Annotated in this window: 79 protein-coding genes, 2 tRNA genes and 6 pseudogenes (1 of these 87 running past the window's edge); 44 read left to right on the top strand and 43 right to left on the bottom strand. The window is 41.9% G+C overall.

The window, feature by feature from the left end:
* Positions 1–252: 252 nt before the first annotated feature.
* The 6 genes from HMPREF9193_RS07265 to HMPREF9193_RS07235 all read left to right on the top strand — a co-directional run bounded on the left by HMPREF9193_RS07265 (position 253) and on the right by HMPREF9193_RS07235 (position 4,354).
* Positions 253–705, top strand: a complete 453-nt coding sequence (locus tag HMPREF9193_RS07265) for a SpaA isopeptide-forming pilin-related protein (protein WP_021687452.1) — start codon at positions 253–255, stop codon at positions 703–705.
* A gap of 2 nt (positions 706–707) precedes the next feature.
* Positions 708–1,475 (top strand): polymorphic toxin type 44 domain-containing protein, encoded by a 768-nt coding sequence (locus HMPREF9193_RS07260; protein WP_021687451.1) that lies wholly within the window; start codon positions 708–710, stop codon positions 1,473–1,475.
* A gap of 225 nt (positions 1,476–1,700) precedes the next feature.
* Complete coding sequence (locus HMPREF9193_RS11210) at positions 1,701–1,997, top strand: hypothetical protein (RefSeq protein WP_156882480.1); 297 nt, start codon at positions 1,701–1,703, stop codon at positions 1,995–1,997.
* Positions 1,998–2,207: 210 nt separating this feature from the next.
* Positions 2,208–2,831, top strand: a complete 624-nt coding sequence (locus tag HMPREF9193_RS07245; protein WP_156882479.1) for a hypothetical protein — start codon at positions 2,208–2,210, stop codon at positions 2,829–2,831.
* The gene (locus HMPREF9193_RS07240) at positions 2,828–3,946 is read left to right on the top strand and encodes a helix-turn-helix domain-containing protein (protein WP_021687447.1); all 1,119 of its coding nucleotides are present in this window, start codon (positions 2,828–2,830) and stop codon (positions 3,944–3,946) included. Before HMPREF9193_RS07245 ends, HMPREF9193_RS07240 begins: the two co-directional genes overlap by 4 nt.
* Before the next feature lie 325 nt (positions 3,947–4,271).
* A tRNA-Leu gene (locus HMPREF9193_RS07235) sits at positions 4,272–4,354 on the top strand.
* 125 nt (positions 4,355–4,479) lie between these two features.
* Here the strand turns inward: HMPREF9193_RS07235 and HMPREF9193_RS07230 are convergent.
* The 7 genes from HMPREF9193_RS07230 to HMPREF9193_RS07200 form a co-directional block, all read right to left on the bottom strand.
* Positions 4,480–5,679, bottom strand: coding sequence for an ABC transporter permease (locus HMPREF9193_RS07230; protein ID WP_021687446.1), 1,200 nt, complete (start codon positions 5,677–5,679; stop codon positions 4,480–4,482).
* A 21-nt stretch (positions 5,680–5,700) separates the two neighbouring features.
* Complete coding sequence (locus tag HMPREF9193_RS07225; protein WP_021687445.1) at positions 5,701–6,654, bottom strand: efflux RND transporter periplasmic adaptor subunit; 954 nt, start codon at positions 6,652–6,654, stop codon at positions 5,701–5,703.
* A gap of 76 nt (positions 6,655–6,730) precedes the next feature.
* The gene (locus HMPREF9193_RS07220; RefSeq protein ID WP_021687444.1) at positions 6,731–8,014 is read right to left on the bottom strand and encodes a malic enzyme-like NAD(P)-binding protein; all 1,284 of its coding nucleotides are present in this window, start codon (positions 8,012–8,014) and stop codon (positions 6,731–6,733) included.
* Between the two features lie 15 nt (positions 8,015–8,029).
* Positions 8,030–9,157: an Ldh family oxidoreductase gene (locus tag HMPREF9193_RS07215; protein ID WP_021687443.1), complete on the bottom strand. Its 1,128-nt coding sequence runs from the start codon at positions 9,155–9,157 to the stop codon at positions 8,030–8,032.
* Positions 9,158–9,182: 25 nt separating this feature from the next.
* Complete coding sequence (locus tag HMPREF9193_RS07210) at positions 9,183–9,974, bottom strand: DeoR/GlpR family DNA-binding transcription regulator (protein ID WP_021687442.1); 792 nt, start codon at positions 9,972–9,974, stop codon at positions 9,183–9,185.
* Positions 9,975–10,102: 128 nt separating this feature from the next.
* On the bottom strand, positions 10,103–11,317 hold the full coding sequence (locus tag HMPREF9193_RS07205) for an alkaline phosphatase family protein (RefSeq protein WP_021687441.1): 1,215 nt from the start codon (positions 11,315–11,317) through the stop codon (positions 10,103–10,105).
* A gap of 176 nt (positions 11,318–11,493) precedes the next feature.
* Positions 11,494–12,132: an NAD(P)-dependent oxidoreductase gene (locus HMPREF9193_RS07200; RefSeq protein WP_211227775.1), complete on the bottom strand. Its 639-nt coding sequence runs from the start codon at positions 12,130–12,132 to the stop codon at positions 11,494–11,496.
* Positions 12,133–12,281: 149 nt separating this feature from the next.
* Between HMPREF9193_RS07200 and HMPREF9193_RS07195 the strand changes: the two genes are divergently transcribed.
* Entirely contained in the window at positions 12,282–12,611 is a 330-nt protein-coding gene (locus HMPREF9193_RS07195) for a winged helix-turn-helix transcriptional regulator (RefSeq protein WP_021687439.1), read from the top strand.
* 117 nt (positions 12,612–12,728) lie between these two features.
* Here the strand turns inward: HMPREF9193_RS07195 and HMPREF9193_RS07190 are convergent, their stop codons facing one another.
* The 3 genes from HMPREF9193_RS07190 to HMPREF9193_RS07180 all read right to left on the bottom strand — a co-directional run bounded on the left by HMPREF9193_RS07190 (position 12,729) and on the right by HMPREF9193_RS07180 (position 14,581).
* Positions 12,729–13,373 (bottom strand): L-2-amino-thiazoline-4-carboxylic acid hydrolase, encoded by a 645-nt coding sequence (locus HMPREF9193_RS07190; protein ID WP_211227774.1) that lies wholly within the window; start codon positions 13,371–13,373, stop codon positions 12,729–12,731.
* Positions 13,363–14,010 carry a TetR/AcrR family transcriptional regulator gene (locus tag HMPREF9193_RS07185; RefSeq protein ID WP_021687437.1) on the bottom strand — a complete coding sequence of 216 codons (648 nt, stop codon included), beginning with the start codon at positions 14,008–14,010 and terminating at the stop codon, positions 13,363–13,365. The genes HMPREF9193_RS07190 and HMPREF9193_RS07185 overlap by 11 nt, the downstream gene beginning before the upstream one ends.
* A gap of 142 nt (positions 14,011–14,152) precedes the next feature.
* On the bottom strand, positions 14,153–14,581 hold the full coding sequence (locus HMPREF9193_RS07180) for an outer membrane protein assembly factor BamD (protein ID WP_021687436.1): 429 nt from the start codon (positions 14,579–14,581) through the stop codon (positions 14,153–14,155).
* A gap of 158 nt (positions 14,582–14,739) precedes the next feature.
* Between HMPREF9193_RS07180 and HMPREF9193_RS07175 the strand changes: the two genes are divergently transcribed.
* The 8 genes from HMPREF9193_RS07175 to HMPREF9193_RS07140 are packed head-to-tail and all read left to right on the top strand — an operon-like array spanning position 14,740 to position 21,927.
* Positions 14,740–15,408, top strand: a complete 669-nt coding sequence (locus HMPREF9193_RS07175) for a DUF1361 domain-containing protein (RefSeq protein ID WP_021687434.1) — start codon at positions 14,740–14,742, stop codon at positions 15,406–15,408.
* 11 nt (positions 15,409–15,419) lie between these two features.
* Positions 15,420–16,409: an ornithine carbamoyltransferase gene (gene argF / locus HMPREF9193_RS07170; RefSeq protein ID WP_021687433.1), complete on the top strand. Its 990-nt coding sequence runs from the start codon at positions 15,420–15,422 to the stop codon at positions 16,407–16,409.
* The gene (locus HMPREF9193_RS07165) at positions 16,409–17,377 is read left to right on the top strand and encodes a carbamate kinase (protein ID WP_021687432.1); all 969 of its coding nucleotides are present in this window, start codon (positions 16,409–16,411) and stop codon (positions 17,375–17,377) included. Before argF ends, HMPREF9193_RS07165 begins: the two co-directional genes overlap by 1 nt.
* Positions 17,378–17,422: 45 nt before the next feature.
* Positions 17,423–17,734: an Asp-tRNA(Asn)/Glu-tRNA(Gln) amidotransferase subunit GatC gene (gene gatC, locus HMPREF9193_RS07160; RefSeq protein WP_040847857.1), complete on the top strand. Its 312-nt coding sequence runs from the start codon at positions 17,423–17,425 to the stop codon at positions 17,732–17,734.
* Between the two features lies 1 nt (position 17,735).
* Positions 17,736–19,235 carry an Asp-tRNA(Asn)/Glu-tRNA(Gln) amidotransferase subunit GatA gene (gene gatA / locus HMPREF9193_RS07155; RefSeq protein ID WP_021687430.1) on the top strand — a complete coding sequence of 500 codons (1,500 nt, stop codon included), beginning with the start codon at positions 17,736–17,738 and terminating at the stop codon, positions 19,233–19,235.
* Positions 19,232–20,767, top strand: coding sequence for an Asp-tRNA(Asn)/Glu-tRNA(Gln) amidotransferase subunit GatB (gene gatB / locus HMPREF9193_RS07150; RefSeq protein ID WP_021687429.1), 1,536 nt, complete (start codon positions 19,232–19,234; stop codon positions 20,765–20,767). Before gatA ends, gatB begins: the two co-directional genes overlap by 4 nt.
* Positions 20,768–20,774: 7 nt before the next feature.
* Positions 20,775–21,605 carry a hypothetical protein gene (locus HMPREF9193_RS07145; RefSeq protein ID WP_021687428.1) on the top strand — a complete coding sequence of 277 codons (831 nt, stop codon included), beginning with the start codon at positions 20,775–20,777 and terminating at the stop codon, positions 21,603–21,605.
* A gap of 16 nt (positions 21,606–21,621) precedes the next feature.
* On the top strand, positions 21,622–21,927 hold the full coding sequence (locus HMPREF9193_RS07140) for a hypothetical protein (RefSeq protein WP_021687427.1): 306 nt from the start codon (positions 21,622–21,624) through the stop codon (positions 21,925–21,927).
* A 30-nt stretch (positions 21,928–21,957) separates the two neighbouring features.
* On the opposite strand, the gene HMPREF9193_RS07135 is transcribed toward HMPREF9193_RS07140, so the two are convergent.
* From HMPREF9193_RS07135 to HMPREF9193_RS07115, 5 genes are all read right to left on the bottom strand, one after another.
* Positions 21,958–22,956, bottom strand: a complete 999-nt coding sequence (locus HMPREF9193_RS07135; protein ID WP_021687426.1) for an ABC transporter ATP-binding protein — start codon at positions 22,954–22,956, stop codon at positions 21,958–21,960.
* Entirely contained in the window at positions 22,956–23,972 is a 1,017-nt protein-coding gene (locus tag HMPREF9193_RS07130; protein WP_021687425.1) for an ABC transporter ATP-binding protein, read from the bottom strand. The genes HMPREF9193_RS07135 and HMPREF9193_RS07130 overlap by 1 nt, the downstream gene beginning before the upstream one ends.
* A gap of 11 nt (positions 23,973–23,983) precedes the next feature.
* Positions 23,984–25,042: an ABC transporter permease gene (locus HMPREF9193_RS07125; protein WP_021687424.1), complete on the bottom strand. Its 1,059-nt coding sequence runs from the start codon at positions 25,040–25,042 to the stop codon at positions 23,984–23,986.
* A 10-nt stretch (positions 25,043–25,052) separates the two neighbouring features.
* Complete coding sequence (gene oppB, locus HMPREF9193_RS07120) at positions 25,053–25,982, bottom strand: oligopeptide ABC transporter permease OppB (protein WP_021687423.1); 930 nt, start codon at positions 25,980–25,982, stop codon at positions 25,053–25,055.
* A gap of 118 nt (positions 25,983–26,100) precedes the next feature.
* The gene (locus HMPREF9193_RS07115; protein ID WP_021687422.1) at positions 26,101–27,684 is read right to left on the bottom strand and encodes a peptide ABC transporter substrate-binding protein; all 1,584 of its coding nucleotides are present in this window, start codon (positions 27,682–27,684) and stop codon (positions 26,101–26,103) included.
* A 226-nt stretch (positions 27,685–27,910) separates the two neighbouring features.
* Between HMPREF9193_RS07115 and HMPREF9193_RS07110 the strand changes: the two genes are divergently transcribed.
* The 3 genes from HMPREF9193_RS07110 to HMPREF9193_RS11070 all read left to right on the top strand — a co-directional run bounded on the left by HMPREF9193_RS07110 (position 27,911) and on the right by HMPREF9193_RS11070 (position 28,856).
* Entirely contained in the window at positions 27,911–28,366 is a 456-nt protein-coding gene (locus HMPREF9193_RS07110; RefSeq protein WP_040847856.1) for a hypothetical protein, read from the top strand.
* A gap of 61 nt (positions 28,367–28,427) precedes the next feature.
* A tRNA-Arg gene (locus HMPREF9193_RS07105) sits at positions 28,428–28,501 on the top strand.
* 64 nt (positions 28,502–28,565) lie between these two features.
* Positions 28,566–28,856, top strand: a complete 291-nt coding sequence (locus tag HMPREF9193_RS11070) for a hypothetical protein (RefSeq protein WP_156882478.1) — start codon at positions 28,566–28,568, stop codon at positions 28,854–28,856.
* On the opposite strand, the gene HMPREF9193_RS07095 is transcribed toward HMPREF9193_RS11070, so the two are convergent.
* Positions 28,853–29,506 (bottom strand): HAD family hydrolase, encoded by a 654-nt coding sequence (locus tag HMPREF9193_RS07095; RefSeq protein WP_021687420.1) that lies wholly within the window; start codon positions 29,504–29,506, stop codon positions 28,853–28,855. The genes HMPREF9193_RS11070 and HMPREF9193_RS07095 overlap by 4 nt on opposite strands.
* A 4-nt stretch (positions 29,507–29,510) precedes the next feature.
* Positions 29,511–30,749, bottom strand: a complete 1,239-nt coding sequence (gene prs / locus HMPREF9193_RS07090; protein WP_021687419.1) for a ribose-phosphate diphosphokinase — start codon at positions 30,747–30,749, stop codon at positions 29,511–29,513.
* Positions 30,750–30,866: 117 nt separating this feature from the next.
* On the opposite strand from prs, the gene HMPREF9193_RS07085 reads away from it, so the two are divergent.
* On the top strand, positions 30,867–31,616 hold the full coding sequence (locus HMPREF9193_RS07085; protein ID WP_021687418.1) for a TetR/AcrR family transcriptional regulator: 750 nt from the start codon (positions 30,867–30,869) through the stop codon (positions 31,614–31,616).
* A gap of 194 nt (positions 31,617–31,810) precedes the next feature.
* Here the strand turns inward: HMPREF9193_RS07085 and HMPREF9193_RS11520 are convergent.
* Together HMPREF9193_RS11520 and HMPREF9193_RS07075 are read right to left on the bottom strand one after the other, a co-directional pair.
* A pseudogene (locus HMPREF9193_RS11520) lies at positions 31,811–31,987 on the bottom strand (PEP/pyruvate-binding domain-containing protein); the annotation flags it as partial.
* Between the two features lie 64 nt (positions 31,988–32,051).
* Positions 32,052–32,315 (bottom strand): TetR/AcrR family transcriptional regulator, encoded by a 264-nt coding sequence (locus HMPREF9193_RS07075; RefSeq protein ID WP_040847851.1) that lies wholly within the window; start codon positions 32,313–32,315, stop codon positions 32,052–32,054.
* Between the two features lie 147 nt (positions 32,316–32,462).
* Here HMPREF9193_RS07075 and HMPREF9193_RS11550 point away from each other — a divergent pair.
* Positions 32,463–33,773 (top strand): annotated as a pseudogene (locus tag HMPREF9193_RS11550) (restriction endonuclease subunit S); the annotation flags it as partial.
* Here the strand turns inward: HMPREF9193_RS11550 and HMPREF9193_RS07065 are convergent.
* Complete coding sequence (locus HMPREF9193_RS07065) at positions 33,744–34,337, bottom strand: restriction endonuclease subunit S (protein WP_021687414.1); 594 nt, start codon at positions 34,335–34,337, stop codon at positions 33,744–33,746. The pseudogene HMPREF9193_RS11550 and the gene HMPREF9193_RS07065 overlap by 30 nt on opposite strands.
* A 60-nt stretch (positions 34,338–34,397) precedes the next feature.
* Here HMPREF9193_RS07065 and HMPREF9193_RS07060 point away from each other — a divergent pair, with 60 nt between their 5' ends.
* Positions 34,398–35,207, top strand: a complete 810-nt coding sequence (locus HMPREF9193_RS07060; protein ID WP_021687413.1) for a tyrosine-type recombinase/integrase — start codon at positions 34,398–34,400, stop codon at positions 35,205–35,207.
* A 181-nt stretch (positions 35,208–35,388) separates the two neighbouring features.
* On the opposite strand, the gene HMPREF9193_RS07055 is transcribed toward HMPREF9193_RS07060, so the two are convergent.
* The 5 genes from HMPREF9193_RS07055 to HMPREF9193_RS07035 all read right to left on the bottom strand — a co-directional run bounded on the left by HMPREF9193_RS07055 (position 35,389) and on the right by HMPREF9193_RS07035 (position 42,058).
* A complete protein-coding gene (locus HMPREF9193_RS07055; protein WP_021687412.1) occupies positions 35,389–35,796 on the bottom strand; it encodes a type II toxin-antitoxin system VapC family toxin in 408 nt (135 codons plus the stop codon).
* Positions 35,793–36,032, bottom strand: coding sequence for a hypothetical protein (locus HMPREF9193_RS07050; RefSeq protein ID WP_021687411.1), 240 nt, complete (start codon positions 36,030–36,032; stop codon positions 35,793–35,795). Before HMPREF9193_RS07050 ends, HMPREF9193_RS07055 begins: the two co-directional genes overlap by 4 nt.
* A 148-nt stretch (positions 36,033–36,180) precedes the next feature.
* On the bottom strand, positions 36,181–37,767 hold the full coding sequence (locus tag HMPREF9193_RS07045) for a restriction endonuclease subunit S (protein WP_021687410.1): 1,587 nt from the start codon (positions 37,765–37,767) through the stop codon (positions 36,181–36,183).
* A 41-nt stretch (positions 37,768–37,808) separates the two neighbouring features.
* Positions 37,809–39,251, bottom strand: coding sequence for a type I restriction-modification system subunit M (locus HMPREF9193_RS07040; protein WP_021687409.1), 1,443 nt, complete (start codon positions 39,249–39,251; stop codon positions 37,809–37,811).
* A 2-nt stretch (positions 39,252–39,253) separates the two neighbouring features.
* On the bottom strand, positions 39,254–42,058 hold the full coding sequence (locus HMPREF9193_RS07035) for a type I restriction endonuclease subunit R (RefSeq protein WP_021687408.1): 2,805 nt from the start codon (positions 42,056–42,058) through the stop codon (positions 39,254–39,256).
* Between the two features lie 243 nt (positions 42,059–42,301).
* On the opposite strand from HMPREF9193_RS07035, the gene HMPREF9193_RS07030 reads away from it, so the two are divergent.
* Both HMPREF9193_RS07030 and HMPREF9193_RS11340 read left to right on the top strand, forming a co-directional pair.
* Entirely contained in the window at positions 42,302–43,084 is a 783-nt protein-coding gene (locus HMPREF9193_RS07030; RefSeq protein ID WP_021687407.1) for a protein-ADP-ribose hydrolase, read from the top strand.
* Between the two features lie 18 nt (positions 43,085–43,102).
* Positions 43,103–43,372, top strand: coding sequence for a hypothetical protein (locus HMPREF9193_RS11340; RefSeq protein ID WP_021687406.1), 270 nt, complete (start codon positions 43,103–43,105; stop codon positions 43,370–43,372).
* Between the two features lie 323 nt (positions 43,373–43,695).
* Here HMPREF9193_RS11340 and HMPREF9193_RS07015 read toward each other — a convergent pair whose 3' ends face one another.
* From HMPREF9193_RS07015 to HMPREF9193_RS06980, 7 genes are all read right to left on the bottom strand, one after another.
* Positions 43,696–44,061 (bottom strand): TIGR02328 family protein, encoded by a 366-nt coding sequence (locus tag HMPREF9193_RS07015; protein ID WP_021687404.1) that lies wholly within the window; start codon positions 44,059–44,061, stop codon positions 43,696–43,698.
* A 461-nt stretch (positions 44,062–44,522) separates the two neighbouring features.
* On the bottom strand, positions 44,523–44,912 hold the full coding sequence (locus tag HMPREF9193_RS07010) for an ISAs1 family transposase (protein ID WP_021687403.1): 390 nt from the start codon (positions 44,910–44,912) through the stop codon (positions 44,523–44,525).
* Between the two features lie 70 nt (positions 44,913–44,982).
* The gene (locus HMPREF9193_RS07005) at positions 44,983–45,570 is read right to left on the bottom strand and encodes a CDP-alcohol phosphatidyltransferase family protein (protein WP_021687402.1); all 588 of its coding nucleotides are present in this window, start codon (positions 45,568–45,570) and stop codon (positions 44,983–44,985) included.
* Between the two features lie 95 nt (positions 45,571–45,665).
* Positions 45,666–46,241, bottom strand: coding sequence for a TetR/AcrR family transcriptional regulator (locus tag HMPREF9193_RS07000; RefSeq protein WP_021687401.1), 576 nt, complete (start codon positions 46,239–46,241; stop codon positions 45,666–45,668).
* Positions 46,242–46,755: 514 nt separating this feature from the next.
* Entirely contained in the window at positions 46,756–48,495 is a 1,740-nt protein-coding gene (locus tag HMPREF9193_RS06990; protein WP_021687399.1) for an ABC transporter ATP-binding protein, read from the bottom strand.
* Positions 48,488–50,233, bottom strand: a complete 1,746-nt coding sequence (locus HMPREF9193_RS06985; protein ID WP_021687398.1) for an ABC transporter ATP-binding protein — start codon at positions 50,231–50,233, stop codon at positions 48,488–48,490. The genes HMPREF9193_RS06990 and HMPREF9193_RS06985 overlap by 8 nt, the downstream gene beginning before the upstream one ends.
* Positions 50,234–50,362: 129 nt before the next feature.
* Positions 50,363–50,971, bottom strand: a complete 609-nt coding sequence (locus HMPREF9193_RS06980) for a TetR/AcrR family transcriptional regulator (protein ID WP_021687397.1) — start codon at positions 50,969–50,971, stop codon at positions 50,363–50,365.
* Positions 50,972–51,118: 147 nt separating this feature from the next.
* Between HMPREF9193_RS06980 and HMPREF9193_RS11505 the strand changes: the two are divergent.
* Together HMPREF9193_RS11505 and HMPREF9193_RS06970 are read left to right on the top strand one after the other, a co-directional pair.
* Positions 51,119–51,369: pseudogene (locus HMPREF9193_RS11505) on the top strand (GNAT family N-acetyltransferase); the annotation flags it as partial.
* 71 nt (positions 51,370–51,440) lie between these two features.
* A pseudogene (locus tag HMPREF9193_RS06970) lies at positions 51,441–51,638 on the top strand (Sir2 silent information regulator family NAD-dependent deacetylase); the annotation flags it as partial.
* 64 nt (positions 51,639–51,702) lie between these two features.
* Here HMPREF9193_RS06970 and HMPREF9193_RS06965 read toward each other — a convergent pair.
* Positions 51,703–52,266: a YbhB/YbcL family Raf kinase inhibitor-like protein gene (locus tag HMPREF9193_RS06965; RefSeq protein WP_021687395.1), complete on the bottom strand. Its 564-nt coding sequence runs from the start codon at positions 52,264–52,266 to the stop codon at positions 51,703–51,705.
* Between the two features lie 186 nt (positions 52,267–52,452).
* Between HMPREF9193_RS06965 and HMPREF9193_RS06960 the strand changes: the two genes are divergently transcribed.
* The 6 genes from HMPREF9193_RS06960 to HMPREF9193_RS06940 all read left to right on the top strand — a co-directional run bounded on the left by HMPREF9193_RS06960 (position 52,453) and on the right by HMPREF9193_RS06940 (position 56,084).
* Complete coding sequence (locus HMPREF9193_RS06960) at positions 52,453–52,968, top strand: hypothetical protein (protein WP_021687394.1); 516 nt, start codon at positions 52,453–52,455, stop codon at positions 52,966–52,968.
* A gap of 11 nt (positions 52,969–52,979) precedes the next feature.
* Positions 52,980–53,297 (top strand): hypothetical protein, encoded by a 318-nt coding sequence (locus tag HMPREF9193_RS10850; protein WP_156882476.1) that lies wholly within the window; start codon positions 52,980–52,982, stop codon positions 53,295–53,297.
* A gap of 29 nt (positions 53,298–53,326) precedes the next feature.
* Positions 53,327–53,608 (top strand): GNAT family N-acetyltransferase, encoded by a 282-nt coding sequence (locus HMPREF9193_RS10845; RefSeq protein ID WP_021687392.1) that lies wholly within the window; start codon positions 53,327–53,329, stop codon positions 53,606–53,608.
* Between the two features lie 56 nt (positions 53,609–53,664).
* Entirely contained in the window at positions 53,665–54,579 is a 915-nt protein-coding gene (locus tag HMPREF9193_RS06950; RefSeq protein ID WP_021687391.1) for a ketopantoate reductase family protein, read from the top strand.
* A 256-nt stretch (positions 54,580–54,835) separates the two neighbouring features.
* The gene (locus tag HMPREF9193_RS06945; RefSeq protein WP_040847893.1) at positions 54,836–55,459 is read left to right on the top strand and encodes a PadR family transcriptional regulator; all 624 of its coding nucleotides are present in this window, start codon (positions 54,836–54,838) and stop codon (positions 55,457–55,459) included.
* A 16-nt stretch (positions 55,460–55,475) separates the two neighbouring features.
* A complete protein-coding gene (locus tag HMPREF9193_RS06940) occupies positions 55,476–56,084 on the top strand; it encodes a CPBP family glutamic-type intramembrane protease (protein ID WP_245565498.1) in 609 nt (202 codons plus the stop codon).
* A gap of 518 nt (positions 56,085–56,602) precedes the next feature.
* Here HMPREF9193_RS06940 and HMPREF9193_RS11475 read toward each other — a convergent pair.
* Together HMPREF9193_RS11475 and HMPREF9193_RS06935 are read right to left on the bottom strand one after the other, a co-directional pair.
* A pseudogene (locus HMPREF9193_RS11475) lies at positions 56,603–56,791 on the bottom strand (NAD(P)H-dependent oxidoreductase); the annotation flags it as partial.
* A gap of 103 nt (positions 56,792–56,894) precedes the next feature.
* Complete coding sequence (locus tag HMPREF9193_RS06935; protein ID WP_021687386.1) at positions 56,895–57,467, bottom strand: SAP domain-containing protein; 573 nt, start codon at positions 57,465–57,467, stop codon at positions 56,895–56,897.
* A gap of 92 nt (positions 57,468–57,559) precedes the next feature.
* Between HMPREF9193_RS06935 and HMPREF9193_RS11335 the strand changes: the two genes are divergently transcribed.
* From HMPREF9193_RS11335 to HMPREF9193_RS11385, 4 genes and pseudogenes are all read left to right on the top strand, one after another.
* Positions 57,560–59,104 (top strand): RNA-directed DNA polymerase, encoded by a 1,545-nt coding sequence (locus tag HMPREF9193_RS11335; protein ID WP_021687385.1) that lies wholly within the window; start codon positions 57,560–57,562, stop codon positions 59,102–59,104.
* Between the two features lie 137 nt (positions 59,105–59,241).
* Positions 59,242–59,481, top strand: coding sequence for a type II toxin-antitoxin system Phd/YefM family antitoxin (locus HMPREF9193_RS06925; RefSeq protein WP_021687384.1), 240 nt, complete (start codon positions 59,242–59,244; stop codon positions 59,479–59,481).
* Positions 59,478–59,873, top strand: a complete 396-nt coding sequence (locus tag HMPREF9193_RS06920; protein ID WP_021687383.1) for a type II toxin-antitoxin system VapC family toxin — start codon at positions 59,478–59,480, stop codon at positions 59,871–59,873. The genes HMPREF9193_RS06925 and HMPREF9193_RS06920 overlap by 4 nt, the downstream gene beginning before the upstream one ends.
* A gap of 41 nt (positions 59,874–59,914) precedes the next feature.
* Positions 59,915–60,004 (top strand): annotated as a pseudogene (locus tag HMPREF9193_RS11385) (ketopantoate reductase family protein); the annotation flags it as partial.
* Positions 60,005–60,385: 381 nt separating this feature from the next.
* Here HMPREF9193_RS11385 and HMPREF9193_RS06910 read toward each other — a convergent pair.
* From HMPREF9193_RS06910 to HMPREF9193_RS06890, 5 genes are all read right to left on the bottom strand, one after another.
* Positions 60,386–60,673, bottom strand: a complete 288-nt coding sequence (locus tag HMPREF9193_RS06910) for a hypothetical protein (RefSeq protein ID WP_021687381.1) — start codon at positions 60,671–60,673, stop codon at positions 60,386–60,388.
* A 67-nt stretch (positions 60,674–60,740) separates the two neighbouring features.
* Positions 60,741–60,932 carry a hypothetical protein gene (locus HMPREF9193_RS06905; RefSeq protein WP_021687380.1) on the bottom strand — a complete coding sequence of 64 codons (192 nt, stop codon included), beginning with the start codon at positions 60,930–60,932 and terminating at the stop codon, positions 60,741–60,743.
* Positions 60,933–60,972: 40 nt separating this feature from the next.
* Complete coding sequence (locus tag HMPREF9193_RS06900; RefSeq protein ID WP_021687379.1) at positions 60,973–61,443, bottom strand: hypothetical protein; 471 nt, start codon at positions 61,441–61,443, stop codon at positions 60,973–60,975.
* 403 nt (positions 61,444–61,846) lie between these two features.
* On the bottom strand, positions 61,847–63,613 hold the full coding sequence (locus HMPREF9193_RS06895; protein WP_021687378.1) for an ABC transporter ATP-binding protein: 1,767 nt from the start codon (positions 63,611–63,613) through the stop codon (positions 61,847–61,849).
* Positions 63,610–65,388: an ABC transporter ATP-binding protein gene (locus tag HMPREF9193_RS06890; protein WP_021687377.1), complete on the bottom strand. Its 1,779-nt coding sequence runs from the start codon at positions 65,386–65,388 to the stop codon at positions 63,610–63,612. Before HMPREF9193_RS06890 ends, HMPREF9193_RS06895 begins: the two co-directional genes overlap by 4 nt.
* 151 nt (positions 65,389–65,539) lie before the next feature.
* Between HMPREF9193_RS06890 and HMPREF9193_RS06885 the strand changes: the two genes are divergently transcribed.
* The 9 genes from HMPREF9193_RS06885 (at position 65,540) to dnaJ (ending at position 77,225) form a co-directional block, all read left to right on the top strand.
* On the top strand, positions 65,540–66,520 hold the full coding sequence (locus tag HMPREF9193_RS06885) for a 2-dehydropantoate 2-reductase N-terminal domain-containing protein (protein ID WP_084604377.1): 981 nt from the start codon (positions 65,540–65,542) through the stop codon (positions 66,518–66,520).
* Between the two features lie 21 nt (positions 66,521–66,541).
* On the top strand, positions 66,542–66,754 hold the full coding sequence (locus HMPREF9193_RS06880; RefSeq protein WP_021687375.1) for a hypothetical protein: 213 nt from the start codon (positions 66,542–66,544) through the stop codon (positions 66,752–66,754).
* Between the two features lie 792 nt (positions 66,755–67,546).
* Positions 67,547–68,470 carry a formylglycine-generating enzyme family protein gene (locus HMPREF9193_RS06875; RefSeq protein ID WP_021687373.1) on the top strand — a complete coding sequence of 308 codons (924 nt, stop codon included), beginning with the start codon at positions 67,547–67,549 and terminating at the stop codon, positions 68,468–68,470.
* A 270-nt stretch (positions 68,471–68,740) separates the two neighbouring features.
* The gene (locus HMPREF9193_RS06870) at positions 68,741–70,501 is read left to right on the top strand and encodes an aminopeptidase P family protein (protein ID WP_021687372.1); all 1,761 of its coding nucleotides are present in this window, start codon (positions 68,741–68,743) and stop codon (positions 70,499–70,501) included.
* Positions 70,502–70,585: 84 nt separating this feature from the next.
* Positions 70,586–72,289: an FAD-dependent oxidoreductase gene (locus HMPREF9193_RS06865; RefSeq protein WP_021687371.1), complete on the top strand. Its 1,704-nt coding sequence runs from the start codon at positions 70,586–70,588 to the stop codon at positions 72,287–72,289.
* A gap of 19 nt (positions 72,290–72,308) precedes the next feature.
* Positions 72,309–73,346, top strand: a complete 1,038-nt coding sequence (gene asnA / locus HMPREF9193_RS06860) for an aspartate--ammonia ligase (RefSeq protein WP_021687370.1) — start codon at positions 72,309–72,311, stop codon at positions 73,344–73,346.
* A gap of 75 nt (positions 73,347–73,421) precedes the next feature.
* Positions 73,422–74,117 (top strand): nucleotide exchange factor GrpE, encoded by a 696-nt coding sequence (locus HMPREF9193_RS06855; RefSeq protein ID WP_021687369.1) that lies wholly within the window; start codon positions 73,422–73,424, stop codon positions 74,115–74,117.
* A 21-nt stretch (positions 74,118–74,138) separates the two neighbouring features.
* Positions 74,139–76,097: a molecular chaperone DnaK gene (dnaK, locus tag HMPREF9193_RS06850; protein ID WP_021687368.1), complete on the top strand. Its 1,959-nt coding sequence runs from the start codon at positions 74,139–74,141 to the stop codon at positions 76,095–76,097.
* Entirely contained in the window at positions 76,098–77,225 is a 1,128-nt protein-coding gene (dnaJ, locus tag HMPREF9193_RS06845; protein WP_021687367.1) for a molecular chaperone DnaJ, read from the top strand.
* Positions 77,226–77,269: 44 nt separating this feature from the next.
* Here the strand turns inward: dnaJ and HMPREF9193_RS06840 are convergent, their stop codons facing one another.
* The 3 genes from HMPREF9193_RS06840 to HMPREF9193_RS06830 form a co-directional block, all read right to left on the bottom strand.
* Entirely contained in the window at positions 77,270–78,823 is a 1,554-nt protein-coding gene (locus HMPREF9193_RS06840) for a peptide ABC transporter substrate-binding protein (RefSeq protein ID WP_021687366.1), read from the bottom strand.
* On the bottom strand, positions 78,816–80,231 hold the full coding sequence (locus HMPREF9193_RS06835; RefSeq protein ID WP_156882475.1) for a TP0584 family protein: 1,416 nt from the start codon (positions 80,229–80,231) through the stop codon (positions 78,816–78,818). The genes HMPREF9193_RS06840 and HMPREF9193_RS06835 overlap by 8 nt, the downstream gene beginning before the upstream one ends.
* A gap of 103 nt (positions 80,232–80,334) precedes the next feature.
* Positions 80,335–80,743: the 3' portion of a formylglycine-generating enzyme family protein gene (locus HMPREF9193_RS06830; RefSeq protein ID WP_021687364.1), read on the bottom strand. Its footprint extends 725 nt past the window's final position; the window shows 409 of its 1,134 coding nt (coding positions 726–1,134); its start codon lies off the right edge, out of view — the gene reads right to left on this strand; it ends in the stop codon at positions 80,335–80,337.

The raw sequence follows: 80,743 nt of genomic DNA, 5'->3' as shown, positions 1-80,743 counted from the left end.
TTAAAAACTTATCATCTTTTTTCTATTTTGTTTATTCAATGTTTTCTTGTTTATCCAATTATTTTCATTCTGAAAAAAATTTCAATAAAATGTCACAATAAAATTTCTAAAAAAAGAGGTTGTATAAATGAATATTAAGGAGAATAAATTTTATTATGCTTAATGAATACTACATAAAGAAGCCTTTAATCTCTAATTCTCAATGCAGACAGCGATGCTATCACCAAAGCCTTAGTCGGCGATGAAGTAACATTGTGCGCCGATACACACAATATAGCCGACGGTACAAGCGCAACAATAAAGATTGTAGAAAAAGACGATGACGGTAACGACGACGAGGTTGCGACACTTAAAACAACGGTGCAAAACAACAAAATAGAATGCGCGTGGAAGGTAGTCTACACCGCCGACGATGACGATGCGGACAGCGAACAGGAGAAAAAAGAAAAAGGCTATACCCTGCCCGAATATGCATTTACCGTTGAGTGTGACGGAGAAAAGAGTGCGGAAAGCGGGCAGCTGGATGTCAGGGGGTGGATAAAAACAAAGTTTACGGATAAGAGAACGGGAAAACCTCTTGCAAATAAGAAATACACGGTGTACCTGTTAGATGGTTCAACAATAAAAGGCAGTACTGATGAAAACGGCTTCGTTGATTTAAAAGAACTGAAATACGGTGAGTATTTTATTATTTTCAAGGATTAGATATGAGCAATACGGATATAAATACTAAAACTGAACTCGTAAAAGAAAAAACGGGTGTTTGGCATTACTCCTCTATATTGTTAAAGAATGGAGGTATAAAAAATACCGGCAGAAATCAATACATATTAATGCTTTGGTTAAAAGAAAAAAACAAACAGATTATACAAAATGATTATATTATAAAAAATTCGAATATTGAAATTCCTGCTTCAAAGAATGATTTGTTGAAGATTATTTGTGTGCAGCTAAAGATAAATCAAACCGCTACGGAATATTATAATTTAATGGAATGCAGCCATGAAAAAGATGGGGCAATCGAAGTTGCGAAATATATTGTTGATGAAATAAAAACTAATATCAAAAGCAAAGAAGCATCTGAAATCTATGATTATTTAGATTATAAAATCTATATAGAAAAATATTATGACAAAAATAGTTTTGCTCCCCCTCCCGATCCGATTGTAATCAAAGGAATAGGTGTTGCCAAATGGATTGCTATGGTTGATACAGATAAACCTTGGGATCATAAAGAAAAAATAAAAAAACAATTTCACTATTGTGCAGTTAATAGACCATTAAAGTCAGGGACTCCTTCAGAATCCTTTTATCACAAGTATAATTATCATGATTATTATTTAGATGTTTGGTCTAATATTTATTTTGGGTTTGTTGGAAAGTATTGCGGATTTTCCGATTCGTTTTTGTTATTAGGTTCAAACGCACAACAAATGTGTTATCAGCAAAATGTAATAATAAGCAAATGGAAGTAAAACGTATTAAATGTTATGATTATACTATTTGTGAAGAAAATGTAAAATCTATGTATAGAATGCATTTACGGAAGATAGCGTAAGTATGGTAACCTGCGGTGTTTATTTTCTTGTAAATAATCTGGAAGAAGATCTAAAAGCGTTTTATGCCAAATTGCGTAATATTTCTGAAAACTACATAAATCAAAACATGAAAGAAATAAATCATAATTTTATAAAACAAGAATGGGAGGAAATAAATTTATATTATTATCGAGTTTTAAAGGAACTCCCGTGGGAGGGAACATAAAGAGAAATTTTACCATCAAATGTTTTGATTTATCAGCAACTCAAGAGAAGATGATAAAACGGTTTGGCAGTTTTGATTCCGATTCTGAAAGCTACAAACTGCCGGCAATTCTCATAGCCCAATTGGGCAGGAATTTTTCTTCAAGAGGTACAGATTTAATGATTTTTGTGCTTGATAATATCGTATATGCAAAAGACAAAAAGGAACTTATTCAAATATTTCGCTTGATATAGTTTAAGTATGAAGCAGTTCTGAAAAAGAGTTGAAGTAAGAGGGCGAGTATGGATGGTATTTATTATCAGCGATCTACAATGCTTTTCTAAGACATGGCAAAGTTTTAGCTGAAGTGGTGTAGAACAATTGAAGTATTGCTGAAGAGTGTTGACAAAATAAATGAAAAAATGATAATATGTACAGGTAAAATATATATAGGGGGAAGAGATATGAATAGAAAAGAGCGTGTGTTGGAGATAGATGAAGCTGTTTTATCGTTTTTTAAGATGGCGTTATTATCATCATATTCAAAAATAACAAGGTTGTTGCAAGAGCAACGTGAACTTGGATTAAGAAAAAAATCAGAAAATTGGACAATATATTTGTCCAATTATTTAAATGATTTTTATAGTTTTAATACAACTATAAAAAAGACTAAGGCAGGGTATAAATATGTAGAAATGATACTTGATACTAGCACGTCAACAACTATTATTATATGCCATTTACAGTACTTAAAACAAAGAACTCGTTTCCCGCGTCCTGCGCTTTATAGAGATGTGCAGCGGATGAAAAATCCAAGTATTCAACAGGAATTTACACATCCATCATTCTTTAATAAAACCAAGAATGAAATATATTATTTATTTTGTTTTGGTGAGGATGAAAAAGGGATTTTTGGAATATTCAAACAACCTGATGGACAAGCTCCAATTTATTATGCAGAAAGTAAGAACTGTATAGATACTACTATTATACAAGAAAATCATGATGCAATAAATGAAAAACCGGACATATCTGTATACGATATAAAAACAGATATTATCAATAGATTTAACAGAAGTAAGGCATGAAAAAATTTAATCCAGTTAGACTCACACAGGCTAGGCTTTGGAATGATTTTAGTATGGATCATTTAGCTGGTATGGTTGGAGTGACGAAAGCCTCAATAGGTTTGTATGAAAGGGGGGGGAGAAATCCTGATGGAGCAATACAAATAAAACTTGCTAACGCATTGAATTTTCCAATAGATTTTTTTTACACTTCATCTATTGATACTTCAATGAGTCAAATCTCATACAGAAAAAAGGCAAATACATTAAAGCGTGGGAAACAGCGAGCAGATTTGTTAAAACAATTCTCTTTTGAATTTACCCAACTGTTGTCCGACTATGTAACATTTAAAGATAGTTGTATCTTTCCAAAAGATATACCATTTGAGCAACTGTCGACAAATGAAATTGAAAAAATATCACTAGAGGCAAGAAAAGAATTGAATGCAGGAATGGGACCAATACAGAATTTAATGACGTTTCTTGAAAATAGAGGAGCTTTTATTTTTTTGTATGATAATACTATTGCCCCTGTAGATGGCTTTTCTTGTATAGGGGGGGGGCGCCCATACATATATATAAACAAAGATTATTCATGGGATAGGATAAGGTTTACTCTTGCGCATGAATTAGGGCATATCTTTTTACATAGCGGTATTGATGAAAGTGAAAAGAGAAGTGTAGAATTAAACAAACTTATGGAAAAACAAGCTAACTTCTTTGCCGGTGCTTTTCTAATTCCAAAGAAATCATTTATAACTGATTTTATATCACCAACTAAACCTTTTTTGTTTGAAATGAAAAGAAAATGGGGTATGTCAATGGGAGGGGTGGTTATGAGAGCGTATCACTTAGGGCTTATAACGCGGACAAAAGCTCAGTCTTATTTTTCGAGTGCAAGTCGTAAGAATGAAAGAAAAGAAGAAATCGGAAAAAATCTAAGAGAAAATGAAAAACCATTTGTTATAGCGAGTGTTATAAACTCTCTTATACAAAATAATATTGTAGATAAATTTTTTTTAAAATCGTATTGTGCTTTTCCTGATGATTTGTTGAAAATATTATCGAGTGAAATATTAACTGAAGATATTCAGGAAAATCTATCTCCTTTCATAGTAAAGCTTTCTTTACTATAAATAGTCAGACAAGTTATAAACTGTTTAATGAACCAACAGACTTGCAAGTTGGTTGGTAATATATTCCCCGCGTTAGGACTTGTATTGCTAGCTTTGTGAAGTGGTTCATAATATACAGCCTGTACTGTCCGTAGTATGAGGTCTATATAAAGCTCTTGCTGCTATGGGATTCCCTCTCATACACACTATTACGATTAAGAACGGTATGTGAACAAAAATAACATAGCAGAATGCTTTACTTTTTTTAACAATTGTGTTACAGTACGTGCGGATGAAAAAGCCGAAAAAATGGAAAAACCAGAAAGCGGCGCGTCATCCGAGTTACGCCGGCGTGGTGGAATGGTAGACACGATAGACTCAAAATCTATTGCTCGCGAGGGTGTAAGAGTTCAAGTCTCTTCGCCGGTAACTTTTTAAGAAAAAATGTTTTGCAAAAACCGGTTTTGGCGCTGCTGAAAAAAAATTACTGCCGGCCGGATCTTAAACCTGGTTGAGTTTCGCGTTCCGGTAAGTTAAAAAACTCGGAACGTTTTTTATTCGCTGAGCGCTTCAACGGGGTCAAGTTTTGCGGCTCTGAGTGCAGGGTTTAGTCCGAAAAAGATACCGGTAGAAACCGATACTGCAAAGGCTGCTACGGTTCCGCCTAAATTAAAAGCAAATACAAAGTCCCAATCTTTCGGGAATGCAAAAGCTCCTACAAGTGCGCTTATGCATATTCCCAGTATAACTCCGAGTAAACCGCCGGTAAACGTAATGGTTGCCGATTCGATTAAAAATTGATTGCGGATATCGGCGTTCGTCGCTCCGAGCGCTTTTCGTATGCCTATTTCGTGCTTACGTTCGGTAACGGTTACAATCATTATGTTCATAATGCCTATGCCGCCTACCAAAAGCGAAATGCCTGCAATCGAAGTAAGCACTACCCCTATAACGCCGAATACTTTATTGTTTTCCTGCATTTGCGCTTTTGCCGAAGACACCCACAGTGCATTGCGGGTATCTGCTTTTTTATCTGCATACTCTTGCATTTGGCGCGAAACGATTTCGGCTTCGTTTTCGTCGTATAATTGGACATCGACACGAGCAATGTGCGGTCGGGGGTGTATTTTTGTAGTTACAAAAGCAAATGGAATATATGCAACACGGTCGGGACTGTATGCCCACACCTCTTTGTGTTTTAAAACGCCTGCAACGGTAAGCGCAAATTGAGCCTTTTGGGTGTACACGGTCAGCTGCTTGCCGACGGCATTTCCTTCGGGAAATAAATGCTCGGCAACTTTTTTGCCTAAAATAATTTTATGCGAGCCGTTTATAAAATCCGAAGGAGTAAAATATTTTCCGTAATCGATTTCGTAACCGTTTGCTTCAATAGCTCCGTATTCGCATGCGATAATTTGGTTATCCGATGCCGATATATTACCGCGCGACAGAGTACTTCCATTTAAATACGAAAAATAAAAAATATTTTTTATACCGCTTATGTTGTTTTTAAGGCCGTTGCGGAACTCTTCGTTAAAGGGCAGTTTTTTTTCTCCTACTTGCCAGTGTTCAAGGTACATAATGTCCATGGTAAAGCGGCTGAATATTTTTTTTACCGTTGCGTCCAGCGAATTGCCCAGCGTGGTAACGATAACGACTGCCGTAACGCCGATAACAATGCCCAATAGCGACAAAAGCGTACGCATTTTATTTATTTTAAAATTTTGCAGCGCGTTTATAAAATCTTCAATCATCGGCTCTGGTTTTTCCTTAGTTTAGTTTTCGCCCTGATCTTTTAATTTATCGCCTTCGGCAACGCCTGAGATAATTTTTACAAAGCCGCGTATATACGGCTCTACGGTAACTGCCGCTTCTTCGGTATTTTTACCGCGGATAATATCTACATAAGGTTTTCCCTCTTTATAGCGGATTGCGTTTTGCGACACCGTTAAAATCTCTTCGTCTTCGCCGGCAATGATAAAGCCGGAAAAAGAATAGCCGGGTAAAATGTATTCGGGCGGATCGGTTATGCGTATTTTGGCATCGAGTACGGAAGCTCCCCTGTCGGTAACGCGGGCAGCAGAGGGAAACGCGGTAACCTCGGCTTCTATTTTTGTGTCCGGTTGTGCCGGAAATTTTAATTCAACTTTTTGTCCTATTTTAAGGCGGGACGAATCGCTTTCAACAACTTCCACTGTTGCTTTTAGATATGAGCGGTTAATTAAGGCGCCGAAGTTGTCTTGAGCCTTTGCGTATTGACCTTCCTGTAAATTAAGAATTGCCACCGTACCGTCAAATTTTGCAGTTACCTTTCTATCGGCGATTTGCTTTTCGAGCAGTTTTTTTTGCTGCTGCATTAAATTCAGTTTTTTAGACGGACCGTTGATAGCTTCTTGTTTAATGGCGAATTCCTGCTGGGCAAGTTCGTATTCCTGTTTGGTGCTGTCGAGCGCAAAAAGAAGCGAATCTTTTGTTACTTTATCACCTTCTTTTACCCGAACCGTTTGAATAATGCCTTCGCCCGGGGCTTGCAATTTTTGTACTTCCGCCGCTTCTATATAGCCTGAAATTTCGATTTTATTTGACGAAGTTTCTTTTTTAACTTCAAGGGGCGGTATTTCTTTTTTTTTTGATTTTTTAGGTATAAAGATAAGCGCTGCCAATATGGCAACCGCCGCTGCTGCAAAGATTATCCGTAAACGTGTTTTTTTTTCTTTTGAACTTTTCATATTGCGTACAATCCTTGTGCAGCAGTATAGCGGTTTTGTTGTTTTTATTCTATATCTTGTATCTATAGCGATATATTTATAGAGATTGTTTCATCCGTTCTGCTAAAGATTTTTTGTATGATTCCCAATCGCTTATGGGTTTGCGTGCCAAGCCTTCTTCGCATGCAGCTTTGGCTACGGCAACGGCTTCCCATTCTATAACCCGTTTGTCGAATGGTTTGGGAACAATATATTCTTTACCGAAAGAAAAATCTCTGCCGTATGCGCTGCGTACTTCATCGGGTACGCTTTGTTTGGCAAGTTCTGCAAGCGCTTTTGCTGCAGCCATTTTCATTTTTTCCGATATCTTTTTTGCTTTTACGTCCAGAGCGCCTCTGAATATAAAAGGGAAACCGAGTACGTTATTTATTTGATTGGGAAAATCGGAGCGTCCGGTTGCCATTATAATATCGGACCGTGTTTTAACCGCTAACTCGTAACCTATTTCCGGGTTCGGGTTAGCCATGGCAAAAACGATGGGGTTTGACGCCATAGAAAGCAGCATTTCCGGTGTAACGCAATCGGCTGACGAAAGACCTGCAAATACGTCGACTCCCTTAAGCGCATCGGCAAGGGTACGATCCCCGCTGTCATCGCATGCGAACCCTGTTTTTTGTGAGTTCATTTGCGTATCGCGCCCTTTGTAAATAACACCGTTTCTGTCGCACATAACAATATTGTTTTTTTGAACGCCTGCGGCAACGAACATTTTTGCGCAGCTTATGCCCGCAGCTCCCGCGCCGTTAAATACGACTTTTACATCCTTAAGTGCTTTGCCTGCAATTTCGCATGCGTTCATAAGAGCTGCCGTACATATAATGGCGGTACCGTGCTGATCGTCGTGAAAAACGGGGATGTTGCACAATTCGATCAATTTTTGTTCTATTTCAAAACATTCGGGAGCTTTTATGTCTTCAAGGTTTATGCCGCCGAAAGTCGGTTCCATAGCTTTTACGATTTCGATGATTTTTGCAGGATCTTCGGTGTTTAATTCTATGTCGAATACGTCGATGTCGGCAAAGCGTTTAAACAAAACGCCTTTTCCTTCCATAACAGGCTTTGAAGCGAGCGCTCCTTTATTGCCCAAGCCGAGTATGGCGGTTCCGTTGGAAACAACCGCTACCAAATTTCCTTTGGAAGTATATTTATAAGCGTTTTGCGGATTTTCCGCTATTTCCAAAACAGGCTTGGCAACTCCGGGCGTGTATGCAAGCGACAAATCGTTTGCCGTAGCGCAGGGTTTACTCGGTATTACCTGTATTTTGCCCGGTTTACCGTCCATACAGTGATATGCAAGGGCTTTTTCTTTTAATTCATCCATAATATCGTCCTCCTGTTATTTTTCCCACGGGAATGTGTACGAAAGCTGCCAGCGGTTGCGCAGTTCTGTCATTTGTTTTTGCAGTGCAGGCGGAACGGGGCAGCCGTGTTCTTTTCGGTAGTTCCATGCAATCCATTCTTTTTCGCCTGCAGTGTAAATACGTTCGGCACCCGGTGCAACTTCGGAGTTACGCAGTTCGCGCATAATCGATCCTGCAATTTTTTTGAATACGTCCAGTCCGAGAAAAGCTTGGGTGTCTATTGCAATAAAAAAGTGCCCGAGCGGATAGGGGATGCGTTTGCCGTCGGAATCAAAACCGTTGAGCGCTTTTAAAAATGCACCGCCTTGCAAAGCTGCAGATAATACTTCTACGACCGTAGCGTAGCCGAAACCTTTGTAACCTGCGTTTTCTTCACCGATACCGCCGATGGGTGCGAGCGCGGCTTTGCCTTTGGTTAAGTCCACGAGCACTTGGTCGGTGTCCGTTCTGGTTTTGCCGTCGCGTCCGATTACCCAGCCTTCGGGTAGTTTTTTTCCCGCACGGCTGTACAATTCTATTTTACCGCGCTGCGATACCGACGTTGCGCAATCGAGTACAAAGGGAAATTCTTCATCGGTAGGAAAGCCTACGGTAAGCGGATTGGTGCCGAGCATGTTTTCCACGCCGAATGTCGGTGCAATTGACGGTCGTGCGTTTGTTCCGGTAATGCCTATCATACCCGCTTGAATTGCCATAAGTGAATAGTAGCCGGCAATGCCGTAGTGAGTTGAGTTTCTGACGGCGGTCATACCCATGCCGTGTTTTTTTGCTTTGTCTATAGCTATTTGCATAGCTTTTTTTGAAACGACATGCCCCATGCCGTTGTTTCCGTCGAGCACGGCGGTGGTTTCCGTTTCTTTTACAATATCGATTTTTGTTTTCGGATTTAAAATTCCTGCGTCTATTCTGTCGATATAAATAGGTTTAAGCCGTCCGATGCCGTGCGAATCGATACCTCTTTTGTCCGATTCAATTAGCACATCGCTTACGATTTGAGCGTCGCTTTCCGGAACGCCGCTTTTCATAAGGCAGTCTTTCATAAACTTTTCCATTGTTTCAAAGTTTACCCACACGCAGTCCTTGTACGCATCTTGGTACGCCATCGTTTACTCCTTTGGAAACATCCGTTTAGCAGCCGGCTGTTTCCGCTTTTATTATTGTTATGCCGCTTTGTTCGAATTCATCTCTGAGTTCTTCATCAAACGCACTGTCCGTTATCAAATAATCGATTTTTTGTACAGGGGCTATAAAAAAAGCCGTTACACAACCTATCTTTGAAGCATCCGCCGCTACAACAACAGGACCGCAGGTGCGCTCTATCATCATACGGGTTATCGCCGCTTCTTCCGAAGAAGGGGATGTTATGCCGTTTTTAAGAGTAATGCCGTCGGCACCGATAAAGGTTTTGGACACATTTAAGCGTTCTATAAGGCTTGCGGCAAAATCCCCTACGGTACATCCGGTGTGTTTGCGGTAGCGTCCGCCGATGAGTATGATTTCTGCACCAGAGCTGTTTTCCGCTTCCAGAGCGGCACGAATGTTATTGGTAACGATTTTTATTCCTGCAATTGAGGACAGTGCGCGTATAACATGAAAAGTGGTGGAACCGCTGTTTACAAATACGGTATCTCCTGCCTTTGCAAGCTCTGCGGCTTTATCGCCTATGGCAGCTTTTATTGTTTGCCGCACCGAATCTTTTTCTTTATATGAAGCTTCAGCGGTAAGGGTACGGCTTTTAACGGCGCCGCCGTGAGTGCGCACTAAGGCTCCTTCTTTTTCCAAAAGATCCAAATCGCGCCGTATGGTGATAACGGAAACATCAAAGCGTTCGGACAGCTCATCGACGCCGATAAAGCCTCTTTTTTTGATTTCCGAAAGAATGCCGGCACGTCTTCCTGCCGGGATAAGCGTTTGCGCCATATTGCCTCTTTAATTGAGTGTAACACGGCTTTGATTGTTTGTAAATGCTTGATGAACGTTTTTATTGCTTTTTTGTAATGTTTTTGATTGTTTTATGCCGGGCAGAATGCACCGCGTACAGCGACTTTTTAGCGCACGGCAATCAGCGGTACTTGCATTTCTTGCGGCGTAAGACCTGCATGATGACTTTTAAAATGGTGTGAAAGCTTGCTGTCTACCAAAGTAACGGCGGAACACGACACCGCAAGATAGTCGCCTAAAGATTGCGCCGTTGACGGGTGGGGGGATGCGACACCGAATAAGCCGATGGCAAGTACTTCGTCGCGCGAAAACAGTACAAACTCGGCGTCTTTTGTGTCGATAAGCTGCCCTGCAGCACAAAATCCGTTTGCATTGCTTTTGCCGCCTTTTGCTGTGCCGAACAGTTCGGCTGCACGAACGGTTTTAAAACAGCGTGAAAAAGCTCCGGGAAAAACGTCTTTGTATTCGCTTTTAACAAAAAAGTTTACAGCACGCGGTTCAAGCGAGGGGCGGCGTACAAGCATAGTTTCCAATTCGGGGTAGGACGTTAATTCTTTGTTTTCAACCGGAATATGACCGTGATCGGCGCTAACGAGTACGAGCGTATCCTTGGTTTGCGGATTATTTTTTAAGCGCTCGCAAAAACGGCGCACGCTGTATTCAATTTGTTTTATATGCCGCTTTACCGTACCGCTGTACGTGCCGCTTATGTGCATGCTTCTGTCCGGCTGTTCGTTGTAGCCGTATATGTATTTTGCAGATGGCAGCGTGCATAAGCGGTACGTTTCTTCAAACAAAGCGCCCTTGGTTTTTACTTTATTTGTTCCGAACTTCGATACGCTGTACGCTGCTTCAGAGCTTTGTGCGCTGTTTATTTTATCATATATGTACGTGCACGGAATTTCCCCTTTCCCGACGTGGTAGGGGGCTGCTTGGCGGATACTGTCTTTAAGCGTATTGGGAAAAAGGTTTACGTTTTTGTCTATGGACGGAAAGTACAGCGTCCAACCGAGCCATCCGTGCTCTATAGGGGTAAGTCCCGTTTCTACCGATGTAGTTGCAGCCGTTGTCGTAGGCGGGAATACCGAAGAGATTGGGCACAAAAGATGTGAGCGCAAAAAAGAAGATTCGTCAAGAAAATGAGTGAGCGCGTCCATACCCATGCCGTCAAAAAGCAGCAATACAATGTTGCGGTACGAACCGTTTTTTAAAATCTCATCTACTTCAGGTAAAGGCGGGTGTGCAGCTTGTGCTCCGAAGTGGTTTAATATGGAAGATGTTACATTAACCAGTGAATGTGTGTAATCGGGCAATAAAATCATTGCGTTAAAGTATAAAAAATATCGGCTGCGGACGCAAGTGCAAAAGCACTGAACAAGCGGTCCTACTGATAGTACAAAGTTCTGTGCGTGCGGACTGCCGTGTTGTGGCGGATAAAACAGCCGTCACAAACTGTTCGCGCAGATAAAACAGTCCGTACGCCGCCGGTATTCAAACCTTACTTTCCTACAACCGAAACACACCGGCGGATATGCGTGCCGTTTACCGCTTCATCGACCATTGCGATTGCATAATCGGCATAGCTTACCGTACTTTCCCCTGCGCCATTGCGGGTAAGCTGTTCACCTGCAAGCGTATAGCTTCCGGTGCGCTCTCCGTCAGCTTTAAAATCGAACGGCGGACACACGTACGTCCACAACACATCATTGCGTTTTTGCAGCGTCAAAAATGCATCAACTTCAGCTTGTGCAAGCGACTTAAACGCATCGGGAAAATCCGGCGTATCAATCAGCATCATCTTATGACCGGAAGCATCATTCACATACAGACAGCCCGCGCCCCCGACAACCAAAAGCCGCGTATCCGACCCGGAAAGAATATCGCACAGCTTTTTCAGCGAACTGCCGTGCTGCGAAAACGTTTCCGCCGTCCATGTACCGAACGCATCGATAAGCACATCAAACCCGCTTACATCTTCCGCCGTCAAATCAAAAAGGTCTTTTTGAATAACCTGCTGCGCCGCACTTTCATTTTTTGACCTTACAACCGCAGTAACGTCAAGCCCTCTGTCGACTGCCTCTTTTGTAATCAGCTTGCCGGCTTTTCCATTCGCACAAATAACTGCTATTTTCATCAAAACACTCCTTAGGTATATTTGCGATGCTGCATACGATGTACGATGCTGCATCTCTTGATAGAATAACAATATAGGTATATACTCGTCAAGTAAGCACTTTTTTGTGCCTTAGTATATTTTAGATACTGATATTAAAAGAAGGTAGTAGAATGATAAAAAAACAACTGCCTGAATGCGATGTTGAACTTACCGTTATGCTCATAAGCGACCGATGGAAAATACTTATTTTGCGCGACTTACTGACGGGTACAAAACGCTTCGGCGAGTTAAAAAAATCGGTGCACGGCATATCGCAAAAGGTTCTTACCGCGCATTTGCGTTCAATGGAAGCAGATGGACTTGTAAACCGCAAAGTATATGCGCAAATACCGCCACGCGTTGAATACTCGCTTACTGAAAAGGGCTGGAGTTTAAAGCCGGTTTTGAATGCAATGGCTCGATGGGGAAAAACGTACCGAAGCAGTCTTTGCAGTCTCTAAGGACTGTAGCGCACATAGGTACCCGTAAAATGAGCGGTTGCGTATTATACCGTACGATTACTGTTTACAAGCTACAAATTATCGTTCAATATTACGGAAAAAGAGGCAGCGGGTTATTTATTCACCTTTATTTTTAATCCAATAGTCGCAATCTTCATACCCATCGGCGACGGTGTGTTCTCTGTACAGAGTACCGCCGAAGTGTTCCATTACCGCTTTGTCCGTTTCGCAAAAATACGGCATCAGTTCGCCGTATCCGTTCTTTTTTGCAAAATCGGCGATGGGACACCCGATCAAATGAATGCTGATTCCTTTTTTATGATGGAGCGGGTTTATTTTCATTCCCCACGTATTGTTCCAAGAGCCGTCCGCTTTGTGCTTGTTCAGCTTTTTCGCACGAAGAGAGAAAAGCCCATGGAAAAGTTTTTGTACCAGCTTGTTGTTAAGGTTAAACCGAGAAAGTTGACCTCCTTTTTTATCGCCGATCATCATTCCGAAGCACATAGCCGTAATTTCATCCGGCGACATATTGCGATTCATACATTCATAGTACGCAAAAGCCGACAACGCACCGTAAAAATTTTTTGACATTGGGTTTTCTTTGCCGCCGATACTCGGCGCATCAAGTGCAAACTTTTCGTAAGTTGCAATAACCTTCCGGTACTTTTTTTCCGCTTCGGCCGGCGGGAATTTTTTGTTCAATTCAGCTTTGATCCAGTCTGCAGACATTTGCGGAATTTTAAAAATCGTTTTAATTGCCATTTTCATCCTCCTTTTGCATAAGAGCAACAATTCCTTTTTCATATATTTTGCCGATCAGTTCCATGCACCGGGTAATTGTTTTTCTGTCCTTGTCCGAAATGATGAGCCTGAAAAGCGTTGCGATATATTCTTCCATTAAGATTTCCATCGTTTGCGCTTTAATCGAACGGAGCGTTTTATCTTTACTGTTTTTTTCAGCTTTATTGATGTTCTTTGCGTTTTGCTCTGCAATAGTATTCAAAAAGTTTTCATACTTTGTGCCCTTTGCTCCGTTTACAATAAGTTTTACGGCATCTCGGTCGGAAATCAAAATATCAACAATCTCGCTGATATGCGGATAGTACACTTTTCCCATTCCGTGCAGCCGTTCTTTTTTCGGCAAAGTATTTATCTCATTTCGGATACGCTCAAGGATATCCGATAACCGTTTTGCCAGCGGGTCGGTAACAGCATAAAAAAGTTCTTCTTTTGAAGTAAAATACCCGTACAGAGCGCCCGGCGTAAATCCTGCTTCCGATACGATTTTTCTAAGAGGAGCTGCCTGATACCCGTATTTAAGAAAATACTTTTTTGCACTTTTAAGTATCAAGGTTTTTGTTGTCGTGTCTTCAATTGTTATCCGCTTGCGGACCGGCATTCTTGTATCCTTTAATATTACTAAGTAATATAACTTAGTAATATAATATTTGTTCCGTACAGACTTGTCAATATGGAAAAAAGCTTTTTCACATCTTACGCTTTCAAAAAATTATGCGAGAAGCGTTTAAATTATTTTATATTTATTTTTGTGCGTTCTTTGATTTTGGTTCGCATTTTTCCAAATCGATTTGTGCCAGTTTTTTGTATTCGGGACTCAGCGTATCTTGCAGCTGCGGGTCGTCATAGTACAAAAGAATTTTTTCCAAAGCGGGTTTGGCTTCTTTATAATTTTTCCGTTTAATTTTCATGTGAGCGATTTCATATTCTGCAATTACGGACGAAGCTTTGTTTTCTCCGTATACGGCTATAACCGCTTTATAGTAAAATTCTGCGGCTTTGTAATTACCCTCGTCTATTGCCGTTTGCCCTAATTGTAACAATTCAGCTTCACTTGCTTTTTCGGGAATCTCGGTCGGCACCGTTTTGCAAGAAAAAACGGACAGTACACAGGCAAAAGCCAGTGTGTGTACAATAGATAAAACCAATGCATTTTTCTTTTTTATATTCATACGTAATCCTTTGCCGTACTTTATCACGTACAAAAGTATTGTGCAATGGCTTTGCACGCTTTGTGCGGATTGCGCAGTTCTACAGCTTTAGCGCTTTGTGCCGACTCTGCAGCGGCGGCTATAGCCTTTTTTATTTTTATGCGGTATAACTACGGTACATGTTGGGCTATTTTAAAGGTATTTTTAAACTAAAATCGACTTTTATATTGCTGTATTTATCGCTGTTTTCTCTGTCGCTTTCGCTTGTGCGCATTGCGTTTACGCGCAGGCTTATGTTTTTGTTTTTAATGTGGAATTTGTTTTTGGCCTTTGTTCCGTGGCTTTTAACTTCTTTTCTGCACGTGCGCAAAATTAAAAACCGTTTATTTTTTTCGATCATTATATTTGCATGGATTATTTTTTTTCCGAATGCGCCGTATATTTTAACTGATTTAATTCATTTGGGAAAAGAAAAATCCGTACCCATTTGGTTTGATTTGATTTTGCTTCTTTCTTACGGGTTTGCCGGTCTTTTGTACGGCTTTGTCAGTTTGAATTTAATCGAAATCCGCTTAAAAGAAAAATACAAAGCTTCCGTTTGCAACGTGCTGGTATGCGTCTTGATTTATGTTTCCTGTTTCGGCATTTATATCGGCAGGTTTTTGCGCTGGAACAGTTGGAATTTGTTTACCGATTTGGACAGCATTTTTATAGATGTGTTTGCCCGCGTAAAAAATCCGGCACAGCATTTTACCACATGGGCGTTTACTTTTTTGTTCGGAACATTGCTGAATCTTATGTACTACGGTTTTAAATACGCAAATGAAAACGATTTAAACACCGTATAGAGGAGTTGTATATGGACTTACAGGGCAGAAATTTTTTAAAACTGCTTGATTTTACACCGGAAGAAATCCGCTATTTAATCGATACTGCAAAAGAGTTAAAAACTGCAAAACGTTCGGGAACGCTGCACCGGCACTTAACCGGTAAAAATATCGTATTGCTGTTTGAAAAAACATCTACACGTACCAGATGCGCTTTTGAAGTCGGTGCGATGGATTTGGGCATGGGCGTTACTTTTTTGGATCCGCAGTCGAGCCAAATGGGAAAAAAAGAAAGCATTGCCGATACTGCCCGCGTTTTGGGCAGAATGTATGACGGTATAGAATACCGCGGGTTTTCGCAAGCTGTTGTTGAGGATTTGGCTCGGTATGCCGGCGTTCCGGTATGGAACGGTTTAACCGATGAATTCCATCCGACGCAAGTTTTGGCAGATTTAATGACGGTAGAAGAAAAGTTCGGAAAACTAAAGGGCATAAACTTTACGTTTATGGGAGACGCCCGCAACAATATGGGAAATTCGTTAATGATAGGCTGTGCAAAAATGGGTTTGAATTTTACCGCATGTGCTCCCGAATCTTTGTGGCCCAAAGCCGATTTAATCGCTGAAGCAAAAAAAATTGCGTCGGAAAACGGCTGCACCCTTTTTTTTACCGAAGATGTCCATCGCGCCGCTCAAAACGCCGACGTGCTGTACACCGACGTATGGGTGTCTATGGGAGAATCCGATGACGTATGGGAAACAAGGATAAAGCTGCTGCAAAAATATCAAATAAACAAAGCGGTTATGAGCGAAGCGGGAAAACAAGCGATTTTTATGCACTGTCTTCCGTCATTCCACGATACAAAGACAAGTACGGGAGCTGACATTGCACGTAAATTCGGCATAACCGAAATGGAAGTAACCGATGAAGTGTTTGAATCGGAACAATCGGTTGTGTTTGACGAAGCCGAAAACCGTATGCATACGATAAAAGCCGTTATGTATGCTACTTTAAAACACTAATGAAAAAGCAACAAAAAACAAAAAAACGCTTGGTTGTTGCCTTGGGCGGCAATGCTTTAGGTATCAGCGTTCAAGAACAATTATTGCTTGCTTCCCGTGCAGCGCACACAATTGCGGATTTAGCCGAGCAAGGATACGAAATTATTGTAGGACACGGCAACGGTCCGCAAATAGGTTTAATCAGCGATGCGTTTGAAAAATCCGGAACCTTTATGCCGTTTCCCGAATGCGGCGCTATGTCGCAAGGATATATCGGCTATCATTTGGCGCAAACGCTGAACGCCGAATTTAAAAAACGCGCCATAGAGCGTCCCGTTGCTTGTATTATTACACAAGCGGCGGTAGACGAAAACGGCGAAGCGTTTAAAAATCCTACAAAGCCGATAGGTATTTTTTATACAAAAGAGCAAGCTCAAAAAATCGCTTTAAGTACCGGTTTTACCTTTGCAGAAGATGCCGGAAGAGGCTACCGCCGCGTCGTACCCTCGCCGCCGCCGCAAAAAATTATTGAAGCGAAAACTATACAAAACCTTGCTTCCTCGGGAACCGTCGTTATAGCGTGCGGCGGCGGCGGTATACCGGTATGCGAAACGCCCGGCGGTTCGCTGCGCGGAGTGTCTGCGGTAATCGATAAAGACCGCACATGCGCTTTGCTTGCCCTTGAAGTGCATGCCGATATGCTTATTATTTTAACCGCTGTGGAAAAAGCATATCTTAATTTTAATACGGACAAGCAAAGCGCGCTCGATACGTTAAGCGCCGCTCAAGCAAAAAAATATATAGCCGAAGGGCATTTTGCTTCAGGTTCCATGCTGCCCAAAATCGAAGCGTGCATACACTTTGTCGAAGGCGTGCGCTCAGGTTCGTCGTGCGGCGATTGCCGCACTCTTCCGTGCGCCCTTATTACGTCGCTTGAAAAAGCAAAAGAAGCTTTGGCGGGTAAAACCGGAACGTTTATAACGGCATAAACGCTTGCCTTGAATAAACAGCGCTAATGCGCTATGATATCCGCTATGAATACGGAAAAAACTGCCGTAAACGACGAAGTTTTGGAAGCTCTTTTATATCTTTCGCGCTTATCGCCGTCGGCTACGGATTTGAATACGCTTAAAAAGCAAGTCGATCAAATTGTCGAATATTTCGGAATTTTATCCGAATTCGACGACAGCGAAAATCCCTACGACGCCTATCCTGCAACGCAAGCGGATGCTCTTAGGGAAGATACGGTTGTTCATGGTCTTGATATTCCCGACGTAAAGAAAATAACAAAAGAATTTATGGACGGTTATTTCCGTGTACCGAAAGTTTTAGGCGAAGGTGCATAGTATGGAACGGTATACTGTAGCGTCGGCTGTGCGTGCTGTAAAAGAGGGAACACTTACAAGCGAACGTTTGGTACAAAACTGTATCGACGCTTTTGAAAACGATAAAAAAACGCAAACGCCTTTAAACGCGTTTTTGGAATTGTACGAAGACGCGCTTTCCAATGCAAAAAACTGCGATGCGCTATGCGCTCAAGCGCGAAAAGAGGGCACTCAAGCGCTGGAACGTTTGTTTGAACAAAAACCGCTTTTGGGTATTCCATTCGGCGTAAAAGACAATATTTCGGTAAAAGGTAAAAACTTAACTTGTGCGAGCCGTATTTTGGAAGGCTATAAAGCGCCTTACGATGCGACGGTTATACGGCGCTTAATCGAAGCCGGAGCTGTTCCCGTAGGGCGGTGCAATCAAGATGAATTTGCTATGGGTTCTTCCACCGAATACTCCGCGTACGGACCGACGCGCAACCCCGTCGATACAAGCTACGTTGCAGGAGGCTCTTCCGGGGGCTCTGCTGCCGTAGTGTCGTGGGGAGCGGTTCCTTTTGCATTAGGTACGGAAACCGGCGGCTCGGTGCGCTTGCCTGCCTCTTATTGCGGCGTGTACGGTTTAAAACCGACATACGGTCTTTTAAGTCGCTGGGGCGTTGTCGCATTCGGCAGTTCTTTAGATCAAGTAGGAATTTTCGGCACTACACCCGACGATATCGCTTTACCTTTAAGCGTTATGGCTGGAAAAGATTTTTACGACGACACATCGATTGATTTTCCTGATGCGCACAATTTGCGTTTTTCTTGCGCAGCGTTTACCGATTCGCAATTTAAAAGCCTAAAAGTTGCCATCCCGCGCCAATTTATACAAGCGCAAGGACTTGAAAACGAAGTTGCTTGCGTATTCGATAAAGTAAAAAACTGGCTTGTGCAAAAAGGCGCGCATGTCGATATAGTCGATCTTCCCGTTTTGGATGCATCCATTGCTTGCTATTACGTTATAGCGCTTAGCGAAGCTGCAAGTAATTTAAGCCGCTTTGACGGCATACGTTACGGAAAGCGCAAAGACCCGGGTGAAGGCTACGATGAACTGTACGTGCAAACCAGAAGCGACGGTTTCGGCGCCGAAGTAAAGCGGCGTATCGTTATCGGAAACTATGTGCTTTCCGAACAATTTTCCGGTTCTTGCTACAAAAAAGCGATGAGCGTAAGAGCGCGCATACAGCGCGATATTGCCCGCTTGTATGAAAATTATAACTGTATTATATGCCCGACCAGTCCTACTGCAGCTTTTAAACTCGGGCAAAAAATCGATAATCCTATGGCAATGTATTTATCCGATATGTTTACGATTTTTGTAAACCTCAGCCGCACCGCTTCAATAAGCGTGCCTGCGGGTAAAACATCCGAGGATCTTCCCGTCGGTGTTCAGTTTGCAGGACCTATGCTTTCCGAAGCGCGTTTGTTGTCTTTAGCGCAATCTTGGCATACCGATTGTGCACGGGAGGAAAAATGAGCATAGAACGCTACCGTGTTGTTATCGGCTGTGAAATACACTGTCAGCTTACCACTAAAACCAAAGCTTTTTGTGCGTGTGAAAACCGTTACGGCGGTATGCCCGACACCCGCGTGTGTCCCGTGTGTTTGGGACTTCCCGGAGCTATGCCGCGTGTAAGCAAAGGCTATGTGCAAATGGGTGTTATTGCAGGAAAGGCGCTTAACTGTTCGATTGCCCGTTTTACTAAATTCGACCGCAAGCATTATTTTTATCCGGATTTAACCAAGGGCTATCAAATAACCCAGTACGACATTCCCCTGTGCACATCAGGTTATGTGGATATTCCCTACCGCAACTTAAGCGAAGAAAGCCGTCCCGGCGGAAAAAATCATTATGCATATAATTTTGCCGGAGAAAACAGCGATGTGGACGGATTATATAAACGCATACGGGTTGAACGCATTCACTTGGAAGAAGATGTCGGAAAAAGTTTGCACTTGGAAGGCAATTACAGCTACATCGATTACAACCGCTCAGGTACTCCGCTGATTGAAATTGTTACCAAACCCGATATGAATTCTCCCGAAGAAGCGGCGCTGTTTATGCAAACGGTTCAAGAGATTTTGCGCTATGTAAACGTTACCAACGGTAATTTGGAAGAAGGCAATATGAGGTGCGACGCCAACATCAATTTAACGGTGTGGGAAAACGGCACGGAATACCATACGCCCATTTCCGAAATCAAAAACCTAAACTCTTTCCGCTCGATAAAGGATGCGTGTGCTTACGAAATAAAACGCCAGCTTGCCGAATTCGAAACGAACAGACAGGAATTCAATGCAGGGTATAAAAATACCATGGGCTGGGATGAAGTAAAAGGCGAAACGGTTATTCAGCGTACTAAAAATTCATTTGTGGATTACCGCTTTGTTGTTGAACCGGATATAAAGCCGTTCAGTCTTTCCGAAGAATTTATTTCGGAAGCTGCAAGCCAAGTAGGAGAGCTTCCGGAAGCAAAGCGCACACGCTTTAAAAAGGAATATGGTCTTGCCGATTTTGACGCCCAAACGCTCACTTCTTCGCGCTCCATTGCGCTGTGGTTTGAGCAAGCAGCTGCTTTATCCAAAGACGTTAAAAAAACGGCTAATTGGATTTTAGCCGAACTTTTGGCAGTGCTTAATCAAAAAGAAATCGGCATAGATGAAGTCGGTATCGACCCTGCTCATATAGCCTCGTTGGTAAATGCCGTTTGCGATAAAAAAATAACCGGAAAACAAGCTAAAGAAGTTTTTGCCTGTATGATTGAAAGCGGTAAAATGCCGGATTTGATAATTGCGGAAAAAGGGATGAGCGTTGTTTCGGATAATGCCGAAATAGAGCGTTTGATACGTGAAGTCCTTGAACAAAATGAGCGGGCAATAGCCGATTATAAATCGGGAAAGTCGAATGCGTTCGGCTGGCTTATGGGACAAGTTATGAAACAATCAAGCGGAAAAGCAAATCCTGCTTCCGCTTCCGCGCTTTTAAAAGCCGAATTGGATAAACGGTAAAGCGTTTATGCATGAAAATACCGAGTGGTATAAAGCTGAATTTATAAAACGCTTCGGCGCGGTTACGCGTGCGCGCGGCTGTTATTTGTATACGCAAAAAGGTGTGCGCGTTACGGACTTGTACCGCGAAAACGCTCATGCGCTGTTGGGGTGGGGGAGTGAAGGCGGCAAAGCGTTTCGCGTATTAAAAAATACGATAGACCGCGGACAAACCGGCTCGTTTCCGACTGTGTACGAAAAAGCGTTTGAAAAAGCTGCGCTTTCGCTTGTGAGCGGTTATACGCATGCGCGCTGGTTTTTTTCAAAACAAACCTTACTAAACGCGCTTTTACCTTATGCAAAAAATTGTACCCGATGGAACCCTTGGGCAATCGGTTCCGCCGCAGGCGATACAAATGCAAGTACTGCAACGGACGGCGCGCACGCCGTGTTTTTTCCGGCTCCCTTGCCCTTTGCCCAAGCAGGCTATATCGCTTTGTTTTCCGATGCTTTTTCCGGCGCGCATACTCAAGCAAACGTACCGTCCATACCGGCAAGCGAAGCTTGCTCTGCGGCATTTTTTAATGCGCTCAGCCGCGCGCTGTATGATTTAAAGCGCTTTTGCAGCGAATATACTGAAAAAGATTTTTCGGCTTTTGACGATGTGCTTTTGCTTTATTTTAAACGCTGCGGCCCCTATCTTACGCCGGTTACAGATAAAAAAAACTACCGATCATTTGTACTGCACTGTCTTGACTGTGCTTTGCTTGTTTCTCCTTTGTACGAAGAAAATTCAATAATTCCATTCGGTGCAAATCCGGGCGATTTTATAAAATTAAAACGAAATCCTTTTGTATAGCAAGGCGGAGGTACGTATGGTTTATACTGATATGATTTTATATGTAATAAAATTAGTGCTCGGCGGTACTGCCGCTTTTTTAGCCATTATGTTAGGCTCCAAAACGCGGGATGCGGCATGGATAATGCTTGTCGCCGGCACCCTTATCGGTTATGCCGGTCTTATATACGATATGCTGTGTATATTCGGCATTATCGATCCGGTTTCGGTGCTTCCGTTTAGCGCAGCCGGCATACCGCCCATTTCTTTATTTTTTGCTGTTGTACCGCCGCTTTTTTTTATAAGCGCTTTTTTAATTGTAATTAAGCGCAAGCGCTTATAAAACTTTGTGCGCCGTATTAAGTACTAAAACTTATTCGTACAAAAAGCAGGCGATTTGATGGTCGGTACCGCCTGTTCCCTTTTGTTTTAATACCGGCTGTTTTGTTTTACAGCATTCCATTCTGTTCGGACAGCGGTCGTAAAAATAACAGCCCGGTCTTTGTTTATCGGGGGCGGGAACGTCTCCGGTTAAAATAATGCGCTGGCGTTTTGCTTCAATTTCGGGGTCCGGTATGGGAGCTGCCGAAAGCAAAGCCTTTGTGTACGGGTGCAAAGGGTTAGCATACAAATCTTTGTAATCGCTTATTTCTACGATTTTACCTAAATACATAACGGCAATGCGGTCGGAAATATATTGAATAACCGCCAAGTCGTGGGCAATAAACAAATAGGTAAGCCCCATTTCTTTTTGCACGTCTTTGAACAAGTTTAAAATCTGTGCTTGAATGGACACGTCCAAAGCGGATACCGGCTCGTCTGCCAAAATAAGGCGCGGGCTGAGCGCTAAAGAGCGGGCAATTCCTATTCTTTGGCGCTGACCGCCTGAAAACTCGTGCGGATAGCGGTTTTTAAAAAACTTTGAAAGCCCGACTAATTCCATCAAGTGTTCCACGCGTGCATCGATTTCCCGATCCGTCATTTCGATAATACCGCGCTGTTTATAGATATACAACGGCTCTGCAATAATCGATGCGGTAGTCATTCTGGGGTTAAGCGAAGCGTAGGGGTCTTGAAATACCATTTGTATGTTTTTGCGCGCTTCCAAAAGTTCGGTTTTGCGCATTTTTGTTAAATCTTTACCGTTAAAAATAACTTCGCCGAATGTGGGTTTATATAATTGAGCGACTGCGCGTGCAACGGTAGACTTTCCGCAGCCGGATTCTCCTACCAAGCCGAGTGTTTCGCCCTTTTTTAGCGTAAAATTGACGCCGTCTACGGCATATACGTAATTCTTTTTTCCGCCGAACAAGCCGCTTGCGCCTGCGGAAAAATGCATTTTAAGATCTTTTACTTCAAGCAGGTTTTGCATTACGGCCTCCCCTTATTTTCAGATTGCTGTGCATACAGCCAGCACGATGCGCAATGTCCGTTGCCGAAATCGCTCAGCGGCGGATAAGCTTTTTTGCATATATCCATCGTTTGTCCGCAGCGCGGAAAAAACGGACAGCACGGCGGTAAATCAATAACATTGGGCGGCTGTCCCGGAATTGAATACAAGCGATCCGAATTTTCTTTGTCCAAACGCGGTACCGATTGTATTAACCCGCGCGTATACGGGTGTTTGGGTTCTCTAAAAATATCTTTTGTGTTTCCGCGCTCTACTACGCGTCCGGCATACATAACGCAAATAGTATCGCACATGCCGGCAACTACTCCCAGAGAGTGGGTAATCATAATAACTGCCGTTCCTAAACGAACGGATAACTCTTGCATAAGCTCTATAATTTGCGCTTGTATGGTTACATCCAAAGCTGAAGTCGGCTCATCCGCTATCAGAATTTCCGGATTGCACGAAAGCCCCATAGCAATCATAACGCGCTGTCTCATTCCGCCTGAAAATTGGTGCGGGTAATTATCTATGCGTTTTTCGGGTGCGGGAATACCGGCTAATTTAAGCATCTCTATAGCTTTTTCTTTTGCCGTTTTTTTATCCAGCTTTTGGTGCAATACGATTGTTTCAATCATTTGCGTGGAAATGCGCAAAAACGGGTTAAGGCTGGACATAGGGTCCTGAAATATCATCGATATTTTATTGCCGCGGATGTTTTGAATTTGCTTTTCGTTCATTTGCAGCAAATCTTCTCCGTGGAACAATACTTGCCCGCCGACGATTTTCCCGGGCGGATTGGGAATTAAGTTCATAATTGAAAGATTGGTAACGCTTTTTCCCGAGCCGGATTCACCGACAATCCCCATTGTTTCGCCTTTGTGTAAGTCAAACGTAATACCGTCTACCGCTTTTACGACTCCTTCGTCGGTATTAAAATATGTTTTTAAGTCTTTTACTTGTAAAATAACTTCGCTGCTGTTTGTGTGTTTGTTCATGCTCATCCGCCTTACACTTTGTTTTTGCTTTGCGGGTCAAAGGAATCCCGTAAACCGTCGCCTAAAAAATTCATGGCGAATAAAAAGACGGTCATTATAATTGCGGGAACCAATAAAAGCCACGGGTACAATTCCATAGATTTTACACCGTCGGCAACTAAAGAGCCCCACGAAGCTAGCGGCGCGGAAACGCCCAAGCCTAAAAACGACAAAAAACTTTCGCTCATAATAAATGACGGCAAAGAAAGCGTAGAATATACGATAATAATGCCGAGCGTATTGGGCAGTAAATGCCTAAAAATAATACGGTTCGGACTTGCTCCCATAGAGCGGGCAGCTTCAACAAATTCCGAATTTTTAAGACTGATTATTTGACCGCGTACAACGCGTGCAACCGTCAGCCACGATACCAATGCAATGGCTATAAACAAAATAAAGATGTTACGTCCTAAAATCGCCATCATAATAATAACGATAAGCATATACGGTAAGCCGTACATAATGTCTACAAAGCGCATCAATGCGTTATCTATCCAGCCGCCGGCATATCCTGCTACCGCTCCCAATATAACGCCGATAATAAGCGCCGTTATTGTGCCTAAAAGTCCTATAGCTATGGAAATACGCCCTCCGTAAATAATGCGCGAAAGTACGTCCCGTCCCAAGCTGTCGGTGCCTAAAATATAATGCCGTTGGTGTATGGGCTTCGTTTTTACATCCTGTTCCATTGCTGCAAGCATATCTTTTTCCTGCTGGGTGTATTCGCTGCGTTTTTCTTTTGCCATTGTTTTGGCTAACGACGCTTTGGTTTGTGCAATCATAACAACCCCTGCCGGTTTAAAAGAGGGCGGCAGATAAATATGGTCTAAAAACTGCTGTTCATAAGGATATAAGGGTAAAAGCGGTGCAAACAGCGAAACTGCAATATATATTCCAACGATATACAAACCTGCTAAAGCCATTTTATTTTTTTTAAGTCTTTTCCACGCATCGTCCCAAAGAGAAACGGGTTTCATAACCTGATTAAATTCGTTAACTGCTTGTTCGGTATTTTTTTTGCGTAAAAACATCGAAAGCCTCCTATTTATACGAAATGCGCGGATCCAAAAGGCCGTATATGATGTCGACGATTAAATTCATGACGATTAAAATAAACGAGTATACGATAACGGTTCCCATAATGAGCGTATAATCTCTGTTTAAAGCCGATTTTACAAAAAAGTTTCCCAAGCCGGGCACCAAAAATATTTGTTCAACAACAACTGAACCGGTAACGATACCGGCAAAAGCGGGACCCAAATAACTTACTACGGGAAGCAGAGCGCCTTTAAGTACGTGCCGCCAAATAACGGCGGATTGTTTTAAACCTTTTGCGCGTGCGGTACGGATATAATCCGAGCGCAGAATTTCCAAAATACTCGCACGGCTTAAGCGGGCAATATAAGCAAAATACGGAAACGCCAGCGTTACGGCAGGCATAATCAGCGTTTTTAATCCTGCACGTCCGGTTATCCAGCCGGAAGTCGGCAGCCATTGCAGCTTCATTGCAAATACAAGCATAAATACCGGTCCTACAACAAATAACGGAACCGATATACCGATAACGGCTGCAGACATTGCCGTGTAGTCGGCTGCCGAATTTTGATTGAGTGCCGATACAACGCCGACGGCAATACCGAACAGCAGTGCAAGGGCGAGAGAAGTTACGCCTAAAATAAGTGAATTGGGCAAACTGACGGCTATTAATTCGTTTACGCTGTAGTCTTTATTTTTAAAAGAGGGACCAAGTTCGCCGCGTAAAACGTCGCCCATATAACGAAGGTATTGTTTAAACAGCGGTTCATCCATGTGATATTTTTTTAAAAGATTTTGCATTACCTCCGGCGTAACTTTTTTTTCGCTGGAAAAAGGCCCTCCGGGGGCTAAGCGGATTAAAAAAAAGCTGAGGGTAATAATTAAAAACATCGTCGGAATCAAACCCAGTATCCGGCGAAATATAAATCTTCCCATGTTTGCCTCTGTTTTATGATGGTGTTTTCAAACAAAAGTCGGGGGCGCCTTAAAAGACTGCCGCTTTACGGCTGTTTTTAGGCACCTCCGACCGATTACATATACGCTTTCGGTGCGCTTATTTTTTCTTTAAACCTACCCACGGGTGGACATCCATTGTGTTGACATACCAGCCGTCCCATTTGGACAAGTCTATCATGTTGTTCGATACATAATAATAGAAAGGAATTATAGCTTGGTCGCGACCTATCAGCATTTCTTCCGCTTGTACAAGCAGTTTCATGCGTTCGGCTCCCGAAGGCATAGTCGTTGCTTTTTTGAGCATAGCATCGTATTCAGGATTTTCATAGCGGCCATCGTTGTTTCCGCCGCCGGTAAGGAACATTTCCAAAAAGTTCGACGGATCCTGATAGTCGCCTACCCAACCTGCGCGGGCAATTTCAAAGTCGTTTGCCTGCCTTTTTTCGATAAACGTAGCCCATTCCAAGTTTGCAAGTTCAACATCGATGTTCAAATTCGTTTTCCACTGCTGTTGTACGAATTCGGCTATCTTTTTGTGAGCTTCTTGCGTGTTGTAAATAATGGTCATTTTCGGAAAACCTTTTCCGCCCGGATAACCGGCATCGGCAAGCAGTTTTTTTGCTTCATCCGGATTATAAGCGCTTCCTTTCGGCGGAGTATAACCTGCCATAGGGGGAGTAAGCGCTGTTGCCGGAACTTCACCGCCGCGCCGTACTTTTTCAACCAATTCTTTGCGGTCGAAAGCCATTGCCAGCGCTTTGCGTACGCGCACATCCTTTAACACCGGATTGTTCAGGTTTAAAAAGTAATAGTAGCTTGAAAGCTGCGGTGCAACTTGGTAATCGTCGCGCAGTTTTACTTCATCCATCATTTCAAGCGGAACTACCGGATCCCAGTCCAATTCGCCGCTTTTGTATTTTTGATACGAAGTAATTTCGTTTTCAATCGGCAGCATGGTTAAGCGCGAAATAAAAACATTGTCTTTGTTCCAATACTTTGCGTTCGGTACTAAAGTGATTTTATCTTGCGGTATCCAGCTTTCCAGCACAAAAGGACCGTTTCCGACAAAGTTTTTGGGTTTAATCCAGTCTTTGCCGTTTTTTTGAATTGCGTGTAAGGGAAGCGGAGCAAAAGAATAGTGAGCCATCATGTCGACCGCATAGGGGATGGGACCGGTTAAAGTTACTTCAAAGGTTTTTTCGTCCACAGCGCGAATGCCGACCGCTTCTTTACCGGCTTTGCCTGCATTGTAGTCTTCGGCTCCTTTAATAACTTGAGCCGGCATATACGCATATTTTGCCGCCGTTTCCGGAGACAGGTAGTACAGCCATGAATCCACAAATGTTTGAGCCGTGATTTTTACACCGTCGCTCCACGTGCAGTCGCGCAGTTTAAAAGTAATCACATCTTGTGAGTCGCTGCGGCTCCAGCTTTCGGCAACACCCGGGATGGGGAGGCTTGTTTTGGGATCGTAAGATACCAAACCCTCAAACAGCGCCATATACAAGCGGTGTTCGGGAACGCCTTCAATTTGCGACGGGTCTAAAGACTGCGGTTCGGTTGCATTGTTAAAGACGAATTCCGCACCTTTTGCGGAAGTCCCCTTTGAACAGCCGATTGCGGTTAAAAGCAGTGCGGCTAAAAGTGCCGAAGCTGCCGTAACACAAATCATTTTTTTCATACGGATCCTCCTGAAAAAAAAACAATGCACTCATTCTATCGTACATTTGTTTCTATTTCAAGTAATAAACGGCTTTTTTTGCCTTAAAAACGACATTTTTTTTAATAAAAATGTTTTTTTTTAGCCGCACTTAAGATGGGTTTTTATACATTTTTGACTCATTGTATCTATGCTATTGATACGCAGCGGTTTTTTGTATATAGTTATTTTTAAGAGGAGATATTTTATGTCTGTATCAAAAAAAACATTGGGCGGCATTGTGCTTCAGCTTGCACTTGCACTTTTTTTAATTGTATCCGGAATTTTAACGCTACAGCTTAACGGAAGCTTTTGGGGAAAGCTGCAAGTCGGTATCAGCGGTAACGAAGTTGTTTCGGCGGTACGCAGTCTTTTAAAAGGCGATCCTGCAAACGTTGTAATCATTGTATTGGGCGTGTGCGAATTGATTGCCGGTATATTTTTGCTGGCAAACTTTTTTGTGGAAACCGGAAAAATATCAAACACCTTTATCTTTGTGATCATCATTATGTGGCTGATTATTGTTGCACTGACCGATGTTATGGGGCAGGGCGGACTTTTGCACGGAGCTTTTTCTTCGGTAGGAGCGTGTTTGTCGTTTTTGAAAAATCTTTCCGGACATTTATTGGTGCTCGGCGCGTTATTTACCGTGTGGAAAAATTAATACTTATATTCGGCATTTTATCGGGTAGTACAATTCCGGCTGCCCGCTTAAAATCCGCGTCGGTCCATTAGCTCAGCAGGATAGAGCGGCTGCCTCCTAAGCAGCAGGTCGCACGTTCGACTCGTGTATGGGCCATTTTTTTTGCTTTTGTTTTGATTTTTTTGTTGACAACCGCGCTTTTGTGCGTTACTGTAAAGCTATGTTTGACGATGACGATTACGACGGCGACGAAGCGGAAGAAAACTTTTACGCCGACATCCCCGATGAAGCTTTTTATTACGAAGAATCCGCACACAAATACGGTTTCCGCTTAGGTTATAAAGAAGCGTCCGAAGGTATAGATTCGGAAAGCACGGTAGAAAATTTCGACTATCCTGAAGATGCCGACCCGGAAGCTGTGGAAATCTTTAAAGAAGCGTATTTTGAAGGTGTGGACCGGTTTAACAGCAGTGCCGACAGCGGCGATGACGAAGAAGACGAATGGAATTAACGGGTAAGTTCCAGCACGTTTTTCAGTTTATACACGTCTTGCACACCGCTTACTAAAATACCGCCCATTCCCATTTCCAGCGGTACGGCAATATCTATATCGTACCGGTCGCCTACGCTTATGCATTGCTCTACGGGAGTTGCGGCACGCTTTAGGGCAAGTTCAAATACTTTCGGGTCGGGTTTTGCCGTTTTACACGTGTCAAATCCTATAATTTCGCTTATAAACGGCTGTGCTCCCAGTATTTCAAGCGTTTTGCGCCCTATCGAAGCGGGGTTGTTTGTAATGCACAGCAAGCGGTAAATGGCTGCAAGTTCTTTTAAAGAATCCGCTAAAGCTTCGTCGAACGACAAGTAGTTTTCAGGATGGGTTAATTCTTTGCGCCATGCGATAATTTCATCGGTTTGTACGCCCATATCGTGCAAAGCGTTGTTTAAAGCCGGTCTTTTTCCGTCGTGCAGTTTTGCCCATTCTTCCCGATACGAATTTACCATTTGCCGCGCTTTTTCGTTGCTGAAATTCCTGCTTTGCGCAAAGGCACGGATTTGAGAATCGATTTGCTCGTTTACATACTCGTCGTTTTTGTATAAAGTTCCATCGATATCAAAAATAATCGTTTTAAGATTTTCCGGTATGCGGTAAACGGTCATCGCTTTACTCCGTTTTTACCAATTTTTCGATAATCGTGCGGTTATCCAAAAGTTTGCTTAAAGATTGATTGTGGTGCAAGCGCGCGATAATGTTTGCAAAAAGCCCGCTGACGTCGGTGTTGATATACCATTCACATTTAAGCAGCTCTTCGTGATATACCGCATTTGTTCCTATTATGCGGTAAAAATGCCCTTTGGCATACGCTTCGTTAAACAACTCTATGGCGTTTCCGTTAAAAAACGGCAAACTTATTGCGGCAATAACTTTTGTAGCGCCCTGTTCTTTTAAAAATTCCATAGCTTTTAAAAGCGTGCCGCCGCTTCCGAGCATATCGTCGGCTAAAAAAGCAACTTTACCGTGTACATCGCCGAGCAGTTTAATCGATTTAATATTAGTGTCTTTTGCACTTTGAGTAACAACAGAATAATCCCGTTCTTTATAAATCATAGCAAGCGGTTTTTTTAATCCGTTTGAATAGAATTTATTGCGGTCAACCGCTCCCGTATCGGGCGAAACGATAACAATGTCTTCGGTGTTGCCGGTAAGATCCACCAGCTTTGTTAATTCGCGGATAATTTGATAACTTGCGTGTAAATTTTCCAAATTGATTTTTGAAAATGAATTTTCTATTTCACGTGAGTGAATGTCGAGCGTAATGATGCGGTTTACGCCCATGTTTTCGTAAATATGAGCCAAAAGGCTTGCCGTCAGCCCCTCGCGTCCCTTTTTTTTGTGCTGTCTGCTGTATGGATACACGGGTAAAACCAAAGTAATTTTTGCCGCTCCGGCTTGACGCACCGCATCGATAGTTACTAAAAGCGACATAACATGATCGTTTACCGAAAAAGTACATTTGTTTTTGCCGCCGTTTAAACTTAATGTTTGATGATTTTCCGTATCTTGAAATATATATACGTCTTTGCCGCGTATGCAGCTTTTTATTTCGGTTTTAACTTCGCCGTTCATAAAGTATGTGAATTCGGCATCCGTTTTAAAAACCGGCGGACGGTACGAATCTACGTTTTCCCTTACAAACAAATCGGCAGACTGCATATCATCACGGTAATTGATTTCTTTATCAAGACTGTCTTTGTCTTTGTCATAACGCTTGGAAAGCGCTTCTTTTTTTACATTATAACGGTGCTTGTAGATATGTCGTAAGTGTGCAGTTACGGCATCGGCAAACGATTGACCACCCGGGCAGGCGATAACGGCAAGATTTGTCGGATCTGAATAGGGCATTGAAACCTCTTTTTATGCGACCTTGCATAATCATACCATACTTTTGCCATATTTTCAAGTGTAAAAAAGTTGTAAAATCTTGACACTTTTTTTACAATAACGCAATATAACATTGTTATGAATCCACGCAAAGGTTTTTCAGCTTCCGTACCGTCCTCTTTTGCCGGCAAAACCGGTACCGACAACAAAGTCGGCACTGAAAGAAAAGCCGGCACAGAAAAGCTTTCTTCCAAAGAAATGCTTTTAAAATGTGCCGCCGTCGAATTTTTAAAAAAAGGCTGGACAAAAAGTTCCATGCGCGAAATTGCAAAACAAGCCGGCGTTACCACCGGTTCTTTGTATTTTCATTTTAAAAATAAAGCCGAACTGTTTGATGCATTGGTAAAAGATGTATATGATGCTTTTTTAAGCAATCACCGTTCAATGTACGAAATTTTTTTTGCTATGGAGCCGAATAGAAAAAAAATGAGCTCTTTCCGTTTTGAAAGCAGAAAAAAAGTGGTCGATTTTATCTACCGAAATTACCGTGCCGTAAAACTGTTGGTATGCTGCTCTCAAGGAACACGGTATGCCGACTTTTTTCAACTGATGATGGAAGATACGTATAAAGCAGACCTTCGTGTTTTTTCGATGTGCAAAGATAGCAACCTTTTTGTAAACCAAGATATAGATTGGCGTTTATATTCGGTGATAGATAAAAGCTTTTGGGCGTGTCTGTTCGAAACAGTCAAACTTGATATTCCCTACGAACAAGCGCTCAAATACGTTGCCTTGCTTGATGACTTTTATGAAACCGGCTGGCGCAAAATCATCTTAAAACCCGAAGACTACAGCGTCGAAGCGTATAAACCCTATGGGAACCGTTGACATATGAAAACAGTACGCTGCCCATGGTCTGAAAAAAGCGAAGAAGAAAAACTGTATCACGACAGCGAATAGGGTATTCCCGTGCACGATGATAAAAAGCTGTTTAAAATGCTCATCTTGGAAGGAATGCAGACAGGCTTAAGCTGGGCGATTATTCTAAAAAAACGCGGATTTAAATTCGTAGATTCTACTATTGTTGTCGATGAGCGCACCGCAACTCTAGCTGATTCTCCGATTTCAGCATATTTCTTTCTTATCTCTTTTTCCAATTGAGCGGGAAAATATCCTGCTGCAATTCTTTTCCGAAATTCTCTGGCGGCGGATAACAATCTCTGTTCATCCGTTTGCTTTTCTACAAGTGTCATTTTTATGTATTTGCGCAAAATCAAGTATCATTTTTGCTTCTCCATACTTAAATTTTTCAAAACTATGCCGTTATTTTTCTATATATTTATTTACTATTCCGGATATAAATGTCAGAAGTATTTCATTAAAATAGTCTTTATTAAACTGATAATAATGAGAACATAATAAAAAAATTCCGCTAAACGCATTCAATAAGCCTTTTTTATCTGTTCGCTTCGTCAATTCAGCTATACTCAGCGCCTTCGTCCCCTTATCGTGAAATAAATCCAGTGCCGATTCCAATATCTTTTCTTTTATTTTGATTCTTTCTTGTTCGGTAAAAGCTTTGGCCATCATCCGCTCCTCAGTGCGTTTTCACTTTATATTGCAATGAATATTTTACAATTTATTCACAGAAGTGATATAAAACCGGATAACTGAGATGTATTTTTGCCGGATTTCCAAGTTGTCGTATATTACTCGGCATATGTATGATTGTATAACAGGCACTATGAGAAGTTCGCAGACGGCAGGGTGAAGGATATCGAGGACGCAATCCCATTTGCCCTGCCGGAGAGTTGGGCATGGTGTAGACTGGGGGAGATTTACTATCATACAACAGGAAAAGCATTAAAAAAATCTAATGAAAAAGGCTCTTTAAAAAAATATATCACCACATCAAACTTATATTGGGATACTTTTGATTTTTCAAAAGTGAGATACATGTATTTTACAGACGAAGAACTTGATAAATGCACAATAAAAAAAGGCGATTTAGTAGTATGCAATGGCGGAGATGTTGGTAGGGCAGCAATTTGGAATTATGACCACGATATTTGTTACCAGAACCATGTTTCTAGAATGCGTCCAAAGATAAATGGTGTAGAAAATAGATTTTTCTTATATGTTCTGATGTTTTATAAAGAACAGAATTTACTTAGTGGAAAAGGAATAGGTATTTCATCTCTTTCAGCCAGTGATTTGTTATCTGCAATAGTTCCACTTCCGCCAACTAATCAACAAAGACTTATTGTTTCTGAAATGCAGAAAATCTTTTATCAAATCAATCTACTGGCACAAAACAAAGCCGACTTACAGGCAGCCGTCAAACAGGCAAAGTCAAAAATCCTTGATCTTGCAATCCGAGGGAAGCTTGTTCCGCAAGATCCTGACGATGAACCTGCAAGTGTTATGCTGGAAAAACTCCGTGCGGAAAAAGAGGCTAAAATCGCAGCCGGTGAGATAAAACGCGGCAAGAATGATTCGTATATTTATAAAAATTCTACTGATAATTGTTATTATGAGAAGTTCGATGATGGAACCGAAAAATCTGTAGAAATCCTCTCTGCCATTCCTGAATCGTGGACATGGTGCCATTTTGGCGATATTTCTGATGTAATAAACGGAAAAAATCAATCACAGGTAGAAGATGACACTGGTGAATATCCAATTTATGGAAGCGGCGGTATTATGGGATACGCTAATGACTATATTTGCCCGGAAAATTGCACAATAATCGGACGCAAAGGTTCAATAAACAATCCTACATTTATGGAAGAAAAGTTCTGGAATGTCGACACTGCTTTTGGTCTTGCACCATCATCAATTATTCTGCCTCGATATCTATTTTATTTCTGTAAATCATTTGACTTTACATCACTAGACAGCAGTACAACTTTGCCAAGTTTAACCAAAGCAAATATTCAGCATATCTTATTTCCCTTGCCGCCATTCGCTGCACAACAACGGATTTTAGATAAAATTGATGAGCTTTTTAGTCAATTAGACAAGATTTTTTTGAATATCGTCTAAAGCATTAAATATTTCTTCAATTTTAGCAACGATTCTTTTTTGCTCTGAAATTGGAGGAACTGGATAAAGCCATTTTGTAATATCATCTCCGGTAATTGAAGGCGAATTATCACCTTTCATAAATTTATTCAGACCGTTTACTACATATTGAGATGTCATCATATAAAAAGCGTATTTGGATATCAACGTATTATTTGGACGGCAAACATAAAATCCTGTCGATGCAATACAATCTGAATAATGTTCTGGTACAAGTGCAATATTTTCTAAATAAGGACGGACTAAAGAGAATAATATATCTCCGTTTTCTACTTCTCTTGAGGCACGACAGGGGGCTTTTGCGACTTCTATAACCTTAGGATACCTAATTCTATGAGTCTGATTATCAATAGCATCAATATCAATATATCTAAAATTATGTCCAGATGGAATTTTAGTAGTCATAGAAGAGAATATTTCTTTACCCTTTTGCCATTGCCAGTTTGCCGGCAGTTCAAAAGGAATCTCATTATCAATACAAACATCATTTTTCCCCTCGAACTTCTCATAATAACAAGAAGCCACACTACAAGTATACTTTCTATTAAGCGAGATATCGCTAATCTTGTTTATTGGGAGGTCGTTATGGAAAACGGCACAAATTTTGAAGAGTATTTAAAGAAAAGCAATCTTTCTCAAAACACTCTTACGTCGTATTTATGGACAGTTAAATACTACACAGAACATTATGATTCTGTCAGCAAGGAAAATCTGCTTGCATACAAAGGCTATCTGATTGAATTCTTTAAACCGAAAACGGTAAATTTAAGGATTCAGGGAATTAACAAGTATTTGCAGTTTATTCATAAAGATCAGCTGCAGTTAAAATTTGTAAAAGTCCAGCAAAAAAACTTTCTTGAAAATGTTATCAGCAATGCGGACTACCAGTTTTTAAAATCGAGTCTTAAAAAAGACGGAAACTATGAATGGTATTTTGTCGTGTGGTTCCTCGCCGCGACAGGGGCGCGAGTCAGCGAGCTTATTCAGATAAAAGTTGAGCATGTTAAGTTGGGATATTTTGATCTATATTCAAAGGGCGGAAAGCTCAGGCGGCTCTATATTCCAAAAATTTTGAAGGAAGAAGCCTTGCAATGGCTGGAATCAATCGGTCGTCAGTCCGGCTATCTCTTTCTCAATCGCTTTGAAAAGCACATTACTACTCGCGGAATTGCTCAGCAGCTAAAGAATTATGCCAGAAAGTACGGGATAAGTGAAAAAGTTGTGTATCCGCATTCATTCCGGCACCGATATGCAAAGAATTTTCTTGAAAAGTTCAATGATATTTCTCTTCTTGCCGATTTAATGGGGCATGAAAGTATTGAAACAACACGTATTTACTTGCGCCGCACCGCAAGCGAACAGCGGGAACTGGTTGATAGCATTGTAACGTGGTAAATTGATGATCACAGATAAAATCTAAGGGAATGCCGCTCACAAAAAGATCGTCCTCAAGTCGGAGTTTTGTAAACTTGAGGACAACCGATTTAGTTCAATCGATAGGTCTTAACGGTTACCGTGTAACGAGAGTGACAATGTCTAATAAAATATATGTGTGTCATAATTCTTCCGGTTCTCTTTACACAGAAACAATGCATGGCTCATTGTAATCCGGAATGAGTGAATCATGTGTGATAAGGGTTAGTTTGTCAATTTTTGCTTGTGAAAGTAAGAGTTTATCAAACGGGTCATGATGTTCCGGCGTATGTATAGGACGCTGCAGCGTATCGACAGCAAGAATATGCCTCCGCTCTATCGGATATTCTAAAAATCCCTGACTTTCACACAATTCTATAAATCTTTTAGGCGACAGGCTCATCTGCTTCGGCTTGCGTGAATGTTTTATACTGATTTCCCATACAGACACAAGAGAAAAATAAATTTCATTTTCCTCGTTTTCTATAATAGTACGTGCTTTTACTGAAAGCTGATCATCTCCTGTTAAAAACCAAATCAAAATGTGTGTGTCGCAAAGAATTTTCATCATACAGCTCCAAAAAGTTTTGCAATTTCGCCGTTATCTTCATCAAAATTCTTCGGATACGAAAATTCGCCTTTTGCAACACCAAAACAACGCTTCGCTCTTTTAGTCTGCGCATGAACAGGTTCAACTACCTTTGTATTTTTTAAATTATCTGCAATCATAGAGAGAAGCTGAATTTTCTGTTCATAAGGCATTTCTAAAACCTGAGTTTCTATTTGAGCATATTGTTCACAGGACATCTGCAACCCTCCACATAGTTTTATTGAAGACCTCAAAAAAATCTAATCACGTTTTCAGATATGTCTTATTATAACATAGGTTTCTATTTTTATGCTAGATTATCGTATATTTGATAAGCACTACTGCCCCAGATCTTTCAAAAGGCAGCTACTCTGTTGGCACTGCCGTGATAAAATCAAGCTGAGCAAACAGTTCTTCAATTTTGGCAATGATGCGTTTTTGTTCAGCGAGCGGAGGAAGGGGGATGAGAAAATCATTTATTTGAGCAAGAATAATACGTTTTAACGCAGAACCTTTTGCATCCTTTTTCATTTTGTTTTGTAACAAATCAGATATTAAAATATACGCTAGAAACCAAGATAAAATTTCATTTGAAGGTTTGATAAGAGCAACACTCGACAACATGCTAAAAGGGTAATTTAACTTATTAACAGCAACTTCCCCAATAGTTCCGTCTTTAGTTAATAAAACATCATTCAATTCAGGTGAACATCTACTGTAAATAGACTCATGTATTTCTTTAGAAACATACGTTGCATCATCTAAACAAATCTTTAGATTTTTTATATTTTTTGCTGTAATATAAGCAAAGTCCCCTGAAACACTATTCGGTGGTGAATTATGCGTACCATCAGTAATTGGTTTTCTGCATACTTCAGGCAGTTTACACCAAGCCCATCCATCCGGTACATTAAACGGAATTTCATCGGAAATATTTTCCTCGCAGCCATCAGTATATTTTTGATAATAACAATTATCAGTAGAATTTTTATAAATATACGAATCATTCTTGCCGCGTTTTATCTCACCGGCTGCAATTTTAGCCTCTTTTTCCGCACGGAGTTTCCCCAGCATAACACTTGCAGGTTCATCGGCAGGATCTTGCGGAACAAGTTTCCCGCGGATTGCAAGGTCGAGGATTTTTGACTTTGTCTGTTTGACGGCTGTCTGTAAGTCGGCTTTGTTTTGTTCTAACAAATCGATTTGTACAAAAATTGTTTCAATTTTTGCGACGATGCGTTGCTGCTCCGATAAAGGTGGAAGAGGGATAAGAGTAGCTATAATTTTTTCTTTAGAGATATTTGGTTGTGCTCCACCAAAACCAAGTAGTATAAATTTTTCCCTGTGTTGCAATAAGAAATAAAATAAATATTTATTTGATATCCCCTTAAAATCACTGCAAACACAACAAGCTTGATTTGTCGTAGCCGGAGTTGATAATATTCCAAGTTTTCCGATTGTTGCTCCGTACATAGCAATACAAATAGAATTTGTTGGATTTAGTTTTAACGAGGTTTGACAATACGCTTCTTCTGTAATTTTATTAGGGATATCTGTAATAATCCCATCATTTAAATCACCTGTTAATAGCCATGGAATAGTCCCATTTTTATAAAAAGCAATGTTTTTCCGATTTGGTGTACTTCCTGCGCGCCAAACACCAATCTCTCCCAGTCTACACCATGCCCAACTCTCCGGCAGGGCAAATGGGATTGCGTCCTCGATATCCTTCACCCTGCCGTCTGCGAACTTCTCATAGTGCCTGTTATCACCGAAAAAAATATACGAATCATTTTTACCGCGTTTCAGTTCACCGGAAGCGATTTTTTTCTCTTTTTCTGCACGGATTTTTTCAAGGAGTATGGTTGCACTCTCATCGGCCGGGTCCTGCTTTACCAGCTTTCCATGAATTGCGAGGTCTAAAATTTTTTGGCGTAATGCATTTGTGTTCACGTTATAATCTCCCGATGCCCGCTTTTATCGGTTTCCCTTTATCATTCTTTAATTCCTTCAATCAGTTTGGAAAGTTCGGTAACCGCTGCGGCAATGTTTGCGCTTTTGGTTTGAATTGTCTGCATCAGTTCGGCAAGGGAACAATCTACTGTATCGGAACCGTCTTTTATCCAAGAAATATCCAGACCGGTTTTATCCCGTGCAAGCAGTTCATCGACATGATATTTACGCCATCTTCCCGCCGGATTTTCGGGCGACCACGTTTCTTTTCTGTCTTCAAAATGTCCTGCGCAGTAGCAGCTTACAAAGTCTTCAAGGTCGGACCGTTTAAGCGGTTTCGTTGCAAGTGTGTGTTTAATCCCTGTCCGGTAATCGTAATACCATGTCTCTTGTGTCGGGCTTCCTTTTTCAAAGAACAGTACATTTGCTTTTACGCCGTTTGCGTAGAAAATACCGGTCGGCAAACGAAGAATCGTATGAAGATTAAAATCTTTTAGAAGTTTTTTGCGGAGAATTTCTCCGGCGCCGTCAGCAAAAAGCACATTATCGGGGAGAACAATTCCGGCTCTTCCGCCGTCTTTTAACATGACCATCATGTGCTGTAAAAAATTTAACTGGTTATTGCTTGTCGTTACAATCAAATCGGAACGCATTGTCGAAATATCGACGCTTCCTGCAGGCCGAGCACCGAAAGGCGGATTTGCAAGAATTACATCTACAAGGTGTTCGGGTTCGTGTTCCAAACTATCTTCACATTTAATCGGTGTGGTGTCCGCTCCAATGTCATGAAGATAAAGGTTCATAGAAGCCAATGTTACGACAAGAGGCGTAATGTCATTTCCCCTAAGAGCCTTAGTTTGTAAGAAATCCACTTTGCTCTGTTCGTCGCTTTGTTTGCGCATATAGTCATAGGCAGCGAGCAAGAATCCTCCGGTTCCGCACGCCGGGTCGGCAACGGTTTCCGTAATTTTCGGCTGAACAACATCAACCATAGCATTAATCAAGGGGCGCGGCGTAAAGTACTGCCCTGCTCCGGATTTTTTATCCTGTCCGTTTTTTTCAAGAATACTTTCGTAAATTGCACCTTTTAGGTCTCCGTCCATACTGAACCAGTTTTCTTCATCAATCATTCCGATCAGTTTTTTAAGAAGAGCCGGTTTTGTAATCTTATTTTGTGCTTCCGTAAAAATTGCGCCGATAAGTCCGTCAGTTGCCTGTAAAATTTCCAGAATCTTTTCATATTTTGCAAGTTGATCATGTCCGTCCAGTTGAACAATATCTTTCCACTTACTTCCGTCAGGAAGTGCACTGCCTAAACCGTATGATTCTTTTTCAAAATCCATTTTTAGAAATAAGAGATATGTCAGTTGAATAATATAATCCGTAAATCCGACACCGGCTGCTGCAAGAACATCCGCCATGTTCCAAACTTTTTTCGTAAGCGCCTGTTCCGGTTTTGCCGGCATTGCTTGTTTTTTTGCCATTTTTATGCTGCCTTTCCGTAGAATAAATATTTGGAGATTGTCTGCATTTCCGCGTTTAGTTTATCGGCTCCGAAGATTGGAACGGCTTTTACGAACAAATCATGTTTTGCATTGTTTAATTCAATGTTCGTGATACAACCGTTTTGTACGATGTATTCTGCAATCTGCCGCACGATTTCAATTTGTTCCGGCGTAAATTTACGCCAAGCCTGTCCGCAATAAAGGTTAAAATAGCTGCCGAATCGCCTTTTAAGGGACACAAGTTCATCATCCAACTTATACCCGTATCTTACCAGTTGAATAAGATTGGTAAAAACGCCCAGTTCCGTTTCTCTGTTTAAAGGTTTTACTTTTCCGCTTTCTCCATCCAGCGTTTGATAGCACGTCCACAAGAATTCCGGCTTGAACTGGCTATTATACGCAATCAGTTTCTTTTCCAAATCTTTAAGCATCGTATACGTGATGGCGATTTTTTCCTGATTATAAAGAATTCTTAATGCTTCAATTTCATCTTTATTGTCATCAAGATAGGTTTCAAATGTAACGATATATTCTTTTACCTGCTCTTTTGAAAATCCTGCATAAATTAACGAGTCCTGTTTTTCAAGGGCAATTTTAATAAATCCGGCATTGATTTCCAAAAGTTTTTTGCGGGCTTTTACATTGTTTATGAGCAGGGAAATCAAAATCTTTCTTTCCGTATTCGGCTCATTAATATCTTTGTAGGGGGGTAAACTGCAAGACTCGGGTGCGATTGATTCAAAAATATTTACAGCCAATTGTTTTACGGTAATAGCGCCGAGTAAGTCATTAAGTTCGATAATATCTTCCGATTCGGCTTTTTTATTTACGCGTGAAAGATAGTCTGCTAAAAGTTCCAAATTATTATCGGATAATTCTCCGTGTGCAAGATGTTCAAGAAGGTCCTTGAGCGGCAAGACTTTTTTTACATCGTCGTTTCCGCCCGGAGCCGGCATTGATTTTTCGTGTTCTGTTACGCCGACAGCATCCACAAGATAGTAAAAGTCTTTTGAGGCCGCATTTGAGGTTACGTTTCTTAGTTTATCGTCGGCAAATGTTCTGCATCCGCGTCCTTTCATCTGAGTGTAGAGAACTTCGGAATGTATATCGCGCATAAAAACAAGAATTTCCAAAGGTCTGATATCGGTGCCTGTTGCAACAAGCGTAACGGTAATTGCAATCCGAAAATCTTTATCATTTCTAAAATCGCTGATCAGTTGATTTGAATTTCCGGATTTACACGTAATCAACTGGGCATAATGTTCCGGGATTTCTCCGTTAGGAAATTCGTTTTTGAAAACCTTTTTGATTGCTTTCAATATGTCTTCTGCATGGTTTTCTGTTTTTGCAAAGAAAAGCGTTTTTGGAATCATAGTCCAATCTTTTTTTCTGTCCGGGTACAGAGACTCATAGATGGAATCTTTATATGCTTGAACAACCGTTTCGATTTGTGCCGGAATCACGACACTTCTATCTATATCCGTTTTGGTGAATTGCCGGTCTTCATGCTGCTTTTGAGTTTTTCTTTTACCGCTCCAGTTGGAAACTTTTTTGATTTTTTCACCGTCTTTAATGGTGCCGCCGCTTTCCGAGATTTCGGTTTTAATTCTATACACACGCGGAGGAACATTAACGCCGTCGGCAATAGATTTTTCCAAAGTGTAATTTACTACTCGGTTTTTATTAAAAAACGCTTCAGCTTCCGGTGTCGGAGTTGCCGTCAGTCCGATGATTTTTGCATTATTAAAATAGGTAAGAACCTGCCGCCAATCTCCGTAAATCGAACGATGACATTCATCAATTATAATTACGTCAAAGAAATCCGGCGGTAAAAGTATGTTTCCTGTAAACTGAATCCGTTTCCCCGGTGCGTTTTCATCATTATCCGTTTCTTCGTCATCGTCGGCATCGTTTATTTCTTGCCCCGTGAGTACTGCAAAAAGCCGTTGGATCGTTGAAATGACGACACTTGCATTTCCTATTTTTTCAACGCTTTTAAGACGATGAACAATGTATTCATCGGAAAAAGGATTACCGGTTTCCGTAAGTTTATATGTTCCGAACTCGCCTTCGGCTTGCTTCCCAAGATTGTTACGGTCGACAAGGAAAAGAACCCGCTTTGCGGATGTATAATTCAAAAGACGATATGCTGCGGTACAAGCAGTAAATGTTTTTCCGGCACCCGTAGCTAAAACGATAAGAGCCTTTTTGAATCCCTGCTTAAATGAAAGTTCCAGCTTCGTGATTGCTTCAAATTGACATTCCCTTAAACCTTTTGACCCTACAGACGGGACGGAAGGAAGTTTTGCATATTCCGAATCAATGTCGCCGCCCGCCAATCTAACAATATCTTTCGGGGTGAGCATTTTTTTAAGAACTTTATAACTCGGTTTTTCGTCGTGCATATCCTTAAAGAGCAAAGTCTCGCCGTTTGAAAGAAAAATAAACGGAAGCGGAATTTTCCATGCCCGTACCCAATCGGGCAGAATATTTCCGTAATTTTGCGCTTGTTCTGCAACTTCAAGGCCTAAATTATTCTCTTTTCTTTTTGCTTCAAGAACCCCTATAGCCTTTCCGTCAAGATAAAGAATGTAATCAGCTTCTTTATTACCTTTTAAGATATTTTCACGAACGGCTTGTGCATTTATCGCTTCGGGAACAAACTCATCCCGGTTGACTACCGTCCAGCCGGCATCTTCAAGATATGCATCTATATAAACACGCGCTTGTTGCTCAGGCAATAGGCCGTCATATCTGAAATTATGATTGTTTTTGTATTCCGTCATAAATATATCCTGATGTTCTCATATCCCAAAAGTATAGGAACAATTATAACACTATTTTAGTTATTTTGACAGCTGTTATAACATTGTGAAAACTCTGTTACATTCTTTGCCGCACGAATGCCGTGTTTGCAACTCAGACATATTTCACTTGACATTTTTTTTACGTTTAAAATATACACATACGTCGGCTTTAACTTTCGCCGCGTTTTTTGTTATAATCAATCGGTTACACAAGGAATATGTATGACACAAAATGAACGTCGCGTTTTTTTAATAGATTGTCTTTTAAAGGAAAACCTCGGTTATCGCATCGCGCGAATACCGGATGACGAGCGGGAACAAAAGGTTTTGCTCCGTTCCCTCATGAACGTCCGTCCGCCGCAGTGCACGAGCGAAGAATTCCTTCGCATACAGGACGAGTATTTACGGGAAGCAATCCGGGAGCGCGGTATTACCGACTTTGCAGAGTTAACACCGGTTGCCGCACACGGGAACGGAATCTTTTACCTTTGGCAGGGCGATATTACCACGCTTAAAATAGACGCGATCGTAAACGCGGCAAACAGTGCTATGACCGGCTGCTGGCAGCCCTGCCACGCGTGCATCGACAACTGCATCCATACATTTGCAGGCGTACAGTTGCGCGCCGTGTGCGCTGACATCATACAAAAACAGGGGCACGAAGAACCGACGGGAAGTGCAAAAATCACGAGAGCGTTTAACCTGCCGTGCAAGTACGTGCTGCACACCGTAGGGCCTATTGTGCAGGAGCGATTACAAAAAAAACACGAAGAACAACTGGCGTCCTGCTATCGTTCCTGTCTTGAACTCGCCGAAGTGCACAACGTAAAAAGTATCGCTTTTTGCTGTATTTCGACCGGAGTCTTTATGTTTCCGAATCGGCGGGCGGCGGAAATTGCGGTAGCAACCGTCCGAAAATACTTCGAGCAAACCGGAAACGGGATGAAAGTCGTGTTTAACGTATTTAAAGACGAAGATTTTGCAATTTACAGCGGAATTTTATAAACGGGAGAAGGTATTAATATGAGCATATATAAATCACAAAAAGGAAAAGAAAAATCACTTTTTTTATATGATAAGCAATTATCAAAATTGAATATGCCGTTTTCAGATATATATGTAAAAACCTCATTTGGAAAAACACATGTGGTAGAGACCGGCAATAAGGCAGGAAAACCGCTGCTGGTGTTTCATGGCGGAAATACGACAACCGCGTACAATCTTTTAAAATTCGATTTTTTATTAAGTCATTTTCACGTATATGCCGTTGTTACAATTGGTTATTGCGTGTGAAAAAGACTGCTTTTTTCCTGCAAAAAAAGTGATACATCGTGCACACCGAATCTTTTCAAATTGCCGGACGGTTGAATTAAAAGAAAGCGGCCATCTGCATATTTTACCGCAAACGGAAAAAGAACGGATTATCGAATTCCTACGAAAAGGCTGATTTCGGCAGCAAACAAACCGGGGGGGGTATGGAAAAATGCGGTTACTTGGTTTAGAGGAATGGAGCAAAAGCGGAACAGCGGACGTAGCGGCCCGAACGCAGTGAGGGAAACCTCCGGAGAAAAAAACGATGAACAATGACTTTCTTTTTATAGCGGATCCCCACAATATTAATCCAAATGAATTCCCTTGGTTTCCAAATTCTTGAGACACTCACGATAATAGCAATCATCATGTTCAGTATATATGGGGTTGAGTACTTCAATGACCGCTAAATTATTATATGCCGGACATTTTCTGCCGCGATAGTCTTTGTCCAACCACTCGGGACTGACCCTGTAGCCTCGTCGATTCATCTCTGCCATAATGAGCCGGTGATAACAATAAAGCAGATAGGGTGAATAACGAAAAACATAATTAACAGTTGCATGCTGCCTGCCCCAGCCGTTTCCGCGCAAGGCACAACACTCCCTATGTTGTCCCAACAGCTGTTGACGCGGGAGTTTGTTAATCATATCTTGATGCCACAGTCTCATCCAACTCTCTCAATATATAACGTAGAGCAGGGTACTTATGTAGTACCCAAAGTTTCCGATACCCTTTTAACCGATTCGATTCTCTCATAACGTGCGGCAAACTGTCAATTGTTAGATAATGAAATACTCTTGTAATGATGCTGCGCAGTGTATACATTGGTGTATACATTGCCGATCGGCGTACAAAGTTTTAAGGTACTACGAGTTGAGGAAGAGTAAGTAGTATTGGCAAACAGAGCCGCATGACAGGAATATCGGGTATTCTATCACGTATGCGCATTCCGTGCATCAATGCAGCAGTTTCCAAAATTCACACTTTGTTCAACTGTTGCATTTTAGGGTGCTATTTGTACGACTTAGAATATGGTCTGCTCGTCCATATTCTAAATCTGGAGCGGCAGCGGAACAGCGGACGTAGCGCCCCTGAACGCAGTGAGGGGAGCCTCCATATAACTATATAATTATTTATGTACCTTTTGTGCTCTGAAATAATCTTCCCTGTAGCGTACATCAAGCAGCCAATGCATGGTTTCAACGCCCCATTCCATTCTCGCATGGTGAAGCAGGTCGGCTGCTGTTAATTCTTTGCTTGATATATAATAATGCCATTCCTCTGTAACCTTTCCCTTGTACTCAAAATGCGTTTTTATCGCACCTATACACTTCAATCCCGGCCATTGCCTATCTCCGGGCATCCATGACGCATCATTCGTCGTGAACGCGCTTCTTGTTTCAATCCTTCCGTCTCCTTTTTCCGTCTTACTCACGCTGTTCATTTTCGCTCTCAACTTGTCATCTTGAACATATTCTTCGATATCCGCCTTTAATGTCTGCTGATTGCTCTGGAACACATCATCAATACCAGATTAGGCCTATCCATACTAAAAAGATAAGCCATTGTTTTTGTATACGTTGATCCGATTATTTTGTCATCGCTGTTTTTCGATTTATTTTTACGATTACTGTAAATCTTTGATAACTCGAAATCAAAGAAAAAATTAATAGACTTACACAAAAAACACACCGAATGATAAAAACGAGCGATGGCAAATATATACTGCAGAGCACAATTACGGTAGGTAAAATATAAAACCCTATTGCTGTATATCGTCCGACACGGTCAAACATAAAAACATGAGATCGGATCTGCATACGTCTTACCAGGCGCGAGGTCAAGATAAATTCGAAAAGTTTTACGGTAATAAGCACCAGAAACCAAGCAGGTAAACAGCCCAAGCGGTACAGTGCGAAGCTTGAGGTCATAATATAGAAAAAGTCACAGATGACATCTGCTATTGCACCAAAGCTGCTTTGAACATGAAATGCACGGGCACATTTTCCGTCCAAAAAATCGCTTACCGCAATACCCAAGAACAAGCAAAGATAATAAATGCCGCGGATAGTTCCCGTTGTTATTTCCATATAAGCGAAGACGGATAACGGTATTCTGAATAACGTTAAACAATTAATGAGCACAAACGCTGCATATTTTTTTCCGGCAGTATACATATTTTATTCCCTTATTTTACTGAATAAATATTATTTAATATTCATTTATTTTCACACGCTAAAAATGAAGCTTTTCTCTGGTTAACGAGGCAACCTTATTTGGTTGCCGAAGTTACACCTTTTATAAAGTACTTCACGAATGTCTGGAGCGTTTCGCTATATCCTTCAAACTCATGCCCGCTAACATGACAATCAATATAATAGATAAAGTCAAATACTTTTAATACTTTACCGATGAGATCAGGCGCGATTTTTTCTTTTTGCAATCGTTTAGAAACCGTTTCTTGTAAAAATCGGTAAAACGAATTATTCTCTCTTCCGGTCTTTGAATAATAATAATCGTGCAGCATTTTTGAAACGGAACCGTTATTCCACTCAATTAAAATATTATTGTTCATAACATTTTTAACCGTATATGCAAAAAACTGCTCAATAAGCTGTTCTATATCCCCTTCCCAATTAATTTCTTGTATAAGCCGGTTCCTTACCGTTTCATTTTCATCAATATATACTTCTAAAAAAATTGCTTGTTTTGAAGGATAATAATTGTAGAACGATCCTACTGCTACCCCTGCCTTTTTTGCAATCTGTGCAATGTTGGTCTTTTTATAACCGTTTTTTAAAAATAAAAAATGAGCAGCGGATTGCAGCTTTTCTTTTTTATCATCCATAATTGTAACACCATCCTGAATGAATTTTTTATAATATTCATTCAGAGTATAGTCATTATTGACGAATGTGTCAATAATAGCGTAGGAAATCTTCTAAAAATATATACCTGAATTTTTAGGGATACCCTGTCGATATTGAGCCAGACACCACACCGTAAAATATAACGGTACAATGCATGGGGCATCTTTGCTGCCTGCTTCTCATGCTCTTTTTCAAGCTCGCTAATCAGGGCAGGACACAGTGAGGCAACGAATTTCATCATACAGCGGTTTAGCGAATCCGGTTTTATCAAGGCTAAAAACTCCAGCAGCCAGCCGTAACACGGTATCCGCTTAATTCCAAATGCCTGTGCAAGAAATTTTGATACCGTTTCTGTCGTTGCCCATGAATGTATCCGCATTACGCTCTTTAGTTCGCACATGCTTGCCAGCGTTACGATTATAACAGCGTCTTGTATGCTGCAAAAATATCCGTCATATTCAACTTCCGTTTTGGAACAAGTTTCCTTTAGATTTATTTCCCAACCTTCCAGCTTGCAGCTTCGCGACGCTCGCCGATAAAGTTTCGGTATATGCCGTCCTGCTCCAACAGTTGGGTATGGGTGCCGTGCTGCACAATCTTGCCGTGGTCTACGACGATAATCTGATCGGCTCTCTCTACGGTTTTCAGCCGATGAGCAATCATGATGACGGTCTTTTCTGCGGTGAGCGCTTGGATGGCGTGCATCAGCTCGTTTTCATTTTCGGGATCGATGTTGGCGGTTGCCTCATCCAAAAAGATGACCGGTGCGTTTTTCATCATGGCGCGGGCAATGGAGATGCGCTGCTTTTCTCCGCCGGAAAGGCTTGCGCCGCCTTCACCGACTACCGTATCGTATCCGTGGGGAAGGTTTGAGATAAAGTCATGGCAGCAGGCTTTTTTTGCCGCAGCAATCACATCCTCCATCGGAGCGCCGGGCTGGCCAAAGCGGATATTGTTGGCGATGGTGTCGTGAAATAAATAAACCGATTGGAACACAAAACTGAAATTCGCCATCAAGGAATCCATATCGTAATCCTTCACATTCCGGCCGCCCAGCATAACGGTTCCCCCGTCTACATCCCAGAACCGTGCAAGCAGATTTACCAAGGTGGTTTTTCCTCCGCCGGAAGGGCCGACAATCGCCGTCGTGGTCTTTTCAGGGATATTCAATGAAATGCCGTCAATGATCTTTCGCTTCTCATAAGAAAATGCAATATCCTGCGCAGTAATATTACGCACTGCCGGTTCAATCGTTTCTCCGGATATATCCATCTGCGGCGTGTTCAGAATTTCCTGCGCCCGGTCAACGCTCATATCAACCACGCGCAGCAGTGATGAGTATTGTCCTGCCGTTTCCAGACTCGTGTAGATGATAAATGCGGAGATTACCATGACAACAGCATTCAGCGCGCCCATGCTTCCGGCACAATAAAATGCGCATGAAAAAGCTACCATTGCCACACCGGTCAGCTTGGCGATAAAACTCTGCAATGCTATGCGGGGCACCAGTGTCATTTCCATGTCGGTATTGATGTTACTGTTTTCCGAGATTGCCTCATTTAATTCCCTGCTCTTAACTCCCGTCAAGCGGTAAGCCTTAACCTCGGTCATTCCTTGCAGGTATTCCAGAACCTTTTCTACGAGCCTTTCATCTGCGCGTATCTTTTTTCCCGACACCTTTTCGGAAGCAATCCGGAGACGGCTGTTTGCAAAAAGAAACAACGAAAAACCGCAGAGCAGCACACAGGCGATTCTCCAATCGAAGAAAAACAACATGATGACAATAAGCGAGGTTGTAAGCAAGCCGTCGCAGACAAGCATTACCACACGAGCCGCGATATTTTCAAGGCTTTCCATTATATTAGTTGTAATAGACGTAATCTGCCCGAGGCTGTTGGCGTTAAAGTATCCCATCTGAAGATACCGCATGTGTTCCGCAATCTCCACCCGTTTTTTCGCACAAGTGTCATAGCCCCCCTCGGTCTGCAACATAATAGCCTTTGATTTTAGCAATCCCGATCCTGCAATGCTGATCAGCATAATCCCTAACGAGAGCAGGATATCTTTTGTGTCTACCGTTCCGTTCATCAGTGCCCGAATCATCACCGCAATCGCCGGAATCTTTAGCGCCTCAAACAGAGCTTGAATAACATTGAGCCGAATGGAAGTGATAAATTTCCGGCGGCTTTCTTCATCGCAGAACGCAAAAAACTTTCTAATAACTTTAAGCATGATCTTTCACCTCAATATGTGCATTCCACATCGTTTCATATAACCCGTGACGAGAAAGAAGCTCATCATGGGTTCCGCTGTCTGCAACGGCGCCGTCTTTGATTACATAAATACAATCGGCAGCGGTAATCGTAGAAAGCCGGTGCGCAATCACGATGAGCGTCTTACCCTCCGTCAGCTTAGAGATAGAGCGCTGAATAACCGCTTCGTTTTCAGGATCGGTGTAGGCGGTTGCCTCATCCAAAATGATAATGGGTGCCGCTTTCAGCATTGCTCTGGCAATGGAAATACGCTGCCGCTCGCCGCCGGAAAGATGCCCGCCGGAAGTGCCTACCACGGTATCGTAACCATGCTCCAGCTCCAAAATGAATTCATGGCAACCGCTGTGTTTTGCCGCTTCCTCCACTTCCGCATCAGTTGCATCCGCCCGTCCAATGCGGATATTTTCCCTGACCGTCATATTGAATAGATAATTATCCTGTGAGACAAAGGCGATCTTATCCGAATAGGCCTCTTGCGGAATTTCACGAATGTCCGTATCCCCCAGCAAAATTGAGCCGCTGCTCACATCCCAGAGCGAAGCGATAAGACGCGCAATGGTACTTTTTCCGCTGCCGGAAGGACCGACCAACGCAATAAAACTGCCCTCCGGGATTTCCATAGAAATGCCGTGAAGCACTTCCTTTTCCTTATACGAAAAACGAACATCCTGCAGCTTCAATGTGTTTTTCTTTGGAACAGTTCCGTCTAACGGGCGCTCCATTTCCGGCGCGTTGAGAATACGCTGAATTTCTCCGAAGACGGTTCCCATTGTCCGAATGTCGTCCGAATAACTCATCAAGGTTATAAGCGGTGTGATGATGCCGACAGACAGAATAATAATTGTTACCAGATTCTGCGGCGAGAGGAGACCGGTCTTTACCAGCAATCCGCCGATTGGCAACACGGAAACCATCGTTGCAGGCATAATCACCATAGCGAAGGTAAACGGGATAATACAGGAGCGCATCCAATCGATATAGCTGTGAGCGGCTTCATAGGCATCATGCACGAAGCGGTCGTAGGAATTTTTTGTATTTCCGAAAACCTTGATAACTTGAATACCGCCTATATATTCAACCGCCGTATCATTGAGCGCCTTTGTGGCTGTAACCGTGCGTTGATAAAATTGAGGACTGCCCTTCATCATAAGACCGTAACAGAAAAAGCCAACCGGTATCGTTGCAAGAGAAGCCAGCCCCATACGCCAGTCAATGGTAAAAATATAGATCAAAATGATGACGGGGATCAGTAAATTTGCGGTGAACTCCGGAACGATATGCGCCAGTGTTGTTTCAATGCTGTCGATACGTTCGATAAGTGTATTTTTGAGCGCCCCGGAACTTTGCTCCAGCACCGCCCCCAGCGGCATTCTTGTCAGTTTTTCCGTGCAGCGTTTTCGGATTTCTCCGAGCACTGCAAATGTTGCCCTATGACTTGTCGATGTACTGAGCGCATGAAACAGTACACGGCAAAACCAAAACGCAGCGATAATCAGACAGCGTATCATATAATATGAAAGGTCTTTGTTTCCGCTCATCAAACCGTGTACTATGCCGGCAACAACAAAATACGGTGCGATGGAAAAGGCCACGCCGATAACTGCGAGGATAACACTTAGAACATATTGTCCCTTGTGTTCCCCTGTTTGTCCCAACGCCCACGCGATAGGCGAAGGACTTTTTTCTTTTTCCTTCATAAGCAAACTTCCTTTTGTTAGCTAACAAACAATAGTTAGTATTAGCTAATATTCACTTAAACTCATCACCCATTTTTATAAACAAAGACAGGCGGTGCGCCTTTTAACACTATTTAATTATGCAAGTTATTAAAACCCAAACAACTGCTTCCAACCCGGAACAAAGAATGCTTCCACCGCTTTCAGACAATGTAATGCTTCTTCCAAACTGTAATTATGGATAACCGGTTCAAAAATAGCGGTCGTATATGCCGAAAGCAGAAGATGAAGCTCCTTTGAATCTATGTCTTTCACGGCGTATCCTTGCGCTTTCAGCATCGGCAGATATTGTAAAAGCTGCGCTTGCTGCCCCTCTGTAAGATCGTGGAGAAAATTCTCGTATTTGCTGCCCTGTGATTTTGCCAGTAATAGATGATATTCATCCATATTCGGATAGATTATCTCGCGCATCATGTCTATTTCGGAATCGCGCCACTGAATGTGTTCCTTGTGATTCACCGCGCCCACATATCGCGCAACATGTGCATCCAGCCAAGCGTTTATGCGATCCACCGCAGGAGCGACAATTTGATCAAAGAGATCTTCTTTATCTACACAATGCCGATATATTCCCGCAGCCGTCATACCGCAGCGCTTGCTGATACTTCGCATGGAAGACTTATCAAAGCCCTTCTCCATAAATTCGGCTTTTGCTGCGGCCATAATTTTTATATGATTGGCGGTTTTGTCTCTCGGCATGGATTCCTTCTTTTGCGTATAGTGTTAGCTAACATATATAAACATACAACCAAAACGTTTGGCTGTCAAGACGGTCGGAGTTTGATGTGAGTGTAGAAAACACTAGATTTTTGTGCTATTTTTGTATAAGAAGTACGGAGAAGTTCCATATATTTTATTAAACCGGAAATGACCGGAAAAGGCGTGGGACGGGAAATCGTATCATTGCTGGAAAATGACACAAAACTGCACGGAATGAAAAAGCTTGTCGTTGATATATCCGATAAAAATGAAAAAGTATTGCATTTCATAAGAAGCATGGATTTATTGAATACGGAAGATTGAAGAACTGTTGACGGAAATTCGGCAGGAACATCGGAATAGTATATATGTATAAAGACATAGGTACGGCAACATGAAAAAAAGAAAAGGTGAAAAAACAGCATGCCGGTTCGTTGAATTTTTATAGAAAAAGATTCAGGAAAGGATTATGGAATTTGCAAATGAATTTTTGCCGCTCCTTGAGCGGCTGAACGATGCGCTTTTCGACGCCAAAACCGTACTGATCGGAGCGGGCGCGGGACTTTCAACTTCCGCAGGCTTCACCTATTCGGGCGAGCGCTTTGAAAAATATTTTTCGGATTTCCGCGCAAAGTACGGCTTTACCGATATGTATACGGACAGCTTTTTTTTGTCCCCTCTTTGTATCCAAAGCACCGAGTTCCGTGCGTCGACTTTTTTTAGTCGTTCTCTTAGGGATTGTCTTTTGCTGCGAACATACCCGTAAGCGAAGCCGTTTCGATTATATGGTCTTTAATCGCGGCTTTCAGTTCCTTAACCTTGCTGTCGGCCGGAAGGTCGATCGCCGTATCGAGCGCATACAGGTAAAAAATATAGCGGTGATTACCGAACGGCGGCTGCGGCCCGTTGTAGCCGCTCGTACCCCAGCTCGTTTTGCCTTCAACCGCACCCGCGGGCACGTTGTCCGCCCCGATTGATGTTGTTTCCGGCGGAATGTTCCACAGCGTCCAGTGGTAAAATCCGCCCGGCAACGGCGCATCCGGATCGTGTACGATAATCGCCAAACTCTTTGCCTCGCTCGGCACACCGGCGATTTCCAGCGGCGGAATGCGGTTCGCGCCGAGCTTTGCAAATTCCGTTGGTATCTTTTCGCCGTCAGCAAAAGCCGAACAAGTCAGTTTCATTGCGCCCTCTTTCGCAGAGATTTTTGTTTCAAGGCTGCCGCTTCGGCAGCTGCCGCAAGAAAGAAAGAGTGTCGCTGCAAGCAACGGTATTGTTATACGTATAAGTTTCATAGCTTTATCTTACTTTATAAAAATACGGTAAGTCAACGGTTATGCGATTGCGTGTTGTAGGATGGTAACCGTGTGACTTATGCCGAATTCCTGCCTCCGTCGAAAATACGTATCGCTGGCTCCTGTTATTGTCGCCCCCTTGACTTACCTCGCACTTTAAAGGATAGTCGGAGCATCGGAGTAATTATGAGTTTACAAATACACACGGCCGTTATCCATGGCATTATATGGTCAGCCTTGTGGGCGGCAATGGTCGCGGTTTCGGTTCACCGATTCCCCTGGACAATAGCGCACGATTATCCTGCAGACGTTACAGAATGTGCCCATATACTGCAGCCGAGTGTAAATCAAAAAAGGCTCGCCATTGTCTTTTTTGTTTGCGTTTTTTTGCTGCTTGCCGGTACGGCAATCTTTTCGGTTTTCTGTACCTACGGCGCAAAAGACGTTTCTTTCGTCACAATTTTTTGCCATTTGTGGATTATGGCGATGATGTGGAACGCCGTCGATTTACTCGTCGTGGATTGGTTCATGATCTGCACGCTTTCGGCAAAACTGTTCATCTTTCCGGGAACCGAAAACTGCAAAGGTAATAAAGATTATCTGTTCCACTTTATGGGATTTTTAAAGGGTCTGATTGCAATGACGCTTACGGCGCTTATATTATCCGGTGCACTTTTTGCCGTTATGCGGTTAATGCGATAATATAATATATTGTGAAAAGAGCTGATTTACTTATGACCGAAATTAAAAGGGCAAGTGATTGTGTCAACGATATCAGGAGTCAAATGACGGAATTGTTTATTGAAGGTTTCTGGCATTTGCTACAGCTTCTTTCAAAAGATCGGAATAAATTGAAAGCTGTGTTTTATCATACATTCCTGTTGGATAAGTTTTTTGTTGCCGTTGAAAACGGTAGGGTGATCGGAATGGTAGGATATGCCGAATCGACAAAATCCTCTCTACATCTTGATAAGCATGCCTTTAAAAAATATCTAGGATTTTTAAAGGCATTTTATCTTACTATATATTAAAAAAAGAATTTAGTAAAATTATTCCGGGAATGAAAGATAGTATAGGAAAAATTGAGTTTGTCGTCGTCACGAAAGAGCAACGGGGGAAAGGCATAGCAGCAAAAATCATTCGCCATATCTTTACAGAAGTTGAATATCAAGAATTTATTCTGGAAACAACGGATACTAATATCCCTGCAATTACGGTATATAAAAAAATAGGTTTTGAGGAGTATGATCGAGTAAAACAAAAATATGCCAAACAAAGCGGAATAAATTATTTTATATATTTGAAGTACACAAAATCTACAAATAATACAGGTGTAACATAATAAAATGCAAAAAGCAACTATTGTGATTTTTGAAATAAAATAACTGAGGCTATACAATGAAACTCTTAATCTACGGTGCAGGAACAATAGGTACGGCATATGGCTGGCTGGTGTCTTGTAATAACGAAGTGGACTTTTACGGAAAATCCGACACGGAAAAAGAAATTACAATCAGCTATAAAGATTTAAGAAAACGATCGACTATTTACCAAACAATGAAATTCGAGCGCAGAATTATTACCCATATTGAAGATCACTACGACGCTATTATAGTTGCCGTAAATCGTTTTCAATTATGTAGCGTCTTACCGCATTTAAAAGAATTGAAAAATAAAACAAAGTATTTTGTGTTTATGCAGAATAACTGGAATATAAAGAACGAAATTGATCCCTATCTTTCTCAAGACGATTATCTTATTGCATTCCCTTCATCAATAGGCGGCGGAAGAGACGAAAAAGGCTTACACATTATCATATTTGATGAAGCAACCCGTTTAGGCGGTTCATCGATTTACTTGCCACATTTTTCATCATTATTACAAAATTCCAATATAAACATAACGGTTGATAAAAATATCTTTGAGTGGTTGAAAGTCCATTATTTGCAGCAAGCAATTACAGCTGGTGTGATTGCAGAATACGGTAGTTTTGAAAATGTTATTACAAATCCCAATGCAATTAAGAAAATGGTGCTTGCTTTTAGAGAAGGAATACAGGTGTGCAGATTACTGGGAGTAAGAACGTATCGAATATTTCCGGCATATTTATTTAATCTTCCGGTTTTTTTAATTGCCCGTATACTGCAAAAAATGTTTTCCGAACAAAACACATTGGATATGATAATCAACCACATGAAAAAAGGATACAGCGAATGGGTGGTTGGATACAGAGAAGTCTTGAATGCCGGCAGGTCATTGGGGCTCCCTATGAGTGTGTGGGGATCGTATGAAAAATATATTGATTTGACATGAGCTTTACTGGTTGTTTCATACTACTTGCCGTATAGTATATATGGAGGCATTTAGTTACACCTTTATAGTTCTTTTCGCCTTAAACAGCGCTTGATACTCCCTTGCGTTTTCCGCTAAACATACACACCAAAATTACACATTCACTTCCGGATCAGAAACAGTGCATTCCTCTGTTTCATCTATTGACATTTATTGCCAGAAGTATTGCTATTAGACATATCTAATAGCAATAGTATAAGAAGGGGCGATGAAGTATATGAAATATTTTTTGCTCGGCTTACTGATGTTAAAAGAAATGACGGTTTATCAATTAAAAACGATGATAGCTGAAAATTTCAGCTCTATGTGCAGCGATAGTATGGGGAGCATTCAAGCAGCTCTGAAAAACCTACTGTCAAACGGACTTATTACGTATACTGCCGTAAAAGAAAAGAATGTGGAAAAAAAATATTACCGTATAAAAGAAAACGGCAGGAAGGAATTTTTAATGTGGCTGCAAAACCCGATGGATATGTCGCAAGGAAAAAATACCGAACTCGGGAAGCTTTTGTTTATGGGTATCTTACCGAACGATAAACGCGTTGAACTCATTTCCGCTGTCATAAAAAATTTGGAAAGCGAACTTACGTATCTAAAACAAATACTGGAAGTAAACAAGGATATTGAGGCAAACAAAAAAGAATTGCTTGATTACTATGCCGATAATCCTGATTATGCCGCAGCGTTGCTGAGCGTGGGAAAAAGCGAAAATATCGCCAAAAGTTTTTCCGACATACATAAGTACGAAATGTTGACGGCACAACATGGGGCGGATTTAGTACAGTTTCATATTAAATGGTTTAAAGAATTGCAAAAGAAAATAAATGCAGGTTTATTTTAAGATGGGAGATGATCTAATGGAAAATACGCGTATAATAAAAAGAAATCTTTTGATATTTATTGTCTTTATATCAGTAATAGGCTTTGTAGGATATTTTATCGACAGGATGATGGGACATGCCGATTATATGAATGCAGGTATGGGCGATACCGGTACGGCAGGAATGGGAATATGGCTTATCAGTCCCTTATTTTTAGTGATTATTTTACGGTCATTTTGCGGTGATACATGGAAGGAACACGGTTATCATCTGAATATAAAAAAACATCGAAAAATGTATCTTGTTTCATTTTTGATATATCCGGTAGTAGCAACGTTGATAATATTGACCGGCTTACTCTTTAACGGTATAAGTCTCGGCAAGATGAATGGTGCTGTTTTATTGACTACTCTTGGCAGCCAAATAATTATTCAGTTTATTAAAAACTTTTTTGAGGAATCTTTATGGCGTGCGTATTTGACAAATCAGCTCTTAAAACTAAAATTGAAAGATTGCACGCTCTATATTGTGAGCGGTATTATTTGGTGGATGTGGCATTTGCCGTACGTTTTGTACTTTCTTAGTCAAAAGGAAATAAACGACTACATGGGATTCTCGGTAAGCAGACCCTTCTTTTTTGTTTAGGGATTTCTGGTTTGTCTGAGTTGGATTGTGATGTATGTTGAAATGTTTAGAATCACCAAAAGTGTATGGCCTGCGGTTATTATGCACACAATGGAAGATGCCTACATCAATCCTTTGTTGCTATCGGGTGCAGTAGTTATACACTCTCAAACAGCGCTCGTTTTCTCTTTATCTGCCGGAGTGCTATCCATGTTCATGTATCTTGGCATAGGATTTTGGCTCAGAAATATCCGCAGAAGGGAGGAATATTCTGAAAATTCATGACCATAACTGATGTAAAGGGAAGAAAATACATCGGTATTCCGTTAAAATATTATTTTGAAGATGTAGGACTTCGAAATGCACGGATTGGATTTAGGCAAAGTGAAGAAACACACTTGATGGAAAACATCATATATAATGAGTTGAGATCTATATAATTTCAAGTTCGGAAAATTGTAAGGCAAAGGCGGATAAAAAATGAACGGAGAAATAACAAACGCTATTATCGAAGCTGCAAAAAAGTATGCGGAAACGCTTTACACTTGTTGCAGTGCATCGAACAAAGCTAAATAATTCTTTGCGCTCTGCTCTACCTCTTGCTGTGCAGTTTCGCTATATCCCGCGTTGCTGTCTATTGTATGGAAAGTGAACGGCGGGCGGTAGTCTGCATTGCAGTATTTCGCTGTCAGTTCAAACGGACGCAGTACTTCGGCAACGCTGCACCCTTCATGTTTTTATCTCCAGTGTTTTGCACTATACACATACCATTCGCTTAACCTACAATGAAGATTATTCCTATTGCAGATTAGTAGGTGTTAGGTTAAATTTTTATGTATATTTATTCTTTTTCCACGTTATATAATCTTTTTTTGCCTTCATATTTTTTAGCTTATTCCATGCCGCTAAAGCTTCTTCTTTTGTTGCATTTTTTTCATTTGCCAGATAATCACTGATAAAATTATTAAATTTACATGATGGAATTTGTGGAAGCTTTCCTCCAGTTTTGTTTAAACGAATATATTCATAAACGACATCATTATAAGTTATTTTTTCACCATGAGAAAGTTTATCTTCAATCCATCGATTAAGCCAATATTTTGCCCCTGATTTTGGTTGTAATCCCGGCATCCGTTTATCCATTTCACTATGTATGAATTCCCATGTTTCTTTTTTGTTGCTAAAATTTTCAACATAAGTATGACTATTCAATATATCTCTATTCCGGCTTTTGCTCCGATAACAATTCTTTTTATTCACCGTTCCGGTTTCCAAAAACTGAATAATCATGTCTTCAAGCTGATCCTTTCGTGTTCTTGAATCAAAAGGAATTTCAAGCAACTTTGCTAATGCTTTGAGTTCACTCATGTACCAATATTTATTCTCAAATTCTTTTATTGTCATATAGTCTTTTGTTTATGTGCCGTGATTATTGTGTAACTGTATGCATTAACGGTTATAATAATATATAGTATTATTATATTTCAAGTAAAGCGTTGAGTGCACAAGAACTTCCCCATCCTGCCGGAGAGGAATGGTCTGTAGAATTTATGCACTGGCTTTTAGACATACATTTTGACGAGGACAGATGCAGGATTCAGAGCAAGAACATTCAACAGAACCTTAACATGCTGCATAAATTCGCACTTAACATATATTTCCCTAAGAAAGAAGCTTTTGATTTCAGAAAAGCGGCATCAATTCAGCCTTGGGATTTAGTAAAGTATATGTCCCTAGTGTTGCTTTGCGCAGAAGAAATTGAAAGCAAAAGACCACACAAAAATAATGATATTGTGTTTTCATATAGGTTCCAACCAAGAGACGGTAGATTGTTCGACCCCAATTACGATTACAAAACATTCCAGAAGAGCATTGGGAAAAAGATTCAAGACTCTGGATATAAACTGTATATTAAGGCTGATATAGCAAACTATTACGATAGATTGAATCTTCATAGGTTAGAAAACATTCTGCTATCTTATTGTAAAGAAAAAAGAATTGTAAGACTTATCAATCAATTATTGCTTTTTTGGTCGAATCGTGATTCTTACGGACTTCCTGTTGGATCAAATCCAAGTAGAATATTGGCAGAAGCAGAATTGATTGAAGTAGATAATTATTTAATATCAAAGCGTATTGATTTCGTCCGCTTCGTTGATGATTATAGAATCTTTGCAAATGATGCAAAGGAAGCCCATTATTATTTAAACCTATTTATTGCACGTTTGTCTTTAGAGGGACTATCTGTAAATACAGGGAAAACTTCAATTGAGAAAGCTAAAGAATACAAAGAAAGAAAAGAAGAAGATAATGAAGTTGAAATTATAGATACATTTAATAAAGCAAATATTGAAAATACTAAAGAGAATCCAAGTAGATTAATAGTTGGTTATTCAGGTTTGATACCAACGAAATATAGACAACCTTCACAAAGTGAGATAGAAACATATAAAAAGATTCAAATATCAGAAATCAAAGAAAAAATAGCTAATGAGCAAATTATTAAACCTGAAGTTATTCGCGATTTTGTTAAGTATATTGCGATTAATAATGCATGGCATTTACTTGAATCTTTATTAGAATTAATGGATAAGTTTCCACAATTTATTCCGTATATTACAGATATGATTATTAAAAAGCAAGAAGAATTATCACAAGAGCAAATTAGTTTGATTCGTGAAAAGTATTTAAATATAATACAAAATCAAAAATCTTTTCCTGAGTATATCTATGTTTCAAGCGTAACAATATTAACTGAAGAGTTGTTTCTCTCAAAATTTGAAGTGTTAAATTTTTACCGAGATTTACGTAGATCAACAGGGGCATTTATTGGAAGATATATTTTAGATCGGCTTGAAAAATATCTTACAAGGGGTGAGATACTTGAAATTAGAAATGATTTTAATCAAGTTGGTTTATGGGAGAAACGCTCAATAATTAAGATATCCAAAGAAAAATTAGATGAAGAAGAAAGTCGTCCGTGGTTAAAAAATATAAAAAGTACAATAAAAAATGACCCATTTGCAGAAATACTAATATAAAACAATTGTTACCATTATATTTTCTGCGCGGCGACGCAATAAAGTTTTTATGATTAATTTTAGAATGGCATCAGTGAAGATCTTAATATATATGTGTACAACTTGACTATATTGTACATAAATAGTATTATATTTGTATGAAAATACTATCCGTTGCAAAAGTACGAGCGAATTTTTCTGCGCTTTTAAAAAAAGTGGAATCGGGTAACGAAGTCGGTATCGCATTCGGACGAAAACAGGAAACCATCGCCGTAATTGTTCCGATTGAGGAGTATAAAAAAATAAAAGCACGAAAACTTGGTACACTGGAAGGGAAGGTAAAAGTCGAATTCAGCGAGAATTGGGCTATATCCGATGAAGAGCTTATTAATATATGAAAATTCTATTGGATACGCATTATTTATTATGGGCTTTTATCGATACAAGTAAAATATCTCCTTCCGTTTATACTAAACTATTGACAGATGAAAATGATGTTTTTTACAGTCAGGCCAGTTTATGGGAAATCGCAATAAAATATAATATGGGAAAGTTATCCCTAAAAGGAATGAAACCAGAAGAATTCTATGAAGAAGTGGAAAACAGTTTTTTAAAATGCAGGCCTTTAAAAAACGATGAGTTAATTAATTTTTACAAATTACCGATAGAACACAAAGATCCGTTTGATCGCATTATGATTTGGCAATCGATAAAATCCGATTACTATTTTTTATCCGTTGACAGCCAAGTTGCAAATTATAAAAAATACGGCTTGAAAACTTTATCCTGATAACGGCTGCTACTTATGATGTTATGGAGAGCCTTATACAAATGAAACTTTTAATCTACGGTACGGGCGTAATCGGCGGTTTGTATGCCGCCGCGTTCGCCAAAGCTAGCTATGACATGATGGTGTACGCAAGTATATCAACTTGCACTGAAAGTTGGTTAAAAGCTAATTCCGACATAGGTACCCCTATTTCTAATAGTATACAATATTTTATAAAAAAATCATCTTCCAATAATTAAAACCGACACTTAATTTCATATAACTTAATAGCTTTTATAGGTAAGTTTTATTTTTATTAATAATTAATTATTATAATTATCATGACCGTCGAAGGACGCTTATTTCGTTGATTTCCTTAACAAGTTAAAAAATACTTAGATAAAGGTCTATTTTCCCTCTTACACTTTCATATTATTTTGTGTGCGACAGCACGTCCGTCTAACATTGTTTTAAACCGCAACGCAAGCAAAGCCTTGCGTTGTCGGCTTTGAAAACGGTGTTAGGACATTCTATCATACATTAATATTTTTTGAAGCGATTACCTTGTAATATATTCCAAAACCATAAGAAATAGCAACTACAACAAAAAGCAAAAAGAACCCGATACCCATTACATAAATATTTCCAGTTGGAAAAAGTCCCCCATTAATCATTCCAACAATATAATAGGCAATTGAACAAATCAATTTTAATAAAAAAGCATCCTCTTGTGGTAAATATTTACCAAACAATTTCTTCCAAAAAATGTGCAAGAAGATTCCTGTAACTAAACCAAGTCCAATTCCGATTATATATTTCATTTACTTTAATCTCTAAAGCAATAGGTTTCAAGCTTGACTTGAAACCTGCATTAAAATCAAGGCTTATTTAGTTCTCTTTTGAGAAGCAGATTATAGCTTTGTAGCGAGGAAAGAACAAACAGCAACGACCAATAATTGTTTCATACTGTTCGAATTTCCAACCTTGTGAAGTCATCTGATTGATTTTAGCTTCAATTGCATTCCCACGAAGTGTACCAGTGCAAAGCCCTGCACCTACTTCTTCTACTTTGTAAGTCATAACAGACTCCTTTTAAATATATTTTTAATACCATATGGTACTAAATTGCTTTTTCTTCGTGCTCTTTCATTACTTTTGCAAGCAGTCTTTCCCTAGCACGCTCAACCCTCAAATTTTTACCACGAGTTTTATCACGAAGCTTGTAATACTCTTTTGAATATCCATTCGATTTAAGCAAGTCTTTTATAATAAGTCGAAAACATGGTTCATGCATTTCACACTCAAAATACTCATCTTTATATCTACGAGTCTTTAAACGATAACAACTGAGTTTGTAGTAGCGATATTTATGATGTGTGGAAAAAACGATTCTTAAAAATTGTCCCAATACTGGAAGCGAGCATACTATAAAGGAAATTGAAAAAAGATTTTTGGGAAATGCAAATAATCTATATATATGATAGCCAGCAAATCCAAGTATTAAAACTCCAAAAAAACATAAATAGCCGTAGAGAAAATAATTTGTAATCAACTTTAATACAAATTGACATTTTTCTTTTTTTATACGCATAACACATATTCAGCACGCCAATGGCGTTAAGCATAACATTCCTTCGATTCTTCCTTACTATACCATAAAAACCAACAATTTTCAACCTAAACTGCTTCAAAACAATAAATCACATCTTTCTACCATAATAGGAATAGGATAAATAAACAGCCGGCAGATTAGGCCTATCCTCACTAAACGGAGAAAAGAAAAATCATATCCTGTCTATATAGCATTGAATGTCTAGACCGCCGCGGTTTAGGACATGGGTTTAAAACCTCTTCACGGTCTTTGTCTTAGAATGAAAACAAAAGTCTCATGTATTCGTGCGGAGGCTTTAATATCACGACGCTCTGGATCGAGGTTGTTGATTGCCGCCCATTCCTAATGTTTCGCTTTTGTCGAACTTCAGCTTTTTTATATTTCATGCTTCTCTCCGATCAATCTTCCAGCCGATTGCTTCTTCGCGGATGCCGACAAATCTCCGGTATAGTCCGTCCTGCTGCATAAGTTCGGCATGAGTACCCCGCTGCACAATACGCCCCTCATCAAGCACAATAATTTGATCCGCTTTGCGTACCGTATTTAAGCGGTGCGCAATCATCAAGAGTGTTTTGTTTTTTGTCAGCTCCTCGATAGCTGTTTGCAACTCGTGTTCATTTTCAGGATCGACACTGGCAGTCGCTTCGTCTAAAATAACAACAGGCGCATCCTTGAGAATTGCCCGCGCGATGGAGATACGCTGCTTTTCTCCCCCCGACAGTGTTGCTCCGTTTTCTCCGATTCTCGTTTGATAGCCGTCCGGCAGTGCAGTGATAAAATCATGACAGCAGGCTTTTTTTGCTGCGGCAATCACTTCGTCCATCGTTGCATCCGGCTTACCGAAACGGATATTGTTTTCTATCGTATCTTCAAATAGGTATACGTGCTGAAACACAATGGAAAAATTTTTTAAAAGACTGTCGCACGTGTAATCCTTAACGTTGATACCGCCGAGTAAAATTTCACCATCGTCGACGTCCCAAAAGCGCGCAATTAAATTACACAGTGTTGTTTTTCCCGAACCGGACGGACCGACAATCGCGCAGCTTGTTTTTTGCGGCACCGTAAAATCGGCATTCCGTATCACTTCTTTTGTGTCATCCCTATCGTAAGAAAAAGAAATATTCCGAACAGTAATGTCATAATTATTCGGAATATGATCCGTACCGTTTTCATCCAGCAGTGGCATATCCGATATTTCTTCCAACCGGTCAAGGGATGCATCAACTACCCGTGCAACAGCGGCCGTACTTCCGGCAAGTTCTACGGTCGCATAAATCATAAAACTTGCGACGGTCAGCAACAAACACTTTTCCGGTGTTATATTTCCATGCATTAAAAGATATGGAACCGTAATCAGCATCGCAGCTCTAACTACTTTGAATATTGTTTGAAAAGCAGCTGCGAGTTCGGAGAAAATTTTTTCCAAAATGATATTTGCCGCTGCACTTTCACTGATTGCTGCATCAACCGTTTTACCGGATTGTTCGCCGAGTCCGAATGCTTTTACCACCGTCATCCCTTGAATGTATTCCAAAATACCGGTTACCAGTTGTGCTTGCGCCGCCTGCCTGCGCGGTGAATATTTTTTTCCCGCGGCTTGTGTTTTTGCATAAATCAAGAATGAGATTAAAAGACCTGCAAGCATCAGTAATCCGATTCTCCATTCATAAACCAATAGCCATACATTGATAACAAAGGCATGAATAAATCCGCCGGCTACCGCCTCCAGCACCGTTACCGCACTTATTTCAAGATCGCCGAGTGTGGTGGTAACCGCAGCGGTAATGTCTCCTAATCGATGCTCACTAAAATACCCCATCGGTGCACGCTTTAATTTTTCACCGAGGTTCATCCGCCACTCGCTGCACATGGCAAAGCTTCCCAATGTTCTATTTATGGAAGCTATATTGATAAAAACAATTTTGCCTACAACACTGAGCAGCATAATTCCGAGAGATACCCAAATCGTTTTGTACGGCATCCCATTTCCCGAAATGGCGGAAAGGATTCCGGAGAGAACCGTCAGAATTGCCATAATGGGAAGCATCTCAAAAAACGAATTACCGATATGAAAAATAAAAGAGAGTATCAATCTTCTTTTTTCCGCACCTGAAAAATGCAACAATCGTTTAAACATAGTAATCATACAGCCTCCCCAGATTTTTTGTCGCTTACGCTGATGTGCGCATTCCAAAGTGTGCGATACAGTTCACACGATTCCAACAGCGATTGATGCCTACCCTCCGCTTCAATTCTTCCGTGATTCATAACGATAATTTTATCGGCCATCGTGATAGTCGAAAGCCGATGCGCAATGACGATCAATGTTTTTCCTGCGACCAGCTCTCCGATAGAACGCTGAATGACGGCTTCGTTTTCGGGGTCGGTAAAAGCGGTCGCTTCATCCAGCACAATGATGGGGCTGTCTTTTAGTATTGCGCGCGCGATTGCAATGCGCTGCTTCTCGCCGCCGGAAAGATTATTCCCTCCGTCTCCTGCGACCGTATCATACCCCTGAGGAAGTGCGCTGATAAAATCGTGGCAGCTTGCTTTCTTTGCAGCCTGTTCTATCTCGGCATCCGTAGCGTCCGGTTTCCCAATCCGTATATTTTCCCGAATGGATAAATGGAATAAATAATTATCCTGTGAAACATAGCCAACTCGCTCCATTACTTGCGAAAGCGGAATGTTCCGTACATCGCAGCCGCCTATCATAACCGAACCTTTGCTTGCTTCCCAAAACGAGGCGATTAAGCGGGCAACGGTAGATTTTCCCGAACCGGACGGACTGACAAATGCAGTCATCCCATTCGGAACCGCTTGAAATGAAATGTCATGCAAAACTTCCGTATCGCTATATGCAAACGATACATGAGAAAAGGCAATAGTATTTTCTTTAATGGGCACACCATTCTTCGGACGGTTCATTTCTTCCGCTTCCAAGAGTTTCGCAATTTCTTTTACGGTAGAGTCTACCATTGCAAGACTGTCAGTGTAACGCAGCGCCTGGATGAGCGGTGCAATAAGACCGAGCGACAAGATGATACACGATATAAAACTTCCGGCGGATATGCTCCCGTGTATGAAAAACCAACTACCGAGCGGCAGCACACCTAATAAACTCGAAGGAGCAATCGCAATTCCTGCAGCGTAGTAAGGATTGGTCTTTTTAAACCATTCCGCATTCGAATTCTCACTTTCCGCTATCGCCTCAGTATATTTCCGATATGATACAGTGCTTTGATTAAAGGCTTTTATCACTTCAATTCCGCCGATGTATTCAACCGTTGCGGCATCCATATTTTTACTTGCTGTAAGAACTTTTGCATACCGTTTTTCGTAGTCCTTCATCATCCCCATATAACAAATAAGACCGAGCGGAAAAGTTGCAAAAGCGGTAAGCGCTAACCGCCAATCAAGATAAAAGAAATAGACTAACATTAAAAAGGGAATCAGCAGATTTGCCGTCAGTTCCGGTATGATATGAGCAAGCGGCAATTCCAGTTTTTCTACCGTATCAACCAGCATTGTTTTGAATTTACCGGAAGGGGTATCCAATATAAAGCCCATCGGAACGCGGGAGAGCTTTGCCGTCAGCTGCATACGGATATTTTTCAGCACGGTAAAGGCCGCACGGTGAGAACGTATCGTAGAAAGCGTAGACAGACAGAGTTGCCCAAGATACCCGGCAAGTGCAATAAGCGCCGTTACAAAAATTGCCTGTAGGGTATAATCCCGTGCGCATATCCGAATGATAAGGCGGGATACGGCAAGATATGGAACAATTCCAGCCGCTGCTCCCCAAACCGCAAAAATCACGGAACTTATTAGAAGACCTTTGCACGGTTTTGCAAGCCCAAATAAATACTGCAAAGCATTTTTTTCCGCAGTATGTTCACTATTTTTTGACAATTTTTCCATCCTTTTATCATTGTTTTATATCAATGATATATATCAGTGATATAAAACAACAAAGAGGCGGATTTGTCAAGAGAGCGGGGAGGAGGAGTGTTCAAATATATAAAATAAGGTACTATACAAGATGGAAGATGTTATGGAGATTGTTGGTCGGATGAAACTTTTAATTTACGGTGCGGGCGTAATCGGCGGTTTGTATGCCGCCGCGTTCGCCGAAGCAGGCTATGACACAACCGTGTATGCACGAGGGAAAAAACTTGAAACGCTGAAAACCCGCGGCTTGCTGTATGAAAAAAACGGCAAACAGTATAAAGCAAAGGTTAAAGTCATCGGCACGCTGCAAAACGACGACGCTTATGATTTTATCTTTTTGACGGTAAAAGAAAATCAAGTGCATACAGCGCTCGAAGAACTCCGGTCGAACGACAGCCCGAATATCGTTACGATGGTGAATACGCTTGAGCCCTACGCCGACTGGGAGAATCTGTGCGGCAAGGGGCGTATTATTCCCGCGTTTCCCGGAGCCGGTGGCAGCTATGAAAACGAAGTTCTTAAAGCAGACTTTACGCCGCCTTTTATACAGGCTACGACATTCGCCGAAATCGACGGAAAAAAATCGGAGCGCTTAAGAAAATTGACGGCTGTTTTTAAAAGGTCAGGCATTCCCTATAGAATCGTAAAAGATATGCATGCATGGCAGATATGCCATTTGGCGCTGGTCGTTCCGCTTGCCGATGCGTATTACAAAGCCGAAAATCCCAAAGAGGTTTGGAAAGAGCCGAATGTAATGAATGAAACCGCGCGGCAAATTAAAAATAATTTTCAAACACTATACCGTTGCGGTATAAAGCTTTCTCCGCCGAAAATGCACCTTTTGAGGCTGCTGCCGGCTCCGGTGCTTCAAGGCATTTTTACGCCGATTTTCAAAAGCCGCTTTGCTCATATCTTTATGTACCGCCACTCAATGAACGCCCGCGACGAAATGAAAGAACTGCACAATCAGTTTTATGGATACCTTACAGAAGCGGCGGCAAGTTTGCAGCCGAGCGCTCCGAACGCGACAATCATCGAAGGCAAACTGCTGAACGGACGGCAGGACAAAGCTTCGCTTGTCGAATGGACAGCCCGGTTTTAGACTTTTAATAAGAGTATTATTATGAAAAAGATTCGTATGTGGACGGTGCTTGCAGTGCTGTTGCCGGTTGTTTTCGGAAGCGGAGAATCGGGCACAGCGCAGCAGATTCAATCGGCGTATTCCAAAGCGGTCGTCTTCAAAACACTTGCAATGCGCAGACAAACGGCACAAAAAATGGCGGATGCCGCAAAGCGCGACACGCTCAAATGGCTCGCCGAAATTAAGGTGAAATAAATCATGCGGGAAAAAGGCTTCAGGACAAGTTTCCTTTGCCCGTACAGCTAAATAAAATAATAATATGGAAGTTGTTATACTTCTATTTCAGCAATATGAATATCTATCCATGTTTGATGAAGTATTTGAATGATTTGAAATTGCTCACAATATAAAATCAAGAGTGAGGCATTATGATGTCTCAAAATCCGTCAGCTGGGAATCAATAAAAGAAGACTGATGGAAGCAAAAAAAGTCTATAAATAAGGAAATTGAAAAGTTAAAAATAAATCCGTTTGCAGGCGGTGAGCTTGGAAATAAAGATAATATTGACCTTACAGGTTTTTATAAACTGTATGCTTGTAACAAGAGTATAAGAATTGTTTATCGTCTCATTAGTCCGAAGAAAGTAGAAATTGTCGAAATTTTGGGGATAGGTAAAAGAGATAAATTAAGAATTTATAGAACTGTAGGAGACAGATTGAATAAATCAAAATAAAAATCAATGACAGCATAACACGGCCATAGTTTTGCGTGCGCATTGAACAAAAGCAAGCTGCCGTGTCCATAAGAGTTTCCAATCGGGCACAGAGGAAGCGGTTTTGAGCGGAGAACCAAAGTTCTTTTTTGCGAACTTTGGTTCTTTTTTTTCATAAAACCTGTTTTTTGGCGAGTAACATGGTACAATTATAATAACGGTAAACGGTATATACGACTTTTTAAGGAGTGTTATTATGAACACAAGTAGTGCAAAAGTTAATATTTTTGACTTTTTAGGGGGGGCTTGTCGCAGGGGTAACTTTAGCGGCGGCTTTGGCGGTTGCGGGAGTTTTATTTACCGGTTGTCCCAATAACGCGGGCGGTTCCGACTCAGGCGGCGGAGCCGCCGTGCCGACCGACAAAACCTACACGGTAAAAGGGATAAACTTTACGATGAAAAAGATAGCCGCGGTAACCGGCAAGAGCGTGGGACACCCCGATATAGTGGGATACACCGGTGCAAATGATAATAAACCGCACAGTATCAGTTTGAGTGCATACTTTATAGGAGAGACGGAGGTAACGCAGGAGCTGTGGCAAGCGGTGATGGGCAATAATCCGAGCATGTTTAAGGGAAGTTCCAACCCGCCTGACGGCGACGAAGAACAGGGAAAGCGGCCGGTAGAGAATATAGAGTGGTATCACGCAATAGCATTTTGCAATAAGCTGAGTATTGCGTGCGGTCTTGAGCTTTGTTACACGGTAAGCGGGGTAAACTTTGCTACACTGCACTTTAACAATATACCGAAGTGGGATGACGGTACTTGGAATAATGCCGTATGCGACTTGAATAAAAACGGGTTCCGCTTACCTACGGAAGCGGAATGGGAATGGGCTGCCATGGGCGGAACTGAGCATAAATGGGCAGGAACGGATAGTGAAAGTGAGCTTGGAAACTATGCGTGGTATTATGCGAACAGCAATGAGAAGACACACCAAGTAAAGCTGAAATCGCCGAACGGCTATGGGTTATACGACATGACCGGGAATGTACATGAATGGTGCTGGGACTGGTACGGCAGCTTATCCGATGTGCTGCCGCCGAATTATACAGGTGCTGCGTCCGGTAATATGCGTGTTATGCGCGGCGGCAACTACCACGCCTCCAAGCTGTACGCTCTTCGTGCGTATCGGGCTTCCGTCAAGCCTCACGAGAACTACGACATTGGTGGCTTGCGCGTGGTTTGCCGCCCGTAAAAATCGAACATCCTGAGTCCGATTTTTACTACGCTGTTTGACAAAGGCAATACCCTTGTCAAACAGCACTGCTGCATAAAAATGCCGCCGTCTTTGGCGGTGCGCGGCGGTTACAGGGACGACAATGCGGACACTTGCACCGCCGTCGGGCAAAACGGCAGGGGGTATGACGGTAACGGATGAATGCGGCGCTCCAATCATTGACAGGTTGAGCGTAACGCTATATGCTCGGTACAGACAAAACGTAATCGGTTTTGTTTAAGGATAATTATGACAGTACCGCAAAAACTTGCCGAACTCAGGCAAAAAATGAAAAATCACGGCTTTTCAGCCTATGTAATTCCTACAGGCGATCCTCATTTATGCGAATATGTGCCGAACCGCTATAAAACACGCGAATATATTTCGGGCTTTACCGGTTCAGCCGGTACCGTTGCGCTGACAATGCAAACAGCCGGTTTGTGGACGGACGGCCGCTATTTTTTACAAGCTGAAAAACAGCTTGAAGGTTCGGGGATTACGCTGTATAAAATGGATGAAAACGGCGTTCCTACACTAAACGCTTTTTTAAAAAAAGCTTTAAAACCGGGTGAAAAACTGGGTATAGACGGTAAAACGCTTTCAGTGCAAAATTACGAAAGTATAAAAGAAGAACTCGACGGTATAAAAATTGTTACGGATACCGATTTAATCGGCGATATTTGGAAAGACCGCCCCGAACCGGTATTCAGCAGTGTATTTATTCACGAAAAAAAATATGCGGGAAAAACCGCCGCTGAAAAAATAGAACAAGTGCGCGCTTTACTTAAAGAAAAAGACGCCGATTCAACTCTTATCGGTGCGCTTGAAGACGTGTGTTGGCTTTTTAACATACGTGCGCGGGATGTTGCATATAATCCGGTTGCTACCGCGTATGCACTCGTAACGGCAAAAAAAGCGCTGTTGTTTATCGACGCAAAACAAGTGAGTGCGGATGTAAAAAAGCGTCTTGTTGAACAAAATATCACCGTTATGCCCTACGAAGCGGTTTTTTCCGAAGCACAAAAGCTTACGGGAAACGTTTACCTTGACCCTGAGCGCACAAACGTGTATTTATACGGAAAAGTAAAAGCACATATAATAAAAGGGTTGAATTTTACTTCAAGTTTAAAAGCCGTAAAAAATTCCGTTGAATTACGCAATATGGACGATACAATGGAAAAAGACGGCGTTGCTATGGTTAAAATTTTGCGCTGGGTTGAACAAAATGCCGGTTCTGGCATTACCGAGTGCGACGTAAGCGAAAAACTGCTTGAATTCAGAGCGCAAGGCAAAGACTTTATTGAAGAAAGTTTTGAAACCATAGCCGGGTATGGGGCAAACGGAGCGGTTATTCACTATACGCCGCACAAAAGCTCTTGTGCAAAGCTTAAAAATAAAAGCTTTTTGCTTTTGGACAGCGGTGCTCACTATATAAACGGTACAACCGATATTACCCGCACCGTTCCGCTCGGTCCTCTTACAAATGAAGAAAAAGAAAACTATACGCTGGTTTTAAAGTCGCACATAGCTTTGGCATGTGCAAAATTCAAAGCGGGCACCATAGGGCATGCCCTCGATGCAATTACCCGCCGCTGTTTGTGGGAAAGAGGAAAAGATTACAATCACGGCACCGGACACGGGGTCGGCTATGTTTTAGCCGTGCACGAAGGACCGCAGTCGATTTCCAAACGCTATATAAACGAAGCGATAAAATTGGGTATGATAACTTCGAACGAACCCGGTTTGTATATCGAAAACAAACACGGAATAAGAATAGAAAGCCTTATTGTAAGCATACCCTTTTTAAAGACCGCCCACGGCGAGTTTTATCAATTCAAAACCATTACCCTCTGTCCTATAGACACGCGCCCTATTGTGAGCGCTTTGTTAACAAAAGAGGAAAAAGAATGGCTGAATGACTATCATCAAGAAGTGTTTGCAAGGCTTTCTCCTTATTTAGACCGCGTACACAAAGCTTTTTTACGCGAAAAAACAAAAAAGATAAAGTAGGGCAAGGTGCAATTAGCCTAACTTTACAAAAAAAACATACTGTGATAACCTTACCTAACTTTATATAATAGGTAAGGATGAGTTATGAGAAAAGTATTGGTTTTAGCCGCATTTTTGGCGGTTGCGTTAACGGCATGTTCGTCAAAAAATGCTGTAAGCGGTGTGTTCCAAGGCAAAGCGGAAGGCATGCGCGGCGATATGGCTGTAGAAGTACTGCTGGAAAAAGGTAAAATAAGCGCCGTTACGGTAACACAAAATGCGGATACGCCCGTTATAAGCGATGCGGCGGTTAATGTAATTCCGCAGCGGATTGTAGAACAGCAAAATATAGATGTTGCCGCCGTAAGCGGAGCGACCGTATCGAGCTGGGCAATAAAAAATGCGGTACGCAGCGCGCTTGTAAGTGCAGGCGTAAACGAAAAAGCCTATGCAAAAGGCGTTGTGCCGGTTAAAAAGACAAAAAAAGAACAAGCGGAAAATTACGATGTGGTGATTGTCGGCGGCGGCATGGCAGGCTTAAGCGCGGCGATTAAATTGGTGCGCGATACCAAATTGTCCGTTGTTGTTTTGGAAAAAGAAGCCTATACCGGCGGTTCTGCACGTGTGTGCGGCGGCGGTATGTGGACGGTCAATTCAAAAATCAATAAAGAAGTAAAACTGGACAGTACTAAAGCCGAATTGATTGACTTTTATCAAAAAAGAAGCGGCGATGTGCCTTTAAATAAAGAACTGACAGCTCATATATACGATGAAGCCGCCTCTACCTTCGATTATTTTCTTAAAGGCGGTCTGCCCGTTTCGGCAAAACGCTGGTATTTGGCACATCCTGACAGCAAGCTGCCGGTGTTTGAATCCCGGTTCAACGGAGATAACCCATGGGAAAAAGGCGACAGCAAAATGTTCGATACGCTGCAAAACATTGCAACGGGTTTGAACGTGGAAATCCGTTTGAACAGCAAGGTTACCGCGCTTGTAAGCGACAACGATGCGGTAAGCGGAGTTACGGTTGAAGATGAAAATTCCATATACACGGTAAATGCAAAAAAAGTTATTTTAGCTACCGGCGGTTTTTCGCGCAATCCGCAGTTAATTAAACGCTATGCTCCCGAATACGTAAACGCCATTCCCTTTACCGGAGCCGGATGTACCGGAGACGGTATTACTTTAACCGAAAATTTAGGCACTCAAATTGTCGGCGGCGGTATGATGGGAATCCGCGGTTTGGATCACCGTTACGGTTATTACGGCAGAGTCGGCAATTTGGTATTTTTTGCTAAAATTATCGTTAATAAAGAAGGCAAAGAATTCGGTATGAAAAAAGCTTTTTATGCCGACAGCTTAAAATTGATTATAGACCAAACCGATTCAAAAGGATTCGGTATTTACGATGCAAGTGCGGATGCGCAAACGGCAGAACGTTTGGAAGAAGCTGTAAAAGCAGGGGCAGCTTTTAAATTCGATTCGCTTGATGAGCTTGCACAAAAATACGGTATAGATTCTCAGGAATTTAAAGTTACCGCTGAAGCTGCACAAATTACCGACGGTCCGTATTATGCAATGGTTGTACGTCCGGTTTTAATAGGTTCGATTCCCGGTTTAAAAATAGACGAAAAATGCCGCGTGCTCGGCGCACAGGATACGCCGATTGCGAATTTGTTTGCTTGCGGTGAAGTAACTTTCGGAAACGTTTTTTCCGGAGCTTATGTATCTTCCGGAAGCGGTTTGGCAATCAGTGCGTACGGCGCAGTCGTTGCTTCGTCCGCCGCTGCCGCAGAAATCGTTCAATAAGCGCGCCGCATAAACGATTATGGCACAACTGCATATACCGGCAGCGTATAAAGCGCTGCTTTCGGTACGGGAAACGGAACACGCAATCGTTATGATTAAAGAGTTTTTTCAGCTCGCTCTTTCTACCGAGTTGAATTTAACCCGTGTTACCGCGCCCCTTTTTCTTCAAAAGGGCACGGGGTTAAACGACGATCTAAACGGTACCGAACGCCCCGTCTCTTTTCCCGTACCGGCTATGCAGGATGTGCAAATGGAAATTGTCCACTCGCTTGCAAAGTGGAAGAGGGTAAAGCTTTCCGACCTTGCGCTGCAGCCGGGGTTCGGAATCTATACCGATATGAACGCAATCCGTGCGGACGAAGAATTGGATAATATTCATTCGCTGTACGTCGACCAGTGGGACTGGGAAATGGTTATCGAACAAACGGATAGAACGATAGCTTTTTTGCGCAATACGGTTGAAAAGATTTACCGCTGTCTTAAACGTACCGAATTTTATATTTACGACCGCTATCCGGTTATTACGCCCGTTTTACCCGAAAAAATTACTTTTTTGTTTTCCGAAGATTTGCAACAGCAAATGCCCGGTATGAGTTCAAAAGAGCGGGAAAACGCGGCATGCGAGCGTTACGGGGCGGTGTTTATTATCGGTATAGGCTCGCCTCTTGGCGACGGAAAACCTCACGACGGGCGTGCCCCCGACTATGATGATTGGAGCACCGAAACCGAAGGCGGCAGACACGGGCTGAACGGCGATTTATTAGTGTGGAATCCCGTGCTTAAAAGCGCGCTCGAACTTTCTTCTATGGGAATCAGAGTATCTGCTGAAACATTACTCCGTCAGCTTTCGCAGTGCGGCTGTCTTGAGCGCAAAAAACTGTATTTTCATTCACAGCTTTTATCCGGCGCCCTGCCGCTTTCCGTCGGCGGCGGCATAGGACAATCGCGTTTATGTATGTACTTTTTGCGTAAAGCTCATATCGGCGAAACGCAAGTGAGCGCGTGGCCCGATTCCATGCGCGAGCAGTGCCGAAAAAACGGTATTACGCTATTGTAAAGTTTATATATTTTCTTCTTGACGTTTTTTATCCGCCGTTAGTATGTTTAGTATATCATAATCACAGGAAATACAATGAATGTAAAAGAATCAAAACACGGTGAACAGGAACACAAAAAAGTTCATCCGGACAAAGGAATGTGCGAACACGAAAAAAAGCACGCAGGACAGACTGCAGCCGAAGCGGATTGTCCGTGCGAGCACAACGGCGCATGCGCCGAACACGCAGCAGATGAAAAAACGGAGCAAACGCTTGAGCAGCGTATAACGGAACTTACGGCGGAAAAAGACGATTTTCAAGACAAATATTTGCGTAAATCCGCCGATTTTGAAAATTACCGCAAACGGATGATCAAAGAAAAACAAGAAGCCTTTGACTATGCGAACGCCGCTTTGCTTACCGATTTAATCGGAGTATTGGATGATTTTGACCGTGCGCTTGCCGCAGGAACTGCAGCTGACGGAAATCCTGCTGCGGATTTAAAGCCGGTAATCGACGGTGTAAAAATGATAAACAAGCAAATGCGCGGCATGCTTGAAACAAAATATAATTTAAGCGTGTACGGCGAAAAGGGTGATTTATTCGACCACGACAAGCATGAAGCTATCGCGACGAATAAGGGACCGGTTGCCGAAGCTGTGTGTTCGGAAGTATATTTGAAAGGATATATGTTAAAAGACCGTGTTATCCGTCACGCTAAAGTGATGGTTACCATGCCTGACGGTAGTTGTGCTCAGGATGCAGAAAATAAAGAAAATACGAAAAACTGAATGTTTTAATAGGAGATTGTTATGGGAAAAATTATCGGAATTGACTTAGGAACGACAAATTCGTGTGTGGCGGTTATGGAAGGCGGCGAACCGGTCGTTATCCAAAACGCAGAGGGCGGAAGAACCACTCCGTCCATTGTGGGCTTTACTTCAAAAGGGGAGCGTGTTGTCGGTCAGCCTGCAAAAAATCAAATGATTACAAACCCCGAAAATACGGTATATTCGATAAAACGGTTTATCGGTCACCGCTACAGCGAACTTTCAGGCGAAGCAAAAATGGTGCCGTATAAAGTAGTTGATCACGGAGAAGATGTCCGTATAGATATAGAAGGAAAAGCATATTCGCCGCAGGAAATCAGCGCGTTTATTTTGCAAAAGATGAAAAAAACGGCTGAAGATTATTTGGGCGAAAGCGTTACCGAAGCGGTTATTACCGTTCCCGCTTATTTTAACGATGCTCAGCGCCAAGCTACCAAAGATGCCGGAAAAATAGCCGGTCTTGACGTAAAGCGTATTATTAACGAACCGACTGCCGCTTCTCTTGCTTACGGGTTCAGTAAAGATCAAAAAAGCGAAAAGATGATTGCCGTATACGATTTGGGCGGCGGTACTTTCGATATTTCTATCCTTGAATTGGGCGACGGTGTATTTGAAGTAAAATCGACAAACGGCGATACTCACTTGGGCGGCGATGACTTTGACCGAAAAATAATCAATTGGCTTACCGACGAGTTTAAAGCGGATACGGGTATCGATTTATCCAAAGACCGTATGGCGTTACAGCGTTTGCGCGAAGCTGCCGAAAAGGCGAAAATCGAACTTTCTGCACAGTCTTCTACGGAAATCAATTTGCCCTTTATTACTGCGGACGCTTCAGGCCCCAAACATTTGCAAAAAACTTTGACGCGTGCAAAGTTCGAACAAATGACTGAAGATTTGCTTGAGCGTACCAAAGAGCCCTGCCGCAAAGCGCTTAAAGACGCGGGAGTCGACGCTTCCAAAATCGACGAAGTGCTTTTGGTCGGCGGTTCTACGCGTATGCCCAAAGTACTGCAAACGGTAAAAGAGATTTTCGGCAAAGAAGGTTCCAAAGGGGTAAACCCCGACGAAGCGGTTGCCGTGGGTGCTGCAATTCAAGGCGGTATTTTAGCCGGAGACGTAAAAGACGTACTTTTGCTGGACGTTACGCCGCTTTCGCTCGGTATAGAAACGATGGGAGCTGTGTTTACCAAACTTATTCCGCGTAACACGACAATTCCTACGCGCAAAAGTCAGATTTTTTCTACCGCTGCCGACGGTCAAACTGCGGTATCTATTCACGTATTGCAGGGCGAGCGCGAAATGGCGTCTCAAAACCGCACGCTCGGACGGTTCGACTTAGTCGGAATTCCTGCAGCACCGCGCGGAGTGCCGCAAATTGAAGTAACGTTTGATATCGATGCGAACGGTATTGTGCACGTATCCGCAAAAGATTTGGGTACGGGCAAAGAGCAAAGTGTACGTATCGAATCTTCCAGCGGTTTAAGCGAAAGCGAAATAGAGCGCATGGTAAAAGAAGCCGAAGCGAACGCCGAAGCGGATAAAAAAGAACGTGAAAAAGTCGACGTTCGAAACGAAGCCGATTCTATGGTGTACGCTACCGAAAAAACGCTTAAAGAATTGGGCGACAAAGTAAGCGGAGCTGACAAACAAAAAATCGACGATGCGCTTGCCGCTCTTAAACAAGCGTTAACGGGCGACAATGTTGAAGACATAAAAGCCAAAACGGAAGCTTTAAAGCAAGCGTCGTATAAAATTGCAGAAGAAGTGTATAAACAGCAAGCCGCACAGGGTGCACAAGGCGGTGCCGCTCAAGGCTCGGCAAATACCGGCAGTGCAGGTTCGGCGGATTCTTCAAATTCGGCTTCAGGCAGCAACAGCGGCGCTGCGTCAGGTAAAGCGGACGATGTGGATTACGAAGTGGTAGACGACGACAAATAAATGGCAAAGCGAGACTATTATGAAGTACTCGGGGTTCAAAAGGGTGCTACTAAGGACGAAATAAAAAAAGGCTACCGTAAGTTAGCCGTAAAGTATCACCCCGATAAAAACCCCGGAAACAAAGAAGCCGAGGATAAATTTAAAGAAGCGACCGAAGCATACGAAGTTTTGTCCGATGACCAAAAGCGGCAAATCTATGATCAGTATGGATTTGCAGGTCTTGAGGGGATGGGTGCCGGATCAGGCGGTGCCCAAGGCTTTTCGCATGCGTTCCACGATTTTGAAGATTTATTCGGCGGTTTCGGCGATATGTTTGAAAATTTGTTCGGAACTTCTTCCGCCAGACGTTCGGGCGCCGGCGCCCATCAGGGCGCTTCGCTCCGCTACGATCTTGAGCTTTCGTTTAAAGACGCGGTGTACGGCACTAAAGCGGAAATTTCTTTTCAGCACAACGAAAGCTGCGAAGCCTGTTCCGGAACGGGCGGAGCAAACGGAGCACAGCGCAAAACCTGTCCGACATGCGGCGGAGCAGGACAAATACGGCGTAGCGCCGGTTTTTTCAGCGTAGCGCAAACATGCCCGACTTGTGAGGGTATGGGAACGGTTATCGATAACCCCTGCAAAAGCTGCGGGGGGACAGGTTTGCAAAAAAAACGTAAAAAAATTGCCGTTACCATTCCTCCCGGAGTCGACGAGGGTAAGCGTATAACCGTTCCTCATCAAGGCGATGCCGGCAGAAACGGCGCTCCTGCAGGAGATTTGGTAATTATTTTGCATACGGCGCCGCACCGCTATTTTGAAAGAAGCGGTCAAGATTTGTACTGTGCCGTTTCGGTTTCTATGGTGCAAGCTGCGCTCGGATCCGAAATTACCGTTACATCGCTGGACGACAAAAAAATAAAACTGAAAATTCCTGCCGGCAGTCAGCACGGAAAACTGCTGCGTTTGCGCGACGAAGGAGTGCCGTACGGCAACACGGGGCGCAAAGGCGATTTGTATATAAAGATTTTAGTACGTGTTCCCGAACGTTTATCGGCTAAAGCAAAGCAGCTTTTAACTGAACTTGCGGCGTTGGAAGGCGAAGAGGGTACATCCAAAGCGGTGCCCCTTTCGGATTTGCGCGGATAGTTCATATAGTGTGCAGGCCGTAACAGCGCACACAGGCAGCTACGTTAAATAAAATCGTCGCTGTCTGTGAACGGATTTTCGTTAAAAAACAAATACTTAAACGGATGAATATCGAGCGCGTTGGAAAACCAGCCTTTTAAAACGCTTAAGTCTACGGCATTTACAGAAACGGGGTGAGAGATGGGCAGCACAATGCTTTCGTCGAGTAAAAGCTGTTCGGCTTCGGCAAGTTTTGCATAGCGCAGCTGTTCATTTTCTTGCGAGGCGGCTTCTGCCAGCAGCGTGTCAAAAGCTTTGTCGTGCCATTCGGTTTCGCGCAAAGAAGAGGCGCTGCGGAAAAGTTCCAAAAAAGCCAGCGGATCGGCAAAATCGCCTATCCACGTATAGGTAAACATATCGGCGTTCCAATCTTTAATGTCGTTTAAATAACGTTCGCTCGGCGAAGTTTGTATGCTTACTTTTATGCCGACTTTTTTAAGCGCTTCGCTTATAAGGGCGGCTTGGTCTTTTGCGTATATTAAATTAGGTATTGCAAGCGACAATTCGATTTCTTTCGGTGCGTTTTTTCCGAGAGAAGTTTTAACTTCGTCTATCATTTCTTTTGCTGCTTCAGGATCGTATTCGTTTATGCCGTATACTGCAGGGTAACCGTTTAACGGTAAAACAAAGGTATCTGCCGCTATTACGGTATCGGCGCGCAGTTTTTGCCACGGAACTGCTAAAAGAACCGCTTTACGCATCCGTTTATCCGTCCAAAGACCGTTGGAAGCTTTAAAAAATAAAAATTCGGTTCCGAACTGCGGGCTTATGATTATATTGGTGCGTTCGTATGTTTTTGCCGCATCTATTGCGCCGGTAACCCAGTGAGCCGTACCGTTGTTAAAACGGAACGTGTTTTCTTTTGTGTCGGCGCTTTGTATAATACGTATCGATGGTAAGGCTACGCTATCGTGCTCGCGGTAGCGTTCATTTTTTTGCAACACTAAAGTATCAGCCGTTCGCTCTTTTAAAATAAAAGCGCCCGAAAACACGTTTTTTTGGGGGTGAACAACTGAAAAAGCATGGTGGCATAAAATTTTTGGTAAATGTTCCGTTGCAGTATGTAAACGCAATTCAAGGGTATGCGCGTTTTTTACGGTTATTCCCACATCTTTTTCGCTCGCTTTACCTCTGCGGTATTCACCGGCGCCTTGTATACAATCGAACAGCGAAGCGAACGGCGCGTTTAATGCAGGATTTAAAAGCGTAAGCCACGAACGTTTAACGTCTTTTGCTTCTATCGGTTCTCCGTTGCTGAAAAAAACATCTTTTTGCAGGGTAAAGGTCCATATTTTTTTGTCTCGCGAAATACGGAAAGATTGCGCAAGTGCCGGAACTGCGTCCAGTGTAATGGGGTCGTAAGAAAACAAACCCTCGTATAACCCGTTGAGGATTTGTGCTTCGGAACTGTAATTTGCCGTATGCGGGTTTAAATCATAGTTGTGAACGCTGTCGATAATAACCAGCTCTTTTTGTGCACAAAGCTGTGCCGGCAGTATATAAAACACAAGACAAAACAAAATCCGGCAAAGCAGCGTATGATTGATGCACTTATACATTGGAAACGCCTAGTTTTTTCATTTGTTCGCGCTCGGAAATAACGGAAAGGTATTCGGCTTTGCGCTGGTTTATTTTTATAAGCGTATTTTTTACCGTTGTCAATTCTATTTGAATGCCTTTAACTTTACTTCTGTTAAGTAAAGTAACCGAAGCTTTAAAAAACTCGTCTAATCCGCCTAAAGTCGTTTGCATACTGTGGCATTCGCTTAATTGGCGCTGTACGTAGTCCAAAATCGTTTTTTCGTCCATGCTTGCAATTTTTTGCACACTGGAGGATTTGGGTATGCCGAAAGAAGCGTACAAACGGGAGCGGCGTGCCAGCGATTCTACAAAATCGTTAAAATTTACCGTAAGATTTTTAACTGTTTGCGTTGCCGCATCACGTATTTTAAGTTTGTATTCAACGGGTTTTTCGTTTAAATGAAAAGCTTTGCGCAAAAGAGTTTTAAAGCGGTCCCATATACCGCTGTGTTCGCTTTTTAATAAATGGTGATTTTCTTCAAGTTTAGGTGCGATGATGTTTAATTGAGGGCTTAAAGCTGCAAAGATTTGAATTGCTTCCAGTAAAAGCAATTTGGTATTTACGCCGGGTTTTTCATTTTCCGTTTTTTGGCAGCTTATGCGCATTTTTTCCAAAAGAGCGCTGCATAATTGCGGACTGTCGGCGGAGCTTTCTTCGCGTACCAATTCTTCAATCAACTCGGTGTAAAAAGGCTGTTTGCCCATGCCGGAAACAAAGTGTTTTTTTATAGCTTGTACACCGTTTGCCGGCGTCAGATTTGCGCGTTCGTTTGCAAAGGAAGGATTGTCCAAAACCGTTTTGCGTACGGCTATTTTATATTGCTCTTTTTTAAATTCGGTTAAGTCTTTGAGTATGCTGTTGATTTTTGCAAGGCTTTTTGAAGCAAAGCTGATTGAATCGTTAAGTACGCCGACCGATAAATTGTTCGACCCCATTTTTATGGAAGTAAGCATTTCTCCTAAAGCACGGTTGATTTGATTTGCGGATGTGCCCATAAGGGCATTCCACACAATGTAGTTGTTCAATGATACCAGTTTGCGTATACATTCTATGGTAAGATTTTCTACGGAGAATTTAAAATAATTACATAAGTATTCAAGAGAGCTTTCGTATTCGGAAAGACGGGTACCCAATACGCTTGTGCGCTCGTTTTCTTTAAAATCGGTGGAATCGGGAACCGTTATGTCGGCTATTTTTTTATCGAGTTTGTACGGATCGTCTTGAATAAGTCCTTTTTTTAAAAGCATACTCATTATCGTGTTGACGACGGCGCGGTAATTGCGGTATTCGTCCGTCAGTTTCGGAAGCAAGGTTGTATCGTACCATATTGCTTTTTCGGCTTCCGCTGCGTACAGCTTTTTTTCAAAATCGGGAGAAACACTCATAACTACAGTATCGGCATTTTTATGCTGCAGGTTAAATGCCGATCTCATATGGCGCTATTGTGTTGTGCGTTTATAAGATGAGCGGCGCTCTGTTTTGCTTTGTTTAGCGTTGTGCGCTTAGTGCAAAACGGAAGCCCATGTAGTTGTACGATTCACCCGGATCGTAAGCATAACGGTCCGCGCTGTATAAAAGCGATGCATACGGACTCCAGCTTCCACCGCGGCACACTCGCTCGGAGCCGTAACGCGGTCCGTGCGAAGGAATGTTTTCCGTTTCTTTTTCGTAAGTACCGAACCAATCCCAGCAAAATTCCAAAACATTGCCGCTCATATCGTATACGCCTGAACCGTTCGGTTTTCCGCTTCCCGGTTTGCCTAAAGGGTCGTAGCTTGCGCCTGCCGTACCGATGTTTGCCGTTCCCGGGTGCAAAAAGCGCGGTATGCGTATTTCTTCACTTGTTTCGTTTTGGGGCTTTGAGCTGTTTTGTGTATTGTGTTTTTTTGCATTCGAA

It is taken from the genome of Treponema lecithinolyticum ATCC 700332 (genome assembly GCA_000468055.1).
Taxonomy (GTDB): Bacteria; Spirochaetota; Spirochaetia; order Treponematales; family Treponemataceae; genus Treponema_C; species Treponema_C lecithinolyticum.
The sequence above is the reverse complement of the archived record's forward strand: the minus strand, read 5'-3'. Positions and strand labels throughout refer to the sequence as shown.

What these genes read in the sequence shown, in the direction of transcription:
- HMPREF9193_RS11070 (WP_156882478.1), top strand. Translation starts at nt 28,566, where the DNA reads ATGTTTGACGATGACGATTACGACGGCGACGAAGCGGAAGAAAACTTT.
- HMPREF9193_RS07055 (WP_021687412.1), bottom strand. Translation starts at nt 35,796, where the DNA reads ATGATGAAAATTCTTTGCGACACACACATTTTGATTTGGTTTTTAACA.
- HMPREF9193_RS06885 (WP_084604377.1), top strand. Translation starts at nt 65,540, where the DNA reads ATGAAACTTTTAATTTACGGTGCGGGCGTAATCGGCGGTTTGTATGCC.
- HMPREF9193_RS06910 (WP_021687381.1), bottom strand. Translation starts at nt 60,673, where the DNA reads ATGAAATATATAATCGGAATTGGACTTGGTTTAGTTACAGGAATCTTC.
- HMPREF9193_RS06945 (WP_040847893.1), top strand. Translation starts at nt 54,836, where the DNA reads ATGAAATATTTTTTGCTCGGCTTACTGATGTTAAAAGAAATGACGGTT.
- HMPREF9193_RS06900 (WP_021687379.1), bottom strand. Translation starts at nt 61,443, where the DNA reads ATGCGTATAAAAAAAGAAAAATGTCAATTTGTATTAAAGTTGATTACA.
- dnaJ (WP_021687367.1), top strand. Translation starts at nt 76,098, where the DNA reads ATGGCAAAGCGAGACTATTATGAAGTACTCGGGGTTCAAAAGGGTGCT.
- HMPREF9193_RS07165 (WP_021687432.1), top strand. Translation starts at nt 16,409, where the DNA reads ATGAAAAAGCAACAAAAAACAAAAAAACGCTTGGTTGTTGCCTTGGGC.
- HMPREF9193_RS07215 (WP_021687443.1), bottom strand. Translation starts at nt 9,157, where the DNA reads ATGGCGTACCAAGATGCGTACAAGGACTGCGTGTGGGTAAACTTTGAA.
- HMPREF9193_RS06880 (WP_021687375.1), top strand. Translation starts at nt 66,542, where the DNA reads ATGAAAAAGATTCGTATGTGGACGGTGCTTGCAGTGCTGTTGCCGGTT.
- HMPREF9193_RS07075 (WP_040847851.1), bottom strand. Translation starts at nt 32,315, where the DNA reads ATGGCCAAAGCTTTTACCGAACAAGAAAGAATCAAAATAAAAGAAAAG.
- dnaK (WP_021687368.1), top strand. Translation starts at nt 74,139, where the DNA reads ATGGGAAAAATTATCGGAATTGACTTAGGAACGACAAATTCGTGTGTG.
- HMPREF9193_RS07000 (WP_021687401.1), bottom strand. Translation starts at nt 46,241, where the DNA reads ATGGATGATAAAAAAGAAAAGCTGCAATCCGCTGCTCATTTTTTATTT.
- HMPREF9193_RS06940 (WP_245565498.1), top strand. Translation starts at nt 55,476, where the DNA reads ATGGAAAATACGCGTATAATAAAAAGAAATCTTTTGATATTTATTGTC.
- HMPREF9193_RS07185 (WP_021687437.1), bottom strand. Translation starts at nt 14,010, where the DNA reads ATGCCGGTCCGCAAGCGGATAACAATTGAAGACACGACAACAAAAACC.
- HMPREF9193_RS07225 (WP_021687445.1), bottom strand. Translation starts at nt 6,654, where the DNA reads ATGAAAAGTTCAAAAGAAAAAAAAACACGTTTACGGATAATCTTTGCA.
- HMPREF9193_RS07115 (WP_021687422.1), bottom strand. Translation starts at nt 27,684, where the DNA reads ATGAAAAAAATGATTTGTGTTACGGCAGCTTCGGCACTTTTAGCCGCA.
- HMPREF9193_RS07205 (WP_021687441.1), bottom strand. Translation starts at nt 11,317, where the DNA reads ATGATTTTATTGCCCGATTACACACATTCACTGGTTAATGTAACATCT.
- HMPREF9193_RS07095 (WP_021687420.1), bottom strand. Translation starts at nt 29,506, where the DNA reads ATGACCGTTTACCGCATACCGGAAAATCTTAAAACGATTATTTTTGAT.
- HMPREF9193_RS06965 (WP_021687395.1), bottom strand. Translation starts at nt 52,266, where the DNA reads ATGAAACTTATACGTATAACAATACCGTTGCTTGCAGCGACACTCTTT.
- HMPREF9193_RS07220 (WP_021687444.1), bottom strand. Translation starts at nt 8,014, where the DNA reads ATGGATGAATTAAAAGAAAAAGCCCTTGCATATCACTGTATGGACGGT.
- HMPREF9193_RS07240 (WP_021687447.1), top strand. Translation starts at nt 2,828, where the DNA reads ATGAAAAAATTTAATCCAGTTAGACTCACACAGGCTAGGCTTTGGAAT.
- HMPREF9193_RS06960 (WP_021687394.1), top strand. Translation starts at nt 52,453, where the DNA reads ATGAGTTTACAAATACACACGGCCGTTATCCATGGCATTATATGGTCA.
- HMPREF9193_RS07085 (WP_021687418.1), top strand. Translation starts at nt 30,867, where the DNA reads ATGAATCCACGCAAAGGTTTTTCAGCTTCCGTACCGTCCTCTTTTGCC.
- gatB (WP_021687429.1), top strand. Translation starts at nt 19,232, where the DNA reads ATGAGCATAGAACGCTACCGTGTTGTTATCGGCTGTGAAATACACTGT.
- HMPREF9193_RS07260 (WP_021687451.1), top strand. Translation starts at nt 708, where the DNA reads ATGAGCAATACGGATATAAATACTAAAACTGAACTCGTAAAAGAAAAA.
- HMPREF9193_RS06920 (WP_021687383.1), top strand. Translation starts at nt 59,478, where the DNA reads ATGAAAATTCTATTGGATACGCATTATTTATTATGGGCTTTTATCGAT.
- HMPREF9193_RS06855 (WP_021687369.1), top strand. Translation starts at nt 73,422, where the DNA reads ATGAATGTAAAAGAATCAAAACACGGTGAACAGGAACACAAAAAAGTT.
- HMPREF9193_RS10845 (WP_021687392.1), top strand. Translation starts at nt 53,327, where the DNA reads ATGAAAGATAGTATAGGAAAAATTGAGTTTGTCGTCGTCACGAAAGAG.
- HMPREF9193_RS06870 (WP_021687372.1), top strand. Translation starts at nt 68,741, where the DNA reads ATGACAGTACCGCAAAAACTTGCCGAACTCAGGCAAAAAATGAAAAAT.
- HMPREF9193_RS06840 (WP_021687366.1), bottom strand. Translation starts at nt 78,823, where the DNA reads ATGTATAAGTGCATCAATCATACGCTGCTTTGCCGGATTTTGTTTTGT.
- HMPREF9193_RS07145 (WP_021687428.1), top strand. Translation starts at nt 20,775, where the DNA reads ATGCATGAAAATACCGAGTGGTATAAAGCTGAATTTATAAAACGCTTC.
- HMPREF9193_RS07030 (WP_021687407.1), top strand. Translation starts at nt 42,302, where the DNA reads ATGACACAAAATGAACGTCGCGTTTTTTTAATAGATTGTCTTTTAAAG.
- HMPREF9193_RS06935 (WP_021687386.1), bottom strand. Translation starts at nt 57,467, where the DNA reads ATGACAATAAAAGAATTTGAGAATAAATATTGGTACATGAGTGAACTC.
- HMPREF9193_RS06950 (WP_021687391.1), top strand. Translation starts at nt 53,665, where the DNA reads ATGAAACTCTTAATCTACGGTGCAGGAACAATAGGTACGGCATATGGC.
- HMPREF9193_RS06865 (WP_021687371.1), top strand. Translation starts at nt 70,586, where the DNA reads ATGAGAAAAGTATTGGTTTTAGCCGCATTTTTGGCGGTTGCGTTAACG.
- HMPREF9193_RS11340 (WP_021687406.1), top strand. Translation starts at nt 43,103, where the DNA reads ATGAGCATATATAAATCACAAAAAGGAAAAGAAAAATCACTTTTTTTA.
- HMPREF9193_RS06980 (WP_021687397.1), bottom strand. Translation starts at nt 50,971, where the DNA reads ATGCCGAGAGACAAAACCGCCAATCATATAAAAATTATGGCCGCAGCA.
- oppB (WP_021687423.1), bottom strand. Translation starts at nt 25,982, where the DNA reads ATGGGAAGATTTATATTTCGCCGGATACTGGGTTTGATTCCGACGATG.
- HMPREF9193_RS07135 (WP_021687426.1), bottom strand. Translation starts at nt 22,956, where the DNA reads ATGCAAAACCTGCTTGAAGTAAAAGATCTTAAAATGCATTTTTCCGCA.
- HMPREF9193_RS07180 (WP_021687436.1), bottom strand. Translation starts at nt 14,581, where the DNA reads ATGAATATAAAAAAGAAAAATGCATTGGTTTTATCTATTGTACACACA.
- HMPREF9193_RS07060 (WP_021687413.1), top strand. Translation starts at nt 34,398, where the DNA reads ATGGAAAACGGCACAAATTTTGAAGAGTATTTAAAGAAAAGCAATCTT.
- HMPREF9193_RS07125 (WP_021687424.1), bottom strand. Translation starts at nt 25,042, where the DNA reads ATGTTTTTACGCAAAAAAAATACCGAACAAGCAGTTAACGAATTTAAT.
- HMPREF9193_RS06990 (WP_021687399.1), bottom strand. Translation starts at nt 48,495, where the DNA reads ATGCTTAAAGTTATTAGAAAGTTTTTTGCGTTCTGCGATGAAGAAAGC.
- HMPREF9193_RS07195 (WP_021687439.1), top strand. Translation starts at nt 12,282, where the DNA reads ATGATAAAAAAACAACTGCCTGAATGCGATGTTGAACTTACCGTTATG.
- HMPREF9193_RS06985 (WP_021687398.1), bottom strand. Translation starts at nt 50,233, where the DNA reads ATGAAGGAAAAAGAAAAAAGTCCTTCGCCTATCGCGTGGGCGTTGGGA.
- prs (WP_021687419.1), bottom strand. Translation starts at nt 30,749, where the DNA reads ATGCCCTATTCAGATCCGACAAATCTTGCCGTTATCGCCTGCCCGGGT.
- HMPREF9193_RS06895 (WP_021687378.1), bottom strand. Translation starts at nt 63,613, where the DNA reads ATGATTACTATGTTTAAACGATTGTTGCATTTTTCAGGTGCGGAAAAA.
- gatC (WP_040847857.1), top strand. Translation starts at nt 17,423, where the DNA reads ATGAATACGGAAAAAACTGCCGTAAACGACGAAGTTTTGGAAGCTCTT.
- gatA (WP_021687430.1), top strand. Translation starts at nt 17,736, where the DNA reads ATGGAACGGTATACTGTAGCGTCGGCTGTGCGTGCTGTAAAAGAGGGA.
- HMPREF9193_RS11210 (WP_156882480.1), top strand. Translation starts at nt 1,701, where the DNA reads ATGGGAGGAAATAAATTTATATTATTATCGAGTTTTAAAGGAACTCCC.
- argF (WP_021687433.1), top strand. Translation starts at nt 15,420, where the DNA reads ATGGACTTACAGGGCAGAAATTTTTTAAAACTGCTTGATTTTACACCG.
- HMPREF9193_RS07245 (WP_156882479.1), top strand. Translation starts at nt 2,208, where the DNA reads ATGAATAGAAAAGAGCGTGTGTTGGAGATAGATGAAGCTGTTTTATCG.
- HMPREF9193_RS07035 (WP_021687408.1), bottom strand. Translation starts at nt 42,058, where the DNA reads ATGACGGAATACAAAAACAATCATAATTTCAGATATGACGGCCTATTG.
- HMPREF9193_RS07190 (WP_211227774.1), bottom strand. Translation starts at nt 13,373, where the DNA reads ATGGCAATTAAAACGATTTTTAAAATTCCGCAAATGTCTGCAGACTGG.
- HMPREF9193_RS07230 (WP_021687446.1), bottom strand. Translation starts at nt 5,679, where the DNA reads ATGATTGAAGATTTTATAAACGCGCTGCAAAATTTTAAAATAAATAAA.
- HMPREF9193_RS07130 (WP_021687425.1), bottom strand. Translation starts at nt 23,972, where the DNA reads ATGAACAAACACACAAACAGCAGCGAAGTTATTTTACAAGTAAAAGAC.
- asnA (WP_021687370.1), top strand. Translation starts at nt 72,309, where the DNA reads ATGGCACAACTGCATATACCGGCAGCGTATAAAGCGCTGCTTTCGGTA.
- HMPREF9193_RS07015 (WP_021687404.1), bottom strand. Translation starts at nt 44,061, where the DNA reads ATGAGACTGTGGCATCAAGATATGATTAACAAACTCCCGCGTCAACAG.
- HMPREF9193_RS06835 (WP_156882475.1), bottom strand. Translation starts at nt 80,231, where the DNA reads ATGAGTGTTTCTCCCGATTTTGAAAAAAAGCTGTACGCAGCGGAAGCC.
- HMPREF9193_RS07050 (WP_021687411.1), bottom strand. Translation starts at nt 36,032, where the DNA reads ATGTCCTGTGAACAATATGCTCAAATAGAAACTCAGGTTTTAGAAATG.
- HMPREF9193_RS07175 (WP_021687434.1), top strand. Translation starts at nt 14,740, where the DNA reads ATGTTGGGCTATTTTAAAGGTATTTTTAAACTAAAATCGACTTTTATA.
- HMPREF9193_RS06890 (WP_021687377.1), bottom strand. Translation starts at nt 65,388, where the DNA reads ATGGAAAAATTGTCAAAAAATAGTGAACATACTGCGGAAAAAAATGCT.
- HMPREF9193_RS06925 (WP_021687384.1), top strand. Translation starts at nt 59,242, where the DNA reads ATGAAAATACTATCCGTTGCAAAAGTACGAGCGAATTTTTCTGCGCTT.
- HMPREF9193_RS07040 (WP_021687409.1), bottom strand. Translation starts at nt 39,251, where the DNA reads ATGGCAAAAAAACAAGCAATGCCGGCAAAACCGGAACAGGCGCTTACG.
- HMPREF9193_RS07140 (WP_021687427.1), top strand. Translation starts at nt 21,622, where the DNA reads ATGGTTTATACTGATATGATTTTATATGTAATAAAATTAGTGCTCGGC.
- HMPREF9193_RS07110 (WP_040847856.1), top strand. Translation starts at nt 27,911, where the DNA reads ATGTCTGTATCAAAAAAAACATTGGGCGGCATTGTGCTTCAGCTTGCA.
- HMPREF9193_RS07210 (WP_021687442.1), bottom strand. Translation starts at nt 9,974, where the DNA reads ATGGCGCAAACGCTTATCCCGGCAGGAAGACGTGCCGGCATTCTTTCG.
- HMPREF9193_RS07005 (WP_021687402.1), bottom strand. Translation starts at nt 45,570, where the DNA reads ATGTATACTGCCGGAAAAAAATATGCAGCGTTTGTGCTCATTAATTGT.
- HMPREF9193_RS06905 (WP_021687380.1), bottom strand. Translation starts at nt 60,932, where the DNA reads ATGACTTACAAAGTAGAAGAAGTAGGTGCAGGGCTTTGCACTGGTACA.